Raw genomic sequence first — 115343 nt, forward strand, 5'->3', positions numbered from 1 at the left:
CGCGGCGCCGAGGTGACGCTGATCGCCGGGCACACCGCCGGGCTCGCCGACCCGGCCGGCGTCAACGTGGTGCACGTGAGCTCGGCTGAGCAACTCGGCGCCGCGGTGTCCAAACATGCCCCGGAAGCGAACGTGCTGGTGATGGCCGCTGCGGTAGCCGATTTCCGGCCCGCGCAGGTCGCCCCCGCAAAGATCAAGAAGACTGCCGGCGGGCCACCCACCATCGAGTTGCTGCGCAACGACGACGTGCTGGCCAACGCGGTACAGGCTCGTGCACACGGGCAACTACCCAATATGCGCGCCATCGTCGGGTTCGCCGCCGAAACCGGTGACGCCAACGGCGACGTGCTGTTCCACGCCCGCGCCAAACTGCAGCGCAAGGGCTGCGACCTGCTGGTGGTCAACGCCGTCGGCGAAGGGAAGGCGTTCGAGGTAGACAGCAACGACGGCTGGCTGCTGGCCGCCGACGGCACCGAGTCGGCGCTGCAGCACGGGTCCAAGACGGCGATGGCGAGCCGTATCGTGGACGCAGTTGTCGCGTTCCTGCGCGCAGACCACGGAGCAGACAGCGGATAACGCGTGCCGGGCAGCGTGGCCCGTCCGGAACCCCGAGATTTGCATGGCGTCGGGTTGCTCCGGTTTGCTTAGCGGCAACAAGAATAATTCGTCTAACTAATATTCGGGCGGAGTGACCGGAAGGATGACAAGAGTGAGCGAGAAGGGTCGGCTGTTCACCAGCGAATCGGTGACCGAGGGGCATCCAGACAAGATCTGTGACGCGATCAGTGACTCGGTCCTCGACGCGCTGCTCGCCGACGATCCTCGCTCCCGTGTCGCGGTCGAGACGCTGGTGACCACGGGGCAGGTCCACGTCGTCGGCGAGGTGACCACCACCGCCAAAGAGGCGTTCGCCGACATCACCAACATCGTGCGCAAGCGCATCCTCGACATCGGCTACGACTCCTCGGACAAGGGTTTCGACGGCGAGACGTGCGGGGTGAACATCGGCATCGGCGCCCAGTCGCCCGACATCGCCCAGGGTGTGGACACCGCGCACGAAGCCCGCGTCGAGGGCGCGGCCGACCCGCTGGACTCTCAAGGCGCCGGCGACCAGGGCCTGATGTTCGGCTACGCCATCAACGACACCCCGGAACTGATGCCGCTGCCCATCGCGCTGGCCCACCGGCTGTCGCGGCGGCTCACCGAGGTCCGCAAGAACGGCACGCTGGGCTATCTGCGGCCGGACGGCAAGACCCAGGTCACCATCGCCTACGAGGACAACGTCCCGGTCCGGCTGGACACCGTGGTCGTCTCCACCCAGCACGCGGACGGGGTCGACCTGGAGAACACGCTGGACCCCGACATCCGGCAGCACGTGCTGCAGACCGTGCTCGACGAGCTGGCCCACGACACCCTGGACGCCTCGTCCACACGGGTGCTGGTTAACCCGACCGGCAAGTTCGTGCTGGGCGGCCCGATGGGCGATGCGGGCCTGACCGGCCGCAAGATCATCGTGGACACCTACGGCGGCTGGGCTCGGCATGGCGGCGGCGCCTTCTCGGGCAAGGACCCGTCCAAGGTGGACCGCTCGGCGGCGTACGCGATGCGCTGGGTGGCCAAGAACGTCGTGGCGGCCGGATTGGCGGAGCGGGTCGAGGTGCAGGTGGCGTACGCCATCGGCAAGGCTGCGCCGGTCGGGCTGTTCATCGAGACGTTCGGCACCGAGGCGGTCGACCCGGTCAAGATCGAGAAGATCATCCCCGAGGTGTTCGACTTGCGTCCCGGTGCGATCATCCGTGACCTGAACCTGCTGCGGCCCATCTATGCGCAGACGGCCGCCTACGGGCACTTCGGGCGCACCGACGTCGAGTTGCCCTGGGAGCAGACCAACAAGGTCGACGACCTCAAGCACGCCATCTAGCGTTCCCGTCTCAGCTGGGCGGCAGCGGGTGGTCCGGCTCCAGGCCGGCCAAACCGTCGATGCTGCGCAGGTTGCGGCCGATGGCTCGCGAGTACGTCTCCTGGGGTTGCTTGCTGTGAAACGAGTCGAGCACCGGCCGCTCGTCGACCAGCTCGTAGTAGGGCACCGCGAAACCGCACGCGTCGGCGATCCGCTCCACGTCGACGACTATCGCGGCACGCACGCCCGGTCGCTGCCCGAAATGGTCTCTGACACGGGCGAATTCGTCGTCGTCGGGCCGCAGCACCCGCCCGGTCCCGAACAGCCGCAGGATCCGGGAATTGCGGTTGAACGAGCAGAACATGATGGTGATGCGGCCGTTGTCGCGCAGGTGGGCGATGGTTTCCACGCCGCTGCCGAACAGGTCCAGGTAGGCGACGGTGTGGTCGTCGAGCACGGCGAAGGTGTCGGCGTAACCCTTGGGGGACAGGTTGATCCGGCCGCCCTGCGAGGGCGCGGTCGCGACGAAGAACATGGCCTGCTCGGCGATGAACTCCCGCAGCGACCCGTCGATATGAGAGAACTCCTTGGCCACCCTCCGAGAGTAGAGCAGCGGTGCCTAGCGCCCGGGCTTCAAGGCGGCCAGACGGATGTCTCCGCCGTAGAAGGCCAGCACCCGCCGGTCCATCACGCGTCGCCACAGCGGGGGAATCATCGCCAGCGGCACCATGGTGCTGTAGCCGCCGGGTAGCTGCGGTGACTCCTCGTCGTGCCGCAGCGCCTGATATCGGCGCAGCGGGTTGGCGTGGTGGTCGGAGTGACGCTGCAGGTGGAACAGGCACACGTTGGCTATCACCGTGTTGCTGTTCCAGCTGTGCGACGGCCGCACCCGCTCGTAGCGTCCGCTGGCCAGCTGCTGCCGCCGTAGTCCGTAGTGCTCGACGTAGTTGACCGTTTCCAGCAGCCCGATGCCGATCACGGCCTGGCCGATCAGCCAGGGCAGCACGACCGGCCGGAACCAGAGAGCCAGCACGGCGAACAGGACGATGCTGATCAGCCAGGCGTTGAGCACGTCGTTGCGCAGAGTCCAGCGAGTTTTGCCGTCCCGGGCCAGTCGGGCGGCTTCCAGGTTCCACGCAGAGCGCACGCCGCCGATCACCGACCGCGGCACGAAGGCGTACAGGGTCTCGCCCAGTCGCGCACTCGCCGGATCCTCGGCGGTGGCCACCCGCACGTGATGGCCGCGATTGTGCTCGACGAAGAAGTGCCCGTAGCAGGTCTGGGCCAGCGCGAGCTTGGCGAGACGTCGTTCCTGGACTTCGCGGGTGTGTCCCAGATCGTGGGCGGCGTTGATGGCCAGCCCGCCGATCAGTCCCACGGTCGTCATCAAGCCGGCCTTGTCGGCGAAAGTCATTGTGACCCAACCCCCGCCGGCCCAGAACCAGCACGCGAGCAGCACCGATCCATACTGATTCGGCAGGTAGAGATACGTGATGCAGCGATAGAACCGGTCGCCTTCCAGCCATTCCAGAACGTCCTCGGGCGGGTTGCTGGAATCGGGTCGGATCATCTGGTCGAGCACCGGGATGACCCCGAACGCGAGCACCGGACCAATCCACCAGAACACGCCGAGACCGGTCAGCGCGACCAGCAGCCATGAGGCCACCACCAGTCCCGGTACCGCTGCGGCAACCAGCCACAGGTAGCGCTTCGGGTCGCGCCAAGCCGGCAGCGATCTACTTGCCGAGGTTTCTGATTCACTTAGTTGTAACTTATGAAGTTCTCGTGTCTGAACTACCATACAAAAGGGTATTACCATACTATAAGTACGTATAAACCTGTGATTCGAGTAACAACAGTCTGCTGAGTGGGGAGTGGTCGAGTCATGAATCCGGCAGGAGATACGCAACACGGACGACGCCTAACCCGGCGGCGCTTCCTGGGCGCTGCCGCGGGTGTGGCCGTCGGGGCCGCTGGTCTCGGCGCTTACGAACGGGGCACTCACCGGACCGAACCCGCATCGCGTCCCAAGAGCCATTACCGCGCCATCGTGATCGGCAGCGGTTACGGGGGTGGGGTGACGGCGCTGCGCCTCGGCGAAGCCGGAGTCGAAACCCTGATCATCGAGAAGGGCAGGCTCTGGGATGTCGCCGACGGCGACGGCAGACGATTCTCGCGGATGCTGCCCGCGGACAACCGGGCCGGCTGGTTCACGTCGGTGCCACCCAGCCTGGTGCCGTCCTTCCGTGGCGTGTCGATGGAACAGGTTTCCCGCCACGCCCCGTCCAAGCAACCGGTGCAGGCCGGGATCTGCGACAAAGTGGAGCACGGCGCACACACCGTGTTCCGCGGCGTCGCGGTGGGAGGCGGGTCGATGGTCAATGCCGCCATCGCCGCGATACCGACCCCCGCCCAGCTTCGCGCGGCCTTTCCCGACATCGACCCCAACGTATTCCTGGGCACCTACATCCAACGCGCAAAAGCCATGCTGCGCATCAGTTATCGCGATCTCGACTGGTTCGAGCGGACGCCGTACTTCCAGTACGCCCGGGTCGGGCGGCAGTACGCGGCAGCCGCGGGTTACGGGGTCGACTACAACGGCAGCGCCTACTCGTTCGACTACCTGAGAAAGGAAGAAGCGGGCCAGGTTCCGCGCTCAGCGCTGGATTTCGAGCAGCAGTACGGCAACAACTACGGCAGGTTCGGCAGCGTCGATCAGACCTACATCGCGGCCGCGCTGCGAACCGGCCGGGTGACGCTGCGACCGCTCACCGAGGTCACCGAGATACGCCGCGACTCCTCCGGCGAGTACGTGGTGGCAACCCGCGAGATCGACCGGTTCGGCAAGGAGCTGCGGCGCGACGAAATCGGTTGTGAGGAACTGTATCTCGCCGCCGGTGTACTCGGCACCACGGAACTGTTGTTACGGGCCCGGGAAACCGGGACGCTGCCCGACCTGAACGACGAGATCGGCCGCGGCTACGGCAACAACGGCGACATCATGGTCGCGCACATGCTGGCGCCCGGCGATCCCGCCGGCACCCGGCAGTCCTTGATGGGCATGATCAATCTGGACGGCCGTGACGACCCGGACAATCCGGTCTATGCCAGCATGTTCTCGCTGCCGCTCCCCGTCGAGACCTATGCGCTGGGCTACTACGTCATGGTGCGCACCGGCGACCGTGCCGATATCGGCTTCGACCGGGCCGCGAACACGATCCGCATCAACTGGCCGCAGGGGCACACCGAACACCTGCGCGAACGCGCCAAACTGGTCTTCGACCGGGTTACCGGCGCCAACCAGGTGGACTATCGTGACGACCTCTTCGGCGGAAAGGTGTTCACGCCCAACACCGTTCACCCCATGGGTGGTGTGGTACGCGGTAGGGCCACCGACCCGTTCGGCCGGGTCAACGGCTACCGGAAGCTGTACGTCAACGACGCCTCGCTGCTGCCCGGATACCTGGGCTGCAACCCGTTCATGACCATCACCGCGCTGGCCGAGCGCAATGTCGAGGCCGTCCTGCAGGGTCGCTGATCAGGCGCTGAACCGGTAGTCGTCGAGGTCGAAATGCCTACTGCGCCAATAGGCTTCGACGGTGGTGGTGGGTCGCAGCGGCACGTCGCCGTTCTTGTCGAAATAGTAGCTGTTGGCCTGCCGGCAACTGTCCTGCCAGAACACCTGCCGGTAGCGCCGGCGCATCATCTCGGCGAAATACCGGTCGTTGGCTTCGGCTTTCACCTCGACGCGGGTCGCGCCGTCGTCGCGGGCACGCTTGAGGCAACGCAGGATGTGGTGGGTCTGGGTCTCGATCAACGCGAAGTACGACGAGCCGACATAGCCGTATGGGCCGAACACCACGAAGAAATTCGGAAAACCCGGGACGGCTACTCCCTCGTAGGCCTGCGTGCGATGCTCGTCCCAGAACTGGCTCAGTGACTGGCCGCCGGATCCGGTGACGGCGAACGTCAGCACGTCATCGGTGTCGAGCACCTTGAAGCCAGTAGCCAGGATCAGCACGTCGACCTCGTGGCTGCTGCCGTCGGCCGTCACCACCGACGTGGGGGTGATTTTGGCGATCGGATCGGTGACCAGCTCTACGTTGTCGCGGTTGAAGGTGGCCAGGTACGTGTTGTGAAAACCCGGCCGCTTACAGCCCACGGCGTAGCGGGGGGTGAGCTTGTCGCGCACCACCGGATCCTTGACCTGCTGGGCCAGATAGCGCCGGCCGGCCACCGCGGTCCACCGGGCCAGCGGGAACACCTTGAAGTAGTGCGCCGAAATGGGGAAGGTGGCCTCGACGTAGGCCTGGCTGAGCCAACGTTGCACGGCGCTGCCGCCCGGTATCCGCATCGCCCAGCGGGCCGGGGCCGGCAGCGGGAAGTCCAGCTTGGGAAAACACCAGATCGGGGTGCGCTGAAACACGGTGAGCTGACTGACAATCGGCGCGATCTCGGGAATGATCTGGACGGCCGAGGCGCCGGTGCCGATGATCGCGACCCGTTTGCCGGTCAGGTCCTGGCTGTGGTCCCAGCGCGCGGTATGCATGGTGATGCCGTCGAAGGAGTCCACGCCGTCGATGTCGGGCAGCTTGGGCACGGTCAGCACGCCGCTGGCGCCGATCACGAAGCGTGCGGTGATTTCGCCGCCCGGATCTGTCTGTAGCCGCCACAGGTCGTGCGTGTCGTCGAATGCGGCGGAGATCACCTTGGTGTTGAACCGGATTCGGGACCCGATGCCGTACTTGTCGACGCAGTGCTCGGCGTAGGCCCGCAACTCGTGCCCGGGCGCGTAGCTGCGCGACCAGTTCGGGCTCTGCTCGAACGAGAACTGGTAGGAGAACGACGGAATGTCCACCGCGATACCGGGGTAGGTGTTCCAGTACCAGGTGCCGCCGACCCCGTCGCCGGCTTCGATCACCAGATAGTCGGACAACCCGGCCTGGTCGAGTTTGATGGCGGCGCCGATGCCGGAGAACCCGGCTCCGACGATGACGACGTGGTAGTCGGGTGAGGTATTCCGTCGCGACTGCATGAATCCGACGGTAGTCGGCTCAGCCGTGTGCGCCTTGGTTGCCCTGCAGGCTGCCCCGGGCGCCACCGATGCCGCCGGAACCGCTGGCGCCGTTGGGTGGACCGACGCCGCCCGCGCCGCCCTTCCCTCCGGCACCACCGTCGCCGATGAGTTGGGCGGCGCCGCCGTTGCCGCCCGGCCCACCGGTACCACCGGCAAACACATTCGGCGTCGTGTTGTTGCCGCCGGCACCGCCGGTGCCACCTGCACCACCCGAACCGATCCAGCCGCCGACGCCGCCGTTGCCGCCCCGCGCGCCGGTTGCGGCGTAGGGGTTATTGACCTGCCCTTCCAGGCCGCTGGACCCGCCGACACCACCCACTCCACCGTTTCCGTAGAGCATGGCGGCGCCCCCGTCGCCACCCACCCCGCCGGTCCCGGCCTGAATGGTGAATCCCTGGTAGAAGGTGGTGGCGGCGTTGCCGCCGCCGCCTCCGGCGCCGCCATTGCCGAACAGGCCGCTGACCCCGCCGACCCCGCCGGCGCCGCCCTTATTGCCGGAGATGACGGCCGTCCCGCCCAGCCCGCCGTGCCCACCTGCCCCGCCGTCGCCGAACAGCAGGCCGCCGCGGCCACCGGCGCCTCCGGCGCCACCTGTCGTCGGGGCGTTGTTGCTGATCAGCGCGTTACCACCGGCCCCGCCGGCACCGCCGGTGCCGGACAGCCAGCCGCCGTTGCCGCCGGCACCGCCGACGGCACCCGCGCCGCCCAGGCCACCCGGGCCGCCGTTGCCGATCAGCCCGGCGTCTCCGCCCCGGCCCGCGGGCAACCCCCCTCCGCCGGCGCCCCGGCCCCGCCGTTACCGATCAACAGCCCACCGGCACCGCCGGGCTGACCGGCCGCGCCGGTAGCGCCGTCACCGATCAGCGGGCGTCCGAGCAGCAGCTGGGTGGGAGCGTTGATCGCGTCGAGCACCTGCTGCTGCACGTTGGACACCTCCGCGGCGGCGTATGCGCTGCCGCCGGAGTTCATCAGCTCGACGAACTGGTCGTGAAAGGTCGCCGCGTAGGTGCTGAGCGCCTGGTAGGCCTGGGCGTGGCCGGCGAACAGCGTAGCGACGGCAGCCGAGACTTCGTCGGCGCCCGCGGCCAGCAATGCGGTGGTGGGGATCGCCGCGGCCGCATTGGCGGCGCCGAGTGTCGAGCCGATCCCGGCCAGATCCGAGGCTGCAGCGGCCACCCACTCCGGCGCGGCGATCACATACGACATTCCGTACCTCCCGACAGGCAACGGCAATCCAGTCTGCTCATCCTAGAGCGCGGATCACAATCCTGCTTGCCTTTCGGGCGCATCGCCCTACCGCCGAACGAAAGATGTTGCCCTGGAACGTTTTTAAGGGTAGAGCGCCTTCTTCAGCGCCGCCAGCCCGCGGCTCGTCGCCTCCGCGGCGGCGGGCACCACCACCGCGAAGCTCGCGTAACCGTGCACCATGGTCGGCTCGTTGCACAACTCCACCGCGACCCCCGCGGCGGCAAGCAGCTCGGCATACCGGGCCCCGTCGTCGCGCAGCGGATCGTATTGCGCGGTACCGATGAATGCCGGCGGCAGACCCGCCAGCTCGCCGTTGCCGGGAGCCAGGTGGGCGGGCAGCGCAGTGTGGTCGCTGAGGTCGAGGTGCGGGACGTACCAGGCCAGAAACGCGTCGATGACCTGCTCGTCCAGGATCGGGTCCCGGCTGTTCTCCAGGAACGACGGCAGCGTCCGGTCGCCGATGCACGACGGGTACCACAACAGCTGAAAGATCAGGTCCGGTCCGTTGTGGTCGCGGGCCAGTTGGGCCATGACCGCCGAGATGTTGCCGCCCGCGGAGTCGCCGGCGACGGCGATGCGCGTGGGGTCGCCGCCCAGCTCGGCGGCGTTTTCGCCGACCCAGCGCAGCGCCGCCCAACTGTCCTCGATGGCGGCCGGGAACGGGTGCTCGGGGGCCAGCCGGTAGTCCACTGACACCACGATGGCGTCGGTCCCGACGGCGTGGGCGCGCGCGACGTGGTCGTGGGTGTCCAGGTCGCCCAGCGCCCAGCCGCCGCCGTGGTAGAAGACGACCACCGGCAGGTCGTCCTGCGCGGCGGTCGGCGGCCAGTAGATCCGCACCGGGATGTCGCCGTGTTCGCCGTAGCCGACCCGGCGCTCCTCGATGCGCAGCGGCGGGAGCAGCTCCGACGGCAACTTGAGCGCCGCCATCTGCGCCCGGGCGACCTCGACGCCGTCGGCGGCGCTGAAGGTCATCGGAATGGCATCGAGCAGCATCTTCAGGATCGGATCGATGCCGCTGGGGACGATGGTCGGATCCGTCATGGCCTTACGGTACGCAAAACCGCAACTATCCGTGCAGCGCAACGCGCAATTGCGTTAACCCGCGGTCCATCGCGGCGGTGGCCGCGGGCACCACCCCGGCGTATCCGAGGTAGCCGTGCACCATGGTCTCGGCGTTGTGCACCTCGACCGGGACGCCGGCCTCGGCCAGCAGTTCGCCGTACCGGATGCCGTCGTCGCGCAGCGGGTCGTAGGCGGCCACGGCGATGTAGGCGGCCGGCAGGCCGGACAAATCAGAGGCGCGGCCCGGCGCCATCGCCGCGGGTGGATTGGACATGTCGACTTCGCCGGCATACCAACGGGAGAAGTCCGAGATCGCCTTGGCGCCCAGGATCGGCGCGTCGGCGTTCTCGGTGAACGACGGCAACGACGCGTCCCACATCGTGGACGGGTACCACAGCAGTTGGAATGTGATCGGCGGCGCGCCCTCGTCGCGCGCCTGCTGCGCGATCGCCGCAGCGATGGTGCCGCCCGCCGAATCTCCGGCCAGCGCAATCCGACTGGTGTTGGCGCCCAGCTCGGCCCCGTGCTCGGCGACCCATCGCGTTGCGGCCCAAGCGTCCTCGATGGCGGCCGGATAGGGATGCTCGGGGGCCAGCCGGTAGTCGACCGACACCACGATCGCCTCCGCGCCGACGGCATGCTGGCGGGCCGTGCCGTCGTGGGTGTCCAGGTCGCCCATCACGAAACCGCCGCCGTGAAAAAACATCACAACCGGCGAAAGCTCGGATTGTGTTGGCGGCCAATAGATCCGGATGCCTACCGGACCACCGGGGCCGTCCAGTGTCCGGTCTTCGACGCGAAGTTCGGGATGCAGCGGCCGGCGCGGCAGGTCACGCAGCCGCTGACGGACGGCGTCGAGCCCGTCCTCGGTCGATAGCCGAAACGGAACGGCATCCAGTACCTTCAGCAGGATGGGGTCGACACCGGGTTTCTCATCGGCGGCGTTGTCCAAAGTGGGCATGGGGGTACCGTACGCACCCCGGTTGATGGTCGGCGGCTGGGTGGCCGCCGGATGGGCGGGCATCGCCTACGGCGTCTTTTTGACCGTGATCGCCCTGCGGTTGCCGCCCGGTAGCGAACTCACCGGGCAGTGGAGCCTGCAGCCGCTTTTCAAGGCGTCGATGGCGGTGCTGCTGGCCGTCGCCGCCGTCGCACACCCGGTGGCCCGCGAGCGGCGCTGGCTGGTGCCGGCACTGTTGTGCTCCGCCGCGGGTGACTGGTTGCTGGCGATGCCGTGGTGGAAGTTGTCGTTCGTGTTGGGGTTGGGCGCATTTCTGTTGGCGCACATATGCTTTCTGCTCGCGCTGCTGCCGCATGCGGTCCCGTCGCGGGGGCGCGTCGCGGCCGCGGTGGTGATGGTGCTGACGTCGGCCTCGATGCTGGTCTGGTTCTGGCCGCACCTGCACGAAGGTGCCGAGAATCTGACCGTCCCGGTGACGGTCTACCTCACCGTGCTGTCGGCGATGGTGTGCACGGCGCTGCTGGCGCGGCTGCCCACCATCTGGACCGCGGTGGGCGCGGTGTGCTTCGCCGCGTCGGACTCGATGATCGCGATCGGCAAGTTCATCCTGGGCAACGAAGCGTTGGCGGTGCCGATCTGGTGGTCGTACGCCGCGGCCGAGATCCTGATCACCGCGGGGTTCTTCTTCGGCCGCGAGGATCTGCAGAGGCCGGCGGAAACTGCCGCCGTGGCCAGCGAGTCAGACCAGAAAGACGTTGATTAGCAACATTTCTCGCGATTCGGCTGCCGCCGAGGTGGAGCCGGTCGCGCGGGTGTTGCCGATGCTGTCGGTGCCGCATCTGGATCGCGAGTTCGACTACCTGGTCTCACCCGAGCAATCCGACGACGCGCAGCCGGGCGTGCGGGTCCGGGTGCGCTTCCACGGCCGCCTGGTCGACGGGTTCGTGCTGGAGCGACGCAACGACACCGATCACCAGGGCAAGCTGGGCTGGCTGGATCGGGTGGTGTCCGCCGAGCCGGTGCTCACGCCGGAGATCCGCCGGCTGGTGGAGGCGGTCGCCGCGCGGTACGCCGGAACGCGGGCGGATGTGCTGCGACTGGCGGTCCCGGCCCGGCATGCCAGGGTGGAAAAAGAAGTGACGGCCCTGGCCGTGCTGCCGGTGGTGGCGCCCGTCGACCCGTCCGGCTGGCAGGCCTACAGTCGCGGCGCTCAGTTTCTGGATGCGCTGGCCGCCTCTCGGGCCGCCCGCGCCGTGTGGCAGGCGCTGCCGGGTGAGCGGTGGGCCGACCGCTTCGCCGACGCGGCCGCGCAGACCGTGGCAGCGGGACGGGCGGCGCTGGCGATCGTGCCGGACCAGCGCGATCTGGACACGTTGTGGCAGGCGACGATCCAGCACGTCGACCCCGACAGCGTCGTCGCCTTGTCGGCCGGGCTCGGGCCGGCCGCGCGCTACCGGCGCTGGCTGGCCGCACTGCGGGGCAACGCCCGCGTGGTAATCGGCACGCGTAGTGCGGTGTTCGCCCCCATCGCCGACCTCGGTCTGGTCATGGTGTGGTCGGATGCCGACGACAGCCTCGCCGAGCCCCGCGCCCCCTATCCGCATGCCCGTGAGGTGGCGATGTTGCGGGCGCATCAGGCCCGCTGCGCCGCTGTGATCGGCGGTTATGCCCGAACCGCGGAGGCGCAGGCGCTGGTGCGCAGCGGCTGGGCGCACGACATCGTGGCCCCCCGGCCGGTAGTGCGGACCCGGGCGCCGCGGGTCGTCGCCCTCGACGACAGCGGGTACGCCGACGAGCGCGACCCGGCGGCGCGGACCGCGCGGATACCGTCCATCGCGTTGCGCGCCGCCCGCTCAGCGCTGGAGGCTGGCGCGCCGGTGCTGGTCCAGGTGCCGCGCCGCGGGTATGTGCCGTCGCTGGCCTGTGCGCGCTGCCGTGCGATCGCCCGCTGCCGCCACTGCACGGGTCCCTTGGCGTTGCCGGAGCGCGGTGTGGGCGCGGCATGCCGGTGGTGTGGCCGGGTCGACCCGGTGCCGCGGTGCGCCCGCTGCGGGTCGGACGCGGTGCGTGCGGTGATCGTCGGGGCGCGGCGCACGGCCGAGGAGATGGGCCGGGCCTTTCCGGGCACTCCGGTGGTCACGTCGTCCGGTGATGCGGTGGTGACGGAGGTGCCGGCGCACCCCGCGTTGGTGGTGGCCACGCCGGGTGCCGAACCGAGCGCGTCGGGCGGCTACGGGGCGGCTCTGCTGCTGGACACCTGGGCCCTGTTGGGCCGCCAGGACCTGCGCGCCGCCGAGGATGCGCTGTGGCGCTGGATGAGCGCGGCCGCTCTGGTCCGGCCCCGCGCCGACGGCGGCGTGGTCGCCGTGGTCGCCGAATCCTCCCTTCCCACAGTGCAATCGCTGATCCGGTGGGATCCGGTGGGGCATGCCGACGCCGAGCTCGCGGCGCGCGCCGAGGTCGGATTGCCGCCCAGTGTGCACATCGCCGCCCTGGACGGCAGCGCCGACGGGGTGGCCGCGTTGCTGGGCGAGGCGCGGCTGCCCGAGGACGCCGAGTCGCTGGGGCCGGTGGATCTGCCCGCAGGCGCCCGCCGCCCGCCGGGGACCGCCGCCGACGTCCCGGTCATCCGGATGCTGGTGCGGGTCCCCCGGGAACACGGTCTGCGACTGGCGGCCGCCCTGCGGGCAGCGGTCGCGGTGCTCAGCGCGCGGCAGTCTCACCATCCCGTCCGGGTCCAGATCGATCCGCTGCACATCGGCTGATCGACGCGCTCGTCCGGTGTTCAGAACATGACCACTAGTAATTATTGAGGCTAGAAACAATCACTCCGTACGACTATGAAACTGTTACGCTTTCTGCGCTGTCGTGAGCATGGAGCGAGCGTCCGGGCTACCCCGGGAGAAAGGGGCCGTGATGCCGACGGAGAACGCGACAACGGCCGATGAATCGCTCGACATCCTCACCGATTCCTTGTTGACCGCGTCGCGACTGCTGGTCGCCATCTCGGCTCGCTCGATCGCTCAGGTCGACGAGACCATCACCATCCCGCAATTCCGCACCCTGGTGATCCTGTCCAATCGGGGCCCGGTGAACCTGGCCACGCTGGCCACGCTGCTGGGCGTGCAGCCCTCGGCCACCGGGCGGATGGTGGATCGGCTGGTCAGCGCCGGGATGATCGATCGGCTGCCGCATCCGACGTCGCGCCGGGAACTGCTGGCCGCGTTGACCAAGCGGGGCCGCGAGGTGGTCCGGCAGGTCACCGCCTACCGGCGCAAGGAGATCGCGCGCATCGTCGAGCAGATGCCCACAACGGAACGGCAGGGCCTGGTGCGAGCGCTGACCGCGTTCACCGCAGCCGGCGGCGAACCCGACGCTCACATCGACATCGAGGAGATGTGAGCGCCGGGCCGGCCACGCGCTCAGCGCTTTTCGGCGGTGAGCAGTAGGTACTCCCACCCCATGACGCCGTCGCTGAGGTATTCCTCGGCGAGTTCGATCAACTGCGTGTCGAGTTCGGCGGCCAGCACCGCGTTGCCGGCGACGTTGGCGTACGCCTCGATCGTCGGGCCGTAGTGGTTCTTGAAGTAGTCGTGGACTGCTTGTGCCGTGTCGAAACGGGTCACGTCGAGCGAGCCACGCTGCGTCTTGACGTTGCACACGCGGTCGCCGAGCATGCCGCGGAGGTAGGCCTCGCGTCCCCACAGCGCCGACGGCGGGAGTGCCGCCGAAAGGCTCGGCCGGTAGGGCCGGATGGTCGCCAGCATCCGTCCGAAGAAGCCTTCGTGCGTCCAGCTGATCAGCCCGATCGTCCCGCCCGGACGGCAGACCCGGACCAGCTCGTCGGCGGCGCTCTGGTGATCCGGTGCGAACATCACCCCGATCGCCGATACGACGGCGTCGAACTTGTTGTCGCCGAACGGAAGTGACTGGGCATTGGCTTCCAGGTACTGCAAGTTCAGCCGCTGCGCTGCGGCGCGTTGCTGGGAACGCTGCAACAACTCCGGGGTCAGGTCGGTGGAGACGACGGTGGCGCCGGTCCGGGCCGCGGGCAGCGAGATGTTGCCCGATCCGGCGGCGACATCGAGCACCCGCACGCCGGGTCCGATGCCCGCCGCGGTCACCAGCACCGGGCCCAGTGGGGCCATCACCTCCTCGGCCATCAGTGCGTAGTCGCCCAGGGCCCAGATTTGGCGGTGGGCCTTGGCCAGAGTCTGGTCCTCGCGGATGGGTGTGCCGATGGTCATCTGACCTCCTGCGAAAAGGGTTGAGGATGTGCACGACGTCATCGTCGCCGAACCGCAATAAAACATGCAGTAGGACACAGTATGCCTACGAAATATTGTGACTAGCTGAGAATCTTCTGCGCTTGTGGTCCACGGCACGTCAGCCGGCCTTTCTAGACTGTTGCGGTGCGCCTCGTCTTCGCCGGCACCCCCGAACCCGCGCTGCCCGCCCTGCGTCAGCTGATCGACTCGCCCAACCACGATGTGGTCGCCGTGCTGACCAGGCCCGATGCCGCGTCGGGACGGCGCGGGCGGCCGGAGCCGTCGCCGGTGGCCCGCGAGGCGCTCGATCGTGGCATCCCGGTGCTGAGACCGTCGCGGCCCAATTCCGCGGAGTTCGTCGAAGAACTGCGCGAGTGGGCGCCGCAATGTTGCGCGGTCGTCGCCTACGGTGCGCTGCTCGGCGACGGGCTGCTCGCGGTCCCCCCTTACGGTTGGGTGAACCTGCACTTCTCGTTGCTGCCCGCCTGGCGCGGGGCCGCGCCGGTGCAGGCCGCGATCGCCGCCGGCGACACGATCACCGGAGCCACCACCTTCCAGATCGAGCCCAGCCTGGACTCCGGGCCGGTCTACGGCGTGCTCACCGAGACCATCCGTCCCACCGACACCGCCGGGGATCTGCTTGAGCGGCTTGCGGTTTCGGGCGCCCAGCTGTTGTCGGCCACCCTGGACGGCATCGCCGAGGGCACGTTGGTGCCCAAACCGCAGCCCACCGAGGGGGTCAGCCTGGCGCCCAAGATCACCGTGGAACAGGCCCGGATCCGCTGGGACCTGCCCGCGCAGGTGGTCGAACGCAGGATCCGGGCGGTCACGCCGAATCCGGGCGCCTGGACCATGATCGGTGATCTGCGTGTGAAAGTCGGCCCGGTGCAACTCGATTCGGGCGCCGAGGATGATCTGGCACCCGGCGCCGTCCGGGTGGGGCGTAAGGACGTGTGGGTCGGCACCGCGTCGGAACCTGTGCGGCTGGGGCAGATCCAACCGCCCGGCAAGAAACCGATGAACGCCGCGGACTGGGCGCGCGGCGCCCGGCTGGACGATACGGTCACCGCCTCATGAGCCAGGACGAGCCGTACCGGAAACGGCCGGACCGGCAGCACCGAAAACCTCCCGGCCCGCAACGCCCCAAGGGCCCCCGCCGCAAACCCCTGGACCCCGCCCGCAAAGCCGCCTTCGACGCACTGCGTGCGGTCACCGAGCGCAGCGCCTACGCCAACCTGGTGCTGCCCGCGCTGCTGCGCGAACGCGAAATCACCGGCCGCGACGCCGCTTTCGCCACCGAACTGACCTACGGCACCTGCCGCACCCGGGGTCTGCTGGACGCCGTGATCGGCGCGGCCGCCGGACGCGCGCCGGACACCATCGACCCGGTGCTGCTGGACCTGCTGCGGTTGGGGGCCTACCAGCTGTTGCGCACCCGGGTCGAGGCGCACGCCGCGGTGTCCACCACCGTCGACCAGGCTGGTATCGAATTCGATTCGGCGCGAGCAGGTTTCGTCAACGGCGTGCTGCGCACCATCGCCGGTCGCGACGAGAAGTCCTGGCTGGACGAACTCGCCCCCGACAACGACCCGGTGGGTCGTGCGGCGTTCCGGCACGCCCATCCGCGCTGGATCGCCCAGGCCTTCGCCGACGCGCTGGGCGCGGACGCCGGCGAACTCGACGCGGTGCTGGCCAGCGACGACGAACGCCCACAGGTGCATCTGGCGGCCCGCCCCGGAGTGCTCAGCGCCGCCGAACTGGCTCAGGCAGTCCACGGCGAGGTCGGCCGCTACTCGCCGTTCGCGGTGTATCTGCCCGGCGGCGACCCCGGGCAGCTGGCGCCGGTGCGCGACGGGCAGGCATTGGTGCAGGACGAGGGCAGCCAGTTGGTGGCCCGCGCGCTCACGCTGATCCCGGTCGACGACGACGCCGGGCGCTGGCTCGACCTGTGCGCCGGACCGGGCGGCAAGACCGCACTGCTGGCCGCGCTGGGAGCGCAGACCGGTGCCACGGTGACCGCGGTGGAACCGGCCCCGCACCGGGCCGACCTGGTGGTGGAGAACACCCGCGGGTTGCCGGTGGAGGTGGTGCGGGCAGACGGGCGCGAGCCGCAGTCGATGGGCTTGCAACCCGGCTTCGACCGGGTCCTGGTCGACGTGCCGTGCACCGGGCTGGGTGCCCTGCGCCGGCGTCCCGAGGCGCGCTGGCGGCGTCAGCCCGCCGACGTCCCCGCCCTGGCCAAGCTGCAGCGCGAACTACTGGCCGCGGCGATCTCGCTGACCCGTCCGGGTGGGGTGGTGCTCTATTCGACCTGCTCGCCGCACCTGGCCGAGACGGTCGGTGTGGTCGCCGACGCCCTGCGCCGCCACCCGGTGACGGCGCTGGACACCCGCCCGTTCTTCGCGCCGGTCGAGCAGGGGTTGGCGCAAGGCCCGTCCGGCCAATACGTGCAGCTGTGGCCGCACCGACACGGCACCGACGCCATGTTCGCAGCGGCCCTGCGCCGCCAGTAAGGTGTCGCTCATGCCTTCTACGGGGGGACCGCTGATCGCACCGTCGATTCTGGCCGCCGACTTCGCCCGCCTCGCTGACCAGGCTGACGCGGTAGCAGGTGCCGACTGGTTGCACGTCGACGTGATGGACAACCATTTCGTGCCGAACCTCACCATCGGCCTTCCGGTGGTGGAGAGCCTGCTGGCGGCCAGCGACATCCCGATGGACTGCCATCTGATGATCGACAACCCGGACAAGTGGGCGCCGCCATATGCCGAGGCCGGTGCTTACAACGTCACCTTCCACGCCGAAGCCACCGACAACCCGATCGGGGTGGCCCGCGACATCCGGGCCGCAGGTTCCAAAGCGGGCATCAGCGTCAAGCCGGGAACGCGGTTGGAGCCTTACCTGGAGATCCTGTCGCACTTCGACACCCTGCTCATCATGTCCGTCGAGCCCGGATTCGGCGGGCAGAGCTTCATCCCGGAGGTGCTCAGCAAGGTGCGCACGGCCCGAAAGCTGGTGGATGCAGGGGAGTTGACGATCGTGATCGAGATCGACGGCGGGATCAACGAGGACACCATCGAGCAGGCCGCCGAAGCCGGCGTCGACTGCTTCGTCGCCGGATCCGCGGTGTACGGCGCCGCAGATCCGGCCGCCGCCGTCGCAGCGCTACGGAGCCAGGCCGCGGCGAAGTCACCGCACCTGCGCCGGGTGAGCGGCTCATGACCGTCCCGAATTCCCCGGAGCAGGTCAAGAGCCTCGAAGAGGCCATGCGGTTGGCCATCGAGCACTCCTATCAGGTCAAAGGCACCACTTACCCCAACCCGCCGGTCGGCGCCGTCATCGTCGACCAGGAGGGCAGGGTAGTGGGCGTCGGCGCCACCCAGCCGTCCGGCGGCGACCACGCCGAAGTGATCGCCCTGCGCCGGGCGGGCGGCCTGGCCGCCGGCGGTATCGCGGTGGTCACCATGGAGCCCTGCAACCACTTCGGCAAGACGCCGCCCTGTGTCAACGCACTCATCGAGGCGCGGGTGGGGACGGTGATCTTCGGCGTCAACGACCCGAACGGAATCGCGGGCGGCGGCGCCGGCCGGCTCAACGCGGCCGGTGTGCAGGTGCGTTCCGGGCTGTTGGCCGATCAGGTCGCGGCGGGCCCGCTGCGGGAATGGCTGTACAAGCAGCGCACCGGCCTGCCGCATGTGACGTGGAAGTACGCCACCAGCATCGACGGTCGCAGCGCCGCCGCCGACGGGTCCAGTCAATGGATTTCCAGCGAGGCGTCCCGCGCGGACCTGCATCGCCGCCGGGCCATCGCCGACGCGATCGTCGTCGGCACCGGCACGGTTTTCGCCGACGACCCCGCGCTGACCGCCCGGCTGCCGGACGGGTCGCTGGCCCCACAGCAACCGTTACGGGTGGTGGTGGGCAAGCGCGAAGTGCCGCCGGAAGCCAAAGTGCTCAACGACGATTCGCGCACCATGGTGATCCGCACGCACGAGCCCGTCGAGGTGCTCCGGGCGCTGGCCGACCGCACCGACATCCTGCTCGAAGGCGGGCCGACCCTGGCCGGGGCGTTCCTGCGGGCCGGGGCGATCAACCGGATCCTGGCCTACGTCGCGCCGATCCTGCTGGGCGGACCGGTGACCGCGGTCGACGACGTCGGGGTGTCCAGCATGGTGCACGCGTTGCGCTGGCAGTTCGACAGCGTCGAGCAGGTCGGCCCGGATCTGCTGCTCAGCCTGGTTGCTCGGTAGTCGCCGGTGCCGGTTCGAACGACGGCTGGCCGGGCGTAACCGGCTGGTCGTCCGGCCCCGCGTGCTCAGTGCGTGCGCCGATCAACAAACCGAGCAAAGCTCCGACGACGCAGATCGCCACCGTGACCTTGAAGATGTCCCCGTACATCAACGCGAACGCATGTACGTAGGAACCCTGCGAGACCGGCGACTCAGCCACAATCTGATTGAACCGGTAGAGCCCCCACGCGGTCAGCGCGGCCACACCGATCAACATGCCGGTCATCCTGGCGACCACCACCGACGCCGACGCTATGCCGTGCTGAGCGGCAGGAACCACCCGCAGCGCAGCCGAGGACAGCGGGCCGATCACCAGGCCGAGACCCAGTCCCGCCACCAGCAGGTCGGTGTGCACCGCAGGGAGGGTGAACAGGCCGAAGATGTCGTGGCGCTGGTTCAACAGGTTGGCGCGCCAGTACGAGATGAGCCAGTATCCGCTGCCTGCGATCAGCAGCCCCACGAAGACCACGACGCGGTCGCCGGTTCGGGTGGCGATCCACCCCCCGATCACCGCGCCGATCGGCAGCGCGATCAGGAACCACAGCAACAGACCCGCCGCCTGATTCTGATCCATTGCGAGCACACCCTGACCGAACAGCTCGACGTTGACCAAGGTGACCATCAGCGCCGCGCCGGCGCACACCGAGGCGCCCAACGCCGACAGGAACGGCCGGAAGTGCACGCCGGCCGGTTCGATGAGCCGGGTGCGAGCAAAGCGTTCCCAGACGAAGAACAACACCCCCGCCACCACCGCGCCGATCACCAGCGGTGGGCCGTAAGAGGGCAACACCTCTTTGCCGTCCGGTTTGGGGTTGTACAGACCGATCACCGCCAGACCCAGCGCGAGCGCCAACAGCAAACCGCCGGTGATATCGATCTTCTCCCGCTTCGCACTGCGTTCGTGCGACGGCAGGCTGAAGTGGATCATCACCATCGCGATCAAGGTGAGCGGCACGTTGACCCAGAACACGTCGCGCCAGTCGTGCAACAGCCACACGATGAAGATGCCGTACAGCGGACCCAGCACGCTGCCGAGTTCCTGGGCGGCGCCGATACCGCCGAGCACGCCGGCCCGATTCCGTTCAGCCCACAGGTCGGCGCCCAGCGCCAGTGTGACCGGCAGCAGGGCACCGCTGGCGATGCCCTGGATGGTTCGCCCGGCGATCAAGTAGTGGAATGCGCGGTTGGGATCGGGATCGACCATGTAATCGCCGAACTCCGGGTTCCAGTTGCCCAGTTTCACCGACATCGCGGTGAGCACCGAACCGACGATGAACAACGCCAAGCTGGATTGCAGGACGAACTTGCGCCCGAACCGGTCCGACGCCCGACCCAGCAGCGGCATCGCGGCGATATACCCCAGCAGGTACAGCGTGACTATCCAGGTGATTCGCTGCAGCTGATTGACCGGAATACCGACACTGCCCATGATGTCGCGCATGATCGTGACCACGACGTAGGTGTCGAGCGCACCTAGCAGCACCGCAAGGCTGCCCGCGCTGATTGCTATTCGGCGTCCTGCTCGCATCGTCATCAGTTCCCCGGCTTCGTGACCTGGACGGGCTGGTTCCAGTTCGACAGCGTCATCTGGATCGAATTACCGGAACCCTTGTCGAGCATGACCTGCGCGAGCTGGTGATCACCGGTCTCCTGGATCCAGACTGTGGTCGGAGTCGATCCCGTCGCGCCCAGTGGTGCGAGCTTGTTCACGACGTCGGCGTTGACGTTTCCGCTGACGCGAACCGCGCTCTGCCCGTTGATCGTGTCGCGGCCCTGCGCCTTCGGATCGTTGAGGTTGGCCAGGATGTTGGCGACGCCCGTGTCGGGGTTCAGGATTGCCGACGGGTCGTAATGCAGAAGTTCGTCGATCTTGCCCACGTCGTCCCATTTACCCGGGGTGAGAGCGGTGGTGTAAAGCTCGCCGTCCAGAATCACGAAGTCGGCTTCTATCTCGCTGCCGATGATGATGATTCTGGCGGTCCCCTTGCCCGCGGTGGTCGGGGTGGTGGTCAGATCGCCGGTGAGCGTTTTAAGGGGCAGCCCCGTAATTTTGCCGTTGACCGTCAGGACCAGGTGTGCGCTCTTGACGCCTTTGGTGACTTCGGCGGATTGGGTGACCAGCGTCTTCCCGTCAGGCAGCGGACCACCTTTGGCCTTCTTGCTGATCGAGCACCCGGCGACCAGCGTGGTCGCGATGCTCAACGCAGCAAGGACAGCCATAAGCCGGCGGGGGGTTTGCATACCCAGCATCGTAGAGGGTGCGCATGTGTGGACCTGGGACCCAGGCGGGTGCCCAAGGGCCGCCGTACTTATTAACCTGGTGCGATGTTCACCGGAATTGTCGAGGAACTGGGCGAGGTGACGGGCCGCGACGCCCTGGTCGACGCGGCGCGGCTGATCATCCGGGGCCCCACTGTCACCGCCGACGCCGGCCACGGCGACTCGATCGCCGTCAACGGGGTGTGCCTCACCGTGGTCGATGTGCTGGCCGACGGACAGTTCAGTGCCGACGTGATGGCCGAGACGCTGAACCGCTCCAACCTGGGCGGGCTGCGACCCGGCAGCCGGGTGAATCTGGAGCGCGCGGCCGCGATCAACAGCCGGTTGGGTGGACACATCGTGCAGGGCCATGTGGACGGGACCGGTGAGATCGTCGCTCGCACACCTTCTGAGCACTGGGAAGTGGTGCGCGTCGAAATGCCGGCGACGGTCGCCCGCTATGTGGTGGAGAAGGGGTCGATCACCGTCGACGGCATCTCGTTGACCGTCTCGGGCCTCGGCGACCAGCCCCGCGACTGGTTCGAGGTCTCGCTGATTCCGACCACGCGGGAGCTGACCACGCTGGGGTCGGCGCCGGTGGGAACCCAGGTCAACCTGGAGGTCGACGTGATCGCCAAGTATGTGGAGCGGCTGTTGCATGTCCCACTGAACAAGCAGGGGCAATAACTGAGCTGAAGTAGTGGTTCATACTGAATGCAGCACGAGGGCTCCGGTGGGCTCTTCAGCTAGGACAGCGCCGACAGCAAGGTAGCAACGATGACGAGGTTGGACTCCGTCGAACGGGCGGTTGCCGACATTGCGGCGGGCAAGGCCGTTGTCGTCATCGACGACGAGGAACGCGAGAACGAGGGCGACCTGATCTTCGCGGCCGAGAAGGCCACCCCGGAGCTGGTTGCGTTCATGGTGCGCTACACCTCGGGCTATCTGTGTGTACCGCTGGACGGCCCGATCTGTGACCGCCTCGGCCTGTTGCCGATGTACGCGGTCAACCAGGACAAGCACGGCACCGCCTACACCGTCACCGTGGACGCCAGAATCGGTGTGGGAACCGGGATTTCGGCCTCCGACCGGGCCACCACGATGCGGCTGCTGGCCAATCCGACGAGTATCGCCGAAGATTTCACCCGGCCGGGGCACGTGGTTCCGTTGCGCGCCAAGGACGGCGGTGTGTTGCGGCGCCCGGGCCACACCGAGGCCGCGGTCGACCTGGCCCGGATGGCCGGCCTGCAACCTGCGGGCGCGATCTGCGAGATCGTCAGTCAGAAGGACGAGGGCTCGATGGCCCAGACCGACGAGTTGCGGGTCTTCGCCGACGAGCACGGTCTGGCCCTGATCACCATCGCCGACATCATCGAGTGGCGCCGCAAGCACGAGAAGCACATCGAGCGGATCGCCGAGGCCCGCATCCCCACCCGGCACGGGCAGTTCCGCGCGATCGGCTACGCCAGCATCTATGAGGACGTCGAACACGTCGCGCTGGTTCGCGGCGAGATCGCCGGACCCAACGCCGACGGCGACGACGTACTGGTCCGGGTGCACTCCGAGTGTCTGACCGGCGACGTGTTCGGGTCGCGTCGCTGCGACTGCGGGCCGCAGCTGGACGCCGCGATGGCGATGGTCGCCCGCGAGGGCCGCGGGGTGGTGCTGTACATGCGCGGCCACGAAGGTCGCGGCATCGGGCTGATGCACAAACTGCAGGCCTACCAGCTGCAGGACGCCGGCGAGGACACCGTCGACGCCAACCTCAAGCTCGGGTTGCCGGCTGATGCGCGGGATTACGGTATCGGCGCGCAGATCCTGGTCGACCTGGGTGTGCGCTCGATGCGGCTGCTGACCAACAACCCGGCCAAGCGGGTCGGGCTGGACGGGTACGGACTGCACATCATCGAGCGGGTGCCGCTGCCGGTGCGGGCCAACGCCGAGAACATCCGCTACCTGATGACCAAGCGCGACAAGATGGGTCACGACCTGGCCGGGCTCGACGACTTCCATGAATCCGTGCACCTCCCCGGTGAATTCGGCGGCGCTCTATGACCGGTGGTGTGCTGTGAGCGGTGGCGCCGGTGTGCCGGACATCCCGTCCCTCGACGCCTCGGACGTGCGGCTGGCCATCGTCGCCAGCACCTGGCACGACAAGATCTGCGACGCCCTGCTCGACGGTGCCCGCAAGGTGGCCACCGACGCCGGGATCGACAACCCGACCGTGGCCCGGGTGCTCGGCGCGATCGAGATCCCGGTGGTGGCGCAGGAATTGGCGCGCACCCACGACGCCGTCGTCGCGCTCGGTGTCGTGATCCGCGGTGAGACACCGCATTTCGATTACGTATGCGATGCGGTGACTCAGGGTTTGACCCGGGTCTCGCTGGACGCCTCCACTCCGGTCGCCAACGGTGTGCTGACCACCAACACCGAGGCGCAGGCCCTCGATCGGGCCGGGCTGCCGACGTCGGCCGAAGACAAGGGTGCGCAGGCGGCGGCGGCCGCACTGACCACCGCGCTGACCTTGCGCGACCTGCGCGCTCGATCGTGACACCGGAATCCGACACGGGCGATTGGGATTTCGTCTGTCGTCCGCACTTGACGCCGATATTCGCTTATGTTGCAGCGGTTTTGATTCTGGTGGCGCACATTGCGGGCGGTCTGGTGCTCAAGATCGGATCGACCGGAGTGGTGTTCCAGACGGCTGACCAGGTGGCGATGGCCTTGCTGGGAGTCGTGCTGGCCGGCGCGGTGCTGCTGTTGACCCGGCCGCGGCTGCGCATCGGGCCTGCCGGTATCTCTGTGCGTAATGTGCTGGGGGACAAGCTGATTGTATGGCCTGATGTGGTCGGGGTGTCGTTTCCGCTCGGCAGCCGGTGGGCCAGGGTCGACTTGCCGGACGACGAGTACATTCCGGTGATGGCGATCCAGGCGGTGGACAAGGAGCGCGCCGTGCAGGCTATGGACGCCGTTCGCTCGCTGCTGGCGCGATACCGGCCCGATCTGCACGCGCGCTGAGGCCGTTGTGACGGCGCCGCCTGTCGCGGACCTGTTGTCGGTGGTTTCGTCAGACTCGGTGGTGATCGTCGTTGCGCGTAGTCTGCATGTATTCGGGTTCCAGGGCGAGAGGAGGCGGCCGGTGTCCGACCTTGCGCACGTGCCGCGCGGCTTGCTGAGCCCCTCCTCGAGGATCACCTGCCCGCTGGGGTCGAGGCGGTCCCTGAGGTCGAGGTGATCACGAAAGAATCGTTCCCACCGAGTGTTCGTGGTCCCGACATCGTCGTGGTTCCAGACAGCGTGTTCGGGCGGGCTCCACCAGGATCTCTGCCGCGGATGTGGTGCTGGTCGTGGAGATCGTGTAGCCGGGCTCCCGGCGACCACTAACCTTGATCACGTGCCAGATCCCGCCACCTACCGTCCGGCTCCCGGGTCCATCCCGGTCGAGCCGGGGGTGTACCGATTCCGGGACACCCACGGCCGGGTCATCTACGTCGGCAAGGCCAAGAGCCTGCGCAGCCGGCTGACGTCGTACTTCGCCGACGTCGCCAGCCTGCACCCGCGCACCCGGCAGATGGTGACCACCGCGGCCAAGGTCGAGTGGACGGTGGTCAACACCGAGGTCGAGGCGCTGCAGCTGGAATACAACTGGATCAAGGAGTTCGATCCCCGGTTCAACGTCCGCTACCGCGACGACAAGTCCTACCCGGTGCTGGCCGTCACCCTCAACGAGGAGTTCCCGCGGCTGATGGTGTACCGGGGGCCGCGGCGCAAGGGGGTCCGCTATTTCGGGCCGTACTCGCACGCCTGGGCCATCCGCGAAACGCTGGACCTGCTCACCCGGGTGTTCCCGGCGCGCACCTGCTCCAACGGAGTGTTCAAGCGGCACAACCAGATCGACCGGCCGTGTCTGCTGGGCTACATCGACAAATGCTCCGCGCCCTGCATCGGCCGGGTCAGCGCCGAGCAGCACCGTCGGATCGTTTTGGATTTCTGCGACTTCCTGTCCGGCAAGACCGACCGTTACGCCCGCGAGCTGGAACAGCAGATGCACGCGGCGTCCGCCGAGCTCGATTTCGAGCGCGCCGCCCGGCTGCGCGACGACCTGGGCGCGCTCAAGCGGGCGATGGAGAAGCAGGCGGTGGTGCTCGGCGACGGCACCGACGCCGACGTGGTGGCCTTCGCCGACGACGAGCTCGAGGCCGCGGTTCAGGTGTTCCACGTCCGAGGCGGCCGGGTGCGCGGCCAGCGCGGCTGGATCGTCGAGAAGCCCGGCGACCCGAGCGAGTCCGGCGAGGAACAGCTGGTGGAACAGTTCCTCACCCAGTTCTACGGCGATCAGGCCGAATTAGACGGCGCCGCAGACGAATCCGTCAACCCGGTGCCGCGCGAGGTGCTGGTGCCCTGCCTGCCGTCCAACCACGACGAACTGGCCGACTGGCTGTCCGGGTTGCGCGGGTCCCGCGTCGCATTGCGGGTGCCGCGCCGCGGCGACAAGCGCGCCCTGGCCGAAACCGTGGAACGCAACGCGAAAGAGGCTCTGCAACAACACAAGCTGAAGCGAGCAGGCGATTTCAACGCCAGATCCGCTGCGCTGCAGAATATTCAGGAGGCCCTCGGGCTGGCGGACGCCCCGCTGCGTATCGAGTGCGTCGACATCAGCCATGTGCAGGGCACCGACGTGGTGGGCTCGCTGGTGGTGTTCGAGGATGGCCTGCCGCGCAAGTCGGACTACCGCCATTTCGGCATCCGCGAGGCCGCGGGTCAGGGCCGCTCGGACGACGTCGCCTCCATCGCCGAAGTGACCCGGCGCCGCTTCCTGCGGCATCTCAGTGATCAGAGCGACCCGAATATGCTTTCCCCGGAAGGGAAGTCACGACGATTCGCCTACCCGCCCAACCTCTACGTCGTCGACGGCGGCGCGCCGCAGGTCAACGCGGCCAGTGCGGTGCTCGACGAGCTGGGCATCACCGACGTCGCGGTGATCGGTCTGGCCAAGCGGCTCGAGGAGATCTGGGTGCCCTCGGAACCAGACCCGATCATCATGCCGCGCAACAGCGAGGGCCTTTACCTGCTGCAGCGGGTGCGCGACGAGGCCCACCGATTCGCCATCGCCTACCATCGCAGCAAGCGATCCAAGCGGATGACGGCCTCGGCGCTCGACGCGGTTCCCGGCCTCGGCGAGCACCGGCGCAAGGCGCTGGTCACCCACTTCGGATCGATAGCCCGCCTCAAGGAGGCCACCGTCGACCAGATCACCGCCGTCCCCGGTATCGGCGTGGCCACCGCCACCGCCGTCTTGGAAGCGCTACGGCCGGACCCACCCGGAGCCGCCGGATGACCAACGGCGAGGACGCCCCGGCGGGCATCGACGTAGTCCTGGTGACCGGCTTGTCGGGCGCGGGCCGCGGCACCGCCGCGAAGGTGCTCGAAGACCTCGGCTGGTACGTCGCGGACAACCTGCCACCCCAGTTGATCACCCGCATGGTCGATTTCGGGTTGGCGGCCGGGTCGCGGATCACCCAGCTGGCCGTCGTCATGGACGTGCGCTCCCGCGGGTTCACCGGCGACCTCGACGAGGTCCGCACCGAGCTGGCCACCCGCAACATCACCCCGCGCGTGGTGTTCATGGAGGCGTCCGACGACATGCTGGTGCGCCGCTACGAGAACAACCGCCGCAGCCACCCGCTGCAAGGCGAGCAGACCCTGGCCGAGGGCATCGCCGCCGAGCGCCGGATGCTGGCGCCGGTACGCGCGACCGCCGACCTGATCATCGACACCTCGACGCTGTCGGTGCGCGGGCTGCGGGAGAGCATCGAGCGCGCTTTCGGCGGCACCGCCACCGCGACCACCAGCGTCACCGTCGAATCCTTCGGGTTCAAGTACGGCCTGCCGATGGACGCCGACATGGTGATGGATGTGCGTTTCCTGCCCAACCCGCACTGGGTGGACGAGCTACGGCCGCTGACCGGCCAGCATGCCCCGGTGCGCGACTACGTGCTGAGTCAGCCCGGCGCGGCTGAGTTCCTGCAGACCTATCACCGGTTGCTGGCGCTGGTGGTCGACGGCTACCGACGGGAGGGCAAGCGCTATATGACGGTGGCGGTCGGGTGCACGGGGGGCAAGCACCGCAGCGTGGCGATCGCGGAGGCCCTGATGGGACTACTGGGGGCGGACCCGCAACTGGCGGTGCGGGTACTGCACCGGGATCTGGGCCGCGAATGAGCTCCCCGGCGAATCAGAGCATCGTCGCCCTCGGCGGCGGGCACGGCTTGTATGCCACGCTGTCGGCTGCCCGCCGGCTGACGCCGTACGTCACCGCGATCGTGACGGTCGCCGACGACGGCGGCTCCTCGGGCCGGCTGCGCAGCGAACTGGACGTGGTGCCGCCGGGCGATCTGCGAATGGCATTGGCGGCGTTGGCATCCGATAGTCCCTACGGGCGGCTGTGGGCGACGATACTGCAGCACCGCTTCGGTGGCACCGGTGCGCTGGCCGGGCACCCGATCGGCAACCTGTTGCTGGCCGGCCTGTCGGAAATGCTGGCCGACCCCGTTGCGGCGCTCGACGAAATCGGGCGCATCCTGGGCGTCAAGGGCCGGGTGCTGCCGATGTGCCCGATCGCGCTGCAGATCGAGGCCGACGTGTCCGGCCTGGAGAGCGACCCGCGGATGTTCCGGCTGATCCGTGGCCAGGTCGCGATCGCGACGACCCCGGGCAAGGTGCGCCGGGTGCGGTTGCTGCCCACCGACCCGCCGGCCACCCGGCAGGCCGTCGACGCGATAATGGCCGCCGATCTGGTGGTGCTCGGGCCCGGATCGTGGTTCACCAGCGTGATTCCGCACGTGCTGGTGCCGGGGCTGCTGCAAGCGCTGCGGGCCACCACCGCGCGCAAGGCGTTGGTGCTCAATCTGGTCGCCGAGCCGGGCGAGACGGCCGGGTTCTCGGTGGAACGGCACCTGCACGTGCTGGTGCAGCACGCGCCGGAGTTCCGGGTGGACGACATCATCATCGACGCCGACCGGGTGCCCAGCGATCGCGAGCGCGACCAGTTGCGCCGCACCGCGACGCTGCTACATGCCGAGGTCCACTTCGCCGACGTGGCCCGACCTGGTACACCTTTACATGACCCGGGCAAGCTTGCGGCAGCGCTGGACGGGGTACGGGCACGTGACAGCGGCTCGGTGCGGCCGTCGGTGACGGCCACGGAGGAGATACCGATCGACGGCGGCCGTCGGGAACGAACCAAGGGGTGACGACGCGTGGCGATGACGACTGAAGTCAAGGACGAGCTGAGCCGTCTGGTGGTCAAGTCGGTCAGTGCTCGGCGTGCGGAGGTCACCTCGCTGCTGCGGTTCGCCGGCGGGTTGCACATTGTGGCGGGCCGGGTGGTGGTCGAGGCCGAGGTGGATCTGGGCAGCATCGCGCGCCGGCTGCGCAAGGACATCTTCGACCTGTACGGCTACAACGCGGTCGTGCATGTCTTGTCGGCCAGCGGGATTCGCAAGAACACCCGGTACGTGCTGCGGGTCGCCAGCGACGGTGAAGCGCTGGCCCGCCAGACGGGTCTGCTGGACATGCGTGGCCGTCCGGTGCGCGGCCTGCCCGCCCAGGTTGTGGGCGGCAGCGTCGCCGACGCCGAAGCCGCCTGGCGGGGCGCATTTTTGGCGCACGGGTCGCTGACCGAGCCGGGTCGTTCCTCGGCGCTGGAGGTCAGTTGCCCCGGGCCCGAGGCGGCGCTGGCGCTGGTCGGTGCGGCACGCCGGCTCGGTGTCAGCGCCAAGGCGCGCGAGGTGCGCGGTGCCGACCGGGTGGTGGTGCGCGACGGCGAGGCCATCGGCGCGCTGCTCACCCGGATGGGCGCCCAGGACACCCGGCTGGTCTGGGAGGAGCGTCGGCTGCGCCGGGAGGTGCGGGCCACCGCAAACCGGCTGGCCAATTTCGACGACGCCAACCTGCGCCGCTCGGCGCGCGCGGCGGTGGCGGCGGCGGCGCGGGTGGAACGCGCGCTGGAGATCCTCGGTGACACCGTGCCCGACCACCTGGCCACCGCGGGTCAGCTGCGCGTCGAGCACCGGCAGGCCTCGCTGGAAGAGCTGGGTCGTCTCGCCGACCCGCCGATGACGAAAGATGCTGTGGCAGGCCGTATTCGGCGCCTGCTGTCGATGGCCGACCGTAAGGCCAAGGTGGACGGTATTCCCGACACCGAGTCGGCGGTGACCCCCGACCTGTTAGAGGACGCTTAACCGCTTGCGCGCGAGTGCGACCGGGCTGCGAACGCAGCCGCATGATTTCGCGACCTGGTTACATTCGCGGCCGGGCTCGGGCTACGGTCATGTAATGAAACGGCTTTCTAGTGTTGATGCGGCGTTCTGGTCGGCCGAAACCTCCGGCTGGCACATGCACGTCGGCGCGCTGGCGATCTGCGATCCCAGCGATGCGCCCGACTACAGCTTCCATCGACTACGGGAACTGCTGATCGAGCGGCTGCCGGAGATCCCGCAACTGCGGTGGCGGGTGGAGGGTGCGCCGCTGGGCCTGGACCGGCCGTGGTTCGTCGAGGACGAGGAACTCGACGTCGACTTCCACATCCGCCGCATCGGGGTGCCCGCCCCGGGCGGGCGGCGTGAGGTCGAAGAGCTCGTCGGTCGGCTGATGTCCTACAAGCTGGACCGCTCGCGGCCGCTGTGGGAACTCTGGGTCATCGAGGGCGTCGAAGGCGGTCGCATCGCGACGCTGACCAAGATGCATCACGCCATCGTCGACGGTGTCTCCGGGGCGGGGTTGGGCGAGATCCTGTTGGACGTCACCCCGGAACCGCGGCCGCCGCAGAAGGAGACGATCGGATTCGTCGGCTTCACCATCCCGGGTCTGGAGCGGCGCGCGCTCGGCGCTCTGGTGAACCTGGGCATCATGACGCCCTTTCGCATCGCCCGGCTGGTGGAGCAGACGGTGCGTCAGCAGATCGCCGCGCTGGGGGTGGCGACCCGGCCGCCGCGCTATTTCGAGGCCCCCAAGACCCGATTCAACGCGGCGGTGTCCCCGCACCGCCGCATCACCGGCTGCCGCATCGAGTTGGAGCGGGCCAAGGCCGTCAAAGACGCGTTCGGCGTCAAGCTCAACGACGTCGTGCTGGCGATCGTGGCCGGCGCGGTGCGGGAGTATCTGCTCAAACGGGACGAGTTGCCCTACAAGCCGCTGATCGCCCAGATTCCGGTTTCCACCCGCACCGACGAGAACAAGTCCGACGTCGGCAACCAGATCAGCTCGATGACGGCCTCGCTGGCCACCGACATCGAGGACCCGGCCGAGCGGCTCAGGGCCATCCACGAGAGCACCCGCAGCGCCAAGGAAATGGCCAAAGCCCTTTCGGCACACCAGATCATGGGCCTCACCGAGACCACGCCGCCGGGCCTGCTGCAGTTGGCCGCACGTGCCTATACGGCCACCGGCTTGTCGCGGAATCTGGCGCCGATCAACCTGGTCGTCTCCAACGTTCCCGGCCCGTCGTTTCCGCTGTACATGGCGGGCGCCAAGCTGGACTCGCTGGTTCCGCTGGGTCCGCCGGTGATGGACGTCGCGCTCAACATCACCTGCTTCTCCTACCAGGAGTTCCTGGACTTCGGGTTCGTGACGACGCCCGAGGTGGCCAACGACATCGACGAGATGGCCGACGCGATCGAACCGGCCCTGGCCGAATTGGAACGCGCCGCAGACCTGTGATCGGCTAGCGGTCGCCCAGATACTTGGTCACGTACACCCAGGACAGGAACCTGGCAACCGCCTCGGCGGATTTGTGGGCCCGCGGTGAGGCGAAGATGTCGAAAGCGTGCTGCGCGTTGGGTAATTCGGCGTAGGCGACCGGCGATTTGGACACCGCGCGCAGCTCGTCGACGAAATCCCGCGCCTCCTGCACCGGAATCAGCGAGTCGTCGGCCCCGTGCAGGACGAAGAACGGTGGCGCGTCCGGCCGCACGTAGGTGATGGGGGAGGCGTCGATGTAGATGTCGCGGTGGGTGCTGATCTTCTTCTTGACCACCAGCCGCGCGAGCACCTCGAGGAATTCACCGCGGCCGGGTTCGTCGATGGAAAACCAGTCGTATCGGCCGTAGAACGGAACCGCCGCGGCCACCGAGGTGTCGGATTCTTCGAATCCCGGCTGGAACTTCGGGTCGTTGGGGGTCAGCGCGGCCAGCGAAGACAGATGGCCCCCGGCCGAACCTCCGCTGATCACAACGAAATTCGGGTCCCCACCGTATTTGGCGATGTTCTCCTTGACCCAGGTCAGCGCACGCTTGACGTCGACGATGTGGTCGGGCCAGGTGTGCAGCGGCGACACCCGGTAGTTCATCGACACACACACCCAGCCCCGCGAAACCAGGTATTCCATCAGCGGATACGCCTGCGGGCGGCGCCATCCGATCATCCACGCCCCGCCGGGCACCTGCAGCAGCACCGGCGCCTTGCCGTCGCGCGGCAGGTCGCGGCGACGCCAGATGTCGGCCAGGTTGGCGCGCCCGTGCGGGCCGTAGCGCACGATGTTCTGCTTGTCGACGTAGCGGCGCCGCGCCACGGTGGACCGCAGCGGCGGGTTGCGCCGGCCGGGTGCGCCGGCCAGCTCGGAGGGCAGTTGGCGCAACGCGTCGGTGTAGTCCGGACCGAGTTGCTCGGTCAGCGCCGACTCCAGCACGGGCCCAGGGGTTTTCACGCCCCGGTAGGCGATCACGCCCAGGATCGCCCAGGAGGCGGCCGTCAGGGCGAGCGCCACCTTGCCCTTGGGCCCGTCGAAATCGCCGCGCCGGCTGCGCCGCAGCGCGTCCACGGCCGAAACGCCTGCGTAGACGAACGGCACCTCCGAGGTCGGCCAGCCGAACCAGAACACCGTCGGGGCAGCCCACGGATTGCGGGTGACGGGGTGTAATCCGTTGGCGGCGTTGACCAATTCCACTGTCGCGCGGGTCAGCGGCCGGGGCCGGCGCACTTGCGCGATCACTTGACGGAGGTTCATGAGCCACTCACCCGTGCCTTCAGTTCGTTGCGCAGAATCTTGCCGGTGCTACCGCGGGGAAGCTCGTCGAGCACCGTGATCTCGCGCGGCACTTTATAGTTCGCCAGGTTGTCGCGGACGTGCTGCTTGAGGGTGTCGACGTCGGCGGCGGCGCCGGGTTCGAGCACCACGAACGCCGCCAGTCGCTGCCCGTACTGCTCGTCGTCCACGCCGAGCACCGACGCCTCGGCCACCTCCGGGTGGGTGGCCAGGGTCTTCTCCACCTCGATCGGGTAGACGTTTTCACCGCCGGAGACGATCATCTCGTCGTCGCGGCCTACCACGAACAGGCGCCCGTTCTCGTCCAGATATCCGACGTCTCCGGACGACATGAAGCCGGCGTGAAAGTCTTTGGTCTTGCCGGATGTGTACCCGTCGAACTGGGTGTCGTTGCGGACGTAGATGGTGCCGACTTCGCCGGTGGGCAGTTCGTTGAATTCGGGGTCCAGGATCCGGATCTCGGTTCCGCCGGCCGGTGTGCCCGCGGTGTCGGGTGCGGCGCGCAGGTCGGCCGGTGTGGCGGTGGCGATCATGCCCGCCTCGGTGGCGTTGTAGTTGTTGTAGATCACGTCACCGAATTGATCCATGAACGAGATCACCACGTCGGGCCGCATCCGCGAGCCCGACGCAGCGGCGAAGCGTAACGACTTGCCGCTGTAGCGGTTTCGCACCTCGTCGGGCAGGTCCATGATCCGGTCGAACATCACCGGCACCACCGCGAGTCCCGTCGCCTGGTATTTGTCGATCAACGCCAGCGTCGCTTCGGGGTCGAACTTGCGCCGGGTGACGATCGTGCACGCCATCGATGCGGCGAAGATCAGCTGCGAAAAGCCCCACGCGTGGAACATCGGTGCCACGATGACGATGGTTTCCTCGGCCCGCCACGGCGTGCGGTCCAGGATCGCCTTGAGTGTGCCGATTCCAGCGTTGCCGCCAGACTGCTTGGCGCCCTTGGGTGTTCCGGTGGTGCCGGAGGTGAGCAGGATGATCTTGCCCTTGCCGCCGTCGCGCCGCGGCTGCTGGCCGGCATGCGCGGCGATCAGCTTCTCCACCGTGTGTTCCTGCGGTGTGTCGGTCCACGCCAGAATCCGCGCGGCGTCCGGCACATCGGCCAGCGCGCGGTCGACGGTGGCGGTGAACTCCTCGTCGTAGATCACCGTGTCGACGCCCTCGCGGGTCACCACCTCGGCCAGCGCCGGCCCGGCGAAAGACGTGTTCAGCAACAGGATGTCGGCGCCAATCCGGTTGGCGGCCACCACCGCTTCGACGAATCCACGGTGGTTGCGGCACATGATGCCGACCACTTTCGGTCGCCCGGAGGGCAGCTGCTGCAGCGCCGCGGCCAGCGCGTTGATCCGCTCGTCGAGTTGCCGCCAGGTGAGCGTGCCCAGTTCGTCGATCAGGGCAAGACGGTCCGGGCAGCGCTGCGGCGCGCCGGCGAATCCCGCCGTCATGCCCATGCCTTCGCGGCGCATCGCGGCGATCATCTTCAGGTAGCGGTCGGGCCGCATCGGCGCGATCATCCCGGCGCGCCTCATGGTGCGGATGACTCCGAGGATTTTCTCGATGCGAGATGCCATGGCTCAGCCGACAATCGGGAAGCGACGCTTGGCGGCGAGCTCGTTGAGACCCGCCTGCATCACCGACCGCACGTGCTCGTCCACCGCGTCGACATCGGGATCGGCACCGAATTCGGCGGCGATGTCGATCGGTTCCAGCACCTGCATCACGATCTTGGCGGGCAGCGGCAGATTGGGTGGGATCGCGGCACTGAACCCGAACGGAAAGCCGAACGACAGCGGCAGGATGTCGCTGCGGATGAGCCGCTTCAAACCCAGTCGTTTGGCCAGCCAGGTGCCGCGGGTCAGATACAGCTGGGTTTCCTGGCCCCCGATGCCCACCAGCGGCACGATGGGCACTCCGGCCGCGATCGCGGTGCGGACGTAGCCTTTACGACCGTTGAAGTCGATGACGTTCTCGGCGGTGGTCGGCCGGTACGCGTCGTAGTCGCCGCCGGGAAAGACGACCACCACTCCGCCGGAGCGCAGTGCGGCGGCGGCGTTCTCCGGGTTGGCGCGGATGTAGCCGGTTTTGCGGAAGATGTCTCCGGTCGGGCCCATGAACAGGATGTCGTGGCTCAGCGTCAGCACCGGGCGTTCGTAGCCGAACTTGTCGTAGAAGTCGGTGCTGAAGATCGGCACGTCCATCGGGAACTGCCCGCCGGAGTGGTTGGCGACCACCAGCGCGCCGCCGGACGGAAACAAATCCAGGCCGTGCACCTCGCTGCGGAAGTACGTTTTCAACACCGGTCGCATCATGGAGATCATCCGCTGGGTCATGCCAGGGTCGAACTTGCCGATGTCGTCTTCGCTCACTGAGGCTCCTTTGCCGACGAGTTCCTCGATCGTAGCGACCGGTCGTGCGGCCTCGACAGGAAACCTCAGCGCAGCAAGGCTGCGATCGCCTGCTCGGCTCCGTCGATATCGAGTTGCTCGCCGGTGATGAGGTCGGCGTAGAGGAAGGACTCGATGATCCGCATGATCAGGTAGGCAAGGTCGTGCGGTGGCAGCGGCGGGTTGAGCCGTCCCAGTGAAATCTCTTCGTCCAGAAGTGTTTCGACGGCAGCGACCACCCGTGCCTGGATGGTGCCGGCGCGCGTGGTCAGGATTCGCAGCGCGCGTTCGGGTTCGCGGCGCAGGAATTCCCGGAAGTACTCCGCTTGGTCCATCATGCGGGCGAACCGGCCCGAGATCGCCGCAATGCGCTGGCCGCCGGTTCCCGACGAGTCGCGAACCGCCAGCGCCAGAGTGGGTTTAGCCAGCGACCAGAGGATCTCGGCGAGCAGTTCGTCGCGGCTGCCGACCCAGCGGAACAGGGTGGCCCGGTTCACGCCGAGTTCGGCGGCCAGCTCGCGCATTTCGATGCGGCGGCCTTCGACGAACCAGCGACGGGCGATGCGGAAGGCGGTCAGCGCGTCCGGGCGCCGATCCTCGGCGAGTAGACGCGCCAACGGTGTCTGACTCATTCGCGCACCACCCGCCAGCGTTTTAGGAAATGTCGTAGTGATGCAACATATTAGCAGGAATACATTTCAGTGAGCTTTCTCTCCATTCAATGCATAGATGCAACATTTATGGATACGATGCATGCTGCCCCGCGTGAAAGGACCCCGCGAATGACCATCCTCGACAGCTTCCGGCTTGACGACCGCATCGCTATCGTCACCGGCGCTTCCAGCGGCCTCGGAGTCGGGTTCGCCGCGGCGCTCGCCGAAGCGGGAGCGCACGTGGTGCTGGGTGCCCGGCGCGAGGATCGGATGGCCCGCACCGCGGCGCTGGTCGAGAACGCCGGCCGCCGATCCCTGGCGGTGCGCACCGACGTCACCCAGCCGGCCGACTGCCAGAACCTGGTCCAGGCCGCGATGGACACATTCGGGCGGGTCGACATTCTGGTCAACAACGCCGGCGTGGGGACTGCCGTGCCGGCCCTGCGTGAGACACCCGAAGAGTTCCGGTCCGTGATCGATCTCAACCTCAACGGCAGCTACTGGATGGCGCAGGCGTGCGCGCAGGTGATGCGGCCCGGCAGTTCCATCGTCAATATCAGCAGTGTGCTCGGCCTGACCACGGGTGGTCTGCCGCAGGCCGCCTACGCGTCCTCCAAGGCCGGCGTGATCGGCCTGACCCGCGATCTGGCCCAGCAATGGACCGGACGTAAAGGTATCCGGGTCAACGCGCTGGCACCTGGTTTCTTCGAGTCGGAGATGACCGACGAACTCCCAGCCGGCTACCTTGACGCCACTGTCGTTCCGCGCACCCTCGTCGGCCGCATCGGCCGCACCGAAGAGTTGAGTACCGCCCTGATTTTCCTCGCCAGTGACGCCAGCAGCTACATCACCGGCATCACGCTGCCCGTCGAAGGCGGCATGCTGGCCAACTGAGCGCCGAAAACCCAAGGAGCCGTTCGTGAAGCAACTCAGCGGTCTGGACGCCGCGTTTCTGCATATGGAAACCTCGACGACGTTCGGGCATGTCACCAGCGTGATGATCTTCGAGCGGCCCCGGCGGGACTACGACGCCTACGCCGCGGTGTACGCCAAGTTCGCGTCGCTGGTGGGCGAACTCGAGCCGCTGCGCAGGCGTCTGGTCGAGGTGCCGTTCGGGCTGGATCACCCGTACTGGGTGTCCGACCCGAATCTGGACCTCGATTTCCACATCCGTGAATTGCGTTTGGCCAAGCCGGGTTTGATCGACCAGCTGGCCGATCAGGTGTGCCGGATCGTCGGGCGTCCGATGGACCGGACCCGCCCGCTGTGGGAGGTCTACGTCATCGACGGGTTGGCCGACGGGCGGTGGGCGCTGTTGACCAAGTATCACCACGCCACCATCGACGGGGCGTCGGGCCAGTTGATGCTGCAGATCGTGACCGATACCGCGCCCGATGCCCTGCCGCCGGGCGACGGGTCGCAGTGGCAGTCCGAATCACTACCGGGCGCCGGAGAACTATTGCGCCGCACAGCAATTCGTTTGGCGGGCAACCCGTTCCGGGCGATACGGGTGCAGACGCGGATCGTGCGGCAACTCGCCGACGCCGCCGGAATCCGCGGCGTGGGAAGCGCCGCTGCAGTCGCGGGGTCAGTGGTCAAACGAGTAGCCGGCACCGGCATCGGCGACCTTGCGCGTGTCTCGCTGCCCAGCGTGTCGGCGCCGTCGGCACCGTGGAACAAGACCATCACCGCCCATCGTCGATTCGCAATGCGCACAACGTCTTTGGAGAACATCAAGCGCCTCAAGGAGGCGACGGGCGGTACCGTCAACGACATCGTGATGGCGATCTGTGCCGGCGGATTGCGCGAATACCTGTTGGCTCACGACGCGCTGCCCGATCGACCGCTGCGGGCCATGGTGCCGGTGTCGATCCGGACCGGCGACGAAGCCGACCCATGGACCAACCGGGTGTCGGCCATCGTCGCCGACCTGCCGACCGATTGCGCCGACCCGCTCGAACGGGTCGAGCTGTGCCGGGCCGCGATGCGGCAGGCCAAGCGTCGCTTCGAGCTGGTGCCGGCCGAGGAGCTGGCCGACCTCACCCGGTACTCGGCGCCGGTGCTGTCCACCTCGGCGGTCCGGTTGGCGTCCCGGCTGCAGTTGGCCAACCGGGTCGGGCTGCCCTTCAACGTGGTGATCTCCAACGTTCCCGGGCCGCGCCGCCCGTTGTACTTCGCGGGCGCCAAGCTGTGCCATCAATTTCCGGTGTCGATCGTCACCGACGGGCAGGGCCTCAACATCACGGTGGTCAGCTACCTGGACCGACTCGACTTCGGTTTCATCGCCGACCGCGAGCTGGTACCCGATGTGTGGGACCTCGCCGACATGCATATCGCCGAGATCGGGCGGCTGTTCGACGCGACCGGTGCGCAGTGGGCGCAGCCGCTGCGGCCCGCGCTGCCGCGCCGCGGGCGGGGCGGCGCGCACTGACGTAGACGGTCTCGCGCAACACCGGACGGCCAAAGCATTCCGTCCCGGCCTCGAGACGGGCAGAGTGTTGCGGGGGACTCTGCGGAAGGAACCCGAGGTGCCTGAAGCTGGTGAGGGTCAGCTGTCGGTGATCGCTCGACAGATGGACGCGATCCGCGAGGACTTCATCGCGGACTTGTTCGAGTCGATGCAGAAGCAGATCTCGGGCCTGGACTACGACGGCCGGATGCTGATGATGTGGCGGGCCAGCCTCACCGAGAGCGTGGTCGCGGGCATCCACTATCTGGAACGGGATCAGGCCGAACCCTTCCTGGAAGCACCGGCGGCGGCCCTGGCCTACACCCGGGCGGCCGCGCAGCGCGGTACGCCGTTGTCTGCGCTGGTGCGGGCACACCGCCTGGTACATGCGCGGTTCCTGGAACAGGCGATGCAGTTTGTCGCGCTGTTGGATGCCGCGCAGCGCGTTCCGGCGATCGTCGAACTGGTGAATCGCTGCGCTTGCGTCGTCGATGTGGTCGCGGATCAGCTGATCGTCGCCTACGAGCAGGAGCATGACCGGTGGGTGAGTCGCCGCAGCGGCCTGCAGCAGCAGTGGGTCACCGATCTGCTGGCCGGCACGCCCATCGATGTCCAGCGCGCCGAGATGGTGCTGGGTTATCGGTTGGACGGCGTGCAGATCGCGGCGGTGATGTGGGCCGATACCGCGCTGACCAACCGCGACGTCGCGGCGCTGTTCGACAAGGCTGCGTCGCTGCTGGCGGGGGAGTTGCTGGCGGTCGGGCGGTCCCTGATGGTGCCGACCGACGAGCGGGAGGCCCGGTTGTGGTTCTCCCCGGCCCCGGGCCGGGTGGTGCAACCGACGCAGGCGCGTGCGGCATTCGAGTCGGCCGGCATTGAGGTGCGTCTGGCGTTCGGGCGGGTCGAGCACGGCCTGGACGGGTTCCGGACGTCGCTGAGACAGGCCGAGCGTGCCAAGGCGGTGGCTCTCGCCGGCGGGGACCACCCGTGTGACCGGGTCGTCTGCTACGGGGATATCGCGCCGATCGCGTTGCTGGCCAGTGACCCCGAGGAGTTGCGGCGATTCGTGGCCGACGTGTTGGGCGACCTCGACGTGGACGACGAACGCAACCGGTGGCTTCGTGAAACGTTGCGCGAATTCCTGCTCCGCAACCGCAGCTATGTCGCGACGGCGGAATCAATGAGCTTGCATCGCAACACTATTCAGTATCGCGTCGGTCAGGCCATGGAACGTTGCGGACAGGACTTCGATGATCCCGACGCGGTGCTCAAGGTGCAGTTGGCGCTGGAGGTCTGCCGGTGGATGGGCCGGGTTGTGCTGCGCGCACAAAAGCAGTGGTGAGCTTCGGCGTCGCGACACGTGGTTTCCGTAAGATACGGTACGTTATCGTTCACTCATGATCGCCGCCACGCCGCCCAGCTATCCCCGGTTGCGCGCGACGTCGCATCGAGCGGTACGTGCCCACGAGGGTCGGCATTCCGATGAGAATCTGCATATTCCACCGCATTTCACCGCTCCAAAGCCGGCTCCGCCCGCTGAACCTCGCTATCTTCCCGAGCCACCGACGGGGGATCGGCGCCAAGCCGAGTACTTCCTGGCGCTGTTGACCGCGAACCTGCGGCGCATCGACCATCGGATCGAGAAATGCCGGGCTGGTATCACGTTCGCGCAAGCCGCCGGCGACATCGACAACGTCCTCGGTTTCCGCGACCTGTTCCGGGTCGAACTGCGGGAAAGGCAGACCGTCGAAGCCCTGATCGCGAAGCTGCGGCGGCGATTCTCCCTGCCGGGAGGCGATCAGGTCCGCTGATCCTCGGACGGGCGCCGTGGTCTCGGCGCCCGCACATCCAGGGCGGCATGCCAGGCGATTGAGGGGTCGCACGGAGTGTCTGTCCGCCTAACCGTCGCCGAGCGTGCGCCAGTCGGGAAAGATCCGTCGGGCTGGATCTTCCCGCACTGCGCACGTTCGGCGACCTTGGCCGACGGCCGATCGGTGTTGCCGCACCCGATACATTTGGACCCGCTGGTTTCACTTGGGGAACGGGGCCGTCATGGGATTCATGTCACCAGACCTTCCGGACGTCGATCACCACGCCTGGCCGACGCAGCCAAACTCTACGACGCCGAGACCGCCGAGGTGATGGCCGACAAGGTGGGGGGCCTTCCGGTCGATGCACTCCCACGGCCGTGCGCTCAACGGCCTGCGGTCCCGGGCGCTGGGCGCCGACGAAGCCGATTACCAAGTGCGCGAAGAAGAAATCGTGGCAGGGCCGGGTACGTCGACGTCGCGGACATGCTGACCCGCCAGCCCTGGCCGGAACCCGGCGACGAATTCCCGGTTCCCGTCAGGTCGCTGCGCGCTGTGCCGGCATGACGACCGCTGTCGTCGTCGGCGCCGGGCCCAACGGGCTGGCCGCCGCAATCCACCTGGCCCGCCAGGGCGTCGACGTGCAGGTGCTCGAGGCGCAGGACACCATCGGGGGAGGCGTGCGCTCGGGTGAATTGACGGTGCCCGGCGTCGTCCACGACCACTGCTCGGCGTTTCATCCGCTCGGCGTGGGCTCCCCGTTCTGGAAGGAGATCGGACTCGAGAGTTACGGGCTGACGTGGAAGTGGCCGGAGATCGACTGCGCACATCCGCTCGAGGACGGCACCGTCGGTCTGCTCTATCAGTCGATCACCAAGACCGCCAAGGGACTTGGTGCGGATCGCCGTCGATGGAAGGCGGCGGTCGGCGGACTGGCCAAGGGCTTCGACGCCCTGGCCCAAGACCTGCTGCGCCCGGTCCTCAACATTCCGCGGCATCCGATCCGCCTGGCGGCCTTCGGTCCGCGCGCGGTGCTGCCGGCCACCGCGGTGGCCGGCTGGTTCCACACCGAGCAGGCGCGGGCCCTGTACGGCGGGGCGGCCGCGCACGCCTTCACCCGGCTGGATCGGCCGCTGACCGCCTCGCTCGGACTGATGATCCTGGCCAGCGGGCACCGGTACGGCTGGCCCGTGGCCGAAGGTGGATCCGGCGCCATCGCACGCGCGTTGGGTGCGGCGCTGGCCGCCGCGGGCGGACGGGTGAGCACCGGTGTCACCGTCACCCGCCGCCGCGACATCCCGACCGCGGACATCGTCATGCTCGACCTCAGCCCCGCCCAGGTTCTCGATCTGTACGGCGATGCGATGCCGGCCCGCATCAGGCGGTCCTATCGGCGTTACCGCGAAGGTTCCTCGGCGTTCAAGGTCGACTTCGCGATCGATGGCGACATCCCCTGGGCCAACCCCGATTGCGGGCGGGCCGGGACGGTGCATCTGGGCGGTAGCTTCCAAGAGATCGCCGAGACCGAACGCCAACGCGCACAAGGCAAGATGGTGCAACGTCCGTTCGTGCTGCTCGGGCAGCAGTATCTGGCCGACCCGTCCCGGTCGGCGGGCAACATCAACCCGATCTACGCGTACGCGCACGTGCCGTACGGCTACACCGGCGACGCGACGGCCGCGATCGTCGACCAGATCGAGCGGTTCGCGCCCGGGTTTCGCGACCGTATCGTCGCGACGGTGTCCACCAGCACCGGCGAACTGCAGGCCCGCAATCCCAGCTTCATCGGCGGCGACATCATCGGCGGCGCCAACGACCGGTTGCAGATCCTCTTCCGGCCGCGGATAGCGGTCGACCCGTATGCGATCGGCGTGCCGGGTGTCTACCTGTGCTCGCAGTCCGGGCCGCCGGGCGCCGGGATACACGGCCTGTGCGGCTATCACGCCGCCGAGGCGGCGCTGCGCTGGCTGCACAACCGCTGACCGCCGGTGCTGGGGCGCCAAGGCCGGCTGGGCCCGCGGGGCGCGCCGCGTGCGTGCCGCGGCGCTCGGCGGGGCCTTAGGTGCGCCGAACGTCACGCCAGCGTGACGGCCGGCGCCGACAGTCGCGCTGGTGCAACGCTCGGCGGGGCCCTCGGGAGCGTCACGCTGGCGTGACGCTCGGCGCCGGCTGTCACGCTGGTGCAACGCGCAGGGGTGGCGGGCGGCCAACCGCCCCGCGCCGACCACGGCCAATAGACCAACCCGCCCGCGTGGCCGAACCGTGACGAAGCCTTGACCGAATCGCCCACCGCGGCTGCGCTTTCCCTGCTCAGCCCGCCTTTAGCATCGCTATTGCAACCATGTCAGTTAGAGGGAGTTGAGATCAGTGCCAGCGTGCCACGCCACGGTCGACCCGCTACCAAGGTCGACAGCCTTGCGCAGCGGTGTGCCGCCGGACGCGCGACGCACTGGCGGTGTGGACGCCGGAACGCGTCCGCCGCCGAATCAATTAATGCGCTCTGCTGACTAGCTGTTCGCATTCACTGCGAATTACGCATTCTCCGCTGCAGCGGAGTCCACTATTCCTGCGCCGACCGAATCTGATTCGGTGTGCGCGAGGCAATAGTCATATCGGCGTGCCGTAAATCAAGGCGTCGAATAACACACACCCGGCCCGCCGATGTAATTGGGCGTGCGACCCGCGACGAAAAGGAACCCCCGGGTGAAACTCACCCCGGGGGTTCCTCGACGCCGAAATCAGCTAGCAGGACCGGGCCGATAGGGCTGCCCGGGCACCGGCCCTCCCGGCACCGGGCGGGTCGGTTCGCCTTTGCCAGTCCCCGACATGTCGGTGATCGGGGCTGCCACTGGACCGAGGTCGACCAGCGGAGTGCCGGCCGCGATGACCGGAGCCAGCGGAACCGGAACCCCGCCCGCGACGGGTGCGCCGATCGGAACTGGCGCACCGACGGGCACCGGCGCGCCGACGGGGACGGGCGCACCGACGGGGACGGGTGCGCCGATCGGAACTGGCGCACCGACGGGCACCGGCGCGCCGACGGGGACGGGCGCGCCGACCGGTACCGGTGCGCCGACCGGTACCGGTGCGCCGACGGGGACCGGTGCGCCGACGGGGACGGGGGCGCCGACGGGTACCGGCGCAACCACCGGCACCGCCGCCGGACCCGGCACCACCACCGGAACGCCGGCCATGTCGGTCAGCGGCGCACTGGCCGGCGCGCACGCACCGGCAGCGGCCGGGCCGGCGGGCGTCGACTCGCCGGCGGGTGTGGTGCCTCCGGCGGGCGTCGTTCCTCCCGCGCCGGCCAGGCCGCCCGCGGCGCCACCGGGGTAGGCGCAGCAGGTCATCGCGGTCCCCGTCGCGCCCGTAGCCCCGGAGCTCCCGGAGCTCCCGCGGGCGCGGGTCCGCCCGCGGGCGCCGGGCCCCAGCGGCTCCCGCGCCGGCGCCGTAAGCGCAGCACGCCGCGGCTGCCGCCGCCGCGGCCGGCGCACCCCCGACTCCCGCCGGTGCGAGTTCCCCGGCCATGCCCTGAATGCACGCGGCGCCGCCCGTCTTGAACGGCAGGGCGGCCGCGACCGGGCTCAATGACAGCGCAGCCCCACACAACCCTGCGGCGGCGGCAATTACCTTGAAGTTGAATCGATCAAAGATCGTCATCAACGTCAACTCCTTTATTCGTGCTCACGCGTGCGTGCTCAATTCCTGGCTGTCAGACGGACCCAATTCTCAGTCGCCATCCAGAACTCAATGCCGCGCCGCACCGCGCCGTATCCAAAAGGTGACTTTCGGGCGGGTTTGTCCGCCCGGAAAAGGCACCGGCCCGGCGAGGTAAATGGATAAGCCCGACGCCCCAGGGCGGATAAACCGAAACGGCGCGCGATCGAATTCGGAGCCACCGCCGACCGCCCGGCCCAGAGCGCGGCAGCGCGGCACCCGGGCCCGCGGTCTAACCGGCCCAGCACAGGTGACCGCCCTGTTCTAGGCTGACCACGAGCGCTGAATCAGCGGAGACGAAAGACTAAGGAGAGACACGTGACGGTCCGAGTTGGCATCAACGGCTTTGGTCGAATCGGACGCAACTTCTACCGCGCCCTCTTGGCCCAGCAGGAGCAGGGCCAGGCCGCCGACATCGAGGTGGTGGCCGTCAACGACCTCACCGACAACGCAGCCCTGGCGCATCTACTGAAGTTCGACTCCATCCTCGGCCGGTTGCCCCAGGAGGTCGGCCTCGAAGGCGACGACACCATCGTCATCGGCGGCAAGAAGATCAAGGCGCTCGAAGTCAAGGAAGGGCCGGCCGCGCTGCCCTGGGGTGATCTGGGCGTCGACGTCGTCGTCGAGTCGACCGGCATCTTCACCAACGCCGCCAAGGCCAAAGGCCACCTGGACGCCGGGGCCAAGAAGGTCATCATCTCCGCGCCGGCTACCGACGAGGACATCACCATCGTGCTGGGTGTCAACGACGACAAGTACGACGGCAGCCAGAACATCATCTCCAACGCGTCGTGCACCACCAACTGCCTGGGGCCCATCGCCAAGGTGCTCAACGACGAGTTCGGCATCGTCCGAGGCCTGATGACCACCGTCCACGCCTACACCCAGGACCAGAACCTGCAGGACGGCCCGCACAAGGACCTGCGCCGGGCACGCGCGGCCGCCCTGAACATCGTGCCCACCTCCACCGGCGCGGCCAAGGCCATCGGCCTGGTGCTGCCCGAACTCAAGGGCAAGCTCGACGGGTATGCGCTGCGGGTGCCGATCCCGACCGGTTCGGCCACCGACCTGACCGTCGAGCTGGAGAAGGCGGCCACTGCGCAAGAAATCAACGCCGCGATGAAGGCCGCCGCCGACGGACCCATGAAGGGCATCCTGAAGTACTACGACGCCCCCATCGTCTCCAGCGACATCGTCACCGATCCGCACAGCTCGATCTTCGACTCCGGCCTGACCAAGGTGATCGACCACTCGGCGAAGGTGGTGGCCTGGTACGACAACGAATGGGGTTACTCCAACCGCCTCATCGACCTGGTCGGCCTCGTCGGCAAGTCGCTCTAGCCGTGAGCGTCCCAACTCTGGAAGACCTTCTCGCCGAAGGTGTTTCGGGTCGCGGCGTGCTGGTGCGCTCCGACCTGAACGTGCCGCTCGACGATGACGGCAACATCACCGACGCCGGGCGGATCACCGCCTCGGTGCCGACGCTCAAAGCACTGCTGGATGCCGGCGCCAAACTGGTCGTCACCGCGCATCTCGGTCGCCCCAAAGACGGGCCCGAGCCGAAGTTCTCGCTGGCGCCGGTTGCGGCGGCGCTCGGTGAGCAACTGGGCAGGCATGTGCAACTGGCCGGCGACGTGGTCGGCACGGACGCGCTGGCCCGCGCCGAGGGCCTCACCGACGGCGACATCCTGCTGCTGGAGAACATCCGCTTCGACAAGCGCGAAACCAGCAAGGACGACGACGAACGCCTGGCCCTGGCCAAGCAACTCGCCGAATTGGTCTCGCCCGGTGGGGCTTTCGTGTCCGACGGGTTCGGGGTAGTGCACCGCAAGCAAGCCTCGGTGTACGACGTCGCGACGCTGCTGCCGCACTACGCCGGGAAGCTGGTCGCCGACGAGATCAAGGTGCTCAAGCAGCTGACCAGTTCCACCGAGCGGCCTTACGCCGTGGTGCTGGGTGGCTCGAAGGTGTCCGACAAGCTCGGGGTGATCGAGTCGCTGGCGACCAAGGCGGACAGCATCGTGATCGGCGGCGGAATGTGCTTCACATTCCTTGCCGCGCAAGGTCATTCGGTGGGTAAATCGCTGCTCGAAGAGGACATGGTGCAGACCTGTCGCGATCTGCTGGAGACTTACCACGACGTGCTGCGGCTGCCCGTCGACATCGTGGTGACCGAGAAGTTCGCCGCCGATTCCCCGCCACAAACGGTGGACGCCAACAAGATTCCCGACGAGCTGATGGGGCTGGACATCGGCCCGGGTTCGGTCAAGCGATTCACCACGTTGCTGTCCAACGCCAGGACCGTTTTCTGGAACGGGCCGATGGGTGTCTTCGAATTTCCCGACTACGCGTCGGGCACCCGGGGCGTCGCCGAAGCGATCGTCGCCGCTACCGGAAAGGGTGCGTTCAGCGTCGTGGGCGGTGGCGATTCCGCCGCGGCGGTCCGTGCGCTGGGAATCCCCGAGGATGCCTTCTCGCACATCTCCACCGGCGGCGGTGCATCGCTGGAATACCTTGAGGGCAAATCGCTTCCCGGTATCGAGGTGCTGACACACGAGCAGCCGACAGGAGAAGACTTGTGAGCCGCAAGCCGCTGATCGCCGGCAACTGGAAGATGAACCTCAACCATTTCGAGGCGATCGCACTGGTGCAGAAGATCGCATTCGCGTTGCCGGACAAGTACTTCGACAAGGTCGACGTCGCGGTGATCCCGCCGTTCACCGACCTGCGCAGCGTGCAGACCTTGGTCGACGGCGACAAGCTGCGCCTCACTTATGGGGCGCAGGACATCTCGCAACACGACTCCGGTGCCTACACCGGTGAGATCAGCGGCGCGTTCCTGGCCAAGCTGGGCTGCACCTACGCCGTCGTCGGGCACTCCGAGCGCCGCACCTATCACAACGAGGACGATGCGCTGGTGGCCGCGAAGGCCGCTGCCGCGCTCAAGCACGAACTCACCCCGATCGTCTGCATCGGGGAGCACCTCGAGGTACGCGAGGCCGGAAATCACGTGTCGCACAACGTCGAACAGCTACGCGGCTCGTTGGCCGGACTGTCCAAGGAGCAGATCGAGAAGGTCGTCATCGCCTACGAACCGGTCTGGGCGATCGGAACCGGACGGGTGGCCAGCTCCGCCGACGCACAGGAGGTGTGCGCGGCCATCCGCGAGGAACTCGGCAAGCTGGCATCCCCGCAGATCGCCGAGACGGTGCGGGTGCTCTACGGCGGATCGGTGAACGCCAAGAACGTCGGCGACCTCGTCGCGCAGCAGGACATCGACGGCGGCCTGGTCGGTGGCGCGTCGCTGGACGGCGAGCAGTTTGCGACGCTGGCGGCGATCGCCGCCGGCGGCCCGCTGCCGTAGCGCGACGGCAAACGCTGATGGTCGGGCAGTCGCACCAGTTTCACGGGTGGTACGAGACGCCCGTAATTCAGCCCCGGGCCGGTGCCGGCGTGCCGATCAGCAGGTGGGGTGCCCCGTCTGCGGCATTGATCCGACGGTGTTGCACGGTCAGACCCGCGCTCTGCAGGGCGTCGATGACCTCGGCTATGGGGCGAAGGCGGAACCCGTGGCCGGTGAACGGTAATTTCGCCATCGTCTCCGGGTCGGCGACGCCGACGACGATGCGCCCCCAATCTGCTGTCACCCGGGCCAATTCGGTGCACGCCTCGTGCAGCTCGGCGACGAAGTAAACGGTGTTGACGGTTAAGACGCCGTTCAGGGCCCCATCGGCGAACGGCAGTCGGGTCAACGACCCGTGGTGCAGCTCCAATCGCCCCGCCGCGACCTCGCGGCGATACCGTCTTGCGGCCCGTTCGAGCATCATGTCCGACACTTCCACCCCGTGGACACAGCCCGAACCGGTAACGCTGTCGAGCAACAACTTCAGGCCCACCCCGCCGCCGAATCCGACGTCGGCCACCATGTCGTCGTTGCCGGCGTGCAACGCCTGCACAGCTGCGCGCACGAAGCCTCGGTTCCCCCGATTCAGCGCGAGCCCGACGATCCGGCCACCCACGCCGCGTGGATGGCCGAGCTGCTTGGCGATAGCCGCCATGAGAGCGTCCCGCACGGCCATCTGTTGACCGTACTGGCTCGACGCGTTCTACACCCGAAGATTTGCCCTTCCGAAGAACGAACAGCCCGACGCTCTTTCAGGCGTGCAGCAGCACCATCACGATGAGGAAGAACAACACCAGGGCGAACGGCACCACCATCACCGCGATGGTGATGCCCAGGCCGTTGTAGCTCTGCGGTGGCGGTCCCAGCGAACCGGCACTGAACGACCATGCCGGCGCCCTGTATTCCAGCTCGACGATGTGTCCGGGGTGGACGTCCACGACGGCGTCGGCCGGCCCGATCTTGGGCGGCAGGAAATACGGTATGTGGACGTGCACATGGTGGCGGCCGGGTTGTGCCGGCAGCATCGTGCGACCCCAACTTGCCGGGGGCATCTCGTAGTTGTCGATGAAGACTTTCGGCTTGACCAGGGCAAGCATGAATCCCAGGGGGAAAAAACGTGTGGTGACGGCGATGCCGCCGGCGCCGGCGGGCAGCTGACCGGGCGCGCCGTGCGGCGCCGCGACCGGGGGGCGCGGAACCTGTGGCGCCTGGTAGGGCTGATTGTGCTGAGGCGGGGCGTACGGCCGCGGCTGGCGCGGGGGCAGCTGGTGGTTCGGGTGAGGCGGTCGGTACGGCTGCTGTCCCGGCTGCTGCGGATAGCTCACCGCAACGTCACTTGTACTTGATCAGCAGCGCCATGCCGATGATGGAAACCAGCCAGATACCGACGATGAACAGCGTCAACCGGTCGAGGTTCTTCTCCACCACGGTCGACCCGGACAGGCTGGACTGCACACCGCCGCCGAACAGCGTCGACAGGCCGCCGCCCTTGGCGCGGTGCAGCAGCACCAGCAACACCACCAGCACGCTGGTGACCACCAACGTGATCTGCAGGGCCAATTCCATACCGGGCAGCCTACCGAACGACCACCCGACGACAGGCGCCGACCGGCCCGGTCGCTAATACTGGGACCCATGGTTGAGGCTTCCGACACCGCACTCGAGCCCATCGGCGACGTCCATCGGACCAAGCTGGGACGCGAGGCCACCGAGCCCATGCGCGCCGACATCAGGTTGCTCGGGGCAATCCTGGGTGACACCGTTCGCGAACAGAACGGCGAGGAGGTCTTCGACCTGGTCGAGCGGGCCCGGGTGGAATCGTTCCGGGTGCGGCGCTCCGAGATCGACCGCGCCGAGGTGTCGCGGATGTTCGACGGCATCGACATCCACCAGGCGATTCCGGTCATCCGGGCGTTCACCCAGTTCGCGCTGCTGGCCAACGTGGCCGAGGACATCCACCGGGAACGCCGCCGGCGCATCCACGTCGCCGCCGGCGAACCGCCGCAGGACAGCAGCCTGGCCGCCACCTACGTCAAACTCGACGCGGCCGACCTGGATTCGGCCACCGTCGCAGAGGCCCTGCGCGGCGCGCTGGTCGCGCCGGTCATCACCGCGCATCCGACCGAGACCCGGCGCCGCACCGTGTTCGTCACCCAGCACCGCATCACCGAGCTGATGCGGCTGCACGCCGAGGGCCACACCGAGACCGATTCGGGGCGCAGCGTCGAGCTCGAATTGCGCCGCCAGGTCCTCACGCTGTGGCAGACCGCGATCATCCGGCTGTCCCGGCTGCAGATCACCGACGAGATCACGGTGGGGCTGCAGTACTACCGGTCGGCGTTCTTCGAGGTGCTGCCGAAAGTGAACGCCGAGGTCAGGGAGGCGCTGCGGGCCCGCTGGCCCGACGCCGACCTGCTGTCCACCCCGATACTGCAGCCAGGATCCTGGATCGGCGGCGACCGCGACGGCAACCCCAACGTCACCGCGGAGGTGGTTCGGCTGGCCACCGGCAAAGCCGCCTACACCGCGTTGTCCCATTACCTCGCCGAGCTCGACCAACTGGAACAGGAGCTGTCGATGTCGTCGCGGCTGCTGGCCGTGACGCCCGAGCTGGCCGAACTCGCGGACGGCTGCCAGGACAAGGCCCGCGACGACGAACCCTACCGGCGGGCGTTGCGGGTGATCCGCGCCCGGCTGAGCGTCACCGCCGCCGAGATCCTCGACGAGGAACCGCTGCATCTGCTCGACCTGGGCTTGTCCGGCTATGCGACGCCGGCGGAGCTGCGGGCCGACCTCGACACCATCGACTCCTCGCTGCGCACGCACGGCAGCGCGCTGCTGGCCGACGACCGGCTGGCGCTGCTGCGGGAAAGCGTGCACGTCTTCGGTTTTCACCTGAGCGGCCTGGACCTGCGGCAGAACTCCGACGTACACGAGGAGGTGGTTGCCGAACTGCTGGCCTGGGCCGGCGTCCACGACGACTACGCCTCGCTGCCCGAAGACGAGCGGGTCGAGTTGCTGGTGGCCGAGCTGAGCACCCGTCGTCCCCTGGTCGGGGACCGGGCCAAGTTGTCCGAGCTGGCCCAGAAGGAACTCGGCATCGTCGCGGCCGCCTGCCACGCGGTCCAAACCTACGGTCCCGCAGCGGTTCCCAACTATGTCATCTCGATGTGCCAGTCGGTGTCCGACATCCTGGAGCCCGCCATCTTGATGAAAGAGGTTGGCCTGCTGGATGCTTCGGGCGACGAACCGTACTGCCCGGTCGGCATCTCGCCACTGTTCGAGACCATCGACGACCTGCACAACGGTGCGTCGATCCTGCAGGCGATGCTGGACCTGCCGCTCTACCGGGGCATGGTGGCCGCCCGCGGCGACATGCAGGAAGTGATGCTGGGTTACTCCGACTCCAACAAGGACGGCGGCTATCTGGCCGCCAACTGGGCGGTGTACCGCGCCGAGCTGGCCCTGGTCGAGGCGGCCCGCAAGGGCCGAATCCGGTTGCGGCTGTTCCACGGTCGCGGCGGCACCGTCGGGCGCGGTGGCGGCCCCAGCTATCAGGCCATCCTGGCCCAGCCGCCGGGGGCGGTGAACGGCTCGCTGCGCCTGACCGAGCAGGGCGAGGTGATCGCGGCCAAGTACGCCGAGCCGCAGATGGCGCGGCGCAACCTGGAGAGCCTGCTGGCCGCGACCCTGGAGTCGACGTTGCTCGACGTCGAAGGCCTCGGGGATTTCGCCGAGCGGGCCTACGCGGTGCTCGAAGAGGTAGCCGCCCTGGCTAAGCAGGCCTACGCCGACTTAGTGCACGACACACCGGGTTTCGTCGAATACTTCAAAGCCTCCACGCCGGTGAGCGAGATCGGGTCGCTGAACATCGGCAGCCGGCCGAGCTCTCGCAAGCCCACCGAGTCGATCTCGGATCTGCGCGCGATTCCCTGGGTACTGGCGTGGAGCCAGTCGCGGGTGATGCTGCCCGGTTGGTACGGCACCGGTGCGGCGTTCGAGCAGTGGATCGCCGCGGGCCCGGAGAGCGAGGATGAGCGGTTGGCGGTCTTGCACGAGCTCTACCAGCGGTGGCCGTTCTTCCGCAGCGTGCTGTCCAACATGGCCCAGGTGCTGGCCAAGAGCGATCTGGGACTGGCCGCGCGCTACTCCGAGCTGGTCGACGACGAATCGCTGCGGGACCGGGTGTTCGGCAAAATCGTCGACGAGCACAAGCGCACCATCGCCATGTACAAGCGAATCACCGGTCAGGACGACCTGCTCGCCGACAACCCGGCCCTGGCGCGTTCGGTATTCAACCGCTTCCCGTATCTGGAGCCGCTCAACCATCTGCAGGTGGAGTTGCTGCGGCGCTACCGCTCCGGCGAGGACGACGAACTGGTGCAGCGCGGCATCCTGCTGACCATGAACGGTTTGGCCAGCGCGTTACGCAACAGCGGATAACGGGCAACCCCTGCACACGGAGGGAGCCCGCCATGCCAGAAAACGCGACGCCAGAATACGCGACGCCAGAAAACGCGTTGCCCCACCGCGCGACGCCGGACGACTCGACGCCGGTCACCGCGGCGCAGGTCGCGCAGAACGGGGTGTTCGAGAAATTCGCCCGCGCCGGGTTCGTCGTCTCCGGTCTGCTGCATCTGATCATCGGCTATCTCGCCATCCGGATCGCCCTCGGCGCCGGGGGCACCGCCGACCAGTCCGGGGCGTTGGCGACGTTGGCGGCGCGCCCGGGCGGTCCGGCCGCGCTGTGGCTGGCCACCGCGGCGCTGCTGATGCTGGGGCTGTGGCGGCTTGTCGAAACGTTCCTCGGCCGTTCGGTCGACCGGGATGCGTCGCGGCCGGCGCCCGGATTCACCGATCGCGCAAAGTCGTTCGGGATCGCGGCTGTCTATCTCGGATTCGCCTACTCCGCTTTCGGGTTCGCCCATGGCGCCGGCAAATCCACCGGCCAGCAGAGCTCGGCCATGAGCGCTCGGCTGATGGAGACCACCGCCGGCACCGTCGCGCTCGTCGGTTGCGGCGTCGGTGTCGTCGCGGTTGGCGCTTACCACGTCTACAAGGGCGCCGGCCGCAAGTTCGTCGACGACCTCAACGGCAAGCCGGGGAAGCTGGTTCGCCGCCTCGGGGTGGCCGGCTACGTGGGCAAGGGCGTGGTGCTCGCCGCCGCGGGATTGCTGGTGGTGGTGGCGGCGTGGCGCTCGGAGCCGGCCAAGGCCACCGGCCTGGACGGCGCGCTGAAGACGCTGGGCGCCCAACCGTTCGGGATGGCGCTGCTGATCGCCGCCGGCGTCGGGATCATCACCTACGGTCTGTACAGCTTCGTGCTGGCCCGGTCAACCAAGATGTGAGTGACCGTCGAAGATGTTGTCGCGCAACGTTCCCGGCGGCGCCGCGGGGTCGACGAACCATTCGTATCTGAATACCGCGCCCAACACCGGGGGCGGCAGGCGCAGCAGCGCGGCGTAGACGCGTGCACCCAGGCCGCTGCCCAGCTGCGAGCGGTGCGCGGCCATCGCGTCCCGCTTCTGCCGGGCAAATCGGCGCACGTCCACCCGGTGGGTGATGGCGGCGCCCGGGGCGTAGGCGGTGCCGACCACCTGCGGGTCATACGGCGGGGGCAACCGCAGCGCCCGGCACAGCTCGCCGATCCGATGCAGTACTTCGCGTGGCATGGTTGCTTCGAGAACGTTTGGTGTGCCGGCTATTTCGGCGGCCCGCTTGCCGACCTGGTGCACCTGCACGTGGTCGCGGTGGCCGTACCCGCCGTTCGCCTGATAGCTCAGCAGCAGGTCGGCGCCTTCGGCGGCCAAGATCGTGGCCAGCCGTTGTGCGGCCTCCTCGACGTCGGCCCGCGCGAACCGGACCCGGCCGGGCGGGTCGGGGTAGAAGTCCGGCCCGTACCCACTGTCGGCGTAGGCCAGGCATTCGGTCCTGTGTGCGCCCAGAGCTTTTGTGCTCAAACGTAATTCATCCAAGCGGTGGTGATTGTCCTCGTTGCCCATCCGCCCGTCGGTGGCGGTGACGACCACCACCCGGTGCCCGTCCGCGACGGCCTTGGCGATGGTGCCGCCGGTGAGGATGACCTCGTCGTCGGGATGGGCGTGGAAGGCGACGACGGTGGGCATGGGCCGTCGCTTCAGGATGCCGTCCGGCGGCGCGAGCGAGCCGTCGGCACTGCCGTTTTCGCGATCGGATCGAGTGCGCCGGCCAGCCGGGGATACCTGATCGCCGGCCCGACCCAGCGGGCCAGGAACCGGCGCAGCTCATCCGGGCTGCGGATGTCGCGTTCGGTGAGGAACGAATAGAGCAGCCGGATGGTGAATTCGGACAATTCGTCGAGGGCGGCTTCATCGAATCCGTGCGCCTCCCAGTCGACGTCGAAGCGGTGCAACATCGAGCGGCTGAAGGTCAACGCGGTATCCGAGGCGATCGCGGTGGTGACCTTGCCGCCGGGCCGGTTGGTCAGAATGAAGTTGATCCGCGGATCGTCGGCCAGCTGTTCCACCGCGAACGCCATGCCCTCCACCACCGCGTCGACCGGTTCGGTGACGCCGCGCACGCGAGCCGCGAGCTGCTCGAGAAAGCCGTCGCCGGAGCGCATCGACGTGGTCAGGATGAGCTGTTCGGCGTTCGGGAAATAGCGGTAGACGGTCTGGCGTGTGACGCCGAGAGTTCGTGCCACGTCGGCGATCCGCAGTGCCGGGCCGCGTTCGACGAGAAGTCGTTCCGCGGCGTCGAGGATGCGGCTGATCGCCTCTTCGTCGGAGCCCGGCGTATCACCCGACCAGCCATGGCTGCGCATTGCTAGCCGATCGCCGCGTTCACAGACATAACCGGATCATAAACGGTGCGTCCTGAGGCTCGCCCAGGCTTGACCATACGTGCCTGGTGGAATGTATGGTGAGGCATGGCTGAGTCGGCGTTGCCTGACACCCGGGAATCGGACATTCGGGCGCTGATCGGGCTGCCGTTCAATGACTCCGACGACGTCATCCGCGCCGCGGTCGAGCAGGCCAGCGTGCCGGCGCTGCTCATGTCGATGGTGCACATGACCGGCGACATCGGCTTGCTCGACGAGCTGCCGAAGCCGTTCCTGCTCATCGCGATGGACCTGCAGGGCGGCATGAGCGAGCCGGACAAGCAGATCGTGCGCGCACGCGCCTTCGACGTGGTGCGCGACTACCGTGATCGCGGCTGCCCGCCGCCGTTCGTCCCCACCGGCGACCAGATGCGGGTGATGCTCGACGTCATGACCGCCGGACAGGTCACCGACGAATACATCGACTACGTCGCCGCCGACCTGCGCTTCACCGACGACGACCAATACGGGCCCGCGCTGGCCTCCAGCGCCCGGCAGCGCAGCGAGTTCCCCGTCGTCATCGTCGGTTGCGGTGAAGCCGGGCTGCTGGCCGGGATCAAACTGAAACAGGCCGGCGTGCCGTTCACCATCGTCGACAAGCAGGACGGCGTGGGCGGCACGTGGCGGGCCAACCGCTACCCGGGCTGCCGCGTCGACATCGCCAACCAGTACTACGCGTACTCCTTCGAGCCCACCGACCACTGGACCCACCTGTACTCCGAACAACCCGAGATCCTGCAATACCTGACCGACGTGATGGCCAAGCACGACATCGCCCCACACGTGCGGTTCAGCACCGAAGTCACGGCCGCGACGTGGGATGACCCAACGGCAACCTGGCAGGTGACGATTCGCAGCGCCGACGGTCGTTCCGAGACACTCACCGCCCGCGGACTGATCTGCGCCGTAGGACAGTTCAGCAATGCGGTGATCCCGGACATCAAGGGCGCCAAGGACTTTCGTGGACCCGCATTCCACACCGCGCAATGGCCGGACGGCATCGACCTCGCCGGACGGCGGGTGGCCGTGATCGGCGCGGGCGCCAGCGGATTCCAACTGGTCCCGGCGATCGCCGACACCACCGCGCACGTCGCCGTCTATCAGCGCACACCGCAGTGGATCGCGCCCAACGTCCACTACCACGAACCGGTCGGCGCCGGAGCGCAGTGGGCCATCCGCCACCTGCCCTACTACGGCCGCTGGGTGCGGTTCGTGTCCTGGTGGCCGTTGACCGACGCCATCCGTGAACAGGGTCTGATCGACCCCGCCTGGGACACCGGCGGCAAGTCGTGCAGCGCGAGCAACCATGTGATCCGGGAGGTCTTCATCGCCTGGATGCGGGCCTTCACCGACGACGAGGAACTGCTGGCCAAGGTCGTTCCCGACTATCCGCCGCTAGGTAAAAGAACGTTGCAGGACAACGGAACCTGGATCACCACGCTGCAGCGGCCCGACGTCGAGCTGATCAACGACCGCATCGCCGAGATCACCCCGGACGGGGTCAGCACCGTCGACGGCGTCCACCGGCCGGCCGACATTCTGGTCTGGGCAACGGGATTCGACGTCAACCACCAACTCGGACCGATCAACGTGCGCGGCCTCGACGGGATCGCTCTCAACGACGTCTGGGGCGACGCCCCGTACGCGTACCTCGGTGTCACCGTGCCCGGATTCCCGAACTTCTACTGCATGTACGGGCCGGGCACCAACGCCGTCAACGGCGCCAGCATCATGTACAACTCCGAATGCCAGATGCGCTACATCATGGCTTGCATCGACATGGTGCTGGCCCAGGGTGTGCGCTCGGCGATGCCGCGCGCCGACGTCTGCGCCGAGTACCACCGCAACAATCAGGACAAGCTCAAGACCATGGTCTATTCGCACCCGAAAGTGGCCAGCTATTACAAGAATTCGACGGGCGCCCTGCCGACGCTGTACGGCGGCCGAATCGTCGACTACTGGAAATGGACCCGCCACGCCAACCCGGCCGACTACGAGCTGCGGCCGTAGCGGCGGGACTCGGCGTGCCGGTGGCTAGTGCACGGTTCGGTTACGCAGCCGGTCCAGCATCCCGCGCATCATGTGCTCGGTCACATTGAGCGGCGTCATCATCGTTTCACCCCAGCTGACGAGGTTGTCCATCCGCTCGAGGATGGCCTCCACCGGCTGCAGCACCGCCAGCAGCCGCTTGGCGAGGTCGTCGAGACTGGACAGGGTGCCGTCCAGATGATCCAGGCCGCCTTCGAGGCGTTCGACGGTGCCGTTGAGCGCCGCCAGTGACCTGTTCAGCTCGACGATGGAGGTGCTGAGGCCGTCCAGCACGTCCTCGACCTGCTCCACCGTCTTGTCGGCGTTCAACGCCGCCTGGGTAAGCGTTTTCATTCGTTGCCGAGCCGGAGTGGACCGCCCACCGCTTCTGTCTGCCATGGGCTCATTATTACGCCGCTGACTACGGGTGACCTAGCCCCGGCGGCAACCGCGCAAAGTCAGGTGGGAAGTTTGCCTGCAGCGTCCTGGTCGAGTAGCCACAGCGTGGTCTCGCTGCCGACCGCCCCGGCCGCGGGCAGCGTCACCGGATCGGCGCCGCCGATGGCGGCGGCCACCGCGTCGGCCTTGCCCGCCCCCGACACCATTAGCCAGACCTGGCGGGAACCCCGAATTGCGGGCAATGTCAACGTGATTCGCTGTGGTGGGGGCTTGGGGGAGTCCTCCACCGCCACCACCAGGCGGCTGGTCTCACGCACCGCCGGGGTGTCCGGGAACAGCGAGTTGACGTGGCCCTCGGGACCCATGCCCAGCAGGTGGACGTCGAATTTGGGCGCCGGGTCGCCGGGGGCGGCGTTGGCGGCCAAGATCTGCTCGTAGGCCAACGCGGCCGCGTCGATGTCGGCGCCGTACTCGCCGTCGCCGGCTGCCATCGGATGCACCTGGCTGGCCGGGATGTCGACGTGATCGAGCAACGCCTCGCGGGCCTGCTTCTCGTTGCGCTCGTCGTCGTCCTCGGCGACGTAGCGGTCGTCGCCCCAGAACACATGCACTTTCGACCAGTCGATCTGGCCGTCCTTGGTGGCCAGATAACGCAACAGCCCGGTGCCATTGCCGCCGCCGGTCAACACGATCGTGGCCCTTCCGCGTGCCGCTATCGCGTCGGCGATGACGCCGATCAGTCGTTGGCCCGCGGCTTCGACGAGTTCGTCAGTCCCAGGGAAGATCTTGATCTCGGTGCTCACGCGTACTGCACTTTCTTGATGCCTTCCAGGGCCGACAAGTAGATCTCGTCGGCGTCGAGCCTGCGCAGGTCCTCGGCCAGGCATTCGCCGGTGTCCCGGCGCGGCAGCGGAACCAGGGCTTCGGGCTTGGACGTGCGGCTCAGTGTCGCGGTGGTGCCCTCCTGCGGCCGGCTGAGCGCAATGGTCTCGCTGGCCCGCACCAGTTCCACCTTGAGGTCACCGACCTCGCGGCGCACCGGGCCGTCGATGCGGCTGGCCAGCCAGCCGGCCAGCACGTCGAGCGCGGGTTCGGTCTGCAACCCCGAGATGACGGCCGACTCGATCGGCTCGTGCGGCGGCAGGTCGACCGCCGAAGTGAGCAACGCCCGCCAGTAGGTGATGCGGCTCCAGGCCAGGTCGGTGTCACCGGCGGTGTATCCGGCCAGCCGGCTCTTGATCGCCGACAATGGATCCACGCCGTTGGTGGCATCGGTGATGCGGCGAATCGCCAACTTGCCCAACGGATCCTGAGCCGGCACCGACGGTGCGACGTCGGGCCACCAGGCCACCACCGGGATGTCGGGCAGCAGGAAGGGGACCACGACGCTGTCGGCGTGTCCGCACAGCGGACCCGAGAGTCGCAGGATCAGCACCTCGCCGGCGCCGCCGTCGCGGCCCACCCGGATCTCGGCGTCCAGGCGCGGTTTGTCGGCGTAGGCATCGCCGCGTGTCGCGACGATGACCCGGGCCGGATGCTCGTGGCTCGCGTCGTTAGCGGCTTGGATGGACTCTTCCAGCACCGCGTCGCTGTCCGGGGCGATGATCAGCGTCAAAACCCGGCCCATCGTGACGATGCCGGCCTTCTCCCGCAGCTCATCGAGCTTCTTGTTGACCGCGGTGGTGGTGGTCTCGGGCACATCGACAATCACTGGCGCCGCTCCTTCTCAGCGCTTCGCGCTGCATCGTCGCCGGCGGGGTTCATTGGCGCCGCTCCTTCTCAGCGCTTCGCGCTGCATCGTCGCCGGCGGGGTTCATTGGCGCCGCTCCTTCTCAGCGCTTCGCGCTGCATCGTCGCCGGCGCGCATCACGGCCGCCGCCATTCGCGGCCCGTGCGGCGCAGCATCTCGAACGCCGACTCCGGACCCCAGGTGCCCGCCTCGTACGGATCCGGCTTGCCGTGAGCGGCCCAGTTGTCCAGCACGGGATCCAATATCTCCCAAGCCAATTCGACCTCTTCGTTGACCGGGAATAAGGACGGCTCGCCGAGCAGCACGTCGAGGATCAGCCGCTCGTAGGCCTCCGGGGACTCCTCGGCGAACGCCGAGCCGTACGAGAAGTCCATGTTGACGTCACGCACCTCCATCGCGGTGTCGGGCACTTTGGAGCCGAACCGCAGCGTGATGCCCTCGTCGGGCTGGACCCGGATGACCATGGCGTTGGCGCTCAGCTCGTCGGTCATGGTGGCGTCGAACGGCAGATGCGGGGCCCGCTTGAACACCAGTGCTATCTCGGTGACCCTGCGCCCCAACCGTTTTCCGGTACGCAGATAGAACGGCACACCGGCCCAGCGACGCGTGTCCACCTCGAGGGTGATGGCGGCGAAGGTCTCGGTGGTGGAGTCCTCGGCGAAGCCCTCCTCCTCGAGCAGGCCGACCACCCGCTCGCCGCCCTGCCAGCCGGCGGTGTACTGGCCACGGCTGGTCGTCTCGTCCAGCGGTTCGGCCAGCTGGATGGCCGAGAGCACCTTGATCTTCTCCGTCTGCAACGACTTCGGCGTGAAGCTGACCGGTTCCTCCATCGCGGTCAGCGCGAGCAGCTGCATCAGGTGGTTCTGGATCACGTCGCGGGCCGCGCCGATACCGTCGTAATAGCCGGCCCGGCCGCCCAATCCGATGTCCTCGGCCATGGTGATCTGCACGTGGTCGACGTAGTGCGAGTTCCAGATCGGGTCGAACAACTGGTTGGCGAACCGCAATGCCAGGATGTTCTGCACCGTCTCCTTGCCCAGGTAGTGGTCGATACGAAAGACCGATTCCTCCGGGAAGACGTTGTTGACCGACGTGTTGAGTTCCTGAGCACTTTTCAGGTCGTGGCCGAACGGCTTCTCGATGACAACGCGGGCCCACCTGTCCTTCTGCGGGCGGGCCAGCCCCGACTTGTGCAGCTGGTCGCACACCACCGGAAACGACTTGGGTGGAATCGCCAGGTAGAAGGCGTGGTTGCCGCCGGTGCCGCGCTCAGCGTCGAGCTTCTCCAGCGTCTCGGCAAGCCGGTTGAAGGCGTCGTCGTCGTCGAAAGTGCCTGGCACGAAACGGAATCCCTCAGCCAGCCGGTCCCAGTTCTCCTGCCGGAACGGGGTGCGGCAGTGCTGTTTGACGGCGTCGTGCACCACCTGACCGAAGTCCTCGTTATCCCAGTCGCGGCGCGCGAAACCCACCAGCGAGAACGTCGGTGGCAGCAGGCCGCGATTGGCCAGGTCATAGATCGCCGGCATCACCTTCTTGCGGGCCAGGTCGCCGGTGACCCCGAAGATGACCATGCCGCACGGTCCGGCGATACGGGGAAGCCGCTTGTCGCGCTTGTCGCGCAACGGGTTACGCCACGGATGGGTTTCAGCGGCGGCCGAGTCCGCAGGGCTCATTTGTTGGCGCTGTCGAGCTGCCCTTGCGTCGCTTCCAGCAGCTCGCCCCAGGAATCCTCGAACTTCTGCACGCCCTCGTCTTCGAGCACGATGAACACGTCCCTCAGGTCGATTCCCAGCGCTTCGAGCTTGTCGAACACCGCCTGTGATTCCCCGGCGGTACCGCTGATGGTGTCGCCGGTGACAGTCCCGTGGTCGGCAACCGCCTCAATCGTCTTCTCCGGCATGGTGTTCACCGTGTTCGGGGCAACCAGCTCGGTGACATACAGGGTGTCGGAGTAGTCCGGGTTCTTCACCCCGGTGGAGGCCCACAGCGGTCGCTGCACCCGCGCGCCGTCGGCGGCCAGTGCCTGGAAGCGCTCGCCTCCCTCGAACACTTCCTGGTACGCGGCGTAGGCCAGCCGGGCATTGGCGACCCCGGCCTGCCCGCGCAGCGCGAGCGCCTCCTCGGATCCGATGTCTTCGAGCCGCTTGTCGATCTCGGTGTCCACCCGCGACACGAAGAACGAAGCCACCGAATGGATCTTGGCCAGGTCGTGGCCCGCCTCGCGGGCCTTCTCCAGCCCGGCCAGATAGGCGTCCATCACCGCTCGGTGCCGTTCGACCGAGAAGATCAGCGTGACATTGACCGAAATGCCTTCCGCCAGAACGGCGGTGATGGCCGGCAGGCCGGGCTCGGTGGCCGGGATCTTGATGAACAGGTTCGGCCGGTCGACGATCTTCCACAACTCGATGGCCTGCTGAATGGTCTTGTCGGCGTCACGTGCCATGCGCGGGTCGACCTCGATCGACACCCGGCCGTCGACGCCGTCGGAAGCCTCCCACTGCGGCGCCAGCACGTCGCACGCGTTGCGCACGTCGTCGGTGGTGACGGTGCGAACGGTGGCGTCCACGTCGGCGCCGCGCTCGGCGAGTTCGGCGATCTGGCTGTCGTAGGCGTCGCCCTCGGACAGCGCTTTCTGGAAGATCGACGGATTGGTGGTGACGCCGACCACGCTCCGGGTGTCGATGAGCTCCTGCAGGTTGCCTGACTTCAACCGGTCTCGCGACAAGTCGTCCAGCCACACCGAGACGCCCGCGGCGCTCAGCGCTGCGAGGTTGGGGTTCTGGGTCATCTCAATCACCTTTTCCTAGTTGTCGAGCGCTTCCTCCGCCGCGGCAGCAACGGCCTCTGCGGTGAAGCCGTACTCCCGGAACAATGTCTTGTAGTCGGCGGATTCCCCGTAATGCTCGATCGACACAATCTTTCCGGTGTCACCGACCAACTTGTGCCACGACTGCGCGACGCCGGCTTCCACGGCGACCCGCGCCGACACCGTCGGAGGCAGCACGCTGTCGCGGTAGTCCGACGGCTGCGACTCGAACCATTCCACACATGGCATCGACACCACCCGCGCCAGAATGTCCTTGTCCGCCAACAACTTCTGCGCCTCGACTGCCAGCTGCACCTCGGAACCGGTGGCGATCAGCACCACATCCGGATCCTCGTCGTCCTCGCCGCCACCCAGCACGTAACCGCCGCGGGCCACGCCGTCGCGGTCGGTGCCCTCGAGAACCGGGACGTTCTGCCGGGTCAGGATCAGCCCGACCGGACCGCTGCCGTTGCCGCGGGCCAGCACCGTATGCCACGCGAAAGCCGTCTCGTTGGCATCGGCCGGACGCACCACCGACAGGTTCGGGATCGCGCGCAGCGCCGCCAGGTGCTCGATCGGCTGGTGCGTGGGACCGTCTTCGCCCAGACCGATCGAGTCGTGCGTCCACACGTAGATGGTGTCGATGTCCATCAGGGACGCCAGCCGCACCGCCGGCCGCATGTAATCGGAGAACTGCAGGAACGTGCCGCCGTAGGCCCGGGTGGGTCCGTGCAGCACGATGCCGGACAGGATGGCGCCCATGGCGTGCTCGCGAACACCGAAGTGCAGCGTGCGGCCGTACCAGTCGGCGGTGTAGTCCTTCGTCGAAATCGACGGCGGGCCAAAGGATTTGGCACCCTTGATGGTGGTGTTATTGCTGCCCGCCAGGTCGGCCGAACCGCCCCACAGTTCGGGCAGCTTGGGGCCCACCGCATCCAGCACCTCGTTGGAGGCCTTACGGGTGGCGATCGCGTCGGAGCCCGGCTCCCAGTGCGGCAGGTCGGCGTCCCAGCCGTCCGGCAGCTCCTCGGCGGTCAACCGGTCCAGCAGTGCCTTGCGCTCGGGCTCGCGTTGCGCCCACGCGTCGAACGCCGTCTGCCATTTCTCGTGCGCTTCCTTGCCGCGCTGGACCAGCTTTCGGGTGTGCTCGATCACCTCGTCGCGCACCTCGAACGTCTTGTCCGGGTCGAAGCCGAGGATCTTCTTGGTGGCCGCCACCTCGTCGTCGCCCAGGGCGGCGCCGTGCGCCTTACCGGTGTTCATCAGGTTGGGGGCGGGGAAGCCGATGATGGTGCGCAGCGAGATGAACGACGGGCGGCCGGTCTCGGCCTTCGCGTTGGCGATCGCCTCCTCGATGCCCACCACGTTCTCGCCGCCCTCGACCTCCTGGACGTGCCAGCCGTAGGCGCGGTACCGCGCCGCCGTGTCCTCGCACAGCGCGATGTTCGTGTCGTCCTCGATCGAGATCTGGTTGTGGTCGTAGAAGACGATCAGGTTGCCCAGCTGCTGCACCGCGGCCAGCGACGACGCTTCCGACGTGACGCCCTCCTCGATGTCGCCGTCGGAGGCGATCACGTAAACGTGGTGGTCGAACGGGCTGGTGCCGGGTTCGGCGTCGGGGTCGAACAGCCCGCGCTCGTAGCGGGCGGCCATCGCCATTCCCACCGCGGAAGCCAGGCCCTGGCCCAGCGGGCCGGTGGTGATCTCCACGCCGTCGGTGTGCCGGAACTCCGGGTGTCCCGGCGTCTTGGACCCCCAGGTGCGCAGCGCTTCGATGTCGGACAGCTCCAGGCCGAACCCGCCCAGATACAGCTGTAGGTACAAGGTCAGGCTGCTGTGCCCGGCGGACAGCACGAACCGGTCGCGGCCCAGCCAGTGCACATCACTGGGGTCGTGGCGCATGGCACGCTGAAACAGCGTGTACGCCAGCGGCGCCAGGCTCATCGCCGTACCCGGATGGCCGTTGCCGACTTTCTGGACCGCGTCGGCGGCCAGCACCCGAACAGTGTCGACCGCAGCCGAATCGATCTCGGTCCAGTCGTCGGGGTGGTGCGGTTGGGTGAGCGCAGAGATCTCTTCGAGTGTGGTCACTAATTCAGTCCTCAGTTCAGTCCGCAGGCCAGGGTCGTCAACTGATCAATCCCACCCTAGTGCGGGATTGCGGGCCACCGCAGGTCCAGATTCGGGGTACCCAATGCGGCCGGTGTGAAAATATCGTGTCGGGGAATTCTGGCCTGCGATCTGCGCCGCAACACTTCGTTATCGGCTGCCAAACGGAAGGGAAAATCCTGCGAATCGACCCTGCGGGGCAGCGACCCGGCTCCCGCCGTCTACCATCATGCGTAGTAGAAGCTGCGCGCGGCTGCGATTTTTCCCGAGGAGTTAATGCGTGAGCGTTCGCGGGCGCCCAGAAGTCGCGACCCCGGGCCGGACCACCGGCGAGAGCCCGACCCGGTTCGCTGGCCGGCTCACCGGCACGGTCCTGGCTTATCTGGCGCTGACCAAGCCGCGGGTGATCGAGTTGCTGCTGGTCACCGCTATTCCGGCGATGCTGCTCGCGCACCGCGGCAGCGTCCAGCCGATGCTCATCCTCAACACGCTGGTCGGCGGCATGATGGCCGCGGGCGGCGCCAACACCCTCAACTGCGTGGCGGACGCCGACATCGACAAGGTGATGAAGCGGACCGCGCGACGCCCGCTGGCGCGGGCTGCGGTACCCAAGCGCAACGCGCTGATCTTCGGGCTGGTGCTCAGCGTTGGCTCGTTCTTCTGGCTGTGGCTGACCACCAATTTGCTATCCGGCCTGCTGGCGGTGGCCACCATCGCGTTCTACGTGTTCGTCTACACCTTGCTGCTCAAGCGGCGGACCTCCCAGAACGTGGTTTGGGGCGGCGCGGCCGGCTGCATGCCGGTGATGATCGGCTGGTCGGCGGTCACCGGGACCATCGGCTGGCCGGCGCTGGCCATGTTCGCGGTCATCTTCTTCTGGACGCCGCCGCACACTTGGGCGCTGGCCATGCGGTACAAAGAGGACTACAAGGTGGCCGGCGTGCCGATGCTGCCCGCCGTGGCGACCGAGCGGCAGGTCACCAAGCAGATCCTGATCTACACGTGGCTGACCGTGCTGGCGACGCTGACGCTGGCGCTGGCGGCGGGCTGGTTGTACGCCGCGGTGGCGGTGGTCGCCGGAGTGTGGTTCCTGACGATGGCCCACCAGCTGTATTCCGGGGTGCGCGCCGGCGCGGAGATCAAGCCGCTGCGACTGTTCCTGCAGTCCAACAACTACCTCGCGCTGGTGTTCTGCGCGCTGGCCGTCGATTCGGTGATTGCGCTGCCGACTCTGTTCTGAGCGGACCGCTGTCCACCATTCGCCCAAAATAGCCAAAATGACTAAACTGGCGGGTGTTCTGGTGAGCTAGGAGGGCAGCGTTATGACCACTGTCTCGTTCCGCAACCGTGCCGGTCAGCTGGTTGACGTACCCGTGGTGAGCGCGACGCGCCTCAAGAACGAGTTCGGCGCCGTGATCGACCAGGCCGCCCTCAACGGTGCGGTGGTGATCACCAAGCACGCCACCCCCAAAGCGGTGTTGATGTCCTACGCCGAATTCGAAGCGCTGACCGCGCCGGCGGCGCCCGCGCTCGACGACCTCAGCGATCGCTTCGACGAGCTGCTGGCCGCCATGCAGACTCCGGAAGCCAAAGCCGGTGTCGCCGCCGCGTTCGACGCCACCCCGGCGGAGATGGGTGCCGCTGCGGTGAAGGTGGCACGCGCCGCGCGCGCACGTTGACGCAGCGGATCAATGTGCTGGCAGGCGTCAACGGCGCCGGCAAGAGCAGCATCGTCGGCGCCACGATCCGGGACAAGGGCGGCCAGTACTACAACCCGGACGAGGCGGCGCGGGAGATCAAGGCTGCCAATCCCGGGATGGGTCAGACCGCGGCTAACGCCGCCGCCTGGCAACAGGGCCGACGGATGCTGGAACTGGCCATCGAGCGAGGTCTGGATTTCACGTTCGAGACCACACTCGGCGGCACCACGATGCCGCGGCTGTTGGCCGACGCCGCCGGGCGTGGCGCCGAGATCCACGTCTTCTACGTAGGGCTCAACAGTGCCGAGGCGCACATCGACCGGGTGCGCCAGCGGGTTCGTGCCGGCGGGCACGACATCCCGGAAGCCGATATCCGTCGCCGTTACCGGCACAGCCTGATCAACCTCGTGACATTGCTGCCCGTGCTGAGCGAGCTACGGGTCTACGACAACTCGGTGACCGCCGACCCCGCGACCGGGCAGGTGCCGCAACCGATCCTGGTGCTGCACATGGAGCATGGCCGCATCGCCGGGCCCGCTGATTTGGCTGCGACACCGAAGTGGGCCAAGCCCGTCGTCGCGGCGGCGCTGGAACTCGCCCGGCGAACATAGTCGCCGCCCGAGTGATGCCCCGGGGACGCCAATTCGCCTGCCGAACCGGGCAATTCGGGCGATACGAACACGACAAACAGAGATCGGCGTTAAGGCGGCGGCCTGTGCCGATTTGCGCTACCCTTCGTAGCGATATTGGCTCATCCGGTACCCGCCGTGGAAGGGGTGTCTGGCATGACGTTCGATGCCGGTTGGATGGATCCGGGCACGTACTGCGCCGCCACGACCCAGGCAGGGCATCCGGTCTGCGGCTGACCGATGGCCACCATCTTCTGGATGGCTTCGCCTCCAGAGGTACATTCGGCGTTGCTGAGCAGCGGGCCGGGCCCCGGTCCCTTGCTGGCAGCGGCGGCGGCGTGGGCCTCGCTGAGCGCCGAATACGCCTCAGCCGGTGAAGAACTCGGTGCGCTGTTGGCGTCGGTACACGCCGGAACCTGGCAGGGGCCCAGCTCCGAGGCGTATGTGACGGCGCACGCACCCTACCTGGAGTGGTTGACCTCGGCAGCCGTCGCCAGCGCAGCCAGGGCCGCCCAGCACGAAGCAGTGGCCAGCGCCTACACCGCCGCGCTGGCGGGCATGCCGACACTGCCCGAACTGGCGGCCAATCACGCCGCGCACGCGATCCTCACAGCCACGAATTTCTTTGGCATCAACACCATTCCGATTGCCCTCAACGAAGCCGACTACGTACGCATGTGGGTTCAGGCCGCCACCATCATGTCGGCGTACGAGGCGCTTTCGCGCGGCGCGCTGACGGCGAGTCCGGACGACGCTGCGGTGCCGCAGATTTTCAATTCTGCAGCATCGACCGCAGCGTCGTCGGACCCGCCGTATGAGAGCCGGCAGGGCCCGCAGCAGCTCGTCCAGTCCGTGCTGCGACTGATCGGGATGGATTGGGACCCCACCGCCGGCACCCTCAACGGCATCCCGTACGCCTCCTACACCAGCCCACTTCAGCAGGGGTTTTGGATCTCCCGGCTACTGCTCTTCGGCGACGACGCCGGGAGCTTGCAGGATTGGATCCAGCTGTTGCTGACCAATCCGATATCTGTCCTGCAGTCCCTCGCCGGGATCACGCCGGCGCAGCTGACCGCCTACCTGACAGTCCATCCGGCGCTGGCGGTGGTGATCGCGTCTTCTCCGCTGGGGTCGACCCTGCCGACGCTGCCCGCCGCCGCAGCCAGTGTGGCGGCGGTGGCCGGGATGGCCACGCTGCCCTCTGCCGAGGCGGTCGGGCCGGTGCCGGCTCCGGTGGTGGGCGCGGCCACTGCCGTGCCCGCCTCGACGATTGGCGTCGCGCAGGTCGGGTCGGTGCCGCCGAGCGCGTCGGCTCCGGCCCCGGTCACGACGGTGAGCACGGTCAGTTCGCCTCCGCCGTCCGCCGCGCCGTCCGTCCCGGCCGGTCATACATTCGTTCCCTACGCGGTCGGCGGCGGTCCCGGCGTCGGCTCCGGCCCCGTGCATCGCGGCACCGGCGGCGCGTCGTCACGCGCCAAGACGCCCGAACCCGACGGTGTGGCGGCGGCCGCCGCAACCGCCGGCCGCCGCAAAGCGCGCAACCGGCGCCGGCAGTACAAGCAGCAGCACGGCTATGCCGATGAATACGTTTACATGACAACCGATTTCGACGAAGGGCCGCAAGCATCCGACCGGTCTGCCGGCCCGCTGGGTTGCACCGCGACGTCGACCAGGCAGCCGGTTCGGCCGGCCGGCCTGACCACACTGGCCGGCGACCCGTACGGTGGCGGCCCGAGTCTGCCGTTGCTGCCCTCCGCCGGGGATACCGGAAGCTAAGGGAGCAGCACGATCGAACCGCTGGTTTTGCGGCCCTCCAAGTCGGTGTGGGCGCGCGCGGCCTCAGCCAGCGGATAGCTGCCACCGACCGCGACTTGCACTGCGTCGCTGGCGATCACGCCGAACAATTCGTCGGCTCGCCAGCTGAACTCCTGTGCGGTGCGGGTGAAATGGGCCAACGACGGCCGGGTGAGGTACACCGACCCGGCGTAGTTCAGGCGCTGCGGGTCGAACGGGGGGACGGGTCCGCTGGCGGCGCCGAACAGGGCCAGCGTGCCGCGCACCGCCAGGCTGGCCAGGCTGGCGTCGAACGTCGTCGCGCCCACGCCGTCGTACACCACGGCCACCCCGACGCCGTCGGTGAGCTCGCGCACCCGGTGCCCGAATCGATCCGCGTCGTCCGGGTAGGGGAGCACCTCGACGGCGCCCGCCTGGCGCGACAGTCGTTCCTTGTCCGGCGTAGAGACCGTCGTGATCACCCGCGCCCCAAGGTGGGTGGCCCACTGGGTCAGGATCAGGCCCACGCCGCCGGCGCCGGCGTGCACCAGCACGCTGTCCCCGGCCTGCACCGGGTACACCGAGGTGAGCAAGTACTGCGCGGTCAGCCCTTTCAACAGCGCCGACGCGGCCACCTCGGAGCTGATGCCGTCGGGCACATTCGTCGTCAAAAATGCTGGGGCAGTGCAGAATTCGGCGTAACCGCCGTTGGCGGCGGCACTGACCACCCGGTCGCCCACGGCGAGGTCCTCGACCTCGGAGCCGGCGGCAACGACCGTGCCGCACACCTCCGAGCCGAGCACGAAGGGCAGCGGCCGCGGGTACTGCCCGGTGCGGAAATAGGTGTCGATGAAGTTGACGCCGATGGCCTCCGCTTTGATCAACACCTCGCCGGGCCCGGGGTCGGGCTGCGGCAACTCGGTGTAGTTCAGGACTTCGGGGCCGCCGGTTGCGCTGACTTCGATCGCATGCATGTCGCTATCATGCCCGGGCATGAAGCTAGCCCGACCGGATACCTTCCACCCGCGCATCGTGTTGACGGGGGAATCGCAGGACGCCGCAGGTGACGACGCCGGGCTGGTGGGCGCCTTGCGCATTCGCGGTCTGCACGCGCGCTGGCTGCCCTGGGACCACCCGGATACCTCCGCGGCGGACCTGGTGATCCTGCGCGCGGCCCGGGACTACGTCCGGCGTCTCGACGAGTTCCTGGCCTGGACGCGAGCCGTGCCGAATCTGCTGAACCCGCCGGCCGTCGTCGCCTGGAACAGCAACCGCCGCTATCTGGGCAGGCTGACCGAACGCGATGTGCCGGTCGTGCCGGGCGTGCGCTACGCGCACGGCGAGGCTGTCCGGCTCGCTCAAGGTGACCACTACTTCGTCGGCCCGGCGGTGGGGACCGGGACGCGGCGGTTCAGCGATCCGTCCGCGGTGCAGGCCTATGTCGACCAGTGCGACACGGATGTGTGGGTGCAGTCGGCTCCGGCGGCGCCAGAGACGGTGCTGGTGTTTCTGGGCGGGAAACCGTCGCACGCGTTCGTCACCGTGGGCGACGCGCTGCACCAAGGCGAAGCGGACTTCGAGCTGTGGGATGCCGGTGCCGCTGCGCTGGCCACTGCACCAGGCGAATTGTTGTATGCGCGGGTGCATCTGGTCGGGAACCGGGTACTGGGCCTGGGTCTGATCGACCCGTCGCTGGGCTGGCTGCGGCTGGATGTCGAGACACGCGGACTGGCCCAGCGTCAGTTCGCGCTGGCCGTGGAGTCAGCCCTGGAGCGCCTCGGGCTGGGCCCGTTCTCGCATCGACGCCCATAGCGCCGCGGTGGCCGCCGTGCAGGCCGCTGCGCCGGCCACGTGGATCGCGACCAGGGCGGCGGGCACCCCGGTATAGAACTGCGCGGTGCCCACGGCAGCCTGTGCGAAGACCAGCGCCACCAACACCGCGAGGCGTCGCGTGACGGCGGGCGCGGCGTGCACCGCGACCAGGCCGAATCCCAAGCCCACCAGCAGCGACAGGTAGGACACCAGCAGCGACGAGTGCGCGTGCACCAGGGTGGTGATCTCGATCGTCAGCCGCGGCACGGTGCGGCTGGGGCTTTTGTCGCCGGCGTGCGGGCCGGCGGCGGTGACCAGGGTGCCGGTCACCAGCACCGCGGCCAGATTCAGCGCGCTGAGCGCGGTGAGCAATCGCAGCGGTGTGGCGACCCGCTGTTCGGCCACCCCGTCGTCGGGCTCGCCCACCTTGACGTAGAGCAGCACCGACAGCCACACCATGCTCATCGACGTCAGCAGGTGGATGGCCACCGTCCACCAGAGCAACCCGGTCCGCACCGTGATGCCGCCGATGACCGCTTGTACCACCGTGGACGCCGGCATCAGCCACGCATAGACCAGCACTTCGCGGCGCCGCCGGGCCCGCGTCAGGGCCAGCACCGCCAGTGCCGCGGTGATCACGACGGCGAAGGTGATCATCCGGTTGCCGAACTCGACCGCCTGATGGATGCGCGGCACCTCGGCGACCGCGACGGGGGTGAAGCTGCCCGGAAAGCACTGCGGCCAGGTCGGGCAGCCCAACCCGGAGGCGGTGACGCGCACGATGGCCCCGGTGACGGCGATACCGCCCTGGGTGAGGATGACGGCAGCGGCCAGGACCCGCTGGACGCGCAGGCTGGGGTCGGGGAGTAGGTCCACCGCACGCATCAACGCTCGTCCGACGGCCACCGCCCGATCGTAGCGACAACCGTTTTGCCCATTGACTCTGCGCGGTTGCGCGTTGATTCTGCGCGGTTGCACGTTGACTCTGCGTGCAGGGCGCACGCCACTCGCACTTCTGCGCCATAGCCGCAGAGTCGACGAACGGGTTGCGGGCTGACTGGCCGGGGACGCTCTCGGCTGCCAACATGCGCGCGGTGAGCTTTGGGCAGCAACCGTTCATCGGCAGTGAGGCGTTGGCCCGCGGCGACCTCAACCGCTACCAGCTGCGCAGGTACTACCGCGCCATAATGCCGAACGTCTACCTGGACAAGTGGGTTGAGCCGTCGCTGCGGCAGCGCACAGCAGCCGCCTGGCTGTGGTCACGTCGAGAAGCGGTGATAGCCGGCCTTGCCGCTTCGGCGATGCATGGGGCCAAGTGGGTCGATCCGGCGGCGCCGATCGAGTTGATCTGGCGCAACGCGAGAACCCCACCACGTGTGGTGACCAGAGCTGACCTGCTGGTCGACGGCGAATACGAACGGCTGGATGGTTTACCCGTCACAACACCGGAGCGCACCGCATTCGACCTCGGCCGACGCGGCACGCTCGGTCGCGCAGTCGCCCAACTCGATGCGCTTGCCGCTGCCACCGGTTTCAGGGTCCGTGACGTGGCGGCGTTGGCCGGCAACCACCGGCGCGCCCGAGGGCTGTGTCGATTGCAGGAAGTACTGGCGCTGGTTGACGGTGGCGCCCAGTCGCCGAAGGAGACCTGGCTGCGGCTGTTGTTGATCGAGGCGGGTTTCCCGCGGCCGCGGACTCAGATACCCGTACCGGGCCCCGACGGCTTTCCCCGCTATTTCCTCGACATGGGTTGGGAGGACATCATGTTGGCCGCTGAATACGACGGCGACCAGCATTGGACCGACCCCGCCCAGTACGCGTGGGATGTCGAGCGCCAGGAATATCTCGACCGAGTGGGCTGGACCGTGGTCAGGGTGGTGGCGCGCCAGCACCCGGCCGACATCGTTCGACGGGTTCAGCGCGCCTGGGACTCGCTGACGCCCCGTTGACTCTGCGCGGACGACGCGTTGACTCTGCGCTGACGACCCGTTGACTCTGCGCTGACGACCGTTGACCCTGCGTTCACGGCGCATGCCACTCGCACTTCCGCGCCCTGGCCGCAGAGTGAATCGCGCAAGTCAGGTGAAGCGGAACCAGCGTCGCGCCGCCAGGGCCGCCAGCGCCCCCCAGCCCGCAAGAACAGCGATCCCGAACCAATCCACCCGCAGCGCCATAGCTTGGGTCAGCGCCTCGGTGAGCGCCCCGGACGGCGTCAACCGGGCCGCCCACTTGACCGCCGTCGGAATCATGCCGCTCTCCAGCGTCAGTGCGCCCAACCCGGCGAAGACGAACCACAACAGGTTGGCCAGGGCCAGCACCACCTCGGCTTTCAAGGTGCCGCCGAGCAGCAGGCCCAGCGCGGCGAACCCCGCGGTACCCAGCGCGATCACCAGCGCACCCAAGGCCAGGGCCGCCAAACCCGGCCGCCATCCCAACGCAAAACCTATGCCGCCCAGGATGATTGACTGCAGAAAGACGGTGAAGATCACGGCCAGCGACTTGCCGGCGATGATGCCCCAGACCGGTAGCGGGGTGGCTCCAAGCCGCTTCAATGCGCCGTAGCGGCGGTCGAAAGCGACCGCGATGGCCTGCCCAGTGAACGCGGTGGAGATGACGGCCAACGCCATGATCGCGGGAGTGAACACCGCGGCGCGGGGCTCACGGAACGACCCGAACGGTAGCAGGCTGAGCCCGACCAGCAGCGTGATCGGGATGAACATGGTCAGCAGCAGCTGCTCGCCGTTGCGCAGCAGCAGCTTTGCTTCGAGGTTGAACTGGGCGGCCAGCATCGTCGGCACCGCGCTGGGGCGCGGGTCCGGAGCGAAAGTGCCGGGCGGGAACAGGTCGCTCATTGCCGCAGCTTCCTGCCGGTGAGTTCGAGGAAGACGTCCTCGAGACTGCGCTGCTCGACGCGCATGTCGGTGGCGAGTACGTCGATCTGTGCGCACCACGCCGTGACCGTGGCGAGCACCTGGGGTCCCACTTCGCCTTCGACCAGGTACTCGCCGGGCGTCAGTTCGGTGGCAATGTAGCCCTCCGGCAGCGCGGCGCTCAGCAGCGACAGGTCCAGGCGCGGGGGTGCGCTGAACCGCAACTGGCCTTTGGCGCCGCTGCGCATCAGATCGGCGGGTTTGCCCGCGGCGACCGTCGTCCCGTGGTCGATGATGACCAGGCGGTCGGCGAGTTCCTCGGCCTCCTTGAGGTGATGCGTGGTGAGCACCACGGTGACGCCGTCGCGGCGCAGCGCGTCGATCAGCTCCCACACCAGCACCCGGGCGTGGGCGTCCATCCCGGCGGTGGGCTCGTCGAGAAACACCAGCTCGGGGCGCCCGACCAGGGCGCATGCCAGCGCCAGCCGCTGCTGCTGGCCGCCGGAGAGCCGTCGATAGGTGGTACGGGCGGCGTCGGTCAGGCCCAGCGTGTCGAGCAGCCAGGCGGGATCCAGTGGGTCGGCGGCGTAGGAGGCCACCAGGTGCAGCATTTCGCCGGCGCGCGCGGCCGGGTAGCCGCCGCCGCCCTGCAGCATCACCCCGATGCGGGGCCGCAGTCGCGCGTTGTCGGCGATCGGGTCCAGGCCGAGCACCTCGACGCTGCCGGCGTCGGGGCGGACGAATCCCTCGCACATCTCGATGGTGGTGGTCTTACCTGCGCCATTGGGGCCCAGTAGGGCGAACACCTCGGCGGCGTGCACTTCGAGATCGAGATCGGAAACTGCCGTGACGGACCCGTACTGCTTGCGCAGCCCACGAAGCCGAACCACGATTTCGCGGTGCTGGGGGACGGGGCTCACGTGGAATCAGCGTAGGCGTCCGGGGTGGTGGTCGTCCGCTGGGTCGGTTCCTGCGCGGCCGCTGTGATGGGCGTCTCAGCCGGCCGCGGTCCCTCCTCTTCTTCGGGAAGTGGGCGCCACGGCAGCCGGTGGTAGGTCACCGAAATCAGCGCCACCACGATGAATGCGCTGGCCAGTGTGGCATCGACGATCTGGAAGAGCGCGAAGCGGTCACCGTTGGCGGTGGGTCCGAAGATGCCGACGATCAGGGTGATGACGATGGCGGCGGCCCGGAATCCGGTGCGGGTGGCCCAGGCTGCCAGCGGGATGATGGCCCAGAGCAGATACCAGGGCTGCACGACCGGGAACAGCAGCACGGTCAGGCCCAGTGCCACGCCCAGGCCGCCGATCGGATGCAGCCGGCCGCGGAAGACGGCCAGCAACAGCCAGCAGACCATCACCATGATGATCAGCACGCCGATGGCACGGGTCAGCGACAGAATCGCGGTGGTGTGATCGCCCAGGCCCAGCAGAATGCCCACCTGCCCGGTGCCCAGCGCCAGCAGGGTGGGCGGCGACATCCAGCTGCGCACCACGTTGGCGGTGCCCAGTGTGTAGATCCAGCCGAATCCCAGGCCGCTGGCCCAGCCGACGATGCCCATCACGGCCAGCGCCAGGCCCGCCATGGCCGCGCCGGACAGCATCAGGGCCTTGATGGTGCCGCCGAGCCGGTAGGCCAGCGCGCCCGTGACGAACCCCAAAGCCAGCAACGACGGCAGCTTGACCTGTGACGACAGCACGATCAAGACGGAGCCGGCCAGCAGCATGCCCAGTGGTTCCCAGTCCGGGCCGATCCGCCACGAATGCGGTTTGAGGGATTCCTTCGAATCGATGCCGCGGAGCGCGAATTCGGCGCCGGTCAGCATCAGTCCCAGCATCAGCGCCTCGTTGTGGATGCCGGCGACCAAGTGCATGAACAGCAGCGGGTTGGCTGCGCCCAACCACAGCGCGCTGACCTCGGCCACGCCGCAGCGCCGGGCCAGCCGCGGCGTCGCCCAGACGATCAGCGCCACCCCGAACAGCACCACCAGCCGGTGGCAGAGCACGGCGGCGACGATGTTCTCCCCGGTCAGCGCCGAGATGCCGCGTCCGATCCACAGAAACAGCGGGCCGTAGGGCGCGGGTGTCTCGCGCCACAGGCTGGGCACCGACAGGGTGAAGACGTGGCCCAGGCCCAGGCCGGAGGCGGGTCCGACCCGGTAGGGGTCGAGTCCTTCCAGCGAGATCTGGCTCTGCGCCAGGTAGGAGTAGACGTCCTTGCTGTACATCGGCGGGGCGATGAGCAGCGGCAGCATCCACAGCACCAGGGTGCGGTCCAGCTCGCCGCGGGACATCCGCCGCTTGCCCGACACGAACCGGCCCAGCATCAGCCAGGCCAGCGCCATCATCACCGCGCCGGTGGTGGTCATGGTCAGGGCCACCGTCTGGATCCGGGACGGCAGGTTCAGCAGCCGCACCCCGAAGGTGGGGTCCTGGACGACCGGCCGCGCGCCGGCACCCAGGGCGCCGATGGCCATCAGGACGGTGCCGGTCGCCCCGAATAACCGGGTGTGTTTGAGTGCGGCAAGCTCGGTGGCGTTGAGGGGTTTGCCCACCGTCTGCTCGTCGCCGTGCAATGCGGCGATCGACGAGCTCAGGGTGTGGTGGCGGGCTGCCATCAGAGCAGCGTACTGGCACGCTCAGACAGCGTTGTTGGCCTCGTCACGTAAGGGCACCCTTGCTGGACGGGTTGCCCGAATTGCGACACACTGGTGTTGTGAAAATCCAATCCGAGCTGGATGCTGCCGTGCCCGCAGCCGGGGCTGTCGGGTCGGAGGGTCACACCCGTCGCGCGATCGTGCGCCTGCTGCTGGAATCGGGATCCATTACCGCCACCGAAATCAGCGAGCGGCTGGGTCTGTCGGCGGCCGGGGTGCGCCGTCACCTCGACGCACTGATCGACGCGGGCGATGCCGAGTCGGTGGCCGCCGCGTCCTGGCAACAGGTAGGGCGGGGCCGCCCGGCAAAGCGTTACCGGCTGACCGCCGGCGGACGGGCCAAGTTGGATCACTCCTACGACGACTTGGCTTCTGCCGCAATACGACAACTGCGCGAGATCGGTGGGGACGACGCGGTGAAAACGTTCGCGCGGCGCCGCATCGACGCGATCCTCTCCGACATCGCGCCCGCCGAGGGGCCCGACGACGCCGCTGTCGAAGCGGCCGCCGAGCGCGTTGCGCAGGCGCTGACCAAGGCCGGCTACGTCGCCACCACCACCCGGGTGGGCGGGCCGATCCACGGTGTGCAAATCTGCCAGCATCACTGCCCGGTGTCGCACGTGGCCGAAGAATTCCCGGAACTTTGCGACGCCGAGCAGCAGGCGATGTCCGAGGTGCTCGGCACCCACGTGCAGTTGTTGGCGACGATCGTCAACGGCGATTGCGCCTGCACCACCCACGTACCACTCACCGTCCCCAATTCGAAGGCGCCCAGCCCGCGCCCCGCCACTAGCAACGAAGGAGTCTCGTCATGACCCTCGAAGCCGCCAAGGAACCGTTGACCCAGGAGCAGACGATCGACGCCCTGGGTAGGTACGGCTACGGCTGGGCCGACTCTGACGTCGCGGGCGCCAGCGCGCAGCGCGGATTGTCCGAAGCGGTGGTGCGCGACATCTCGGCGAAGAAGAACGAGCCCGAGTGGATGTTGAATATCCGGCTGAAGGCACTGGGCATCTTCGACAAGAAGCCGATGCCGAACTGGGGGTCCAACCTCGAGGGCATCGACTTCGACAACATCAAGTACTTCGTGCGGTCCACCGAAAAGCAGGCGGCGAGTTGGGAAGAGTTGCCCGAGGATATTAAGAATACGTATGACCGCTTGGGAATTCCTGAGGCAGAAAAGCAAAGATTAGTTGCTGGAGTAGCGGCACAATATGAATCCGAAGTGGTTTACCACCAGATCAGAGAGGACTTGGAGGCTCAGGGAGTCATCTTCTTAGATACTGATACTGGTTTGCGGGAGCACCCCGATATTTTCCAGAAATATTTCGGGACCGTAATTCCAGCGGGCGATAATAAGTTTTCTGCACTGAATACCGCTGTTTGGAGTGGTGGTTCGTTTATATATGTCCCACCGGGCGTCCACGTGGACATCCCGTTGCAGGCCTACTTCCGGATCAACACCGAGAACATGGGTCAGTTCGAGCGCACACTGATCATCGCCGACGAAGACTCCTACGTTCACTACATCGAGGGCTGCCTGCCGGCCGGTGAGCTGATCACGACCGCTGACGGAGACTTGCGGCCTATCGAGGCAATCCGCGTTGGTGACCAGGTGATGGGCCACGATGGACGGCCGCATCGGGTGACCGCGGTGCAGGTGCGCGACCTCAATGGCGAACTGTTCAGCTTCACGCCGATGTCGCCGGCCAACAAGTTCTCGGTCACCGCAGAGCATCCCCTGCTGGTCGTCCCGCGCGACGAGGTGCGTGTCATGCGCAAGGAGCGCAACGGGTGGAAGGCGGAGGTCAATAGCGCCAAACTGCGTGCCGCCGAGCCTCGTTGGATCGCGGCCAAGGATGTGGCCGAAGGTGATTTCCTGATCTACCCGAAGCCGAAGCCGATTCCGCACCCGACGGTGCTGCCGCTGGAGTTCGCGCGGTTGGCCGGCTATTACCTCGCAGAGGGTCATGCGTGCCTCACCAACAACTGCGAATCGCTGATTTTCTCGTTCCACAGCAAGGAATTCGAGTACGTCGAAGAGGTCCGGCAGGCGTGTAAGTCGCTGTACGAGACACCCGGTTCGGTCCTCATCGAGGAGGACAAGCATTCCGCGCGGGTGACCGTGTACACCAAGGCCGGCTACGCCGCCATGCGGCACCACGTCGGATCTGGTTCTGCCAGCAAGAAGCTGTCCGACACGCTGATGCGGCAAGACGAGGCATTCCTGCGTGAGTTGGTCGACGCCTACGTCAACGGCGACGGCAACACCATCGAACGCGGCGGTGCGCTCTGGAAGCGGGTCCACACGACCTCGCGCGTATGGGCGTTCCAGCTGCAGTCGATTCTGGCGCGGCTGGGCCACTACGCGACCGTCGAGCTGCGTAGGCCTGCCGGACCCGGCGCGATCTTGGGTCGTGACGTGATGCGCAAGGACATTTATCAGGTCCAGTGGACCGAGGGTGGGCGTGGTCCGAAACAGGCTCGCGACTGCGGCGACTACTTTGCGGTGCCGATCAAGAAGCGCTCGGTGCGCGAGGCGCATGAGCCGGTATATAACCTCGATGTCGAGGCTCCGGATAGTTACCTCGCTTACGGCTTCGCCGTGCACAACTGCACCGCTCCGATCTACAAATCGGATTCGTTGCACTCGGCTGTCGTCGAGATCATTGTGAAACCACATGCGCGCGTTCGTTACACGACCATCCAGAACTGGTCGAACAACGTCTACAACCTGGTCACCAAGCGTGCTCGGGCCGAGGCGGGCGCCACCATGGAGTGGGTCGACGGCAACATCGGCTCCAAGGTCACCATGAAGTACCCGGCGGTCTGGATGACCGGCGAGCACGCCAAGGGTGAGGTGCTCTCGATCGCGTTCGCCGGCGAAGACCAGCACCAGGACACCGGCGCCAAGATGCTGCACCTGGCGCCCAACACGTCGAGCAACATCGTGTCCAAGTCGGTGGCCCGCGGCGGTGGCCGCACCTCCTACCGCGGCCTGGTTCAGGTCAACAAGGGCGCGCACGGCTCCAAGTCGAGCGTGAAATGTGATGCGCTGCTGGTCGATACGATCAGCCGCAGCGACACCTACCCCTACGTCGACATCCGCGAGGACGACGTCACGATGGGCCATGAGGCCACCGTCTCCAAGGTCAGTGAGAACCAGCTGTTCTACCTGATGAGCCGCGGCATGACCGAGGACGAGGCGATGGCGATGGTGGTGCGCGGATTCGTCGAGCCGATCGCCAAGGAACTGCCGATGGAGTACGCGCTGGAGCTCAACCGGCTGATCGAGTTGCAGATGGAGGGCTCGGTCGGATGACCGCGACGTTGAACAAGGGGGAGTTGTTCTCCTCCTTCGACGTTGACGCGTTCGAGGTGCCGCACGGCCGCGACGAACTGTGGCGGTTCACCCCGCTCAAGCGGTTGCGCGGCCTGCACGACGGCTCGGCCCACGCCACCGGTAGCGCCAAGATCACCGTCGCCACGCACGACGGCGTAACCACCGAGCAGGTGCGCCGCGGCGACGAGCGGCTCGGTCAGGGTGGGGTGCCCGCTGATCGGGTTGCGGCACAGGCATTCTCGTCGTTCAACTCCGCGACACTGGTGACCGTCGGCCGTGACACCCAGATCGCCGAACCGATCAATGTCACCGTCGAAGGTCCCGGCGCCGGCGCCACCGCCTACGGGCACCTGCAGATCCGGGTCGAGGAACTCGGCGAGGCCGTCGTCGTCATCGATCATCGGGGCAGCGGAACCTACGCCGACAACGTCGAGTTCGTCGTCGGCGACGCCGCCCGGCTCACCGTCATCTGGATTGCCGACTGGGCCGACGACACCGTGCACGTCAGCGCGCACCACGGCCGGCTCGGCAAGGACGCGGTGCTCAAACACACCACCGTCACGCTGGGGGGCGAGGTGGTACGGATGTCGGCCACCGCCCGCTTCGCCGGACCCGGCGGGGATGTCGATCTGTTGGGCCTGTACTTCGCCGACGACGGCCAACACCTCGAGTCGCGGCTGCTGGTCGACCACGCCCAGCCGCACTGCCGGTCCAACGTGCTGTACAAGGGTGCGTTGCAGGGCGATCCGTCGTCCAAGCTGCCCGACGCGCACACCGTCTGGATCGGCGACGTGCTGATCCGCGCCGAGGCCACCGGCACCGACACCTTCGAGATGAACCGCAACCTGGTCCTCACCGACGGCGCCCGCGCCGACTCGGTGCCCAACCTGGAGATCGAGACCGGTGAGATCGCCGGCGCCGGACATGCCAGCGCCACCGGCCGTTTCGACGACGAGCAGCTGTTTTACCTGCGCTCCCGCGGCATTCCGGAAGAGCAGGCCCGCCGTCTGGTGATCCGCGGCTTCTTCGGCGAGATCATCGCCAAGATCGCGGTGCCCGAGATTCGCGAGCGCCTGACCGCAGCCATCGAACACGAACTGGAAATAACGGAAAAGACAGAAATTTCATGACCACTCTGGAAATCAAAGATCTGCACGTCAGCGTCGCCGGCGACGGCGACGGCGAAATCCCCATCCTCAAGGGCGTCGACCTCACCGTGAAGTCCGGTGAGACACACGCCCTGATGGGGCCCAACGGCTCCGGCAAGTCGACGCTGTCCTACGCCATCGCCGGCCACCCCAAATACCTGGTGAACTCCGGCTCGATCACCCTGGACGGCGAAGACGTGCTGGCCATGAGCGTCGACGAACGCGCAAGGGCCGGACTGTTTTTGGCAATGCAGTACCCCGTGGAGGTGCCCGGCGTGTCGGTGTCGAACTTCCTGCGTTCGGCCGCCACCGCAATCCGCGGCGAGGCGCCCAAGCTGCGGCTGTGGGTCAAGGAAGTCAAAGCGGCGATGGCCGCGCTGGAAATCGACCCGGCGTTCGCCGAGCGCAGTGTCAACGAGGGGTTCTCCGGCGGTGAGAAGAAGCGCCACGAGATTCTGCAACTCGAGCTGCTCAAGCCCAAGATCGCGATCCTCGACGAGACCGACTCCGGCCTGGACGTCGACGCACTGCGCGTGGTCAGCGACGGCGTGAACCGCTACGCGCAAGCCAACGACGGTGGCGTCCTGCTCATCACGCACTACACCCGCATCCTGCGGTATATCCACCCCGAGTTCGTGCACGTGTTCGTCGGCGGCCGCATCGCCGAATCCGGCGGCCCGGAGCTGGCCGACGAACTCGAGCAGAACGGCTACGTGCGCTTCACCCAAGCGGCGACTGCCGGAGCGTAACCATGCTGGACCTCGCGGCGATCCGGGCCGATTTCCCGATCCTCAAGCGCGTCATGCGCAGCGGAAATCAGTTGGCCTATCTCGACTCCGGGGCCACCTCGCAGCGGCCGCTGCAGGTGCTCGACGCTGAGCGCGAGTTCCTGGTGACTTCCAACGGCGGGGTGCACCGCGGTGCGCACCAGTTGATGGAGGAGGCCACCGACGCCTACGAGCAGGGCCGCGCCGACATCGCCGCATTCGTCGGCGCCGACACCGACGAGCTGGTGTTCACCAAGAATGCCACCGAATCGCTGAACCTGGTGTCGTATGTGCTGGGGGACAGCCGCTTTCCGCTAGCGGTCGGCCCGGGTGATGTGATCGTAACCACCGAACTCGAGCACCACGCCAACCTGATCCCGTGGCAGGAGTTGGCCCGGCGCACCGGAGCCACACTCAAGTGGTATGGCGTGACCGAGGACGGCCGCATCGACCTGGACTCGCTGCAACTGGACGATAACGTCAAAGTCGTTGCGTTCAGCCATCATTCGAATGTGACCGGTGCGCTGGCGCCGGTAAGCGAATTAGTCTCCCGCGCGAAGGCGGTCGGGGCACTGACGGTCCTGGACGCTTGCCAGTCGGTGCCGCACCAACCGGTGGACTTCCACGCGCTCGGCGTCGACTTCGCCGCGTTCTCCGGGCATAAGATGCTGGGGCCCAACGGCATCGGGGTGTTGTACGCCCGCCGCGAGCTGCTGGACGCGATGCCGCCGTTCATCACGGGCGGGTCGATGATCGAGACCGTCACCATGGAGACCTCTACCTACGCGCCCGCCCCGCAGCGTTTCGAGGCCGGCACCCCGATGACCTCGCAGGTCGTCGGATTGGCCGCCGCCGCCCGCTATCTCGACGGCGTCGGGATGGAGAACGTCGAGGCCCACGAGCGCGAACTGGTCGCTTTGGCCCTGGATGGGCTGTCAACGATCGACCAAGTGCGGATCATCGGGCCCACCTCTTTGCAGGACCGCGGGTCGCCGGTGTCGTTCATCGTCGACGGCGTGCACGCCCATGACGTCGGTCAGGTGCTCGACGACGAAGGGGTGGCGGTGCGCGTCGGGCATCACTGCGCGCTGCCGCTGCACCGCCGCTTTGGCCTGGCGGCCACGGCGCGCGCGTCGTTCGCGCTGTACAACACCCCCGACGAGGTCGACCGCCTCATAGCAGGGGTCCGGCGGTCCGTGGAATTCTTTGGGAGAGACTGACTTTGCGTCTCGAGCAGATGTACCAGGACGTGATTCTGGACCATTACAAGCACCCGCACCACCGTGGGCTGCGGGAACCGTTCGGCGCGCAGGTGTTTCACGTCAACCCGGTGTGCGGTGACGAGGTGACGCTGCGGGTGGCGCTGTCCGAGGACGGCGAGACCGTCGCCGACATCTCCTACGACGGGCAGGGTTGTTCGATCAGTCAGGCGGCGACATCCGTGCTGACCGATCAGGTGATCGGCCTGAGCGTGCCGCAGGCGCTGCAGACCGTCGACGCCTTCACCGAGATGGTGTCGTCGCGCGGCAACGTGCAGGGTGACGAGGACGTGCTGGGCGACGGAGTAGCGTTTGCAGGAGTGGCCAAGTATCCGGCGCGGGTCAAATGTGCACTGCTCGGCTGGATGGCGTTCAAAGATGCACTGGCGCAGGCCCACGCAGCCTTCGAGGAGGTCGACAGATGAGCGAAACCGCGCTGCCCGGTAGCGAGAACAGCGCCCCGGACGAGGAACTGCTCGCCGATATCGAGGAGGCGATGCGCGACGTCGTCGACCCCGAACTGGGGATCAACGTCGTCGACCTCGGCTTGGTCTACGGCCTGAATCTGGAAGAGGGCGAGGAGGGCACCGTCGCCCTGGTCGACATGACCTTGACGTCGGCGGCCTGCCCGCTGACCGATGTCATCGAGGATCAGTCCCGCTCGGCGCTGGTCGGCAGCGGCTTGGTCGACGAGATCAGGATCAACTGGGTGTGGAACCCGCCCTGGGGTCCGGACAAGATCACCGAGGACGGCCGCGAACAACTCCGGGCCCTGGGCTTCACCGTCTGACGTCCGGGCTCAGCGGTGGTGGGGTTCGCCGCCACCTTCATTGCACTTGCCCTTTTCGGCAGGCTGCAGGCTGATCGAGGTGGCCTGCAGCGCGCCGTTGTTCTCGCTGCCGCGCGCGGTCAGGCACTTGCCCGCACTGATGGCCTGCGAGTTGGCTGCGGTCTCCTTGGTGTATTTCGTCTTGTCCGTGACCGTCACGGTCTGAGACCCCGAAGCGGTATTCACCGTGATGGTGTTGCCCGCGACGGACGCCACCGATCCCTGGACTGCCGGTTTCTTCCCGGGGCCGGTCGTCGTCGTCGGCGTTCCGGATGGTGTCTCCGACGGCGTCCCCGACGGCGTCGACGACGGAGTGGGGGCCTGCTTGCCCTCCGGGCATTTGCCGTTTTCGGCGGGGCTGACGCGTACCGACGCCGCGGTGATCGGGCTGCCGGGCTGCGTGTCCTCCTTGGACCGTGCGGTGATGCAACTGCCCGCGGTGACGTCGGTCAACGCGCCAGGGGTGACCTCGGTGACTTTCGTCGAATCGGTGAAATCGACTGTGGTGGTTCCGCTTTGCTGAGTGACCTGGGCGGCGTTTCCGGAGACCGAGGCGATCAGTCCGCGCACCTGTGTCTCGCCTTTGGGTGCTGCCGACGAGGGCGCGGTCGTCGGTGAGGCAACTACGGTGCTCGGCGTGGTGCTCGGGCTCGAGGTGTTGGACGAGCTACACGCGGCCGCGGACAGCGCGGCGGCTCCGGCAATCGCAACGAGCGCGAATCGAGTGGTTAACAACGGTCCTCCCAAATCGTCGGTGGTTCTGACGAATGGGTTTACCTGGTCAAGCTGTGCGATATCTGTGTGCTGGTCAGAAGGCGTCTTCGGGGAGGCGCATGATGTCGTCGTCGGTGTGCTCGATGACGCTGCGCAGCCCGGCCAGCTTGGGCAGCATGTTCTTGGCGAAGAAGCCCGACACCGCGATCTTGCCGCGGTAGAACGCGCGGTCGCTGTCCGACACATCGCCGTGCAGCGCCGTCTGGGCCACGCCCGCCTGGACCAGCAGCCGCCAGCCGATGATCAGGTCGCCGACGGCGAGCAGATAGCGCACCGATCCCAGGCCGACTTTGTAGATGTCGGTCGGGTTCTGGGCTGCCGACATCAGATAGCCCATCAGCGCGGTCGTCATGGCGGTGACGTCCTCGAGTGCGGCCTGCACCAGTTCGGCCTGATCCTTGAGTGACTCGTCGACGTTTTCCAAGGTCTTGTTGATCTGCGCCGTCACATGCTGCAGGGCCTGGCCGTGGTCGCGCACGATCTTGCGGAAGAAGAAGTCCATCGCCTGGATGGCGGTGGTGCCTTCGTAGAGCGAGTCGATCTTGGCGTCGCGGATGTACTGCTCGATCGGGTAGTCCTGCAGGAATCCCGAACCCCCAAGTGTCTGCAGGGATTCGGTGAGCACCTCGTAGGCGCGCTCGGAACCCACACCTTTGACGATTGGCAGCAGCAGGTCGTCGATGCGGTGCGCCATGTCCGGATCTGCGCCCGAAACATGTTGTGCGACAGCATCATCCTGATGCGCAGCGGCATAGAGATACAGTGCGCGCAGGCCTTCGGCGTACGCCTTCTGGGTCATCAGGCTGCGGCGCACGTCGGGGTGGTGCATGATCGTCACCCGCGGCGCGGTCTTGTCGGTCATCTGGGTCAGATCGGCGCCCTGCACCCGCTCCTTGGCATACGCCAGCGCGTTGAGGTACCCGGTGGACAAGGTGCCAGAAGACTTGACGCCGATGGTCATGCGGGCGTGCTCGATCACGGTGAACATCTGGGCGATCCCGTTGTGCACGCCACCGACCAGATATCCGACGGCCGGTACGTCGGTGGCGCCGAACGTCAGCTCGCAGGTGGGCGAGGTCTTGAGCCCCATCTTGTGTTCCAGGTTGGTGACGAAAACGCCGTTGCGGGCACCGAGTTCGCCGGTGTCGGGGTCGAAAAGGAACTCGGGCACGTAGAACAGGCTCAGCCCTTTGGTGCCGGGGCCGGCGCCTTCGGGCCGGGCCAGTACCAGATGGAAGATGTTCTCGGCGGTATCGCCGACGTCGCCGCCGGAAATGAATCGCTTGACACCCTCGATGTGCCAGGTGCCGTCCGGTTGTTCGATCGCCTTGGTGCGTCCGGCACCGACGTCGGAGCCGGCGTCAGGCTCGGTGAGCACCATGGTGGCCTGCCAGCCTCGCTCGATTCCCATTGCAGCCCAACGCTTTTGCTCTTCATTGCCTTCTTCGAACAGGGGTTGGGACAGTACCGGGCCGAAGTTCAGGAAGGACACCGACGGGTTGGCGCAGTAGATCATCTCGTTGACGGCCCAGGTGAGCGGCGGCGGCGCGGCCATGCCGCCGATCTGCTCGTCGAGCCCCAGGCGCCACCACTCGGCGTCTTTGATCGCCTGCAGTGTCTTGACCACTTCCGGTGGGATGCTGATGCGGTGCGCGGCCGGGTCGAACACCGGCGGGTGCCGATCGGCGAAGGCGAAGGTTTCGGCAAGCGGCCCCTCGGCCAGTCGCGCGGCCTCGGCCAGGATGGTGTGCGCGGTGTCGATGTCGAGGTCGGCGTAGCGGCCGGCGCCCAGTACCGCGCCGATATCGAGCACTTCGAAGAGGTTGAACTCGAGGTCGCGGACGTTGGCGATGTAGTGCCCCACGGTGGTTCCCTTCCACTCAGGCCGGTGGGGCTAAGTGTGGATGACGCCGGAAAACGTACGCAAGCGTAAGTGGCGACCGGCCTGCTGTGCCGCGAAACTCAGACAGCGCCGTTGGCGCCCCGTTGGCCGAACAGCAATCCGCCCCTGCCGCCGAGCCCGTCGGTGCCGCCTATACCGCCGTTACCGCCGGGGCCGCCGTTACCGAACAACACCGCGTCACCGCCGTTGCCGCCGTCGCCGTTGGAGCCGCCGTTACCGCCGCTGCCTCCGTCGCCGAACAGGAACCCGCCGATGCCACCGTTGCCGGCCCTATCGCCGGAGAAGGTGGACCCGCCCGCGCCGCCATTGCCAAGTAGGAATGCTCGACCGCCGTCGCCGCCGCCGAAGAAGCCTGTTCCGCCGCTGCCGCCGTTGCCCAATAGGAGCCCGCCGTTGCCGCCGGCACCGCCAGACGACATACCGGTTGGACTGATGCCGCCGTTGCCGCCGTTGCCGATCAGCACTGCCGAGCCGCCCGCTCCGCCGCCGCCGCCGAGGCCGCCGCCTCCCGCACCCCCGGGACCACCATTACCGAACAGAAATCCGCCGGCCCCGCCGCGGCCGCCCACCTGACCCGCTGCTGCGCCTGCGCCGCCGGGACCGCCGTTGCCGAACAGGATTCCGCCGTCCTCTCCGGGCAAGCCGGGCGCACCGGCGCGGCCGTCGCCGATCAACGGGCGGTTGAACAGCGCCCGGCTGGGCGCGTTGATCAGGTCCAGGATCCCTTCCAATGGATTGGCCGCGGCGGCCTCAGCGGCGGCGTATGCGTTCGCGCCGCCGGCCAAGGTCGCCACGAACTGGTCGTGAAACGCGGTCGCCTGTGCGCTGAGCGCCTGATAGCCCTGGGCGTGCGAGCCGAACACCGCTGCAACGGCCCGCGACACCTCGTCGGCGCCGGCCGCCAGCACGCCGGTGGTCTGCGCCGCCGCCGCGGAGTTGGCTTGGTTGATGGCCGATCCGATGTTGACCAGGTTGCCGGCGGCTCCGGAAAGCAGATCGATGTTGACGGCGACGTATGACATGTCGGACCTCCGCAGCCTCGGCGATCAACGAATCGTAACGCTAATCGAGGCCGTTGAATCCATTCCCGACCAGGTTTTTTTCGGCGGCCACACGGGCCGTCGCGGCGGCGGCCGGCAGGGTGCGCGGTGGGTGTCGACGGACAGCGGCGCCATCGCGGTATGCCTTGTCCCATAAGTCAATTCGGCGACATACCGCAATCGAACCGAGACCTCCGGCCAGACCTGCGTCAATAGACTCGGAACATCCTGACGAACTCTTCTCCCTCTGCGAGGCCGCCGCAATGACCGTGACCACTTGCGAAGCGACCCTCGCAGCGGCCGATCCGGCCGGCGGGCCGGCGTCCTCCGTCCGTCCGCAGAGTTGTCACGCGGCGCTGTGGTCGGTCACCTCCGTGCGCTGGGCGGCGGCGGCGCTGTCGCTGTTCGCGGCGGGCCTGGTGGCACAGCTAAGCGGTGCGCCACAGGACATCTGGTGGTCGCTGTACCTGGCTTGTTATCTGGCCGGCGGCTGGGGTTCGGCGTGGGCCGGCGCGCAGGCGTTGCGCAACAAGGCGCTCGACGTGGATCTGCTGATGGTCGTCGCCGCGGTCGGTGCGGTGGCGATCGGACAGGTCTTCGACGGCGCACTGCTGATCGTGATCTTCGCGACCTCCGGTGCCCTCGACGACGTCGCCACCCGGCACACCGCCGACTCGGTCAAGGGCTTGCTCGACCTGACGCCGGACACCGCCGTCGTAATCGACGGCGCCGGCAACGAGCGGGTACTGCCGGCAGCTGAACTGGTGGTCGGTGACCGTGTTGTGGTGCGGCCGGGAGAGCGCATCCCGGCCGACGGCGCGGTGCTGTCGGGTCGCTCCGAGGTCGATCAGTGCTCCATCACCGGCGAGTCGGTTCCGGTGTTGCGGGCCGCCGGCGACGACGTGTTCGCCGGCTCGGTCAACGGGTCGGGTGTGCTGCGCGTGGTCGTCACCCGTGACCCGTCGCAAAGCGTGGTCGCCCGCATCGTCGAAATGGTCTCGGCGGCCTCGGCGACCAAGGCGAAAACCCAACTGTTCATCGAGAAAATCGAGCAGCGTTACTCGGTCGGGGTGGTGGTGGCCACGCTTGCGCTGATCTCGATTCCGTTGCTCGGGGGCTCGCCGCTACGCCCAGTTCTGTTGCGCGCCATGACATTTATGATCGTCGCGTCGCCGTGTGCGGTGGTGCTGGCCACCATGCCGCCGTTGTTGGCGGCGGTCGCCAACGCCGGCCGGCACGGGGTGCTGCTCAAGTCCGCGGTCGTCGTCGAACATCTGGCCGACGTCAGCGTGGTCGCGTTGGACAAGACCGGCACGCTGACCGCGGGCGTGCCGCGACTCGCCATCGTCGAGCCGCTGCGGCCGTTCGACGAGTCCAAGGTGCTCCAATTAGCCGCTGCCGCAGAGCAATTCAGCGAGCATCCGCTGGGCCGTGCCATTGTCGACGAAGCCCGGCGGCGCGGTCTTGCCGTCCCGCCGGCCGAGGATTTCCAGGCACTGCCGGGGCGCGGCGTGCGCGCCGAGGTGGGCAGTGACTTCGTGGAGGTGTGCAGTCCGCACAGTTTTCGCGGCACGCCGCCGGACCAGTTGGGGCCGATTGTGCAGTCCGGTGCCACCGCCGCGATCGTCTCGGTGAACGGGGCCGCCGTCGGCGTCCTCGGACTGACCGACCAGATCCGCGCCGACGCCGCGGAGTCCGTGGCTGCGCTGACCGCATTGACCTCGTCGTCGCCGGTGTTGCTGACCGGTGACAACGCCCCGGCGGCCGGTCGGGTCGCTCGCGACGTCGGGATCCGCGAGGTGCATGCGGCACTGCTGCCCGAGCAGAAAGTCGAAGCTGTGCAGGCGCTGCAGTCCGCCGGGCACCGCGTGCTCGTCGTCGGAGACGGCGTCAACGACGCACCCGCGATGGCCGCCGCCTGCGCCTCGGTGGCCATGGGCGCCGGCGCCGACCTCACCCTGCAGACCGCCGACGGGGTCACCGTGCACGACGAGTTGCACACCATCCCGACCGTCATCGGGTTGGCTCGGCAGGCACGCCGGGTGGTGATGGCCAACCTCGCGATCGCCGGAAGTTTCCTTGCGGTGCTGGTGGTGTGGGATTTGTTCGGGCAGTTGCCGTTGCCGCTCGGGGTGGCCGGCCACGAAGGATCCACGCTGCTGGTCGCCCTCAACGGGCTGCGGCTGCTGACCAACCGATCGTGGCGCGCCGCGGCGTCGCGCTGACGTACGCTCGACGCCAAATGGCAGCAACAGCGACGCGAGACCTCACCGCCGTCGACTTCGGGCAGGCGGTCAAGGGCAACGACCACGTCCTGGTCTACTTCTGGGCGCCCAACTGTGCACCGTGCGAGGTGTTCGCGCCGAACTACGAGACGTCGGCGGCGAGCTGCCCGGACATCGTGCACGGAAAAGTGAACTTCGAAACCGAGAAGGAACTGGTTCAGGCCGTCGGTGTCAAGCTGTTGCCGACACTGATGGCGTTCAAGAATGGCCGGCTGGTGTTCAAGCAGGCGGGTATCGCCAACCCCGCGGTGATGGCCGATCTGGTCAGCCAACTCCGGGCCCACCGGACCTCGACGCCCCGTTTGCTGTAACCGTCGGGAACAACCATTCCGCCCGAGGCGTTACCGCAGACGTGACTACCCAAGACCTCACCGCCGCGCAGTTCAACGACACCATCAACGGCAACGACATCGTCCTCGTCGACTTCTGGGCGTCCTGGTGCGGCCCGTGCCGGGCCTTCGCGCCGACGTTCAAGGCGGCCTCGGAGAAGCACCCCGAGGTGGTGTTCGCCAAGGTGGACACCGAGGCCGAGCAGGAGCTGGCCGCGGCCGCCCAGATTCGGTCCATCCCCACCCTGATGGCGTTCAAGAACGGCAAGCTGCTGTTCAATCAGGCCGGTGCGTTGCCTCCGGCCGCGCTGGACGAGCTGGTTCAGCAGCTCAAGGACTACCAGGAGCCAGAGGTGACCGAGGTCTGAGGTCCGGCCCTGCACGCCGTGCCTCGTTCCCTCCGCGCCCTCCCCGGCGCGCTCTCGCGAGTGTGACCCGGCCGAGATTTCGAGCGCCGGATTTCGCGGTGCGGTGAGGTTCGCGAGGTCACGTCGCTGCTGCGATACCGTTCACGGGTGAATTTGGTCCTGCTGGAACACCCGCGCCCCGAGATCGCCCTGATCACCCTGAACCGTCCCGAGCGGATGAACTCGATGGCGTTCGACGTCATGGTGCCGTTGCGGGATGTCCTCGACGAGGTCGGCTACGACAACTCGGTGCGGGTAGTGGTGCTCACCGGCGCCGGCCGCGGGTTCTCCTCGGGCGCCGACCACAAGTCCGCGGGCAGCGTTCCCAACGTCGATGGTCTGACCCGGCCGACGTACGCGCTGCGGTCCATGGAGGTCCTCGACGAGGTCATCCTCAAGCTGCGACGGCTGCACCAGCCGGTGATCGCCGCGGTCAATGGCGCCGCGATCGGCGGCGGACTGTGTCTGGCCCTGGCCGCGGATATTCGGGTGGCCGCTACCAGCGCATACTTCCGGGCCGCCGGCATCAATAACGGTCTGACCGCCAGCGAACTGGGCCTGAGCTACCTGCTGCCCAGGGCGATCGGGGCGTCGCGGGCGTTCGAGATCATGCTGACCGGTCGCGACGTCAGCGCCGAGGAGGCCGAGCGGATCGGGTTGGTGTCCTGCCAGGTGCCCGACTCGCAGCTGCTGGACACCTGCTACGCGATCGCCGCGCGCATGGCCGCGTTCTCCCGGCCCGGCCTCGAGTTGACCAAACGCACACTGTGGACTGGACTGGACGCCGGTAGTCTTGAGGGGCACATGCAGGCCGAGGGCCTGGGACAGCTATTCGTCCGCCTGCTCACCTCCAACTTCGAAGAAGCGGTTGCCGCACGCGCGGAGAGACGGCCGGCGGTGTTCACCGACGACAAATGACAGCTAAGGAGCAGATGTGATCACGGCAACGGACCTCGAGGTCCGCGCTGGTGCGCGCATCCTGCTCTCGCCCGACGGCCCCGATCTGCGGGTGCAGCCCGGCGACCGCATCGGTCTGGTAGGGCGCAACGGCGCGGGCAAGACGACCACCATGCGGATCCTGGCGGGGGAGGGCCAGCCCTACGCGGGTTCGGTCAGCCGCAAGGGTGAGATCGGTTACCTGCCGCAGGATCCCAAAGAGGGCGACCTGGACGTGCTGGCACGCGACCGAGTGTTGTCGGCCCGCGGTCTGGATGTGCTGCTCACCGATTTGGAGAAGCAGCAGGCGTTGATGGCCGAGGTTGCCGACGACGCCGCGCGCGACCGCGCCATTCGGCGTTACGGCCAGCTCGAGGAGCGTTTCGTCGCCCTCGGCGGGTACGGCGCCGAAAGCGAGGCGGGCCGCATCTGCGCGAGTCTCGGCCTGCCCGAACGCGTTTTGACGCAGAAGTTGCGCACGTTGTCCGGCGGCCAGCGGCGCCGGGTGGAGCTCGCCCGCATCCTGTTCGCCGCGTCCGACAGCGGCGCGGGCTCGTCCACGACGTTGTTGCTCGACGAGCCGACCAATCACCTGGACGCGGATTCGGTTGGCTGGCTTCGGGATTTCCTGCGCTCCCACAACGGCGGGCTGATCATCATCAGCCACAACGTCGACTTGCTCGCCGACGTCGTCAACAAGGTCTGGTTCCTCGACGCGGTGCGCGGCGAGGTCGACGTCTACAACATGGGTTGGCAGAAGTACCTTGACGCCCGCGCAACCGACGAGCAGCGTCGCCGCCGGGAACGCGCCAACGCCGAACGCAAGGCCACCGCGCTGCGCAACCAGGCCGCCAAACTGGGTGCCAAGGCGACCAAAGCCGTTGCGGCGCAGAACATGTTGCGTCGTGCGGATCGGATGATGGCTGCCCTGGACGACGAGCGCGTCGCCGACAAGGTGGCCCGCATCAAGTTCCCCACCCCGGCCCCGTGCGGCCGCGTCCCGCTGGTGGTCAAGGGGCTGAGCAAGACTTACGGCTCGCTCGAGGTCTTCACCGGTCTGGATCTGGCCATCGACCGCGGCTCACGCGTGGTCGTGCTCGGTCTCAACGGTGCCGGCAAAACCACCCTGCTGCGGTTGCTGGCCGGCATCGAGACGCCCGACACCGGTGGCCTGGAACCGGGACACGGTTTGCGTATCGGCTATTTCGCCCAGGAGCACGACACCCTGGACAACGACGCGACCGTCTGGCAGAACATCCGCCATGCCGCACCGGAATCGGGCGAGCAGGAGCTGCGGGGTCTGCTCGGCGCGTTCATGTTCAGCGGCCCGCAACTCGAGCAGCCGGCCGGCACGCTGTCCGGTGGCGAGAAGACCCGGCTGGCGTTGGCCGGCCTGGTGGCCTCGACGGCCAACGTGTTGCTGCTCGACGAGCCCACCAACAACCTCGACCCGGCGTCGCGCGAGCAGGTCCTCGACGCGTTGCGCAGTTATCAGGGTTCGGTGGTGTTGGTGACCCACGATCCCGGCGCGGCCGAGGCCCTCGATCCGCAACGGGTGTTGCTGTTGCCCGACGGCACCGAGGACTTCTGGTCCGAGGAGTATCGCGACCTGATCGAGCTCGCCTGATCCAAGGGGTCCGTTTCGGCAAAACCTTTCCGTTTGCAGTCGGGGTTCCTACGCTATGTGCCATGCGGAAGTCAACGGAGACCCGCGAACAGTTGTTGCGCGAGCTGCGTAGCGCCTACGAGAGAGGCGCCAGCATTCGCAATCTGGCGGCCTCCACCGGGCGGTCCTACGGGTCGGTGCACAGCATGCTGCTCGAGTCGGGCACCACGATGCGAAGCCGCGGTGGCCCCAACCACCGTTCCCGCGCCTCACGCGCGTTACCTTGAGGCCTTCCGGCTATCCCCGCTGTGCCGTCACCGCACCGCGAATTCGGCCGCTCAGGTCACACCCGCGAGGAAGGGGCGGGTGCTCGGACCGAGTTTTCCACCAAGTCCAGCACCGCGGCCAGCCGCTGCGGATCCTCGCCCGATGCCAGTCGGCTCACCAGCCCGTCGAGCACCAGATCCAAATAACAGTGCAGCACGTCGGCCGGCACGTCGTCGCGTATCCGGCCGGCCTGCTTCTGGCGCCGCAACCGCTCGGTGGTGGCCGCCGCCAGCTCCGCGGACCGCTCGGCCCAGCCGCGGCTGAACTCCGGATCGTGGCGCAGCTTGCGGGCGATCTCCTGCCTGGTGGCCAGCCAGTCGAATTCCTCTGGCGACGCCAGCATTTCGCGCATCACCTGAATCAGGCCGGAGCGCGACGTGACCTCCGCCATGCGTTGGGTGTCCTCCTGCGCGAGCGCGAAGAACAACGCATCCTTGTCCCGGTAGTGGTGGAAGATCGCGCCGCGGGATAACCCGATCTCTTTTTCCAGTCGGCGCACGGTCGCCTGTTCGTAGCCGTATTCGGCGAAGCAGCGACGTGCACCGTCGAGGATCTGACGGCGTCGGGCCTCCAGATGGTCCTCGCTGACCTTTGGCACGGGTGTGGCCGGCTCGTCGGGCGCCCGCTAGCCCGACTTGAGCATGTTGCGCAGCACGTACTGCAGGATGCCACCGTTTCGGTAGTAGTCCGCCTCTCCCGGGGTGTCGATGCGCACCTTCGCGTCGAATTCGATCGGGTCTCCGGAATCCTTGCTGGCCTTGACCTTTACCGTCTTCGGCGTCTTGCCGTTGTTGAGTTCCTCGATCCCGGTGATGTCGAACACCTCGGTGCCGTCCAGCCCCAGCGATTCAGCCGACTCGCCGTCGGGGAACTGCAGCGGGATGACGCCCATCCCGATCAGGTTGGACCGGTGGATGCGCTCGAAGGACTCGGCGATCACCGCGCGCACCCCCAACAGCCGGGTGCCCTTGGCCGCCCAGTCGCGCGAGGAACCGGATCCGTACTCCTTGCCGCCCAGTACCACCAGCGGAATGTTTTGTGCCGCATAGTTTTGCGCCGCATCGTAGATGAATGCCTGCGGCGCGCCGTCCTGGGTGAAGTCGCGGGTGTAGCCGCCGGAGACGTCGTCGAGCAACTGGTTGCGCAACCGGATGTTGGCGAAGGTGCCGCGGATCATCACCTCGTGGTTGCCGCGGCGAGAGCCGAAGGAGTTGTAGTCCTTGCGCTGCACACCGTGCTCGTCGAGGTATTCGGCGGCCGGCGTGCCCGGCTTGATGCTGCTCGCGGGCGAGATGTGGTCGGTGGTCACCGAATCACCCAGCAAGGCAAGCACTCTGGCGCCCTTGATGTCGCTGACCGGCTCGGGCTCGGCGGGCATCCCGTCGAAGTACGGCGGCTTGCGCACGTACGTCGAATCCTCGTCCCACTCGAAGGTGTTGCCGCTCGGGGTGGGCAGGTTCTGCCAGCGCTCGTCACCCTTGAACACGTCGGCGTAGTTCTTGACGAACATCTCCTGGCTGATCGCCGAGGCGATGGTGTCCGAGACGTCTTTCTGTGACGGCCAGATGTCCTTGAGGAAAACGTCGTTGCCTTCTTTGTCGGTGCCCAGCGGGTCCTTGTCGAAGTCGAAGTCCATCGACCCGGCCAGCGCGTAGGCCACGACAAGTGGCGGCGAGGCCAGGTAGTTCATCTTGACGTCGGGGTTGATGCGGCCCTCGAAGTTGCGGTTGCCTGAGAGCACGGCGGCCACCGCAAGGTCGTTGTCGTTCACCGCTTTCGAGATTTCCTCGGGCAGCGGGCCGGAGTTGCCGATGCACGTCGTGCAGCCGTAGCCGACCAGGTAGAAGCCCAGCTTCTCCAGGTAGGGCCACAGTCCGGCCTTGTCGTAGTAGTCGTTGACTACCTGCGATCCCGGCGCCATGGTGGTCTTGACCCACGGCTTGGATGCCAGGCCTTTCTCGACGGCGTTGCGGGCCAGCAGCGCCGCGCCCAGCATCACCTCGGGGTTGGAGGTGTTGGTGCACGACGTGACGGCGGCGATGACGACGGCGCCGTGGTCGAGCTCGAATTCGCCGTACTCGTCGGACTTCACCGTCACCGGGTTGCTCACCCGGCCCTTGGAGTGCGCCGCGGCGGACTGCACCTTCGGGGCGTCGTCGGCGTGCCCGTTGTCGGGTGAACCCGGGTCGCTGGCCGGGAACGACTCCTCGACGGTCTCGTCGAGCTTGGAGTACTGCTGACCGCCGTCCTGGTCACCTACGTAGTTCGGAATCTGTTCGCGGAAAGTGGATTTGGCGTCGGACAGCGGAATGCGGTCTTGCGGACGCTTGGGGCCGGCGATCGAGGGCACCACGGTGGACAGGTCGAGCTCGAGGTACTCGGAGAACTTCGGCTCGTGCTCGGGGTCGTGCCACAGGCCCTGCTCTTTGGCGTAGGCTTCGACCAGCGCCAGCTGTTCCTCGCTGCGCCCGGTGAACTTCAGGTAGTCGATGGTCTCTTCGTCGATCGGGAAAATCGCTGCGGTGGAACCGAATTCGGGGCTCATGTTGCCCAGCGTGGCGCGGTTGGCCAGCGGCACCTCGGCCACGCCGGCGCCGTAGAACTCCACGAACTTGCCGACCACGCCGTGCTTGCGCAGCATCTCGGTGACGGTGAGCACGACGTCGGTAGCGGTCACACCCGCTCGGATCTCGCCGGTCAACTTGAAGCCGACGACCCGGGGGATCAGCATCGAAACCGGCTGGCCGAGCATCGCGGCCTCGGCCTCGATGCCGCCGACGCCCCAGCCCAGTACGCCGAGACCGTTGACCATGGTGGTGTGGGAGTCGGTGCCCACGCAGGTGTCGGGATAGGCAACGCCATCGCGGGTCATCACGACGCTGGCCAGGTATTCGATGTTGACCTGGTGCACGATGCCGGTGCCCGGCGGCACCACCTTGAAGTCGTCGAATGCGCCCTGCCCCCAACGCAGGAACTGGTAACGCTCACCGTTGCGCTCGTATTCGATCTCCACGTTGCGCTCGAATGCGTCGGCCCGGCCGAACAGGTCGGCGATCACCGAGTGGTCGATGACCAGGTCGGCGGGCGCCAGCGGGTTGACCTTCTCCGGGTCGCCGCCGAGGTCGGCAATGGCCTCGCGCATGGTGGCCAGGTCGACGATGCAGGGCACCCCGGTGAAGTCCTGCATCACGACGCGCGCTGGCGTGTACTGGATTTCGATGCTGGGCTCGGCGTCGGGATCCCAGTTGGCGATGGCGTTGATGTGGTCTTTGGTGACGTTTGCGCCGTCTTCGTTGCGCAGCAGGTTCTCGGCGAGGACCTTGAGGCTGTAGGGGAGTTTCTTGGTTTCCGGGACCGCGTCGAGGCGATAGATCTCGTAGCTGTTGTCGCCCACCTTCAGCGTGTCGCGGGCCTCGAACGAATTCACCGAACCTTTGCTGGTCACATCAACTCCCGTGGATTGAGTTCTTCGCCGCCGACGGGCCGTGTCGACGGTGCGATGCCAGTTTAACAGTACGCTTGTCCTGCAATGTGCGGCACCCTTCGCTTGCCAGTCTTGTCCGGTCGCGGGCGCGGCGAAACCCCTATCTCGTGAGGTTGGCGAAACGCTTGCTTTGAGGTTGGGCGTTGGGTGTGAAGTCTGGGCGTTGGAAGTGAAGCCAGGGCGGAGATTCCGCGAAATTCCCGCCACAGCTCCACCCTCGACGCCACAGCTTCACACTCGACGCCACGGCTTTACGCTCGACGCCTCAGCTTCACACTCGACGCCATAACTTCACGCTCGACGCCCCAGCTTCACACTCGACGGCCGTTCCTTCGCACGCGGCGGCCGGCGGTGCTTGACGCTCCAACCGTGCCGAGCGCCCCAGCCGCGGCGGGCGTTGGGTGTGAAGTCTGGGCGTTGGAAGTGAAGTCTGGGCGTTGGAAGTGAAGCCAGGGCGGAGATTCCGCGAAATTCCCGCCACAGCTTCACACTCGACGCCACAGCTTCACACTCGACGCCATAACTTCACGCTCGACGCCCCAGCTTCACACTCGACGCCATAACTTCACGCTCGACGCCCCAGCTTCACACTCGACGGCCGTTCCTTCGCACGCGGCGGCCGGCGGTGCTTGACGCTCCAACCATGCCGAGCGCCCCAGCCGCGGCGGGCGTTGGAAGTGAAGCCAGGGCGGAGATTCCGCGAAATTCCCGCCACGGCTTCACGCTCGACGCCACAGCTTCACGCTCGACGCCACAGCTTCACACTCGACGCCCCAGCTTCACGCTTGACGCCCCAACCATGCCGAGCGCCCCAGCCGCGGCGGCATTGGATCCCGACGCGAACAAACTTCACCCCCGGGCGGACGCCAACCACCGCGGGCCGCGACCAACACAGCCCGGGTACGGTGCTCCTAGCACCACGGGAGGAGCGAGCCCATGACCGGACGCGAAGTTTTCGGCGAACTGCCGTTGCCGCAGACGATCCCGTTCCTGCCCGAGTACATCCCGGTCGACGTCGACATCGCCGCAGTCAAGGCTCAGGTCGCGGTCGACGGCGTGGCCGCCCCGCCGGGCCCGGAGCCGGGCCTGCTCGACGTGGTCAACCACGCCCGCGGCGACGGCATCACGCTCAAGATCGTCCTGCTCGACCACAACCCGCCGCACGACACCGCGCTGCGCGACATCGCGACCGTCGTCGGCGCCGACTACCCGGACTCCACCGTGCTGGTGCTCAGTCCCAGCTACGTGGGCAGCTACAGCGCGCGTTTCCCGCGCGTGACCCTTGAGGCCGGCGAGGACCATTCCAAGACGGGTAATCCGGTGCAGTCCGCACAGAATTTTCTGCACGAACTCGAGACCCCTGAGTTCCCCTGGACCGCGCTCACCATTGCTTTGCTGATCGGGGTGTTTGCGGCCGCCGCCGGTACCCGCTTCCTGCAGCTGCGCAACAGGCAGCCAGCAACCTTGCAAGCTAACGCTGAGACGGCGTCCAGCAAAGACGCGTAGTCGATCCACACAGGTCACAACCCTGTAACAGCCACGCGGCGGCATTTCGACCGCTGCTGTTGGCAAACCATTCAGATCACTGTTCGGTCACAGTAAACGCACTTCCAGAGTGCGATTTGTGACTTGCGTTTCTTTAGCGACGAGTGTGACGTACGGTGCGAATGATGCTTCTGATGCTATTGGCGCTTTCAGCGGAAACAAGCGCCGTCCGTCCGATTTAAGCCATAGGAGATCCAAGTCGTATGAGACGGACACGCCACGGCTCTGCCTCTCAGGCCGCCGCCCGGCTGGTGCGCCCAGCGGTTCCGGCGGTGCTGAGTGTGGCGTTGTTGCTCTGCACCCCGGAGCTGGCCGGGGGAGTGGCGAATGCCGAGCCTGCCAAGGACTCCATTGCGGTGCTGATCGCCAACGTCGCCAAGGCCAACCAGCGTCTCGAGGATCTGAGTTCCGCTGTCGAGCAGGAGCAGGAGAACGTCAACAAGGCGCTGGTAGCGGTCGAGGAGGCACGCGAACACGCCGACGCGGCCGGGCACGAACTGGAGGCCAGTCAGCAGGCGGTCAAGGACGCCAACGCGGCCATCGCCACGGCCCAACAGCGGTTCAACACCTTCGCGGTGGCCACGTACATGAGAGGCCCCTCCGGTGGCTATCTGATGGCGCGCAGCCCGGAGGACATGATCGCCGCGGCGACCGACGCCCGCGCCGTCGCGACCAGCGCGCAAACGGTGATGGCCAAGCTGCAGCGGGCGCGTACCGAGCAGGTGAACAAGGAGTCGGCGGCCCGACTGGCCAAGCAGAAGGCCGACAAGGCCGCTGCCGACGCCAAGGGCAGCCAGGACGCGGCGGCGGCGGCGCTGGCCGAGACCACCCGCAAGTTCGACGAACAGCGTGACGAGGTCAATCGTCTCGCTGCGGAGCGCGACGAGGCCGAAGCCCGGCTGCAGCAAGCCAGGTTCGTGGTCTGGACCCAGTCCGGCGGGCAGGGCACGCCGCCGCCGGGAATGTGGGACAGCGCGACCAGCCCCAACGGTGGCCGTCGTTGGGACGGCTGGGACCCCACGCTGCCGCAGATCCCCAGCGCCAACATCCAGGGCGACCCGATCGCGGTGGTCAACCAGGTGCTCGGCTACTCGGCGACCTCGGCGCAGGTCACCGCCCAGATGGGGCGCAACTTCCTGCAGCAACTGGGCATCCTCAAGCCCACCGACACCGGAATCACCAACGCCCCGACCGCATCGACGTCGGGCCGCATCCCGCGGGTCTACGGCCGCCAAGCCTCCGAGTACGTGATCCGCCGCGGCATGTCGCAGATCGGCGTGCCCTACTCCTGGGGCGGCGGCACCGCGGCCGGACCCAGCCACGGCATCGACTCCGGAGCAAACATCACCGGGTTCGACTGTTCGGGCTTGGTGCTGTACTCCTTCGCCGGGGTGGGCATCAAGTTGCCGCACTACTCGGGCTCGCAGTACAACCTCGGCCGCAAGATCCCGACGTCCCAGATGCGCCGCGGCGACGTCATCTTCTACGGCCCGGGCGGCAGCCAGCACGTGACGATCTACCTCGGCGACGGGCAGATGCTCGAGGCGCCCGACATCGGTTTGAAGGTACGCACAGCGCCCGTGCGCACCAGCGGCATGACGCCCTTCGTGGTCCGCTACATCGAGTATTAACGAGGTTCTATGCGGCACAACAGATTTCGACTGATCGGTCTGGCCTGGATCACCACACTGGTGTCCGGGCTGTTGATCGCTGTGGCCGCTCCCGCCGCGGCCGAACCGGGGGAGTGGGATCCCACCCTGCCCGCCGCCATCAGCGCCGGCGCCCCCGGTGATCCGCTGGCGGTGGCCAACGCCTCGCTGCAGGCCACCGCGCAGGCCACCCAGACCACGCTGAACCTGGGCCAGCAGTTCCTCAGCGGGCTGGGCATCAACCTGGGCGGGGCCACCCCCGCGGCCAACAACACCACCGGCAGTCGCATCCCGCGAGCAAATGGCCGACAGGCCATCGAGTACGTGATCAAGCGGGCCGGATCGCAGATGGGTGTTCCTTACTCCTGGGGTGGCGGCTCGCTGGACGGGCCGAGCAAAGGCGTCGAGGACGGTGCCAACATCACCGGTTTCGACTGCTCGGGACTGATGCGCTACGCATTCGCCGGCGTCGGCGTGTTGATCCCGCGGTTCTCCGGCGACCAGTACAACGCGGGCCGCCATATCCCGCAGGACCAGGCCCGGCGCGGCGACCTCATCTTCTACGGCCCCAACGGCAGGCAGCACGTCACTATGTATCTGGGCAACGGGCAGATGCTGGAAGCCTCCAGCCTGGCCGGCAAAGTCACCATCAGCCCGGTGCGCAAGCCCGGCATGACGCCCTATCTGACTAGGATCATCGAGTACTGAGCCGGATACCGGGGGCGCAGGCCGCCCGCCAGCGATTCGGCGACGTCGACGGATTCCGGGACGCCTGGAATAGTTGAACGCGGGCACGAAGCTGCCCGACGACATTGGTCGTGACAGCAAGTCGTGTCCGAATGAGCTGCGGAGGGTTATTAATGACAACAGCAGGTGGCGGTTACCCGGGGCAGGGTGCGCACTCGGCCCCTCCCACCCAGGAGGCGCCCGCGGGCGGCGCCGACGGGTTGGCCGCCGAGGTGCACACCCTGGAGCGAGCGATCTTCGAGGTCAAACGCATCATCGTCGGCCAGGACCAGTTGGTCGAACGGATGCTGGTCGGCCTGCTCGCCAAGGGGCACGTACTGCTGGAAGGTGTCCCCGGTGTCGCCAAGACGCTGGCGGTGGAGACCTTCGCCAAGGTGGTCGGCGGCTCGTTCGCGCGTATCCAGTTCACCCCTGACCTGGTGCCCACCGACATCGTCGGTACCCGCATCTACCGGCAGGGCAAGGAGGAGTTCGACACCGAACTCGGCCCGGTGGTGGTCAACTTCCTGCTCGCCGACGAGATCAACCGCGCACCGGCCAAGGTGCAGTCGGCGCTGCTCGAGGTGATGGCCGAACGCCACGTGTCCATCGGCGGCAAGACTTTCCCGCTGCCCAATCCGTTCCTGGTGATGGCGACGCAGAACCCGATCGAACAGGAAGGCGTCTACCCGCTGCCCGAGGCGCAGCGCGACCGCTTCCTGTTCAAGATCAACGTCGGCTACCCGTCGCCGGAAGAGGAACGCGAGATCATCTACCGGATGGGTGTCACCCCGCCGCAGCCCAAGCAGATTCTGGGCACCGGCGACCTGCTGCGCCTGCAGGGGGTGGCGTCCAACAGCTTCGTGCACCACGCGCTGGTCGATTACGTGGTGCGCGTGGTGATGGCGACGCGTCACCCCGAGCAGTTGGGGATGAACGACGTCAAGACCTGGATCGCATTCGGCGCATCGCCGCGTGCCTCGCTGGGCATCATCGCCGCGTCGCGGGCGCTGGCTCTGGTGCGTGGGCGTGACTACGTGATCCCCCAGGACATCATCGACGTGATTCCCGACGTGCTGCGGCACCGGTTGGTGCTCACCTACGACGCGCTGGCCGACGAGATCACCTCGGAGACCGTGATCAGCCGGGTGCTGCAGACTGTTGCGCTGCCACAGGTCAATGCCGTTCCGCAGCAAGGGCATTCGGTTGGTCCGGTGATGCAGGGTGCCACCGTGGCGGCTGGCGGTCGGTGACCGACCCGAATCCCGCCGCGGGTAAGTCCGCGGTTCGTCATCCGCCGTCGATGATGCGCGGCACCATCGACGACCCGAAGTTGTCGGCCGCGCTGCGCACCCTCGAGTTGACGGTGAGCCGCAAGCTGGACGGCATTCTGCACGGCGATCACCTGGGCTTGATCCCCGGTCCGGGCAGCGAACCGGGGGAGTCGCGGATCTACCAGCCCGGTGACGACGTGCGCCGGATGGACTGGGCGGTCACCGCGCGCACCACCCACCCGCACGTGCGGCAGATGATCGCCGACCGGGAGCTGGAGACCTGGCTGGTGGTCGACATGTCGGCCAGCCTGGACTTCGGCACCTCGACGTGTGAGAAGCGCGATCTTGCGGTGGCGGCCGCGGCGGCCATCTGTTACTTGAACGTCGGCGGCGGTAACCGCCTTGGCGCGCTGATTTCCAACGGCGCCAACACGATTCGGGTGCCGGCCCGATCCGGGCGCGAGCACGTCCACACGCTGCTACGCACCATCGCGACCACGCCGAAGGCGCCGGTCGGGGTACGCGGGGACCTGGCCGCGACCATCGACGCGTTGCGCCGGCCGGAGCGGCGCCGCGGGATGGCGGTGATCATCAGCGACTTCCTGGGGCCGATCAACTGGATGCGTCCGCTGCGGGCCATCGCGGCGCGCCACGAGGTGCTGGCCATCGAGGTACTCGACCCCCGCGACGTGGAGTTGCCCGACATCGGCGATGTGGTCCTGCAGGACGCCGAGTCCGGGGCGGTTCGTGAATTCACCATCGACAGCCAGCTGCAGACCGATTTCGCCCGGGCCGCGGCCGCGCACCGCGCCGACGTAGCCCGCACGATTCGCGGTTGCGGTGCCCCGGTCATGACGCTTCGCACCGACCGGGACTGGATTGGCGACATCGTGCGTTTCGTTTCCAACCGCCGGCGCGGGGCTATGGCGGGGCGCCGGTGACCGGCCTACAACCAACGACGGGTCTGTTATGACGTTGCCCTTGCTCGGGCCGATGACGCTGTCCGGCTTCGAACACTCGTGGTTCTTCCTGTTCCTGTTGGTCATTGCCGCGTTGGTCGCGCTGTACGTGGTGCTGCAGCTGGCGCGGCAGCGGCGCATGTTGCGGTTCGCCAATATGGAGTTGCTGGAAAGCGTTGCGCCCAAACGGCCTTCGAAGTGGCGCCACGTACCGGCCATCCTGCTGGTGTGCTCGCTGGTGCTGCTGACGGTGGCCATGGCCGGGCCCACCAACGATGTCCGGATTCCGCGGAACCGCGCGGTGGTGATGCTGGTGATCGACGTGTCGCAGTCGATGCGCGCCACCGACGTCGAACCGAACCGGATGGTCGCGGCGCAGGAGGCGGCCAAGCAGTTCGCCGGTGAGCTGACCCCCGGCATCAACCTCGGTTTGATCGCCTACGCGGGCACGGCGACCGTGCTGGTGTCGCCGACCACCAACCGCGACGCGACCAAGGCCGCGCTGGACAAACTGCAGTTCGCCGACCGCACCGCCACCGGCGAGGCGATCTTCACCGCGCTGCAGGCGATCGCGACCGTCGGTGCGGTGATCGGCGGCGGGGACACGCCGCCGCCGGCGCGGATCGTGCTGTTCTCCGACGGCAAGGAGACGATGCCGACCAATCCCGACAACCCCAAGGGCGCCTATACGGCCGCGCGCACCGCCAAGGACCAGGGCGTGCCCATCTCGACGATCTCCTTCGGCACCCCGTACGGCTTCGTCGAAATCAACGACCAGCGCCAGCCGGTGCCGGTGGACGACGAGACGTTGAAGAAGGTGGCGCAGCTTTCCGGCGGAAACGCCTACAACGCGGCCACGCTGGCTGAATTGAAGGCGGTATACGCGTCGCTGCAGCAGCAGATCGGCTACGAAACCATCAAGGGCGATGCGAGTGTGGGCTGGTTGCGGCTGGGGGCGCTGGTGCTGGCCGTTGCCGCGCTGGCGGCGCTGCTGATCAACCGCCGGCTGCCCACCTAGCCTCCGCTCTTTGACTCTGCCGCGACTGTGACCGGGGGAGGCTGCGGCGCAATCCCGGTGAGGCGATAGGTTGTCGGAGTGACTGAAACAGCCACCGGCGGCGGCAAACCCGCATTCGTATCCCGATCAGTCCTGGTCACCGGCGGAAACCGGGGAATCGGGCTGGCGATCGCGCAGCGACTGGCCGCCGACGGCCACAAGGTGGCCGTCACGCACCGCGGGTCCGGGGCGCCCGAAGGGCTGTTCGGTGTCGAGTGCGACGTCACCGACAACGACGCCGTCGACCGTGCCTTCACAGAGGTCGAGGAGCACCAGGGCCCGGTCGAGGTGCTGGTGTCCAACGCCGGCATCTCCGCCGATGCGTTCCTCATCCGTATGACCGAGGAGCGGTTCCAGAAGGTCATCGACGCGAACCTCACCGGGGCGTTCCGGGTGACCCAGCGGGCATCGCGGAGTATGCAGAAGAAGCGATTCGGCCGAATCATCTACGTCGGCTCGGTCTCGGGCACCTGGGGCATCGGCAACCAGGCCAACTACGCAGCGTCCAAGGCCGGGCTCATCGGCATGGCCCGCTCGATCTCGCGGGAATTGTCCAAGGCCAATGTCACCGCCAACGTGGTGGCCCCCGGCTACATCGACACCGAGATGACCCGCGCGCTCGACGAGCGCATCCAGAAGGGGGCGCTGGAGTTCATCCCCGCCAAGCGGGTCGGGACCGCCGACGAGGTCGCCGGGGTGGTCAGCTTCCTGGCGTCCGAGGACGCCAGCTACATCGCCGGTGCGGTCATCCCGGTCGATGGTGGCATGGGCATGGGTCACTGAAGAGCTAGGAGAGGGACGGACTTATGGCAGGACTGCTCGAAGGTAAACGAATCCTGGTCTCCGGGATCATCACCGACTCGTCGATCGCGTTCCACATCGCCCGGGTGGCCCAGGAGCAGGGCGCCCAGTTGGTGTTGACCGGCTTCGACCGGATGCGGCTGATTCAGCGCATCGCCGACCGGCTGCCGGAGAAGGCGCCGCTGATCGAGCTCGACGTGCAGAACGAGGAGCACCTGGCCACCCTCGCCGACCGGGTCAAGGCCGAGATCGGCAAGGACAACAACCTCGACGGCGTAGTGCACTCGATCGGCTTCATGCCGCAAACCGGCATGGGCATCAACCCGTTCTTCGACGCCCCGTACGAGGACGTCTCCAAAGGCATTCACATCTCGGCGTATTCGTACGCCTCGCTGGCCAAGGCATTGCTGCCGATCATGAACCGCGGTGGCGCCATTGTCGGCATGGACTTCGACCCCACCCGCGCGATGCCGGCCTACAACTGGATGACGGTGGCCAAGAGCGCCCTGGAGTCGGTGAATCGGTTCGTGGCGCGCGAGGCCGGCAAGGTCGGTGTCCGCTCCAATCTTGTTGCCGCAGGCCCAATCCGGACGTTGGCCATGAGCGCCATCGTCGGCGGTGCACTCGGCGAGGAGGCCGGCGCGCAGATGAAGCTGCTCGAAGAGGGCTGGGACCAGCGTGCCCCGATCGGCTGGGACATGAAGGACCCCACTCCGGTCGCCAAGACCGTGTGCGCGGTGTTGTCGGAATGGTTGCCGGCGACGACGGGTGACATCATCTACGCCGACGGCGGCGCCCACACGCAGTTGCTCTAGGGCGCAATGGATTTCGACGCTGTCCTGCTGCTCTCGTTCGGCGGGCCGGAGGGCCCGGAGCAGGTTCGACCGTTCCTGGAGAACGTCACCCGGGGCCGCAACGTGCCGCCCGAGCGGCTCGACGACGTCGCCGAGCACTATCTGCATTTCGGTGGTGTCTCACCGATCAACGGCATCAACCGCGCGCTGATCGAGCAGCTGCGGGCCGTCCAGGACCTACCCGTGTACTTCGGGAACCGCAACTGGGCGCCCTATGTCGAAGATACGGTAAAAGAGATGCGCGACAACGGTATTCGTCGCGCCGCGGTATTCACCACCTCAGCCTGGAGCGGCTATTCCAGTTGCACGCAGTACGTCGAGGATATCGCCAGGGCGCGCGGGGCGGCCGGTGACCAAGCGCCAGTACTGGTCAAGCTGCGTACTTACTTCGACCATCCGCTGTTCGTCGAGATGTTCACCGAAGCCGTGACGAATGCTGCAGAAAAACTGCCCCGCGGGCGCCTGGTCTTCACCGCCCACTCCATTCCGATTGCCGCCGACCAATGCTGCGGACCCAACTTGTACAGCCGTCAAGTTGCTTATGCCGCAAGGCTTGTCGCGACCCGAGCGGGTTACGAGGACTACGACCTGGTGTGGCAGTCGCGCTCGGGACCGCCGCAGGTCCCGTGGCTCGAACCCGACGTCGGTGACCACTTGACAGCGCTGCACCAGCAAGGTGTCGAGTCCGTAATCGTCTGTCCCATCGGCTTTGTCGCCGACCACATCGAGGTGGTGTGGGACCTCGACCATGAGCTGCGGCTACAGGCCGAGGCGCTGGGCGTGCAGTTCGCCAGAGCCGCGACCCCCAACGCCGACCCCCGATTCGCTGCGCTGGCAATCGATTTGATCGACGAACTGCGCGAGGGTAGGCGACCCTCCCGGGTCACCGGCTCCGATCCGGTCCAGGGTTGCCTGGGCAGCGGCAACGGCGCACCGTGCCGTCCGCCGCACTGCGCGTCGAGATCGGGCTAGTCGGTCCAGGCGGACGCCAGGATCGCGTCGACTGCGGCCATGCGCGCCGAGATCGGGCTAGTCGGTCCAGGCGGACGCCAGGATCGCGTCGACTGCGGCCATGCGCGCCGAGCGCACCACTGCGGTCAGCGGCCGCAGCGCGTCGGTCGCGATCCGTCCCGCCGAAGACGATTGCATCCCAGCCAATTCCGGTGCGGCGGTCACCCGGTCCGACGGCCGGCTCGATCCGGCGCTGACCGCGATGATCGCATCGACGTGCGCGGCATTCTCCAGCACCCGCAGGGCCCGGGTGGGCGCGTGATCCGGAACCCGGTGTTGCCGTGCCGATTCCAGCATCTGCTCGACGAGTCCGCGTGGATTCTCCACGCCGCTGGCAGATCCCAGACCCATCGCGCTCAACGCGTCGGCGGCCGACCGGACCGCCGACCGCAGCGCGTATTCGGCGCCGCCGAGGTCGTGGCAGTCGTACGCCGGCGGCCCGGGCAGCGAGTACACCATCCAGGTCAGCGCAAGCAGTTCGGGTTCGCCGCTGTCGGTGTCGTCGTCGATGTCGCTGTAGGTGAAGTCAGGGACCAGGCCGATCGCGGTGTTCGGGTCGCCCGGATGGCTGATGATCACCGCCTCGCCGGCGGTCAGTGCGTCGCTGGCAAACTGTGTCCCGGCAAAAAGGCCGCGCACGTCACCGGGCACCGGTAGCACCACGTTGATGGTGCCGCGCAGCGACGACGACGACGGCGCCGGCGAGCGCCCGACCGCCCCACGCAGCGTCTGCAGCAGACACACCGTCCCGGCGTCGCTCACGTCCGGCCACGGTAATCCGGTGTGACCCGCGGCAACCGCATCGTAGGCGGCAACGGATTGCCTTGGCGCCCAAAGGGATAACGCGTCGAGGACGTCGTCGGGCGCGGCCTTTCCGGCGAGCCAGGCATTGGCCCACATCGACAGCGAGACACTCGGGCACCACATGGTCTCGCAGTGTAGTGGCTCGCCGCCGTTGAGGTGGTTTGTCGGGGACCGCGCGTATTCTGTGCCCATGCCCGTCGCGCTGGTCTGGCTAATCGGAGCGTTGGTTCTCGTCGGTGCCGAAGCCCTCACCGGCGACATGTTTCTGCTGATGCTCGGCGGCGGTGCGTTGGCCGCGGCAACGGCCAGTTGGCTGACGGACTGGCCGCTGTGGGCCGACGGGCTGGTGTTCCTGGTCGTCTCGGTGCTGCTGTTGGCCACGGTCCGGCCGACCCTGCGGCGGCGGTTGACGCCCGCCAAGACCCCGGTGATGGGGGTCAAGGCGTTGGAGGGCAAGAACGCGGTGGTGCTCGACCGGGTCGCGCACGACAACGGCCAGGTCAAGCTCGACGGTCAGGTCTGGACGGCGCGTCCACTCAACGACGGCGACGTCTACGAGCCGGGTCAGTCGGTCACCGTCGTGCACATCGACGGCGCCACTGCAGTGGTCTTCAAGAACGCGTAGCGGAAGGAAGTCCCATGGGTCTGGCAGTTCTGGTGTTCCTCCTCGTATTGGTCGCGTTCACCATCGTGATCGTGGCCAAATCGGTGGCCCTGATACCGCAGGCCGAAGCCGCCGTGATCGAGCGGCTGGGGCGGTACAGCCGCACGGTCAGCGGGCAGCTCGCTGTTGGTGCCGTTCATCGACCGCATCCGGGCCCGGGTGGACCTGCGGGAGCGGGTGGTGTCCTTCCCGCCGCAGCCCGTCATCACCGAGGACAACCTGACGCTGAACATCGACACCGTCGTCTACTTTCAGGTCACCGTCCCGCAGGCGGCGGTGTACGAGATCAGTAACTACATCGTCGGCGTGGAGCAGCTCACCACCACCACGCTGCGCAACGTCGTCGGCGGCATGACCCTGGAACAGACGCTGACGTCCCGCGACCAGATCAACGCCCAGCTGCGCGGCGTGCTCGACGAGGCGACCGGACGCTGGGGCCTGCGGGTCGCCCGGGTGGAGTTGCGCAGCATCGACCCGCCGCCGTCCATCCAGGCCTCGATGGAAAAGCAGATGAAGGCCGACCGGGAGAAGCGGGCGATGATCCTGACGGCCGAGGGCACCCGGCAGGCGGCGATCATGCAGGCCGAGGGACAGAAGCAATCGCAGATCCTGGCCGCCGAGGGCGCTAAGCAGGCCGCCATTCTGGCCGCCGAGGCAGACCGGCAGTCCCGGGTGCTGCGGGCCCAGGGTGAGCGCGCCGCCGCGTATCTGCGGGCCCAAGGGCAGGCCAAGGCGATCGAGAAGACGTTCGCCGCCATCAAGGCGGGCCGCCCGACGCCGGAGATGCTGGCCTACCAGTATCTGCAGACGCTGCCGGAGATGGCGCGCGGCGACGCCAACAAGGTGTGGGTTGTGCCCAGCGATTTCAACGCCGCGCTGCAGGGGTTCACCCGCTTGCTCGGCAAGCAGGGCGAGGACGGGGTGTTCCGGTTCGAACCGTCGCCCCCCGACGACACCCCGGCGCCGGCCGACGATGCCGACGACGAGGTCGCCGACTGGTTCACCACTGACACCGGGCCGGCGATTTCCCAAGCGAGAACCAGCACCGACGCCCTCCCCGGCAACGTGGCCCGCAATCCGGTGGGTATGCCGCCCGAGCTTGGTCAATAGGATCGAGCAATGAGCGCTCTGACTTCCCCGAAAACCTATGCCGGTCTGGCCGCCTTCCACGCCGTCGACGCGGTGCTGTGTGCCGTCGAAGCCCCGCCGGTCAAGAAGGCCCTGGACACCGTCGAGTGCCCGGAGAGCATCCGGCCGATATTTCCGGTGGTGAAGACCGCCGCAGCGGTGGGTCTGGCCTCGGTGACCCGGTTTCCGGGGTTGGCGCGGCTGACAACGGCGATGCTGACGCTGTATTTCATCCTGGCCGTCGGCGCGCACGTCCGGGTGCGCGACACGATCGCCAACACGCTTCCGGCCGCGACGTTCCTGGCGTTGTTCGCGGCGATGACGGTCAAGGGCCCGGACGCCGACCCGGCTGGCTAGCCGACGTTCGAGCGGTCCGGCGGGATTTCACCGCCAGGACCGCTCGGCCGGCCGGCTTACCGTGGGGGCGTCGCCGACGGGCTGGGCCCGGTCGACGGTGAGGCCGGTCCGGGGGGTTGCTGGCCGGATTGGCCAGGTCCACCGGGTCCACCAGGCCCGCCGGGGCCACCGGGGCCGCCCATCGGGGGAGGCCCGCCCGGGAACGGCGGCGGGGGCATCATGCCGGGGCCACCGGGCCCCATCGGGCCGTGCGGTCCGGCCATCATCGGCCCGCCTGGCCCGCCCGGGCCGCCGAAGCCGTGATGGCCGAACTGCGCTGCTCCCGGCGGCCCGAAGCCCGGTCCCGGCGGCGGCGGGGGCGCCCCGAAGGCCATGAACAGCACGGCGGCGCCTGCGGTGAACAGCGACCCGATGAAGCCGCCCAGCAGGCCCGCGCCGAGCACGATGCGGGTCGAGTAGCGGCGCTGTTCGGCCGCTGGGGCGACAGGCGCCGGGGGAGCCGCCGGGGCTGCGGGTGCAACTGCGGCGGGTGCGGGTGCGACGGCTGCCGGGTCGGCAGCGGACGCGTGGTCGTCGGAGGTCATGTGACTCCTCTTTCATCCGAATGTGTGGTGATCGCGACGGTAGGAGCCGAACTTGAAGCAAAGCTGAAGAATGGGTCGTTGAGTCGCGGCGCGGGGCCAGTCGGCGCGCCGAGTATGAACAATGGGGGTTATGACTCGAGCGGACCGCACCGGCAAGGCGACCGATCAGTTCAGCGTCGGCACACCCCGGGTGCTGGTGGTCGAGGACTCCGAGACGATCCGCGAAATGGTCACCGAGGCGCTGGCCGACGTCGGCTATCACACCGATTCCCGTTGTGACGGAACAGGATTGGAAGAAGCACTGGAGGGGCTGCGGCCTGACCTGGTGGTGCTCGACGTGATGCTGCCGGGCCGGGACGGCTTCGAGCTGATCGACGTCGTCCGCCAGTGGGGCGACGTCGGCATCGTGATGATCACCGCCCGTGACGGCCTGCCCGACCGGCTACGTGGCCTGGACGGCGGCGCCGACGACTACGTGGTCAAGCCGTTCGAGCTCGCCGAACTCGTGTCGCGGGTCGGTGCGGTGCTGCGCCGACGGGGGCGGCTGCCCAAGGTGGTGCAGTTCGGCGACCTGTTGCTCGACGTCGACGCCGGGGTAGCGGCGCGCGCCGGGCATCCGCTGGACCTGACCGCCACCGAATTGCGGCTGCTGGAATTCCTGGTCGAACAGCGCGGCCGGATCGTCAGCGCCACCCAGATCCTCAGCGCGGTATGGGGATACGACGCCTACGACCCCAACCTGGTGCAGGTGCATGTCAGCGGGTTGCGGCGCAAGCTGGAAGCGCACGGGCCGCGGATCCTGCACACGGTTCGCGGTATCGGTTACCGGCTGCAGCCGCCGCGATCGTGACGGATCCGGTCACCGCGACACCGTCGCTGCAGCGGCGGGTGATTGTGCTGGTGGTGGCGCTACTGGCGGTGCTGTTGGGGGTGCTGGGCGGCACGGTCGACTTCATGCTCCGCACTCAGGCCGAACGCAACCTGCACGACCGGTTGCTGGCCGCGACGTCGCGTGCCGATGCGCTGGTGGCCGCCGGCACGCCGCCCGACCTGCTAGCCGCCCAGCTCAACGGCGGCAGCGTGCGTGCGCTGGTGGTGATGGCCGACGGCGTCACCTACGGCGATCCCGGCATCAGCCCCGACACCAAAGCGGGCTCCACGGTCCCGCCGCCGTTTCCGCCACCACCGCCGGGCCATCCGCACGGGCCGCTGCCGTCGAACCTGCCGCCGCTCCCGTCGAACCTGCCGCCGCCGCCGTCGGGGCTGCCGCCCCCGCCGCCCACCCCGCGCGACGCCACCGCGACCGTCGTCGTGCACCCGCTGCCCGACGGCGCCCGGCTGATCCTGGTCGCCGACACCACCCAGACCACGCAGGTCACCCGTCAGCTCCGGCAGATCATGTTCGGCGCCGGCCTGGCGACACTGCTGCTGGCCGCGGTGCTGCTGGTCGCGATCAGCCGGGCCGCGCTGCGCCCGTTGGAGCGACTCACCGCACTGGCCAGGGACATCTCCACCGGCGACCGCGGCCGGCGCCTCCGACCCTCCCGGGCCAATACCGAATTAGGCCGTGCGGCAACCGCTTTCGATGGGATGTTGGACGCGCTGGAGGACTCCGAGCTGCGGGCCCGACAGGCCGCCGACACCGCGCAGCGCGCCGAAGCGGCGACCCGCCAGTTCCTCGCCGACGCCGCGCACGAGTTGCGTACCCCGATCGCAGGCATCCAGGCCGCCGCCGAACAACTGGCGGCCCACCAGAGCGACGTCGAGGACGCGCAGCGTCGGCGGGCCAGCCTGCTGCAGTCCGATGCGCGGCGGGCCGGGCGGCTGGTCGCCGACATGCTCGACCTGAGCCGCATCGACGCCGGGCTGGTGCTGGACCGGCAGGACACCGACCTGGGCGCCATCGTCGACGCCGAGGTGCAGCGAGCGACGATGCTGGCCCCGCAGCTCTCCATCGTGCGCACCGGTTTGGCGACGCTGAACGTCGAGGCCGATCCGACCCGCATCGCGCAGATCCTGTCCAACCTGCTGGAGAACGCCCGCCGGCACACCCCGCCGGGCGGATCGATCACCGTCGACCTGAGTGCGGACAGCGCGGCCGTCGTCACCGTCACCGACACCGGTCCGGGCGTCCCCGACGACGAGCGCCGCCGCATCTTCGAACGATTGGTGCGTCTGGACGCAGACCGGGCCCGCGACCACGGCGGCGCCGGACTGGGGCTGTCGATCGCCCGGGCGCTGGCCCGCGCGCATGGCGGCGATTTGGTGTGCGTGCCGCACGACGGCGGCGCGCGGTTCCGGCTGAGCCTGGAGCTGCCGCCGCGAAGGTGATCGCACCCCTCGAAAATCGGAGCGCTCAGCGGAGCCGAGTCAACTCGTGACGACGTCCAGGCCCCACTGATCCAGCCACGGCCGTAACAGCTCGGCCACCGAGAACGTGGCCGGCGTCGAACAGCTGGGGTTGGGGTCATTTTGACGTCCGCCGCGGATGTGGATCCCGACGGCGACGGCGCCGTCGCGCTGGATCAGGTAGACCGGGCCGCCGGAGTCGCCGCACTGGCTGGCCGCCAGGAACACCACCTTGCTGTCGGTGACGTCGGTGATCTGCCCGCATTCCACCCGGCCGGTCTTCATGCCGAACTTGCACAGCTGCTGGCCGATCTGCAGGTTCTCCGCGACGCGCGCCACCGGCATCGATGCCATGATCGCCGGCGTCTGCGGGATCTGGTCGGCGTCGAGTGTGATCAGTCCGATGTCGTGTTGTTCGCCGTGGGTTCCTTCGCTGACGGTCTGGTCGAAGGTGCCCACGGTCACGTAGGACTTGGTGGCGGAGTTGATGGTCACCCTGCTCGCTTCGCCGGGCTTGTTGCAGTGCCCGGCAGTGAGCACCCCGGTCTGCCCGCTCTGTTCGCGCACCAAAAACCCTGCGGTGCAAGTCATTCCGCCGGTGCCGTCGGCGAAGCGGACGGCGATGGCGGTGCCCGGGCCGATGCCGGTCGCCGCGGGCAGCGGGACGGGGAAGGCGATCGCCGGGTCGTCCCGCGGCGGTGACGGCGCGCGGTGGTCGGGTAAGAGGATCGCGGCCACAAACGCTGCCGCACTGAGCAGCGCGACGACCGAAAGCCGCCAGCTGTAGGTGCGCTGGTCGGCGTCGTGCCGGTTGGCGGTTAGAGGCCAGGACGCCACCACCAGACACACCAGTGCGCCGGCGCCGAGCAGGATGGCGCGCAGCGACGCCTGCGGCGTCATGTGGGCGAACGCACCGACCATGAGGTCGATCCTTCAGGGAACGGCAGGCCCGTTCAAACCGAGCGGACGGGCTCGCGTTCGACGGCGTGCTGAGCCGCATGATGCTGCCGGTACTTACGGACCTCATAGATCAGCCCGCACAACCCCAGCGCGCCGGTACACACCGACACCAGCACCAGCAGCGGATTGCCGTCGCCGGCGAACGCGTTGCCCAGAATCACCACCGCGGCGGTGCCGGGCAGCAGGCCGACGATGGTGGCGGCCAGGTAGGGCGCCACCCGCACCGCCGAAGCTCCGGCGGCGTAGTTGATCGCCGCGAACGGCACCGCGGGGATGAACCGCAGCGACAGGATGGCCAGCCAGCCGCGCTCACGCAGCCGCTCGTCCAGGCGCGCCACCACGCGCCGGCGATCCAGGCGATGCAGGCGCCACCCGGTGGCGCGCACCAGCAGCAATGCCAACACCGCGCTGGCCGTGCTGGCCGACACCGCGATCGCCACTCCGATCACCGGCCCGAACAGCAGCCCGGCGGCGATGGTGAACGCGGTGCGCGGGAAGGGCGGCACCGTGACGACGGCGTGGACCAGCCAGAACGCCAGCGGGAACCACGGCCCTACCGAGCGTGCCCAGTCGCGCATCTCGAGCGCCGTCGGCAGCGGAACCAGCAGCGCGACGGCCACCAGGATTGTGATTCCCGCCACGGTGAACACCAGTCGGGGCCGCGACGCCTGCCGCAGCGCGCCGCGCAGCGCCGACCCGATGCCGCGCACGGTATCGGTGGTTTTGCTGATCGCGGGGGAGGTCACGGTTGCCAAGGGTACGGGGCGCGGGTGAATACCGAGTTGCCTTCGGCTGGCGTTTCGCATCACAACGCGGGCGGGCCGGACCCGATGCGATTGCTGTTTTGCGACGCCGATCATTTAGCCTGATTTGCAAGTCACCTACCCCCGACAACTGGGAAAACAGGAGCCGTCGGTGTCCATTGACGTACCCGAGCTGGCGGACCTCGAGGAGGTCCGCGGTCGTTGGCGCAGTGCGGTCGCCGGAGTGCTGGCCAAGAGCACCCGAACCGACCCGGCCGAGTTGGGCGAGGAACCCGAGCACCGGCTGGATACGCCGACCTATGACGGGTTCGTCATCCACCCGCTCTACACGGTGTTCGACGAATTGCCCGAGCCGCCGCTGCCCGGCCACTGGCCGTTCCTGCGGGGCGGCGACCCGACGCGCGACGTCAAGTCCGGCTGGAAGGTCGCCGAGGCGTTCCCGCTGCCGGGCCTGGCCGCCGGGGAGGCAAACTCGGCGCTGCTGGCCGCCCTCGGCGACGGGGTCAGCGCGCTGCTGATCCGGGTGGGGGAGTCCGGGGTGGCGTCCGCCGACCTCGGGACGCTGCTGGACGGCGTGTACCTGAGCATGGTGCCGGTGATCCTGGACGCCGGCGCCGAGTACGTTGCCACCGCCGAGGCGATGCTGACCCTGGTGGACGCCGTGGCGGAGGACCAGCGCGCGACGGTGTCGGTGGACCTGGGTGCCGACCCCCTGACGGCGGTGCTCAGCGACCGCGACGCCCCGAGCGTCGAAGAGGTGATCGCGGTTGCTGGACGCGCTGCCGGCAAACACGGGGTGCGCGCGATCACCGTCGACGGGCCTGCCTTCAACAACTTGGGCGCCACCGCCGCCTGGGAGCTTGCGGCCACCATCGCCGCGGGGGTGGCCTACCTGCGGCTGCTCACCGAATCCGGGCTGTCGGTGTCGGATGCGTTGCGGCAGATCAGTTTCCGGCTTTCCGCCGACGACGACCAGTTCATGACGCTGGCCAAGATGCGCGCCGTGCGGCAGCTGTGGGCGCGTGTTGCCGAGGTGGCCGGCGACCCCGACGGCGGCGCCGCCGTCGTGCACGCCGAGACGTCGCTGCCGATGATGACCCAGCGCGACCCGTGGGTGAACATGCTGCGCACCACGCTGGCGGCGTTCGGCGCCGGGGTGGGCGGCGCCGATACCGTGCTGGTGTACGCGTTCGACGTGGCGATCCCCGGCGGCTGGCCGGGCACGGCCACCAGCTTCGCGCGCCGCATCGCCCGCAACACCCAGCTGCTGCTGCTCGAGGAGTCGCATGTCGGCCGGGTGCTCGATCCTGCCGGCGGATCGTGGTTCGTCGAAGACCTCACCAAGCAGCTGGCCGAACAGGCCTGGCAGCACTTCCAGTCCATCGAGTCGCACGGCGGATTCGCCGAGGCCCGCGACTACCTCAAAGCCCAGCTGGACGAGCTGGCGGCCAGACGCGCCGACGACATCGCACATCGCCGCATCGCCATCACCGGCGTCAACGAGTTCCCCAACCTGGGGGAAGCGCCGCTGCCGCAAGGTGATTCGATGGGCCGCGCCGGGCACGTCATCCGGTACGCGGCCGAGTTCGAGGCGCTGCGGGATCGCTCGGATGTCTATTTCGCCGAGCACCAGGTGCGACCGCAGGTGCTGTTGTTGCCGCTGGGCCCGCTGGCCGAGCACAACATCCGCACCACGTTCGCGTCCAACCTGTTGGCCTCCGGTGGCATCGAGGCGGTCAACCCGGGCACCGTCGACGCCGCGGGTGTCGCCCAGGCGGTCCGATCGGCTGATTCGCTGAAGGTCGCGGTGATCTGCGGCACCGACAAGCGCTACGCCGACGAAGCCTCCGAGGTGGTGGCCGCCGCCCGCGCCGCGGGTCTCGAGCGGGTCTACCTGGCCGGGCCCGAGCAGGCCGTGGCCGACGCCGAAAACCGGCCCGACGACTTCTTGACCATGAAAATCAATGCAGTGCAAGTGCTTTCGGATCTACTGACTCGATTGGGGGCCTAGCATGACGACGACGGTTCCTTCGATAGGGAGTTTCGCCGACGTCCCGCTGAGCGGTGACAAGACTATCGACAAGCCCACCGAAGCCGACGTGAAAGCGCACGTCGAGGCCGCCGCGAAAGCCCACTGGTACACCCCTGACCAACTGGTGTGGGAAACCCCCGAGGGCATCGACGTCAAACCCGTCTACATCGCCGAAGACCGCAACGCCGCCGGCGAGCAGGGCTACCCGCTCAACAGCTTCCCCGGCGAGCCGCCGTTCGTGCGTGGGCCCTATCCGACCATGTACGTCAACCAGCCGTGGACCATCCGGCAGTACGCGGGCTTCTCCACCGCCGCCGAATCGAATGCGTTCTACCGCCGCAACCTGGCCGCCGGCCAGAAGGGCCTGTCGGTGGCCTTCGACCTGGCCACCCACCGCGGCTACGACTCCGACCACCCGCGCGTGCAGGGCGACGTCGGAATGGCCGGTGTGGCAATCGATTCCATCCTGGACATGCGGCAGCTGTTCGACGGGATCGACCTGTCGACGGTGAGCGTGTCGATGACGATGAACGGCGCGGTGCTGCCGATCCTGGCGCTGTACGTGGTGGCCGCCGAGGAGCAGGGGGTGCCCCCGGAGAAGCTGGCCGGCACCATCCAGAACGACATCCTCAAAGAGTTCATGGTACGCAACACCTACATCTATCCGCCCAAGCCGTCCATGCGGATCATTTCCGACATCTTCGCCTACACCAGCGCCAAGATGCCGAAGTTCAACTCGATCTCGATCTCCGGCTACCACATCCAGGAGGCCGGGGCCACAGCCGATTTGGAGCTGGCCTACACCCTGGCCGACGGCGTGGAGTACATCAAGGCGGGCCTGGACGCCGGGCTGGACATCGACAAGTTCGCGCCGCGGCTGTCCTTCTTCTGGGGCATCGGGATGAACTTCTTCATGGAAGTGGCCAAGCTGCGGGCGGGCCGGCTGCTGTGGAGCGAGTTGGTCGCCAAGTTCGACCCCAAGAGCGCGAAATCGCTGTCGCTGCGCACCCATTCGCAGACCTCCGGCTGGTCGCTGACCGCCCAGGACGTGTTCAACAACGTCGCCCGCACCTGCATCGAGGCGATGGCCGCCACCCAGGGCCACACCCAGTCGCTGCACACCAACGCCTTGGACGAGGCGCTGGCGCTGCCCACCGACTTCTCCGCGCGCATCGCGCGTAACACCCAGCTGGTGTTGCAGCAGGAGTCGGGCACCACCCGCCCGATCGACCCGTGGGCGGGCTCGTACTACGTGGAGTGGCTGACCCACCAGCTCGCCCAGAAAGCCCGCGCGCACATCGAGGAGGTCGCCGAGTACGGCGGTATGGCCCAGGCGATCAGCGAGGGCATTCCCAAGCTGCGCATCGAGGAGGCCGCTGCCCGGACCCAGGCGCGCATCGACTCCGGGCAGCAGCCGGTGATCGGGGTGAACAAGTACCAGGTCGAAGAGGACCAAGAGATCG

General features: G+C 67.8%; 99 protein-coding genes and 6 pseudogenes (2 of these 105 cut by a window edge). 66 read left to right on the forward strand and 39 right to left on the reverse strand.

Features of this window, described 5'->3' with window-relative positions:
- Positions 1-576, forward strand: partial view of a bifunctional phosphopantothenoylcysteine decarboxylase/phosphopantothenate--cysteine ligase CoaBC gene (gene coaBC, locus MKCMC460_RS12655; protein ID WP_236976036.1) — the end only. The gene continues 678 nt to the left of window position 1, outside the view; the window shows 576 of its 1254 coding nt (coding positions 679-1254); its start codon lies off the left edge, out of view; the stop codon is at positions 574-576.
- 133 nt (positions 577-709) lie between these two features.
- Positions 710-1921 (forward strand): methionine adenosyltransferase, encoded by a 1212-nt coding sequence (gene metK, locus MKCMC460_RS12660; RefSeq protein ID WP_236976034.1) that lies wholly within the window; start codon positions 710-712, stop codon positions 1919-1921.
- 10 nt (positions 1922-1931) lie between these two features.
- Here the strand turns inward: metK and MKCMC460_RS12665 are convergent, their stop codons facing one another.
- Positions 1932-2495 carry a pyridoxamine 5'-phosphate oxidase family protein gene (locus tag MKCMC460_RS12665; protein WP_236976032.1) on the reverse strand — a complete coding sequence of 188 codons (564 nt, stop codon included), beginning with the start codon at positions 2493-2495 and terminating at the stop codon, positions 1932-1934.
- A 24-nt stretch (positions 2496-2519) separates the two neighbouring features.
- Positions 2520-3566 carry an alkane 1-monooxygenase gene (locus MKCMC460_RS12670; RefSeq protein WP_370653122.1) on the reverse strand — a complete coding sequence of 349 codons (1047 nt, stop codon included), beginning with the start codon at positions 3564-3566 and terminating at the stop codon, positions 2520-2522.
- A 219-nt stretch (positions 3567-3785) separates the two neighbouring features.
- Here MKCMC460_RS12670 and MKCMC460_RS12675 point away from each other — a divergent pair, with 219 nt between their 5' ends.
- Positions 3786-5438: a GMC oxidoreductase gene (locus MKCMC460_RS12675; protein WP_236976030.1), complete on the forward strand. Its 1653-nt coding sequence runs from the start codon at positions 3786-3788 to the stop codon at positions 5436-5438.
- Here the strand turns inward: MKCMC460_RS12675 and MKCMC460_RS12680 are convergent, their stop codons facing one another.
- The 4 genes and pseudogenes from MKCMC460_RS12680 to MKCMC460_RS12695 all read right to left on the reverse strand — a co-directional run bounded on the left by MKCMC460_RS12680 (position 5439) and on the right by MKCMC460_RS12695 (position 10251).
- A complete protein-coding gene (locus tag MKCMC460_RS12680) occupies positions 5439-6935 on the reverse strand; it encodes an NAD(P)/FAD-dependent oxidoreductase (RefSeq protein ID WP_236976028.1) in 1497 nt (498 codons plus the stop codon).
- 19 nt (positions 6936-6954) lie between these two features.
- Positions 6955-8183: pseudogene (locus MKCMC460_RS12685) on the reverse strand (PE family protein).
- A gap of 123 nt (positions 8184-8306) precedes the next feature.
- Positions 8307-9269, reverse strand: a complete 963-nt coding sequence (locus tag MKCMC460_RS12690) for an alpha/beta hydrolase (protein WP_236976019.1) — start codon at positions 9267-9269, stop codon at positions 8307-8309.
- Between the two features lie 25 nt (positions 9270-9294).
- Positions 9295-10251 (reverse strand): alpha/beta hydrolase, encoded by a 957-nt coding sequence (locus MKCMC460_RS12695; RefSeq protein WP_236976010.1) that lies wholly within the window; start codon positions 10249-10251, stop codon positions 9295-9297.
- On the opposite strand from MKCMC460_RS12695, the gene MKCMC460_RS12700 reads away from it, so the two are divergent.
- The 3 genes from MKCMC460_RS12700 (at position 10250) to MKCMC460_RS12710 (ending at position 13653) form a co-directional block, all read left to right on the forward strand.
- A complete protein-coding gene (locus MKCMC460_RS12700) occupies positions 10250-11014 on the forward strand; it encodes a lysoplasmalogenase (protein WP_236976008.1) in 765 nt (254 codons plus the stop codon). The two genes, MKCMC460_RS12695 and MKCMC460_RS12700, sit on opposite strands and share 2 nt — an antisense overlap.
- Positions 11015-11072: 58 nt before the next feature.
- Positions 11073-13016, forward strand: a complete 1944-nt coding sequence (locus tag MKCMC460_RS12705) for a primosomal protein N' (RefSeq protein ID WP_236984202.1) — start codon at positions 11073-11075, stop codon at positions 13014-13016.
- A gap of 148 nt (positions 13017-13164) precedes the next feature.
- On the forward strand, positions 13165-13653 hold the full coding sequence (locus MKCMC460_RS12710; RefSeq protein WP_236984200.1) for a MarR family winged helix-turn-helix transcriptional regulator: 489 nt from the start codon (positions 13165-13167) through the stop codon (positions 13651-13653).
- A 20-nt stretch (positions 13654-13673) separates the two neighbouring features.
- On the opposite strand, the gene MKCMC460_RS12715 is transcribed toward MKCMC460_RS12710, so the two are convergent.
- A complete protein-coding gene (locus MKCMC460_RS12715) occupies positions 13674-14498 on the reverse strand; it encodes a class I SAM-dependent methyltransferase (protein ID WP_238305788.1) in 825 nt (274 codons plus the stop codon).
- 165 nt (positions 14499-14663) lie between these two features.
- Here MKCMC460_RS12715 and fmt point away from each other — a divergent pair, with 165 nt between their 5' ends.
- Genes fmt through ribD form a run of 4 tightly spaced genes read left to right on the forward strand, consistent with a single transcriptional unit; the run spans position 14664 to position 18769 of the window.
- Entirely contained in the window at positions 14664-15596 is a 933-nt protein-coding gene (gene fmt / locus MKCMC460_RS12720) for a methionyl-tRNA formyltransferase (protein ID WP_238305789.1), read from the forward strand.
- Positions 15593-17032, forward strand: a complete 1440-nt coding sequence (locus MKCMC460_RS12725; RefSeq protein ID WP_236976004.1) for an RsmB/NOP family class I SAM-dependent RNA methyltransferase — start codon at positions 15593-15595, stop codon at positions 17030-17032. The genes fmt and MKCMC460_RS12725 overlap by 4 nt, the downstream gene beginning before the upstream one ends.
- A 1-nt stretch (position 17033) precedes the next feature.
- A complete protein-coding gene (rpe, locus tag MKCMC460_RS12730) occupies positions 17034-17741 on the forward strand; it encodes a ribulose-phosphate 3-epimerase (protein WP_236976001.1) in 708 nt (235 codons plus the stop codon).
- Positions 17738-18769 carry a bifunctional diaminohydroxyphosphoribosylaminopyrimidine deaminase/5-amino-6-(5-phosphoribosylamino)uracil reductase RibD gene (ribD, locus tag MKCMC460_RS12735; protein ID WP_236975992.1) on the forward strand — a complete coding sequence of 344 codons (1032 nt, stop codon included), beginning with the start codon at positions 17738-17740 and terminating at the stop codon, positions 18767-18769. The genes rpe and ribD overlap by 4 nt, the downstream gene beginning before the upstream one ends.
- Here the strand turns inward: ribD and MKCMC460_RS12740 are convergent.
- Both MKCMC460_RS12740 and MKCMC460_RS12745 read right to left on the reverse strand, forming a co-directional pair.
- Positions 18750-20336 (reverse strand): MFS transporter, encoded by a 1587-nt coding sequence (locus tag MKCMC460_RS12740; RefSeq protein WP_236984199.1) that lies wholly within the window; start codon positions 20334-20336, stop codon positions 18750-18752. The genes ribD and MKCMC460_RS12740 overlap by 20 nt on opposite strands.
- A 5-nt stretch (positions 20337-20341) precedes the next feature.
- A complete protein-coding gene (locus MKCMC460_RS12745) occupies positions 20342-21049 on the reverse strand; it encodes an LppX_LprAFG lipoprotein (protein ID WP_236975990.1) in 708 nt (235 codons plus the stop codon).
- A gap of 84 nt (positions 21050-21133) precedes the next feature.
- Here MKCMC460_RS12745 and MKCMC460_RS12750 point away from each other — a divergent pair, with 84 nt between their 5' ends.
- The 9 genes and pseudogenes from MKCMC460_RS12750 to MKCMC460_RS12790 all read left to right on the forward strand — a co-directional run bounded on the left by MKCMC460_RS12750 (position 21134) and on the right by MKCMC460_RS12790 (position 30787).
- A complete protein-coding gene (locus MKCMC460_RS12750; protein ID WP_236975982.1) occupies positions 21134-21754 on the forward strand; it encodes a riboflavin synthase in 621 nt (206 codons plus the stop codon).
- A 90-nt stretch (positions 21755-21844) separates the two neighbouring features.
- Entirely contained in the window at positions 21845-23122 is a 1278-nt protein-coding gene (locus MKCMC460_RS12755) for a bifunctional 3,4-dihydroxy-2-butanone-4-phosphate synthase/GTP cyclohydrolase II (RefSeq protein WP_236975980.1), read from the forward strand.
- A 13-nt stretch (positions 23123-23135) separates the two neighbouring features.
- The gene (ribH, locus tag MKCMC460_RS12760) at positions 23136-23618 is read left to right on the forward strand and encodes a 6,7-dimethyl-8-ribityllumazine synthase (RefSeq protein WP_236975978.1); all 483 of its coding nucleotides are present in this window, start codon (positions 23136-23138) and stop codon (positions 23616-23618) included.
- Positions 23615-24085: a PH domain-containing protein gene (locus MKCMC460_RS12765; protein ID WP_236975976.1), complete on the forward strand. Its 471-nt coding sequence runs from the start codon at positions 23615-23617 to the stop codon at positions 24083-24085. Before ribH ends, MKCMC460_RS12765 begins: the two co-directional genes overlap by 4 nt.
- A gap of 376 nt (positions 24086-24461) precedes the next feature.
- Positions 24462-26405 carry an excinuclease ABC subunit UvrC gene (gene uvrC, locus MKCMC460_RS12770; protein WP_238305791.1) on the forward strand — a complete coding sequence of 648 codons (1944 nt, stop codon included), beginning with the start codon at positions 24462-24464 and terminating at the stop codon, positions 26403-26405.
- Complete coding sequence (gene rapZ, locus MKCMC460_RS12775; RefSeq protein WP_236975974.1) at positions 26402-27289, forward strand: RNase adapter RapZ; 888 nt, start codon at positions 26402-26404, stop codon at positions 27287-27289. The genes uvrC and rapZ overlap by 4 nt, the downstream gene beginning before the upstream one ends.
- Positions 27286-28336: pseudogene (gene yvcK / locus MKCMC460_RS12780) on the forward strand (uridine diphosphate-N-acetylglucosamine-binding protein YvcK). The gene rapZ and the pseudogene yvcK overlap by 4 nt, the downstream one beginning before the upstream one ends.
- Positions 28333-29310: a DNA-binding protein WhiA gene (gene whiA / locus MKCMC460_RS12785; protein WP_236975966.1), complete on the forward strand. Its 978-nt coding sequence runs from the start codon at positions 28333-28335 to the stop codon at positions 29308-29310. Before yvcK ends, whiA begins: the two are co-directional and overlap by 4 nt.
- A gap of 94 nt (positions 29311-29404) precedes the next feature.
- Entirely contained in the window at positions 29405-30787 is a 1383-nt protein-coding gene (locus tag MKCMC460_RS12790) for a wax ester/triacylglycerol synthase family O-acyltransferase (protein WP_236975958.1), read from the forward strand.
- Positions 30788-30791: 4 nt separating this feature from the next.
- Here MKCMC460_RS12790 and MKCMC460_RS12795 read toward each other — a convergent pair whose 3' ends face one another.
- From MKCMC460_RS12795 to MKCMC460_RS12810, 4 genes are all read right to left on the reverse strand, one after another.
- Positions 30792-32072: an alpha/beta hydrolase gene (locus MKCMC460_RS12795; RefSeq protein WP_236975956.1), complete on the reverse strand. Its 1281-nt coding sequence runs from the start codon at positions 32070-32072 to the stop codon at positions 30792-30794.
- A complete protein-coding gene (gene fadD12 / locus MKCMC460_RS12800; protein WP_238305794.1) occupies positions 32069-33691 on the reverse strand; it encodes an acyl-CoA ligase FadD12 in 1623 nt (540 codons plus the stop codon). The genes MKCMC460_RS12795 and fadD12 overlap by 4 nt, the downstream gene beginning before the upstream one ends.
- A gap of 3 nt (positions 33692-33694) precedes the next feature.
- Entirely contained in the window at positions 33695-34450 is a 756-nt protein-coding gene (locus MKCMC460_RS12805; RefSeq protein WP_236984198.1) for a 1-acyl-sn-glycerol-3-phosphate acyltransferase, read from the reverse strand.
- 101 nt (positions 34451-34551) lie between these two features.
- Positions 34552-35136, reverse strand: coding sequence for a QsdR family transcriptional regulator (locus MKCMC460_RS12810; RefSeq protein WP_236975940.1), 585 nt, complete (start codon positions 35134-35136; stop codon positions 34552-34554).
- A 150-nt stretch (positions 35137-35286) separates the two neighbouring features.
- On the opposite strand from MKCMC460_RS12810, the gene MKCMC460_RS12815 reads away from it, so the two are divergent.
- The 6 genes and pseudogenes from MKCMC460_RS12815 (at position 35287) to MKCMC460_RS12840 (ending at position 41396) form a co-directional block, all read left to right on the forward strand.
- Positions 35287-36051 carry an SDR family NAD(P)-dependent oxidoreductase gene (locus MKCMC460_RS12815; RefSeq protein ID WP_238305797.1) on the forward strand — a complete coding sequence of 255 codons (765 nt, stop codon included), beginning with the start codon at positions 35287-35289 and terminating at the stop codon, positions 36049-36051.
- Between the two features lie 25 nt (positions 36052-36076).
- Entirely contained in the window at positions 36077-37588 is a 1512-nt protein-coding gene (locus MKCMC460_RS12820; RefSeq protein WP_236975936.1) for a wax ester/triacylglycerol synthase family O-acyltransferase, read from the forward strand.
- Between the two features lie 97 nt (positions 37589-37685).
- Positions 37686-38948, forward strand: coding sequence for a CdaR family transcriptional regulator (locus MKCMC460_RS12825; protein WP_236975934.1), 1263 nt, complete (start codon positions 37686-37688; stop codon positions 38946-38948).
- 55 nt (positions 38949-39003) lie between these two features.
- Entirely contained in the window at positions 39004-39417 is a 414-nt protein-coding gene (locus MKCMC460_RS12830) for a hypothetical protein (protein WP_236975932.1), read from the forward strand.
- A 297-nt stretch (positions 39418-39714) separates the two neighbouring features.
- Positions 39715-39981, forward strand: a pseudogene (locus MKCMC460_RS12835) (DUF3556 domain-containing protein); the annotation flags it as partial.
- A complete protein-coding gene (locus MKCMC460_RS12840) occupies positions 39978-41396 on the forward strand; it encodes an NAD(P)/FAD-dependent oxidoreductase (RefSeq protein WP_236975929.1) in 1419 nt (472 codons plus the stop codon). The pseudogene MKCMC460_RS12835 and the gene MKCMC460_RS12840, both read left to right, overlap by 4 nt.
- Before the next feature lie 756 nt (positions 41397-42152).
- Here the strand turns inward: MKCMC460_RS12840 and MKCMC460_RS12845 are convergent.
- Positions 42153-42732 (reverse strand): annotated as a pseudogene (locus tag MKCMC460_RS12845) (beta-xylosidase); the annotation flags it as partial.
- A 717-nt stretch (positions 42733-43449) separates the two neighbouring features.
- On the opposite strand from MKCMC460_RS12845, the gene gap reads away from it, so the two are divergent.
- Genes gap through tpiA form a run of 3 tightly spaced genes read left to right on the forward strand, consistent with a single transcriptional unit; the run spans position 43450 to position 46495 of the window.
- Positions 43450-44472, forward strand: a complete 1023-nt coding sequence (gene gap, locus MKCMC460_RS12855; protein ID WP_236975925.1) for a type I glyceraldehyde-3-phosphate dehydrogenase — start codon at positions 43450-43452, stop codon at positions 44470-44472.
- A gap of 2 nt (positions 44473-44474) precedes the next feature.
- The gene (gene pgk / locus MKCMC460_RS12860) at positions 44475-45713 is read left to right on the forward strand and encodes a phosphoglycerate kinase (protein WP_236975911.1); all 1239 of its coding nucleotides are present in this window, start codon (positions 44475-44477) and stop codon (positions 45711-45713) included.
- Positions 45710-46495 carry a triose-phosphate isomerase gene (tpiA, locus tag MKCMC460_RS12865; protein WP_236975903.1) on the forward strand — a complete coding sequence of 262 codons (786 nt, stop codon included), beginning with the start codon at positions 45710-45712 and terminating at the stop codon, positions 46493-46495. The genes pgk and tpiA overlap by 4 nt, the downstream gene beginning before the upstream one ends.
- A gap of 67 nt (positions 46496-46562) precedes the next feature.
- Here tpiA and MKCMC460_RS12870 read toward each other — a convergent pair whose 3' ends face one another.
- The 3 genes from MKCMC460_RS12870 to secG form a co-directional block, all read right to left on the reverse strand.
- The gene (locus tag MKCMC460_RS12870) at positions 46563-47210 is read right to left on the reverse strand and encodes a class I SAM-dependent methyltransferase (protein ID WP_238305802.1); all 648 of its coding nucleotides are present in this window, start codon (positions 47208-47210) and stop codon (positions 46563-46565) included.
- A 76-nt stretch (positions 47211-47286) separates the two neighbouring features.
- Positions 47287-47859 carry a hypothetical protein gene (locus tag MKCMC460_RS12875; RefSeq protein WP_238305804.1) on the reverse strand — a complete coding sequence of 191 codons (573 nt, stop codon included), beginning with the start codon at positions 47857-47859 and terminating at the stop codon, positions 47287-47289.
- A gap of 7 nt (positions 47860-47866) precedes the next feature.
- The gene (secG, locus tag MKCMC460_RS12880; protein WP_180918294.1) at positions 47867-48100 is read right to left on the reverse strand and encodes a preprotein translocase subunit SecG; all 234 of its coding nucleotides are present in this window, start codon (positions 48098-48100) and stop codon (positions 47867-47869) included.
- Between the two features lie 69 nt (positions 48101-48169).
- On the opposite strand from secG, the gene ppc reads away from it, so the two are divergent.
- Together ppc and MKCMC460_RS12890 are read left to right on the forward strand one after the other, a co-directional pair.
- On the forward strand, positions 48170-50977 hold the full coding sequence (gene ppc / locus MKCMC460_RS12885) for a phosphoenolpyruvate carboxylase (protein WP_236975899.1): 2808 nt from the start codon (positions 48170-48172) through the stop codon (positions 50975-50977).
- A gap of 32 nt (positions 50978-51009) precedes the next feature.
- Positions 51010-51882 carry a DUF1206 domain-containing protein gene (locus MKCMC460_RS12890; protein ID WP_236975897.1) on the forward strand — a complete coding sequence of 291 codons (873 nt, stop codon included), beginning with the start codon at positions 51010-51012 and terminating at the stop codon, positions 51880-51882.
- Here the strand turns inward: MKCMC460_RS12890 and MKCMC460_RS12895 are convergent.
- Together MKCMC460_RS12895 and MKCMC460_RS12900 are read right to left on the reverse strand one after the other, a co-directional pair.
- Positions 51868-52659, reverse strand: a complete 792-nt coding sequence (locus MKCMC460_RS12895) for a PIG-L deacetylase family protein (RefSeq protein ID WP_238305806.1) — start codon at positions 52657-52659, stop codon at positions 51868-51870. The genes MKCMC460_RS12890 and MKCMC460_RS12895 overlap by 15 nt on opposite strands.
- An 11-nt stretch (positions 52660-52670) precedes the next feature.
- Positions 52671-53336: a TetR/AcrR family transcriptional regulator gene (locus tag MKCMC460_RS12900; RefSeq protein WP_236975893.1), complete on the reverse strand. Its 666-nt coding sequence runs from the start codon at positions 53334-53336 to the stop codon at positions 52671-52673.
- A gap of 105 nt (positions 53337-53441) precedes the next feature.
- Between MKCMC460_RS12900 and MKCMC460_RS12905 the strand changes: the two genes are divergently transcribed.
- On the forward strand, positions 53442-55403 hold the full coding sequence (locus MKCMC460_RS12905) for an NAD(P)/FAD-dependent oxidoreductase (RefSeq protein WP_236975891.1): 1962 nt from the start codon (positions 53442-53444) through the stop codon (positions 55401-55403).
- Positions 55404-55427: 24 nt separating this feature from the next.
- Here the strand turns inward: MKCMC460_RS12905 and MKCMC460_RS12910 are convergent, their stop codons facing one another.
- The 6 genes from MKCMC460_RS12910 to tkt all read right to left on the reverse strand — a co-directional run bounded on the left by MKCMC460_RS12910 (position 55428) and on the right by tkt (position 62467).
- Entirely contained in the window at positions 55428-55820 is a 393-nt protein-coding gene (locus tag MKCMC460_RS12910; RefSeq protein ID WP_238305809.1) for an ATPase, read from the reverse strand.
- Between the two features lie 59 nt (positions 55821-55879).
- Positions 55880-56623 (reverse strand): 6-phosphogluconolactonase, encoded by a 744-nt coding sequence (gene pgl, locus MKCMC460_RS12915; RefSeq protein ID WP_236975882.1) that lies wholly within the window; start codon positions 56621-56623, stop codon positions 55880-55882.
- On the reverse strand, positions 56620-57531 hold the full coding sequence (opcA, locus tag MKCMC460_RS12920; protein WP_236975875.1) for a glucose-6-phosphate dehydrogenase assembly protein OpcA: 912 nt from the start codon (positions 57529-57531) through the stop codon (positions 56620-56622). Before opcA ends, pgl begins: the two co-directional genes overlap by 4 nt.
- A gap of 155 nt (positions 57532-57686) precedes the next feature.
- The gene (gene zwf / locus MKCMC460_RS12925; RefSeq protein ID WP_236975874.1) at positions 57687-59243 is read right to left on the reverse strand and encodes a glucose-6-phosphate dehydrogenase; all 1557 of its coding nucleotides are present in this window, start codon (positions 59241-59243) and stop codon (positions 57687-57689) included.
- Positions 59240-60358, reverse strand: coding sequence for a transaldolase (tal, locus tag MKCMC460_RS12930; RefSeq protein WP_236975872.1), 1119 nt, complete (start codon positions 60356-60358; stop codon positions 59240-59242). Before tal ends, zwf begins: the two co-directional genes overlap by 4 nt.
- Before the next feature lie 15 nt (positions 60359-60373).
- The gene (tkt, locus tag MKCMC460_RS12935; RefSeq protein WP_236975870.1) at positions 60374-62467 is read right to left on the reverse strand and encodes a transketolase; all 2094 of its coding nucleotides are present in this window, start codon (positions 62465-62467) and stop codon (positions 60374-60376) included.
- A gap of 298 nt (positions 62468-62765) precedes the next feature.
- Between tkt and MKCMC460_RS12940 the strand changes: the two genes are divergently transcribed.
- The 4 genes from MKCMC460_RS12940 (at position 62766) to MKCMC460_RS12955 (ending at position 66590) form a co-directional block, all read left to right on the forward strand.
- On the forward strand, positions 62766-63725 hold the full coding sequence (locus MKCMC460_RS12940) for a heme o synthase (RefSeq protein ID WP_255730616.1): 960 nt from the start codon (positions 62766-62768) through the stop codon (positions 63723-63725).
- A gap of 82 nt (positions 63726-63807) precedes the next feature.
- Positions 63808-64164, forward strand: a complete 357-nt coding sequence (locus MKCMC460_RS12945; RefSeq protein WP_236975868.1) for a type II toxin-antitoxin system prevent-host-death family antitoxin — start codon at positions 63808-63810, stop codon at positions 64162-64164.
- Positions 64161-64796, forward strand: a complete 636-nt coding sequence (locus tag MKCMC460_RS12950; RefSeq protein WP_236975853.1) for a zeta toxin family protein — start codon at positions 64161-64163, stop codon at positions 64794-64796. Before MKCMC460_RS12945 ends, MKCMC460_RS12950 begins: the two co-directional genes overlap by 4 nt.
- Before the next feature lie 276 nt (positions 64797-65072).
- Positions 65073-66590, forward strand: coding sequence for a PPE family protein (locus MKCMC460_RS12955; protein WP_238305814.1), 1518 nt, complete (start codon positions 65073-65075; stop codon positions 66588-66590).
- Here MKCMC460_RS12955 and MKCMC460_RS12960 read toward each other — a convergent pair.
- Complete coding sequence (locus MKCMC460_RS12960) at positions 66587-67561, reverse strand: quinone oxidoreductase (RefSeq protein WP_236975836.1); 975 nt, start codon at positions 67559-67561, stop codon at positions 66587-66589. The two genes, MKCMC460_RS12955 and MKCMC460_RS12960, sit on opposite strands and share 4 nt — an antisense overlap.
- A gap of 19 nt (positions 67562-67580) precedes the next feature.
- Here MKCMC460_RS12960 and MKCMC460_RS12965 point away from each other — a divergent pair, with 19 nt between their 5' ends.
- Positions 67581-68399, forward strand: coding sequence for a hypothetical protein (locus tag MKCMC460_RS12965; protein ID WP_236975834.1), 819 nt, complete (start codon positions 67581-67583; stop codon positions 68397-68399).
- Here the strand turns inward: MKCMC460_RS12965 and MKCMC460_RS12970 are convergent.
- On the reverse strand, positions 68349-69284 hold the full coding sequence (locus tag MKCMC460_RS12970) for a heme A synthase (protein WP_238305996.1): 936 nt from the start codon (positions 69282-69284) through the stop codon (positions 68349-68351). The genes MKCMC460_RS12965 and MKCMC460_RS12970 overlap by 51 nt on opposite strands.
- A 209-nt stretch (positions 69285-69493) precedes the next feature.
- Here MKCMC460_RS12970 and MKCMC460_RS12975 point away from each other — a divergent pair, with 209 nt between their 5' ends.
- Positions 69494-70348 carry an endonuclease domain-containing protein gene (locus MKCMC460_RS12975; RefSeq protein ID WP_236975832.1) on the forward strand — a complete coding sequence of 285 codons (855 nt, stop codon included), beginning with the start codon at positions 69494-69496 and terminating at the stop codon, positions 70346-70348.
- 129 nt (positions 70349-70477) lie between these two features.
- On the opposite strand, the gene MKCMC460_RS12980 is transcribed toward MKCMC460_RS12975, so the two are convergent.
- Genes MKCMC460_RS12980 through mptB form a run of 3 tightly spaced genes read right to left on the reverse strand, consistent with a single transcriptional unit; the run spans position 70478 to position 73886 of the window.
- Positions 70478-71251, reverse strand: coding sequence for an ABC transporter permease (locus MKCMC460_RS12980; RefSeq protein WP_236975829.1), 774 nt, complete (start codon positions 71249-71251; stop codon positions 70478-70480).
- Positions 71248-72189, reverse strand: coding sequence for an ABC transporter ATP-binding protein (locus MKCMC460_RS12985; protein ID WP_236975828.1), 942 nt, complete (start codon positions 72187-72189; stop codon positions 71248-71250). Before MKCMC460_RS12985 ends, MKCMC460_RS12980 begins: the two co-directional genes overlap by 4 nt.
- A complete protein-coding gene (gene mptB / locus MKCMC460_RS12990; protein ID WP_236975819.1) occupies positions 72186-73886 on the reverse strand; it encodes a polyprenol phosphomannose-dependent alpha 1,6 mannosyltransferase MptB in 1701 nt (566 codons plus the stop codon). Before mptB ends, MKCMC460_RS12985 begins: the two co-directional genes overlap by 4 nt.
- Here mptB and MKCMC460_RS12995 point away from each other — a divergent pair.
- From MKCMC460_RS12995 to MKCMC460_RS13025, 7 genes and pseudogenes are all read left to right on the forward strand, one after another.
- The gene (locus tag MKCMC460_RS12995; RefSeq protein WP_236984196.1) at positions 73880-74740 is read left to right on the forward strand and encodes a metalloregulator ArsR/SmtB family transcription factor; all 861 of its coding nucleotides are present in this window, start codon (positions 73880-73882) and stop codon (positions 74738-74740) included. The genes mptB and MKCMC460_RS12995 overlap by 7 nt on opposite strands.
- Positions 74737-77247 (forward strand): intein-containing Fe-S cluster assembly protein SufB, encoded by a 2511-nt coding sequence (sufB, locus tag MKCMC460_RS13000; protein ID WP_236975817.1) that lies wholly within the window; start codon positions 74737-74739, stop codon positions 77245-77247. Before MKCMC460_RS12995 ends, sufB begins: the two co-directional genes overlap by 4 nt.
- Positions 77244-78398 (forward strand): Fe-S cluster assembly protein SufD, encoded by a 1155-nt coding sequence (gene sufD, locus MKCMC460_RS13005; RefSeq protein ID WP_236975809.1) that lies wholly within the window; start codon positions 77244-77246, stop codon positions 78396-78398. Before sufB ends, sufD begins: the two co-directional genes overlap by 4 nt.
- A complete protein-coding gene (gene sufC, locus MKCMC460_RS13010; protein ID WP_236975795.1) occupies positions 78395-79165 on the forward strand; it encodes a Fe-S cluster assembly ATPase SufC in 771 nt (256 codons plus the stop codon). The genes sufD and sufC overlap by 4 nt, the downstream gene beginning before the upstream one ends.
- A 2-nt stretch (positions 79166-79167) precedes the next feature.
- Positions 79168-80403 (forward strand): cysteine desulfurase, encoded by a 1236-nt coding sequence (locus MKCMC460_RS13015; protein ID WP_236975793.1) that lies wholly within the window; start codon positions 79168-79170, stop codon positions 80401-80403.
- Positions 80400-80889 (forward strand): annotated as a pseudogene (gene sufU / locus MKCMC460_RS13020) (Fe-S cluster assembly sulfur transfer protein SufU). The gene MKCMC460_RS13015 and the pseudogene sufU overlap by 4 nt, the downstream one beginning before the upstream one ends.
- Entirely contained in the window at positions 80864-81232 is a 369-nt protein-coding gene (locus MKCMC460_RS13025; RefSeq protein WP_236975792.1) for a metal-sulfur cluster assembly factor, read from the forward strand. Before sufU ends, MKCMC460_RS13025 begins: the two are co-directional and overlap by 26 nt.
- Positions 81233-81241: 9 nt before the next feature.
- On the opposite strand, the gene MKCMC460_RS13030 is transcribed toward MKCMC460_RS13025, so the two are convergent.
- From MKCMC460_RS13030 to MKCMC460_RS13040, 3 genes are all read right to left on the reverse strand, one after another.
- Positions 81242-81841 carry a DUF5666 domain-containing protein gene (locus MKCMC460_RS13030; RefSeq protein ID WP_236975784.1) on the reverse strand — a complete coding sequence of 200 codons (600 nt, stop codon included), beginning with the start codon at positions 81839-81841 and terminating at the stop codon, positions 81242-81244.
- Between the two features lie 238 nt (positions 81842-82079).
- On the reverse strand, positions 82080-83909 hold the full coding sequence (locus MKCMC460_RS13035) for an acyl-CoA dehydrogenase (protein ID WP_236975776.1): 1830 nt from the start codon (positions 83907-83909) through the stop codon (positions 82080-82082).
- Between the two features lie 98 nt (positions 83910-84007).
- Positions 84008-84970, reverse strand: a complete 963-nt coding sequence (locus MKCMC460_RS13040; protein WP_236975774.1) for a PE family protein — start codon at positions 84968-84970, stop codon at positions 84008-84010.
- Between the two features lie 281 nt (positions 84971-85251).
- Between MKCMC460_RS13040 and MKCMC460_RS13045 the strand changes: the two genes are divergently transcribed.
- From MKCMC460_RS13045 to MKCMC460_RS13070, 6 genes are all read left to right on the forward strand, one after another.
- The gene (locus MKCMC460_RS13045) at positions 85252-87213 is read left to right on the forward strand and encodes a heavy metal translocating P-type ATPase (protein ID WP_238305817.1); all 1962 of its coding nucleotides are present in this window, start codon (positions 85252-85254) and stop codon (positions 87211-87213) included.
- A gap of 17 nt (positions 87214-87230) precedes the next feature.
- Positions 87231-87584, forward strand: coding sequence for a co-chaperone YbbN (locus MKCMC460_RS13050; RefSeq protein ID WP_236975772.1), 354 nt, complete (start codon positions 87231-87233; stop codon positions 87582-87584).
- A gap of 41 nt (positions 87585-87625) precedes the next feature.
- Positions 87626-87970 (forward strand): thioredoxin, encoded by a 345-nt coding sequence (trxA, locus tag MKCMC460_RS13055; RefSeq protein ID WP_236975752.1) that lies wholly within the window; start codon positions 87626-87628, stop codon positions 87968-87970.
- 126 nt (positions 87971-88096) lie between these two features.
- Positions 88097-88927 carry an enoyl-CoA hydratase gene (locus tag MKCMC460_RS13060; protein ID WP_236984195.1) on the forward strand — a complete coding sequence of 277 codons (831 nt, stop codon included), beginning with the start codon at positions 88097-88099 and terminating at the stop codon, positions 88925-88927.
- A 16-nt stretch (positions 88928-88943) separates the two neighbouring features.
- A complete protein-coding gene (locus tag MKCMC460_RS13065) occupies positions 88944-90572 on the forward strand; it encodes an ABC-F family ATP-binding cassette domain-containing protein (RefSeq protein WP_236975749.1) in 1629 nt (542 codons plus the stop codon).
- A 62-nt stretch (positions 90573-90634) separates the two neighbouring features.
- Complete coding sequence (locus tag MKCMC460_RS13070; RefSeq protein WP_236975747.1) at positions 90635-90838, forward strand: helix-turn-helix domain-containing protein; 204 nt, start codon at positions 90635-90637, stop codon at positions 90836-90838.
- 56 nt (positions 90839-90894) lie between these two features.
- Here the strand turns inward: MKCMC460_RS13070 and MKCMC460_RS13075 are convergent, their stop codons facing one another.
- Together MKCMC460_RS13075 and MKCMC460_RS13080 are read right to left on the reverse strand one after the other, a co-directional pair.
- Positions 90895-91476, reverse strand: a complete 582-nt coding sequence (locus MKCMC460_RS13075; protein WP_236975745.1) for a TetR/AcrR family transcriptional regulator — start codon at positions 91474-91476, stop codon at positions 90895-90897.
- Positions 91477-91503: 27 nt separating this feature from the next.
- Entirely contained in the window at positions 91504-94323 is a 2820-nt protein-coding gene (locus tag MKCMC460_RS13080; protein ID WP_236975743.1) for an aconitate hydratase, read from the reverse strand.
- A gap of 975 nt (positions 94324-95298) precedes the next feature.
- Here MKCMC460_RS13080 and MKCMC460_RS13085 point away from each other — a divergent pair.
- From MKCMC460_RS13085 to MKCMC460_RS13125, 9 genes are all read left to right on the forward strand, one after another.
- The gene (locus tag MKCMC460_RS13085; protein ID WP_236975741.1) at positions 95299-95868 is read left to right on the forward strand and encodes a DUF6676 family protein; all 570 of its coding nucleotides are present in this window, start codon (positions 95299-95301) and stop codon (positions 95866-95868) included.
- Positions 95869-96110: 242 nt separating this feature from the next.
- Positions 96111-97538 (forward strand): NlpC/P60 family peptidoglycan endopeptidase RipA, encoded by a 1428-nt coding sequence (gene ripA, locus MKCMC460_RS13090; RefSeq protein WP_236975739.1) that lies wholly within the window; start codon positions 96111-96113, stop codon positions 97536-97538.
- 9 nt (positions 97539-97547) lie between these two features.
- Positions 97548-98264: an NlpC/P60 family peptidoglycan endopeptidase RipB gene (gene ripB, locus MKCMC460_RS13095; RefSeq protein ID WP_236975731.1), complete on the forward strand. Its 717-nt coding sequence runs from the start codon at positions 97548-97550 to the stop codon at positions 98262-98264.
- A 152-nt stretch (positions 98265-98416) separates the two neighbouring features.
- Positions 98417-99535: a MoxR family ATPase gene (locus MKCMC460_RS13100; protein WP_236975724.1), complete on the forward strand. Its 1119-nt coding sequence runs from the start codon at positions 98417-98419 to the stop codon at positions 99533-99535.
- A 50-nt stretch (positions 99536-99585) separates the two neighbouring features.
- A complete protein-coding gene (locus tag MKCMC460_RS13105; RefSeq protein WP_236984194.1) occupies positions 99586-100497 on the forward strand; it encodes a DUF58 domain-containing protein in 912 nt (303 codons plus the stop codon).
- Between the two features lie 28 nt (positions 100498-100525).
- The gene (locus MKCMC460_RS13110; RefSeq protein ID WP_236975722.1) at positions 100526-101533 is read left to right on the forward strand and encodes a VWA domain-containing protein; all 1008 of its coding nucleotides are present in this window, start codon (positions 100526-100528) and stop codon (positions 101531-101533) included.
- 78 nt (positions 101534-101611) lie between these two features.
- Positions 101612-102355: a 3-oxoacyl-ACP reductase FabG1 gene (gene fabG1 / locus MKCMC460_RS13115; RefSeq protein WP_238305818.1), complete on the forward strand. Its 744-nt coding sequence runs from the start codon at positions 101612-101614 to the stop codon at positions 102353-102355.
- 23 nt (positions 102356-102378) lie between these two features.
- Positions 102379-103188 carry an NADH-dependent enoyl-ACP reductase InhA gene (gene inhA / locus MKCMC460_RS13120; RefSeq protein WP_236975720.1) on the forward strand — a complete coding sequence of 270 codons (810 nt, stop codon included), beginning with the start codon at positions 102379-102381 and terminating at the stop codon, positions 103186-103188.
- Between the two features lie 6 nt (positions 103189-103194).
- Positions 103195-104199: a ferrochelatase gene (locus MKCMC460_RS13125; RefSeq protein WP_236975711.1), complete on the forward strand. Its 1005-nt coding sequence runs from the start codon at positions 103195-103197 to the stop codon at positions 104197-104199.
- 57 nt (positions 104200-104256) lie between these two features.
- Here the strand turns inward: MKCMC460_RS13125 and MKCMC460_RS13130 are convergent, their stop codons facing one another.
- A complete protein-coding gene (locus tag MKCMC460_RS13130) occupies positions 104257-105165 on the reverse strand; it encodes a hypothetical protein (RefSeq protein WP_236975709.1) in 909 nt (302 codons plus the stop codon).
- Positions 105166-105232: 67 nt separating this feature from the next.
- On the opposite strand from MKCMC460_RS13130, the gene MKCMC460_RS13135 reads away from it, so the two are divergent.
- The 3 genes and pseudogenes from MKCMC460_RS13135 to MKCMC460_RS13145 all read left to right on the forward strand — a co-directional run bounded on the left by MKCMC460_RS13135 (position 105233) and on the right by MKCMC460_RS13145 (position 107191).
- Complete coding sequence (locus MKCMC460_RS13135; RefSeq protein WP_236975707.1) at positions 105233-105667, forward strand: NfeD family protein; 435 nt, start codon at positions 105233-105235, stop codon at positions 105665-105667.
- 14 nt (positions 105668-105681) lie between these two features.
- Positions 105682-106816, forward strand: a pseudogene (locus tag MKCMC460_RS13140) (SPFH domain-containing protein).
- Positions 106817-106825: 9 nt separating this feature from the next.
- Entirely contained in the window at positions 106826-107191 is a 366-nt protein-coding gene (locus MKCMC460_RS13145; protein ID WP_236975705.1) for a DoxX family protein, read from the forward strand.
- A gap of 56 nt (positions 107192-107247) precedes the next feature.
- Here MKCMC460_RS13145 and MKCMC460_RS13150 read toward each other — a convergent pair whose 3' ends face one another.
- Positions 107248-107775 (reverse strand): hypothetical protein, encoded by a 528-nt coding sequence (locus MKCMC460_RS13150; protein ID WP_238305821.1) that lies wholly within the window; start codon positions 107773-107775, stop codon positions 107248-107250.
- A 121-nt stretch (positions 107776-107896) separates the two neighbouring features.
- On the opposite strand from MKCMC460_RS13150, the gene MKCMC460_RS13155 reads away from it, so the two are divergent.
- Together MKCMC460_RS13155 and MKCMC460_RS13160 are read left to right on the forward strand one after the other, a co-directional pair.
- Complete coding sequence (locus MKCMC460_RS13155) at positions 107897-108625, forward strand: response regulator transcription factor (RefSeq protein WP_370653123.1); 729 nt, start codon at positions 107897-107899, stop codon at positions 108623-108625.
- Positions 108622-110106: a cell wall metabolism sensor histidine kinase WalK gene (locus MKCMC460_RS13160; protein ID WP_238305824.1), complete on the forward strand. Its 1485-nt coding sequence runs from the start codon at positions 108622-108624 to the stop codon at positions 110104-110106. Before MKCMC460_RS13155 ends, MKCMC460_RS13160 begins: the two co-directional genes overlap by 4 nt.
- Positions 110107-110145: 39 nt before the next feature.
- On the opposite strand, the gene MKCMC460_RS13165 is transcribed toward MKCMC460_RS13160, so the two are convergent.
- Complete coding sequence (locus tag MKCMC460_RS13165) at positions 110146-111045, reverse strand: S1 family peptidase (protein ID WP_238305827.1); 900 nt, start codon at positions 111043-111045, stop codon at positions 110146-110148.
- A 32-nt stretch (positions 111046-111077) separates the two neighbouring features.
- Entirely contained in the window at positions 111078-111830 is a 753-nt protein-coding gene (locus MKCMC460_RS13170) for a TVP38/TMEM64 family protein (protein WP_236975682.1), read from the reverse strand.
- A 169-nt stretch (positions 111831-111999) separates the two neighbouring features.
- Here MKCMC460_RS13170 and mutA point away from each other — a divergent pair, with 169 nt between their 5' ends.
- Positions 112000-113859 carry a methylmalonyl-CoA mutase small subunit gene (gene mutA, locus MKCMC460_RS13175; protein ID WP_238305829.1) on the forward strand — a complete coding sequence of 620 codons (1860 nt, stop codon included), beginning with the start codon at positions 112000-112002 and terminating at the stop codon, positions 113857-113859.
- 1 nt (position 113860) lies between these two features.
- Positions 113861-115343, forward strand: the 5' portion of a protein-coding gene (gene scpA / locus MKCMC460_RS13180) for a methylmalonyl-CoA mutase (protein ID WP_236975678.1). Its footprint extends 770 nt past the window's final position; the window shows 1483 of its 2253 coding nt (coding positions 1-1483); the start codon lies at positions 113861-113863; the stop codon falls past the right edge of the window.

It is taken from the genome of Mycobacterium sp. 20KCMC460 (assembly GCF_022179425.1).
In the GTDB taxonomy this organism is placed as follows: Bacteria; Actinomycetota; Actinomycetes; order Mycobacteriales; family Mycobacteriaceae; genus Mycobacterium; species Mycobacterium kiyosense.

Bases quoted from the DNA above. Each gene is read 5' to 3' on its own strand.
- MKCMC460_RS12675 (WP_236976030.1), top strand. From the start codon at position 3,786: ATGAATCCGGCAGGAGATACGCAACACGGACGACGCCTAACCCGGCGG.
- MKCMC460_RS12680 (WP_236976028.1), bottom strand. From the start codon at position 6,935: ATGCAGTCGCGACGGAATACCTCACCCGACTACCACGTCGTCATCGTC.
- MKCMC460_RS12690 (WP_236976019.1), bottom strand. From the start codon at position 9,269: ATGACGGATCCGACCATCGTCCCCAGCGGCATCGATCCGATCCTGAAG.
- MKCMC460_RS12700 (WP_236976008.1), top strand. From the start codon at position 10,250: ATGGGGGTACCGTACGCACCCCGGTTGATGGTCGGCGGCTGGGTGGCC.
- MKCMC460_RS12695 (WP_236976010.1), bottom strand. From the start codon at position 10,251: ATGCCCACTTTGGACAACGCCGCCGATGAGAAACCCGGTGTCGACCCC.
- MKCMC460_RS12705 (WP_236984202.1), top strand. From the start codon at position 11,073: ATGCTGTCGGTGCCGCATCTGGATCGCGAGTTCGACTACCTGGTCTCA.
- MKCMC460_RS12715 (WP_238305788.1), bottom strand. From the start codon at position 14,498: ATGACCATCGGCACACCCATCCGCGAGGACCAGACTCTGGCCAAGGCC.
- MKCMC460_RS12725 (WP_236976004.1), top strand. From the start codon at position 15,593: ATGAGCCAGGACGAGCCGTACCGGAAACGGCCGGACCGGCAGCACCGA.
- ribD (WP_236975992.1), top strand. From the start codon at position 17,738: ATGACCGTCCCGAATTCCCCGGAGCAGGTCAAGAGCCTCGAAGAGGCC.
- MKCMC460_RS12740 (WP_236984199.1), bottom strand. From the start codon at position 20,336: ATGCGAGCAGGACGCCGAATAGCAATCAGCGCGGGCAGCCTTGCGGTG.
- MKCMC460_RS12745 (WP_236975990.1), bottom strand. From the start codon at position 21,049: ATGCAAACCCCCCGCCGGCTTATGGCTGTCCTTGCTGCGTTGAGCATC.
- MKCMC460_RS12750 (WP_236975982.1), top strand. From the start codon at position 21,134: ATGTTCACCGGAATTGTCGAGGAACTGGGCGAGGTGACGGGCCGCGAC.
- MKCMC460_RS12755 (WP_236975980.1), top strand. From the start codon at position 21,845: ATGACGAGGTTGGACTCCGTCGAACGGGCGGTTGCCGACATTGCGGCG.
- rapZ (WP_236975974.1), top strand. From the start codon at position 26,402: ATGACCAACGGCGAGGACGCCCCGGCGGGCATCGACGTAGTCCTGGTG.
- whiA (WP_236975966.1), top strand. From the start codon at position 28,333: ATGACGACTGAAGTCAAGGACGAGCTGAGCCGTCTGGTGGTCAAGTCG.
- MKCMC460_RS12790 (WP_236975958.1), top strand. From the start codon at position 29,405: ATGAAACGGCTTTCTAGTGTTGATGCGGCGTTCTGGTCGGCCGAAACC.
- MKCMC460_RS12795 (WP_236975956.1), bottom strand. From the start codon at position 32,072: ATGAACCTCCGTCAAGTGATCGCGCAAGTGCGCCGGCCCCGGCCGCTG.
- fadD12 (WP_238305794.1), bottom strand. From the start codon at position 33,691: ATGGCATCTCGCATCGAGAAAATCCTCGGAGTCATCCGCACCATGAGG.
- MKCMC460_RS12805 (WP_236984198.1), bottom strand. From the start codon at position 34,450: ATGACCCAGCGGATGATCTCCATGATGCGACCGGTGTTGAAAACGTAC.
- MKCMC460_RS12810 (WP_236975940.1), bottom strand. From the start codon at position 35,136: ATGAGTCAGACACCGTTGGCGCGTCTACTCGCCGAGGATCGGCGCCCG.
- MKCMC460_RS12815 (WP_238305797.1), top strand. From the start codon at position 35,287: ATGACCATCCTCGACAGCTTCCGGCTTGACGACCGCATCGCTATCGTC.
- MKCMC460_RS12830 (WP_236975932.1), top strand. From the start codon at position 39,004: ATGATCGCCGCCACGCCGCCCAGCTATCCCCGGTTGCGCGCGACGTCG.
- MKCMC460_RS12840 (WP_236975929.1), top strand. From the start codon at position 39,978: ATGACGACCGCTGTCGTCGTCGGCGCCGGGCCCAACGGGCTGGCCGCC.
- MKCMC460_RS12870 (WP_238305802.1), bottom strand. From the start codon at position 47,210: ATGGCCGTGCGGGACGCTCTCATGGCGGCTATCGCCAAGCAGCTCGGC.
- secG (WP_180918294.1), bottom strand. From the start codon at position 48,100: ATGGAATTGGCCCTGCAGATCACGTTGGTGGTCACCAGCGTGCTGGTG.
- ppc (WP_236975899.1), top strand. From the start codon at position 48,170: ATGGTTGAGGCTTCCGACACCGCACTCGAGCCCATCGGCGACGTCCAT.
- MKCMC460_RS12890 (WP_236975897.1), top strand. From the start codon at position 51,010: ATGCCAGAAAACGCGACGCCAGAATACGCGACGCCAGAAAACGCGTTG.
- MKCMC460_RS12895 (WP_238305806.1), bottom strand. From the start codon at position 52,659: ATGCCCACCGTCGTCGCCTTCCACGCCCATCCCGACGACGAGGTCATC.
- MKCMC460_RS12900 (WP_236975893.1), bottom strand. From the start codon at position 53,336: ATGCGCAGCCATGGCTGGTCGGGTGATACGCCGGGCTCCGACGAAGAG.
- MKCMC460_RS12905 (WP_236975891.1), top strand. From the start codon at position 53,442: ATGGCTGAGTCGGCGTTGCCTGACACCCGGGAATCGGACATTCGGGCG.
- MKCMC460_RS12910 (WP_238305809.1), bottom strand. From the start codon at position 55,820: ATGGCAGACAGAAGCGGTGGGCGGTCCACTCCGGCTCGGCAACGAATG.
- zwf (WP_236975874.1), bottom strand. From the start codon at position 59,243: ATGAGCCCTGCGGACTCGGCCGCCGCTGAAACCCATCCGTGGCGTAAC.
- tal (WP_236975872.1), bottom strand. From the start codon at position 60,358: ATGACCCAGAACCCCAACCTCGCAGCGCTGAGCGCCGCGGGCGTCTCG.
- MKCMC460_RS12945 (WP_236975868.1), top strand. From the start codon at position 63,808: ATGACCACTGTCTCGTTCCGCAACCGTGCCGGTCAGCTGGTTGACGTA.
- MKCMC460_RS12955 (WP_238305814.1), top strand. From the start codon at position 65,073: ATGGCTTCGCCTCCAGAGGTACATTCGGCGTTGCTGAGCAGCGGGCCG.
- MKCMC460_RS12960 (WP_236975836.1), bottom strand. From the start codon at position 67,561: ATGCATGCGATCGAAGTCAGCGCAACCGGCGGCCCCGAAGTCCTGAAC.
- MKCMC460_RS12965 (WP_236975834.1), top strand. From the start codon at position 67,581: ATGAAGCTAGCCCGACCGGATACCTTCCACCCGCGCATCGTGTTGACG.
- MKCMC460_RS12970 (WP_238305996.1), bottom strand. From the start codon at position 69,284: ATGCGTGCGGTGGACCTACTCCCCGACCCCAGCCTGCGCGTCCAGCGG.
- MKCMC460_RS12980 (WP_236975829.1), bottom strand. From the start codon at position 71,251: ATGAGCGACCTGTTCCCGCCCGGCACTTTCGCTCCGGACCCGCGCCCC.
- mptB (WP_236975819.1), bottom strand. From the start codon at position 73,886: ATGGCAGCCCGCCACCACACCCTGAGCTCGTCGATCGCCGCATTGCAC.
- sufB (WP_236975817.1), top strand. From the start codon at position 74,737: ATGACCCTCGAAGCCGCCAAGGAACCGTTGACCCAGGAGCAGACGATC.
- sufD (WP_236975809.1), top strand. From the start codon at position 77,244: ATGACCGCGACGTTGAACAAGGGGGAGTTGTTCTCCTCCTTCGACGTT.
- sufC (WP_236975795.1), top strand. From the start codon at position 78,395: ATGACCACTCTGGAAATCAAAGATCTGCACGTCAGCGTCGCCGGCGAC.
- MKCMC460_RS13015 (WP_236975793.1), top strand. From the start codon at position 79,168: ATGCTGGACCTCGCGGCGATCCGGGCCGATTTCCCGATCCTCAAGCGC.
- MKCMC460_RS13025 (WP_236975792.1), top strand. From the start codon at position 80,864: ATGAGCGAAACCGCGCTGCCCGGTAGCGAGAACAGCGCCCCGGACGAG.
- MKCMC460_RS13040 (WP_236975774.1), bottom strand. From the start codon at position 84,970: ATGTCATACGTCGCCGTCAACATCGATCTGCTTTCCGGAGCCGCCGGC.
- MKCMC460_RS13045 (WP_238305817.1), top strand. From the start codon at position 85,252: ATGACCGTGACCACTTGCGAAGCGACCCTCGCAGCGGCCGATCCGGCC.
- MKCMC460_RS13050 (WP_236975772.1), top strand. From the start codon at position 87,231: ATGGCAGCAACAGCGACGCGAGACCTCACCGCCGTCGACTTCGGGCAG.
- MKCMC460_RS13070 (WP_236975747.1), top strand. From the start codon at position 90,635: ATGCGGAAGTCAACGGAGACCCGCGAACAGTTGTTGCGCGAGCTGCGT.
- MKCMC460_RS13085 (WP_236975741.1), top strand. From the start codon at position 95,299: ATGACCGGACGCGAAGTTTTCGGCGAACTGCCGTTGCCGCAGACGATC.
- ripA (WP_236975739.1), top strand. From the start codon at position 96,111: ATGAGACGGACACGCCACGGCTCTGCCTCTCAGGCCGCCGCCCGGCTG.
- ripB (WP_236975731.1), top strand. From the start codon at position 97,548: ATGCGGCACAACAGATTTCGACTGATCGGTCTGGCCTGGATCACCACA.
- MKCMC460_RS13100 (WP_236975724.1), top strand. From the start codon at position 98,417: ATGACAACAGCAGGTGGCGGTTACCCGGGGCAGGGTGCGCACTCGGCC.
- MKCMC460_RS13105 (WP_236984194.1), top strand. From the start codon at position 99,586: ATGATGCGCGGCACCATCGACGACCCGAAGTTGTCGGCCGCGCTGCGC.
- MKCMC460_RS13110 (WP_236975722.1), top strand. From the start codon at position 100,526: ATGACGTTGCCCTTGCTCGGGCCGATGACGCTGTCCGGCTTCGAACAC.
- inhA (WP_236975720.1), top strand. From the start codon at position 102,379: ATGGCAGGACTGCTCGAAGGTAAACGAATCCTGGTCTCCGGGATCATC.
- MKCMC460_RS13125 (WP_236975711.1), top strand. From the start codon at position 103,195: ATGGATTTCGACGCTGTCCTGCTGCTCTCGTTCGGCGGGCCGGAGGGC.
- MKCMC460_RS13130 (WP_236975709.1), bottom strand. From the start codon at position 105,165: ATGTGGTGCCCGAGTGTCTCGCTGTCGATGTGGGCCAATGCCTGGCTC.
- MKCMC460_RS13135 (WP_236975707.1), top strand. From the start codon at position 105,233: ATGCCCGTCGCGCTGGTCTGGCTAATCGGAGCGTTGGTTCTCGTCGGT.
- MKCMC460_RS13145 (WP_236975705.1), top strand. From the start codon at position 106,826: ATGAGCGCTCTGACTTCCCCGAAAACCTATGCCGGTCTGGCCGCCTTC.
- MKCMC460_RS13150 (WP_238305821.1), bottom strand. From the start codon at position 107,775: ATGACCTCCGACGACCACGCGTCCGCTGCCGACCCGGCAGCCGTCGCA.
- MKCMC460_RS13155 (WP_370653123.1), top strand. From the start codon at position 107,897: ATGGGGGTTATGACTCGAGCGGACCGCACCGGCAAGGCGACCGATCAG.
- MKCMC460_RS13165 (WP_238305827.1), bottom strand. From the start codon at position 111,045: ATGGTCGGTGCGTTCGCCCACATGACGCCGCAGGCGTCGCTGCGCGCC.